At 70.4% G+C, this 113,851-nt stretch carries 101 protein-coding genes, 5 tRNA genes, 1 other RNA gene and 2 pseudogenes (1 of these 109 running past the window's edge); 39 read left to right on the top strand and 70 right to left on the bottom strand.

Annotated elements, in window-relative coordinates; genetic code table 11:
* From OVA15_RS03200 to OVA15_RS03170, 7 genes are all read right to left on the bottom strand, one after another.
* Window positions 1-18 carry the start of a hypothetical protein gene (locus tag OVA15_RS03200; protein ID WP_268143015.1) on the bottom strand. 906 nt of this gene lie to the left of the window's left edge, so the window shows 18 of its 924 coding nt (coding positions 1-18); its start codon is at window positions 16-18; its stop codon lies beyond the left edge, outside the window.
* A gap of 55 nt (window positions 19-73) precedes the next feature.
* Window positions 74-1,069, bottom strand: coding sequence for a dTDP-glucose 4,6-dehydratase (rfbB, locus tag OVA15_RS03195; protein ID WP_268143013.1), 996 nt, complete (start codon window positions 1,067-1,069; stop codon window positions 74-76).
* A gap of 21 nt (window positions 1,070-1,090) precedes the next feature.
* Window positions 1,091-2,065 (bottom strand): glycosyltransferase family 2 protein, encoded by a 975-nt coding sequence (locus OVA15_RS03190; protein ID WP_024290619.1) that lies wholly within the window; start codon window positions 2,063-2,065, stop codon window positions 1,091-1,093.
* Complete coding sequence (locus tag OVA15_RS03185) at window positions 2,062-2,583, bottom strand: acyltransferase (RefSeq protein ID WP_024290620.1); 522 nt, start codon at window positions 2,581-2,583, stop codon at window positions 2,062-2,064. Before OVA15_RS03185 ends, OVA15_RS03190 begins: the two co-directional genes overlap by 4 nt.
* Window positions 2,580-3,602: a glycosyltransferase family 2 protein gene (locus OVA15_RS03180; protein WP_024290621.1), complete on the bottom strand. Its 1,023-nt coding sequence runs from the start codon at window positions 3,600-3,602 to the stop codon at window positions 2,580-2,582. The genes OVA15_RS03185 and OVA15_RS03180 overlap by 4 nt, the downstream gene beginning before the upstream one ends.
* A 52-nt stretch (window positions 3,603-3,654) precedes the next feature.
* Window positions 3,655-4,431 (bottom strand): alpha-1,2-fucosyltransferase, encoded by a 777-nt coding sequence (locus OVA15_RS03175; RefSeq protein ID WP_204783121.1) that lies wholly within the window; start codon window positions 4,429-4,431, stop codon window positions 3,655-3,657.
* An 82-nt stretch (window positions 4,432-4,513) separates the two neighbouring features.
* Complete coding sequence (locus OVA15_RS03170) at window positions 4,514-6,349, bottom strand: ABC transporter ATP-binding protein (RefSeq protein WP_268143010.1); 1,836 nt, start codon at window positions 6,347-6,349, stop codon at window positions 4,514-4,516.
* 91 nt (window positions 6,350-6,440) lie between these two features.
* Between OVA15_RS03170 and rfbA the strand changes: the two genes are divergently transcribed.
* The 3 genes from rfbA to OVA15_RS03155 are packed head-to-tail and all read left to right on the top strand — an operon-like array spanning window position 6,441 to window position 8,556.
* Window positions 6,441-7,343, top strand: coding sequence for a glucose-1-phosphate thymidylyltransferase RfbA (rfbA, locus tag OVA15_RS03165; RefSeq protein ID WP_024290624.1), 903 nt, complete (start codon window positions 6,441-6,443; stop codon window positions 7,341-7,343).
* Window positions 7,340-8,197, top strand: a complete 858-nt coding sequence (locus OVA15_RS03160; protein ID WP_024290625.1) for a nucleotidyltransferase family protein — start codon at window positions 7,340-7,342, stop codon at window positions 8,195-8,197. Before rfbA ends, OVA15_RS03160 begins: the two co-directional genes overlap by 4 nt.
* A 17-nt stretch (window positions 8,198-8,214) precedes the next feature.
* Complete coding sequence (locus OVA15_RS03155; RefSeq protein WP_268143008.1) at window positions 8,215-8,556, top strand: hypothetical protein; 342 nt, start codon at window positions 8,215-8,217, stop codon at window positions 8,554-8,556.
* A gap of 57 nt (window positions 8,557-8,613) precedes the next feature.
* Here OVA15_RS03155 and OVA15_RS03150 read toward each other — a convergent pair whose 3' ends face one another.
* The 11 genes from OVA15_RS03150 to OVA15_RS03100 form a co-directional block, all read right to left on the bottom strand.
* Window positions 8,614-9,816, bottom strand: a complete 1,203-nt coding sequence (locus OVA15_RS03150; protein ID WP_024290627.1) for a glycosyltransferase — start codon at window positions 9,814-9,816, stop codon at window positions 8,614-8,616.
* Between the two features lie 83 nt (window positions 9,817-9,899).
* The gene (locus OVA15_RS03145) at window positions 9,900-10,874 is read right to left on the bottom strand and encodes a glycosyltransferase family 2 protein (protein WP_024290628.1); all 975 of its coding nucleotides are present in this window, start codon (window positions 10,872-10,874) and stop codon (window positions 9,900-9,902) included.
* A complete protein-coding gene (locus tag OVA15_RS03140) occupies window positions 10,874-11,923 on the bottom strand; it encodes a glycosyltransferase family 4 protein (RefSeq protein ID WP_024290629.1) in 1,050 nt (349 codons plus the stop codon). Before OVA15_RS03140 ends, OVA15_RS03145 begins: the two co-directional genes overlap by 1 nt.
* Entirely contained in the window at window positions 11,920-13,221 is a 1,302-nt protein-coding gene (locus OVA15_RS03135; protein WP_268143005.1) for a hypothetical protein, read from the bottom strand. The genes OVA15_RS03140 and OVA15_RS03135 overlap by 4 nt, the downstream gene beginning before the upstream one ends.
* A complete protein-coding gene (locus tag OVA15_RS03130) occupies window positions 13,218-14,309 on the bottom strand; it encodes a glycosyltransferase (protein WP_268143003.1) in 1,092 nt (363 codons plus the stop codon). Before OVA15_RS03130 ends, OVA15_RS03135 begins: the two co-directional genes overlap by 4 nt.
* Window positions 14,306-16,549 carry an N-acetylneuraminate synthase family protein gene (locus OVA15_RS03125; protein WP_268143001.1) on the bottom strand — a complete coding sequence of 748 codons (2,244 nt, stop codon included), beginning with the start codon at window positions 16,547-16,549 and terminating at the stop codon, window positions 14,306-14,308. The genes OVA15_RS03130 and OVA15_RS03125 overlap by 4 nt, the downstream gene beginning before the upstream one ends.
* A 53-nt stretch (window positions 16,550-16,602) precedes the next feature.
* On the bottom strand, window positions 16,603-17,310 hold the full coding sequence (locus OVA15_RS03120) for an acylneuraminate cytidylyltransferase family protein (RefSeq protein WP_268142999.1): 708 nt from the start codon (window positions 17,308-17,310) through the stop codon (window positions 16,603-16,605).
* Window positions 17,307-18,344: an RNA-binding protein gene (locus OVA15_RS03115; RefSeq protein WP_268142997.1), complete on the bottom strand. Its 1,038-nt coding sequence runs from the start codon at window positions 18,342-18,344 to the stop codon at window positions 17,307-17,309. The genes OVA15_RS03120 and OVA15_RS03115 overlap by 4 nt, the downstream gene beginning before the upstream one ends.
* Window positions 18,335-19,324, bottom strand: coding sequence for a CgeB family protein (locus OVA15_RS03110; RefSeq protein ID WP_024290635.1), 990 nt, complete (start codon window positions 19,322-19,324; stop codon window positions 18,335-18,337). Before OVA15_RS03110 ends, OVA15_RS03115 begins: the two co-directional genes overlap by 10 nt.
* Window positions 19,321-19,887, bottom strand: a complete 567-nt coding sequence (locus OVA15_RS13205) for an acyltransferase (RefSeq protein WP_285730901.1) — start codon at window positions 19,885-19,887, stop codon at window positions 19,321-19,323. Before OVA15_RS13205 ends, OVA15_RS03110 begins: the two co-directional genes overlap by 4 nt.
* Window positions 19,887-20,864 (bottom strand): glycosyltransferase family 2 protein, encoded by a 978-nt coding sequence (locus tag OVA15_RS03100; protein ID WP_268142994.1) that lies wholly within the window; start codon window positions 20,862-20,864, stop codon window positions 19,887-19,889. Before OVA15_RS03100 ends, OVA15_RS13205 begins: the two co-directional genes overlap by 1 nt.
* Window positions 20,865-21,046: 182 nt before the next feature.
* Here OVA15_RS03100 and OVA15_RS03095 point away from each other — a divergent pair, with 182 nt between their 5' ends.
* Both OVA15_RS03095 and OVA15_RS03090 read left to right on the top strand, forming a co-directional pair.
* Window positions 21,047-22,567, top strand: coding sequence for a polysaccharide biosynthesis tyrosine autokinase (locus tag OVA15_RS03095; protein ID WP_024290638.1), 1,521 nt, complete (start codon window positions 21,047-21,049; stop codon window positions 22,565-22,567).
* Between the two features lies 1 nt (window position 22,568).
* Window positions 22,569-23,750, top strand: coding sequence for a hypothetical protein (locus OVA15_RS03090; protein WP_268142992.1), 1,182 nt, complete (start codon window positions 22,569-22,571; stop codon window positions 23,748-23,750).
* A 9-nt stretch (window positions 23,751-23,759) separates the two neighbouring features.
* On the opposite strand, the gene OVA15_RS03085 is transcribed toward OVA15_RS03090, so the two are convergent.
* Window positions 23,760-24,377: an arsenate reductase/protein-tyrosine-phosphatase family protein gene (locus OVA15_RS03085; RefSeq protein ID WP_268142990.1), complete on the bottom strand. Its 618-nt coding sequence runs from the start codon at window positions 24,375-24,377 to the stop codon at window positions 23,760-23,762.
* A gap of 213 nt (window positions 24,378-24,590) precedes the next feature.
* Between OVA15_RS03085 and OVA15_RS03080 the strand changes: the two genes are divergently transcribed.
* Window positions 24,591-26,090, top strand: coding sequence for a sugar transferase (locus OVA15_RS03080; protein ID WP_204783108.1), 1,500 nt, complete (start codon window positions 24,591-24,593; stop codon window positions 26,088-26,090).
* Between the two features lie 84 nt (window positions 26,091-26,174).
* On the opposite strand, the gene OVA15_RS03075 is transcribed toward OVA15_RS03080, so the two are convergent.
* Genes OVA15_RS03075 through ileS form a run of 3 tightly spaced genes read right to left on the bottom strand, consistent with a single transcriptional unit; the run spans window position 26,175 to window position 31,449 of the window.
* Window positions 26,175-26,624 (bottom strand): DUF4233 domain-containing protein, encoded by a 450-nt coding sequence (locus tag OVA15_RS03075; RefSeq protein WP_024290642.1) that lies wholly within the window; start codon window positions 26,622-26,624, stop codon window positions 26,175-26,177.
* A 5-nt stretch (window positions 26,625-26,629) separates the two neighbouring features.
* On the bottom strand, window positions 26,630-28,042 hold the full coding sequence (locus OVA15_RS03070; protein ID WP_204783308.1) for a bifunctional folylpolyglutamate synthase/dihydrofolate synthase: 1,413 nt from the start codon (window positions 28,040-28,042) through the stop codon (window positions 26,630-26,632).
* Window positions 28,043-28,089: 47 nt separating this feature from the next.
* The gene (gene ileS, locus OVA15_RS03065) at window positions 28,090-31,449 is read right to left on the bottom strand and encodes an isoleucine--tRNA ligase (RefSeq protein ID WP_268142987.1); all 3,360 of its coding nucleotides are present in this window, start codon (window positions 31,447-31,449) and stop codon (window positions 28,090-28,092) included.
* Between the two features lie 381 nt (window positions 31,450-31,830).
* Between ileS and purU the strand changes: the two genes are divergently transcribed.
* Together purU and OVA15_RS03055 are read left to right on the top strand one after the other, a co-directional pair.
* A complete protein-coding gene (gene purU, locus OVA15_RS03060; protein ID WP_058871008.1) occupies window positions 31,831-32,694 on the top strand; it encodes a formyltetrahydrofolate deformylase in 864 nt (287 codons plus the stop codon).
* A 317-nt stretch (window positions 32,695-33,011) separates the two neighbouring features.
* Window positions 33,012-33,218, top strand: coding sequence for a hypothetical protein (locus tag OVA15_RS03055; RefSeq protein WP_268142985.1), 207 nt, complete (start codon window positions 33,012-33,014; stop codon window positions 33,216-33,218).
* Window positions 33,219-33,250: 32 nt separating this feature from the next.
* Here OVA15_RS03055 and OVA15_RS03050 read toward each other — a convergent pair whose 3' ends face one another.
* Window positions 33,251-34,030, bottom strand: coding sequence for an SDR family oxidoreductase (locus OVA15_RS03050; protein WP_268142983.1), 780 nt, complete (start codon window positions 34,028-34,030; stop codon window positions 33,251-33,253).
* 307 nt (window positions 34,031-34,337) lie between these two features.
* Between OVA15_RS03050 and OVA15_RS03045 the strand changes: the two genes are divergently transcribed.
* A complete protein-coding gene (locus OVA15_RS03045; RefSeq protein ID WP_268142981.1) occupies window positions 34,338-35,309 on the top strand; it encodes a hypothetical protein in 972 nt (323 codons plus the stop codon).
* Between the two features lie 55 nt (window positions 35,310-35,364).
* Here the strand turns inward: OVA15_RS03045 and OVA15_RS03040 are convergent, their stop codons facing one another.
* Entirely contained in the window at window positions 35,365-35,724 is a 360-nt protein-coding gene (locus OVA15_RS03040; protein ID WP_268142979.1) for a DUF488 domain-containing protein, read from the bottom strand.
* Between the two features lie 111 nt (window positions 35,725-35,835).
* Here OVA15_RS03040 and OVA15_RS03035 point away from each other — a divergent pair, with 111 nt between their 5' ends.
* On the top strand, window positions 35,836-36,684 hold the full coding sequence (locus tag OVA15_RS03035; RefSeq protein ID WP_268142977.1) for a DUF1648 domain-containing protein: 849 nt from the start codon (window positions 35,836-35,838) through the stop codon (window positions 36,682-36,684).
* 126 nt (window positions 36,685-36,810) lie between these two features.
* Here OVA15_RS03035 and OVA15_RS03030 read toward each other — a convergent pair whose 3' ends face one another.
* The 12 genes and pseudogenes from OVA15_RS03030 to OVA15_RS02975 form a co-directional block, all read right to left on the bottom strand.
* A complete protein-coding gene (locus tag OVA15_RS03030) occupies window positions 36,811-37,563 on the bottom strand; it encodes an ABC transporter ATP-binding protein (protein WP_268142975.1) in 753 nt (250 codons plus the stop codon).
* The gene (locus OVA15_RS03025) at window positions 37,560-38,387 is read right to left on the bottom strand and encodes an ABC transporter substrate-binding protein (RefSeq protein WP_268142973.1); all 828 of its coding nucleotides are present in this window, start codon (window positions 38,385-38,387) and stop codon (window positions 37,560-37,562) included. Before OVA15_RS03025 ends, OVA15_RS03030 begins: the two co-directional genes overlap by 4 nt.
* Window positions 38,388-38,587: 200 nt before the next feature.
* Complete coding sequence (locus OVA15_RS03020) at window positions 38,588-39,688, bottom strand: FecCD family ABC transporter permease (RefSeq protein WP_268142971.1); 1,101 nt, start codon at window positions 39,686-39,688, stop codon at window positions 38,588-38,590.
* A gap of 78 nt (window positions 39,689-39,766) precedes the next feature.
* On the bottom strand, window positions 39,767-40,594 hold the full coding sequence (locus OVA15_RS03015) for a class I SAM-dependent methyltransferase (protein ID WP_268142969.1): 828 nt from the start codon (window positions 40,592-40,594) through the stop codon (window positions 39,767-39,769).
* Window positions 40,595-40,749: 155 nt separating this feature from the next.
* Window positions 40,750-41,682, bottom strand: coding sequence for an urea transporter (locus OVA15_RS03010; RefSeq protein ID WP_268142967.1), 933 nt, complete (start codon window positions 41,680-41,682; stop codon window positions 40,750-40,752).
* Between the two features lie 60 nt (window positions 41,683-41,742).
* Window positions 41,743-42,639: an urease accessory protein UreD gene (locus OVA15_RS03005; RefSeq protein WP_268142965.1), complete on the bottom strand. Its 897-nt coding sequence runs from the start codon at window positions 42,637-42,639 to the stop codon at window positions 41,743-41,745.
* Complete coding sequence (gene ureG, locus OVA15_RS03000; protein ID WP_006215161.1) at window positions 42,632-43,243, bottom strand: urease accessory protein UreG; 612 nt, start codon at window positions 43,241-43,243, stop codon at window positions 42,632-42,634. The genes OVA15_RS03005 and ureG overlap by 8 nt, the downstream gene beginning before the upstream one ends.
* Before the next feature lie 67 nt (window positions 43,244-43,310).
* Entirely contained in the window at window positions 43,311-44,021 is a 711-nt protein-coding gene (locus OVA15_RS02995; protein ID WP_061711309.1) for an urease accessory protein UreF, read from the bottom strand.
* Window positions 44,022-44,513 carry an urease accessory protein UreE gene (gene ureE / locus OVA15_RS02990; RefSeq protein ID WP_061711310.1) on the bottom strand — a complete coding sequence of 164 codons (492 nt, stop codon included), beginning with the start codon at window positions 44,511-44,513 and terminating at the stop codon, window positions 44,022-44,024.
* 78 nt (window positions 44,514-44,591) lie between these two features.
* A complete protein-coding gene (gene ureC / locus OVA15_RS02985) occupies window positions 44,592-46,307 on the bottom strand; it encodes an urease subunit alpha (protein ID WP_024290659.1) in 1,716 nt (571 codons plus the stop codon).
* Between the two features lie 21 nt (window positions 46,308-46,328).
* Window positions 46,329-46,766: an urease subunit beta gene (locus tag OVA15_RS02980; RefSeq protein WP_024290660.1), complete on the bottom strand. Its 438-nt coding sequence runs from the start codon at window positions 46,764-46,766 to the stop codon at window positions 46,329-46,331.
* Window positions 46,767-46,777: 11 nt separating this feature from the next.
* Window positions 46,778-47,082 (bottom strand): annotated as a pseudogene (locus OVA15_RS02975) (urease subunit gamma).
* Between the two features lie 333 nt (window positions 47,083-47,415).
* Here OVA15_RS02975 and valS point away from each other — a divergent pair.
* Window positions 47,416-50,070: a valine--tRNA ligase gene (gene valS / locus OVA15_RS02970; protein ID WP_268142961.1), complete on the top strand. Its 2,655-nt coding sequence runs from the start codon at window positions 47,416-47,418 to the stop codon at window positions 50,068-50,070.
* 182 nt (window positions 50,071-50,252) lie between these two features.
* Here the strand turns inward: valS and OVA15_RS02965 are convergent, their stop codons facing one another.
* Complete coding sequence (locus tag OVA15_RS02965) at window positions 50,253-50,858, bottom strand: mycothiol-dependent nitroreductase Rv2466c family protein (RefSeq protein WP_259896037.1); 606 nt, start codon at window positions 50,856-50,858, stop codon at window positions 50,253-50,255.
* A 178-nt stretch (window positions 50,859-51,036) separates the two neighbouring features.
* The gene (locus tag OVA15_RS02960; protein ID WP_006215153.1) at window positions 51,037-51,603 is read right to left on the bottom strand and encodes a TetR/AcrR family transcriptional regulator; all 567 of its coding nucleotides are present in this window, start codon (window positions 51,601-51,603) and stop codon (window positions 51,037-51,039) included.
* A gap of 241 nt (window positions 51,604-51,844) precedes the next feature.
* Here OVA15_RS02960 and OVA15_RS02955 point away from each other — a divergent pair, with 241 nt between their 5' ends.
* Window positions 51,845-52,732, top strand: coding sequence for an ABC transporter ATP-binding protein (locus tag OVA15_RS02955; protein WP_268142957.1), 888 nt, complete (start codon window positions 51,845-51,847; stop codon window positions 52,730-52,732).
* A 173-nt stretch (window positions 52,733-52,905) separates the two neighbouring features.
* On the opposite strand, the gene clpX is transcribed toward OVA15_RS02955, so the two are convergent.
* From clpX to OVA15_RS02930, 5 genes are all read right to left on the bottom strand, one after another.
* Window positions 52,906-54,192, bottom strand: coding sequence for an ATP-dependent Clp protease ATP-binding subunit ClpX (gene clpX / locus OVA15_RS02950; RefSeq protein ID WP_006215151.1), 1,287 nt, complete (start codon window positions 54,190-54,192; stop codon window positions 52,906-52,908).
* Window positions 54,193-54,461: 269 nt separating this feature from the next.
* Window positions 54,462-55,148 carry an ATP-dependent Clp protease proteolytic subunit gene (locus tag OVA15_RS02945; RefSeq protein WP_006215150.1) on the bottom strand — a complete coding sequence of 229 codons (687 nt, stop codon included), beginning with the start codon at window positions 55,146-55,148 and terminating at the stop codon, window positions 54,462-54,464.
* Window positions 55,149-55,198: 50 nt separating this feature from the next.
* Entirely contained in the window at window positions 55,199-55,828 is a 630-nt protein-coding gene (locus OVA15_RS02940; RefSeq protein ID WP_053447238.1) for a ClpP family protease, read from the bottom strand.
* A gap of 209 nt (window positions 55,829-56,037) precedes the next feature.
* The gene (gene tig / locus OVA15_RS02935; protein ID WP_053447237.1) at window positions 56,038-57,411 is read right to left on the bottom strand and encodes a trigger factor; all 1,374 of its coding nucleotides are present in this window, start codon (window positions 57,409-57,411) and stop codon (window positions 56,038-56,040) included.
* A gap of 131 nt (window positions 57,412-57,542) precedes the next feature.
* Window positions 57,543-57,615 (bottom strand) — tRNA-Pro (locus OVA15_RS02930).
* Window positions 57,616-57,850: 235 nt separating this feature from the next.
* Between OVA15_RS02930 and OVA15_RS02925 the strand changes: the two genes are divergently transcribed.
* Window positions 57,851-57,924: transfer RNA gene (locus OVA15_RS02925), tRNA-Gly, on the top strand.
* 202 nt (window positions 57,925-58,126) lie between these two features.
* On the opposite strand, the gene OVA15_RS02920 is transcribed toward OVA15_RS02925, so the two are convergent.
* Both OVA15_RS02920 and OVA15_RS02915 read right to left on the bottom strand, forming a co-directional pair.
* On the bottom strand, window positions 58,127-59,062 hold the full coding sequence (locus OVA15_RS02920) for an Fpg/Nei family DNA glycosylase (protein WP_268142954.1): 936 nt from the start codon (window positions 59,060-59,062) through the stop codon (window positions 58,127-58,129).
* 3 nt (window positions 59,063-59,065) lie between these two features.
* Window positions 59,066-59,575, bottom strand: a complete 510-nt coding sequence (locus OVA15_RS02915) for a ribose-5-phosphate isomerase (protein ID WP_006215146.1) — start codon at window positions 59,573-59,575, stop codon at window positions 59,066-59,068.
* Window positions 59,576-59,779: 204 nt separating this feature from the next.
* Here OVA15_RS02915 and pepN point away from each other — a divergent pair, with 204 nt between their 5' ends.
* On the top strand, window positions 59,780-62,425 hold the full coding sequence (gene pepN / locus OVA15_RS02910) for an aminopeptidase N (protein WP_268142951.1): 2,646 nt from the start codon (window positions 59,780-59,782) through the stop codon (window positions 62,423-62,425).
* A gap of 287 nt (window positions 62,426-62,712) precedes the next feature.
* Window positions 62,713-63,156, top strand: coding sequence for a globin (locus OVA15_RS02905; RefSeq protein WP_268145585.1), 444 nt, complete (start codon window positions 62,713-62,715; stop codon window positions 63,154-63,156).
* 6 nt (window positions 63,157-63,162) lie between these two features.
* On the opposite strand, the gene OVA15_RS02900 is transcribed toward OVA15_RS02905, so the two are convergent.
* On the bottom strand, window positions 63,163-63,828 hold the full coding sequence (locus OVA15_RS02900) for a hypothetical protein (RefSeq protein WP_268142949.1): 666 nt from the start codon (window positions 63,826-63,828) through the stop codon (window positions 63,163-63,165).
* A gap of 1 nt (window position 63,829) precedes the next feature.
* On the bottom strand, window positions 63,830-64,336 hold the full coding sequence (locus OVA15_RS02895; protein WP_268142948.1) for an acyl-CoA thioesterase: 507 nt from the start codon (window positions 64,334-64,336) through the stop codon (window positions 63,830-63,832).
* A gap of 205 nt (window positions 64,337-64,541) precedes the next feature.
* Between OVA15_RS02895 and OVA15_RS02890 the strand changes: the two genes are divergently transcribed.
* Window positions 64,542-65,390, top strand: a complete 849-nt coding sequence (locus OVA15_RS02890; RefSeq protein WP_053448226.1) for an acyl-CoA thioesterase — start codon at window positions 64,542-64,544, stop codon at window positions 65,388-65,390.
* Between the two features lie 97 nt (window positions 65,391-65,487).
* On the opposite strand, the gene OVA15_RS02885 is transcribed toward OVA15_RS02890, so the two are convergent.
* Together OVA15_RS02885 and OVA15_RS02880 are read right to left on the bottom strand one after the other, a co-directional pair.
* Window positions 65,488-66,765, bottom strand: a complete 1,278-nt coding sequence (locus OVA15_RS02885) for an MFS transporter (protein WP_268142946.1) — start codon at window positions 66,763-66,765, stop codon at window positions 65,488-65,490.
* A complete protein-coding gene (locus OVA15_RS02880; RefSeq protein ID WP_268142944.1) occupies window positions 66,762-67,493 on the bottom strand; it encodes a siderophore-interacting protein in 732 nt (243 codons plus the stop codon). The genes OVA15_RS02885 and OVA15_RS02880 overlap by 4 nt, the downstream gene beginning before the upstream one ends.
* Before the next feature lie 198 nt (window positions 67,494-67,691).
* On the opposite strand from OVA15_RS02880, the gene OVA15_RS02875 reads away from it, so the two are divergent.
* Genes OVA15_RS02875 through OVA15_RS02860 form a run of 4 tightly spaced genes read left to right on the top strand, consistent with a single transcriptional unit; the run spans window position 67,692 to window position 75,965 of the window.
* On the top strand, window positions 67,692-69,248 hold the full coding sequence (locus OVA15_RS02875; protein WP_268142942.1) for a pyridoxal phosphate-dependent decarboxylase family protein: 1,557 nt from the start codon (window positions 67,692-67,694) through the stop codon (window positions 69,246-69,248).
* The gene (locus OVA15_RS02870) at window positions 69,245-71,233 is read left to right on the top strand and encodes a GNAT family N-acetyltransferase (protein ID WP_268142940.1); all 1,989 of its coding nucleotides are present in this window, start codon (window positions 69,245-69,247) and stop codon (window positions 71,231-71,233) included. Before OVA15_RS02875 ends, OVA15_RS02870 begins: the two co-directional genes overlap by 4 nt.
* Window positions 71,230-73,122, top strand: a complete 1,893-nt coding sequence (locus OVA15_RS02865) for an IucA/IucC family protein (protein WP_268142938.1) — start codon at window positions 71,230-71,232, stop codon at window positions 73,120-73,122. Before OVA15_RS02870 ends, OVA15_RS02865 begins: the two co-directional genes overlap by 4 nt.
* A complete protein-coding gene (locus tag OVA15_RS02860; RefSeq protein WP_268142936.1) occupies window positions 73,119-75,965 on the top strand; it encodes a GNAT family N-acetyltransferase in 2,847 nt (948 codons plus the stop codon). Before OVA15_RS02865 ends, OVA15_RS02860 begins: the two co-directional genes overlap by 4 nt.
* A 78-nt stretch (window positions 75,966-76,043) precedes the next feature.
* On the opposite strand, the pseudogene ettA reads toward OVA15_RS02860, so the two are convergent.
* Window positions 76,044-77,727: pseudogene (gene ettA, locus OVA15_RS02855) on the bottom strand (energy-dependent translational throttle protein EttA).
* A gap of 186 nt (window positions 77,728-77,913) precedes the next feature.
* Window positions 77,914-78,513, bottom strand: coding sequence for a single-stranded DNA-binding protein (locus OVA15_RS02850; protein ID WP_268142934.1), 600 nt, complete (start codon window positions 78,511-78,513; stop codon window positions 77,914-77,916).
* A 227-nt stretch (window positions 78,514-78,740) separates the two neighbouring features.
* On the opposite strand from OVA15_RS02850, the gene OVA15_RS02845 reads away from it, so the two are divergent.
* Window positions 78,741-78,813, top strand: a tRNA-Arg gene (locus tag OVA15_RS02845).
* 281 nt (window positions 78,814-79,094) lie between these two features.
* Here the strand turns inward: OVA15_RS02845 and mptB are convergent.
* On the bottom strand, window positions 79,095-80,657 hold the full coding sequence (mptB, locus tag OVA15_RS02840) for a polyprenol phosphomannose-dependent alpha 1,6 mannosyltransferase MptB (protein ID WP_268142932.1): 1,563 nt from the start codon (window positions 80,655-80,657) through the stop codon (window positions 79,095-79,097).
* A gap of 177 nt (window positions 80,658-80,834) precedes the next feature.
* Between mptB and orn the strand changes: the two genes are divergently transcribed.
* Window positions 80,835-81,464, top strand: coding sequence for an oligoribonuclease (gene orn, locus OVA15_RS02835; RefSeq protein ID WP_206390240.1), 630 nt, complete (start codon window positions 80,835-80,837; stop codon window positions 81,462-81,464).
* Between the two features lie 154 nt (window positions 81,465-81,618).
* Window positions 81,619-81,694: transfer RNA gene (locus OVA15_RS02830), tRNA-His, on the top strand.
* Here the strand turns inward: OVA15_RS02830 and OVA15_RS02825 are convergent.
* From OVA15_RS02825 to OVA15_RS13375, 4 genes are read right to left on the bottom strand one after another with little or no spacing between them, the layout of a single operon-like run.
* Window positions 81,687-82,046, bottom strand: coding sequence for a hypothetical protein (locus OVA15_RS02825; RefSeq protein ID WP_268142930.1), 360 nt, complete (start codon window positions 82,044-82,046; stop codon window positions 81,687-81,689). The two genes, OVA15_RS02830 and OVA15_RS02825, sit on opposite strands and share 8 nt — an antisense overlap.
* Window positions 82,033-82,194 (bottom strand): IS3 family transposase, encoded by a 162-nt coding sequence (locus tag OVA15_RS13385; protein WP_442786745.1) that lies wholly within the window; start codon window positions 82,192-82,194, stop codon window positions 82,033-82,035. The genes OVA15_RS02825 and OVA15_RS13385 overlap by 14 nt, the downstream gene beginning before the upstream one ends.
* Window positions 82,166-82,576, bottom strand: coding sequence for an IS3 family transposase (locus OVA15_RS13380; RefSeq protein ID WP_442786744.1), 411 nt, complete (start codon window positions 82,574-82,576; stop codon window positions 82,166-82,168). Before OVA15_RS13380 ends, OVA15_RS13385 begins: the two co-directional genes overlap by 29 nt.
* Entirely contained in the window at window positions 82,459-82,839 is a 381-nt protein-coding gene (locus tag OVA15_RS13375; RefSeq protein WP_442786718.1) for a transposase, read from the bottom strand. The genes OVA15_RS13380 and OVA15_RS13375 overlap by 118 nt, the downstream gene beginning before the upstream one ends.
* Between OVA15_RS13375 and OVA15_RS02820 the strand changes: the two genes are divergently transcribed.
* The 3 genes from OVA15_RS02820 to OVA15_RS02810 are packed head-to-tail and all read left to right on the top strand — an operon-like array spanning window position 82,743 to window position 84,872.
* Window positions 82,743-83,273 carry an SDR family oxidoreductase gene (locus OVA15_RS02820; RefSeq protein WP_268142929.1) on the top strand — a complete coding sequence of 177 codons (531 nt, stop codon included), beginning with the start codon at window positions 82,743-82,745 and terminating at the stop codon, window positions 83,271-83,273. The two genes, OVA15_RS13375 and OVA15_RS02820, sit on opposite strands and share 97 nt — an antisense overlap.
* The gene (locus OVA15_RS02815; protein WP_268142927.1) at window positions 83,270-83,908 is read left to right on the top strand and encodes a hypothetical protein; all 639 of its coding nucleotides are present in this window, start codon (window positions 83,270-83,272) and stop codon (window positions 83,906-83,908) included. Before OVA15_RS02820 ends, OVA15_RS02815 begins: the two co-directional genes overlap by 4 nt.
* Window positions 83,909-83,963: 55 nt before the next feature.
* Window positions 83,964-84,872, top strand: coding sequence for an alpha/beta hydrolase family protein (locus tag OVA15_RS02810; protein ID WP_206390050.1), 909 nt, complete (start codon window positions 83,964-83,966; stop codon window positions 84,870-84,872).
* 349 nt (window positions 84,873-85,221) lie between these two features.
* Here the strand turns inward: OVA15_RS02810 and OVA15_RS02805 are convergent, their stop codons facing one another.
* Window positions 85,222-86,088 carry an alpha/beta fold hydrolase gene (locus OVA15_RS02805; protein WP_268142924.1) on the bottom strand — a complete coding sequence of 289 codons (867 nt, stop codon included), beginning with the start codon at window positions 86,086-86,088 and terminating at the stop codon, window positions 85,222-85,224.
* A 24-nt stretch (window positions 86,089-86,112) separates the two neighbouring features.
* Window positions 86,113-86,520 carry a hypothetical protein gene (locus OVA15_RS02800; protein ID WP_268142922.1) on the bottom strand — a complete coding sequence of 136 codons (408 nt, stop codon included), beginning with the start codon at window positions 86,518-86,520 and terminating at the stop codon, window positions 86,113-86,115.
* 150 nt (window positions 86,521-86,670) lie between these two features.
* Here OVA15_RS02800 and OVA15_RS02795 point away from each other — a divergent pair, with 150 nt between their 5' ends.
* On the top strand, window positions 86,671-87,594 hold the full coding sequence (locus tag OVA15_RS02795; RefSeq protein ID WP_206390049.1) for a LysR family transcriptional regulator: 924 nt from the start codon (window positions 86,671-86,673) through the stop codon (window positions 87,592-87,594).
* Between the two features lie 1,193 nt (window positions 87,595-88,787).
* Here OVA15_RS02795 and OVA15_RS02790 read toward each other — a convergent pair.
* The 3 genes from OVA15_RS02790 to sbnA form a co-directional block, all read right to left on the bottom strand.
* Window positions 88,788-89,939, bottom strand: a complete 1,152-nt coding sequence (locus tag OVA15_RS02790) for a calcium:proton antiporter (RefSeq protein WP_268142920.1) — start codon at window positions 89,937-89,939, stop codon at window positions 88,788-88,790.
* Between the two features lie 173 nt (window positions 89,940-90,112).
* Window positions 90,113-93,466 carry an FAD/NAD(P)-binding protein gene (locus OVA15_RS02785; RefSeq protein WP_268142918.1) on the bottom strand — a complete coding sequence of 1,118 codons (3,354 nt, stop codon included), beginning with the start codon at window positions 93,464-93,466 and terminating at the stop codon, window positions 90,113-90,115.
* The gene (gene sbnA, locus OVA15_RS02780; RefSeq protein WP_268142916.1) at window positions 93,459-94,484 is read right to left on the bottom strand and encodes a 2,3-diaminopropionate biosynthesis protein SbnA; all 1,026 of its coding nucleotides are present in this window, start codon (window positions 94,482-94,484) and stop codon (window positions 93,459-93,461) included. The genes OVA15_RS02785 and sbnA overlap by 8 nt, the downstream gene beginning before the upstream one ends.
* Before the next feature lie 173 nt (window positions 94,485-94,657).
* On the opposite strand from sbnA, the gene def reads away from it, so the two are divergent.
* Window positions 94,658-95,230 (top strand): peptide deformylase, encoded by a 573-nt coding sequence (gene def, locus OVA15_RS02775; protein WP_006215117.1) that lies wholly within the window; start codon window positions 94,658-94,660, stop codon window positions 95,228-95,230.
* Window positions 95,231-95,295: 65 nt separating this feature from the next.
* Here def and OVA15_RS02770 read toward each other — a convergent pair whose 3' ends face one another.
* Together OVA15_RS02770 and OVA15_RS02765 are read right to left on the bottom strand one after the other, a co-directional pair.
* Window positions 95,296-96,306, bottom strand: a complete 1,011-nt coding sequence (locus OVA15_RS02770; protein WP_053447209.1) for a HoxN/HupN/NixA family nickel/cobalt transporter — start codon at window positions 96,304-96,306, stop codon at window positions 95,296-95,298.
* Window positions 96,307-96,444: 138 nt separating this feature from the next.
* On the bottom strand, window positions 96,445-97,236 hold the full coding sequence (locus OVA15_RS02765; RefSeq protein ID WP_053447208.1) for a YaaA family protein: 792 nt from the start codon (window positions 97,234-97,236) through the stop codon (window positions 96,445-96,447).
* A gap of 44 nt (window positions 97,237-97,280) precedes the next feature.
* Between OVA15_RS02765 and rnpB the strand changes: the two genes are divergently transcribed.
* Window positions 97,281-97,652, top strand: an RNA gene (rnpB, locus tag OVA15_RS02760) — RNase P RNA component class A.
* A gap of 35 nt (window positions 97,653-97,687) precedes the next feature.
* On the opposite strand, the gene OVA15_RS02755 is transcribed toward rnpB, so the two are convergent.
* Both OVA15_RS02755 and OVA15_RS02750 read right to left on the bottom strand, forming a co-directional pair.
* The gene (locus OVA15_RS02755; RefSeq protein ID WP_268142913.1) at window positions 97,688-98,419 is read right to left on the bottom strand and encodes a zinc ribbon domain-containing protein; all 732 of its coding nucleotides are present in this window, start codon (window positions 98,417-98,419) and stop codon (window positions 97,688-97,690) included.
* The gene (locus OVA15_RS02750; RefSeq protein ID WP_006215113.1) at window positions 98,416-99,315 is read right to left on the bottom strand and encodes a Nif3-like dinuclear metal center hexameric protein; all 900 of its coding nucleotides are present in this window, start codon (window positions 99,313-99,315) and stop codon (window positions 98,416-98,418) included. The genes OVA15_RS02755 and OVA15_RS02750 overlap by 4 nt, the downstream gene beginning before the upstream one ends.
* 134 nt (window positions 99,316-99,449) lie before the next feature.
* Between OVA15_RS02750 and msrA the strand changes: the two genes are divergently transcribed.
* The 3 genes from msrA (at window position 99,450) to epsC (ending at window position 101,844) form a co-directional block, all read left to right on the top strand.
* Window positions 99,450-99,983 carry a peptide-methionine (S)-S-oxide reductase MsrA gene (gene msrA / locus OVA15_RS02745; protein WP_268142910.1) on the top strand — a complete coding sequence of 178 codons (534 nt, stop codon included), beginning with the start codon at window positions 99,450-99,452 and terminating at the stop codon, window positions 99,981-99,983.
* Window positions 99,984-100,100: 117 nt separating this feature from the next.
* Window positions 100,101-101,036 carry a cysteine synthase A gene (gene cysK, locus OVA15_RS02740; protein WP_268142908.1) on the top strand — a complete coding sequence of 312 codons (936 nt, stop codon included), beginning with the start codon at window positions 100,101-100,103 and terminating at the stop codon, window positions 101,034-101,036.
* A gap of 223 nt (window positions 101,037-101,259) precedes the next feature.
* A complete protein-coding gene (gene epsC, locus OVA15_RS02735; RefSeq protein ID WP_006215110.1) occupies window positions 101,260-101,844 on the top strand; it encodes a serine O-acetyltransferase EpsC in 585 nt (194 codons plus the stop codon).
* A gap of 100 nt (window positions 101,845-101,944) precedes the next feature.
* Here the strand turns inward: epsC and gndA are convergent, their stop codons facing one another.
* Window positions 101,945-103,399, bottom strand: coding sequence for an NADP-dependent phosphogluconate dehydrogenase (gndA, locus tag OVA15_RS02730; protein ID WP_053447205.1), 1,455 nt, complete (start codon window positions 103,397-103,399; stop codon window positions 101,945-101,947).
* A 103-nt stretch (window positions 103,400-103,502) separates the two neighbouring features.
* Between gndA and OVA15_RS02725 the strand changes: the two genes are divergently transcribed.
* Window positions 103,503-104,228 (top strand): hypothetical protein, encoded by a 726-nt coding sequence (locus OVA15_RS02725; RefSeq protein ID WP_268142906.1) that lies wholly within the window; start codon window positions 103,503-103,505, stop codon window positions 104,226-104,228.
* Complete coding sequence (locus OVA15_RS02720; RefSeq protein WP_268142904.1) at window positions 104,225-104,386, top strand: hypothetical protein; 162 nt, start codon at window positions 104,225-104,227, stop codon at window positions 104,384-104,386. The genes OVA15_RS02725 and OVA15_RS02720 overlap by 4 nt, the downstream gene beginning before the upstream one ends.
* Before the next feature lie 30 nt (window positions 104,387-104,416).
* Here the strand turns inward: OVA15_RS02720 and OVA15_RS02715 are convergent.
* The 4 genes from OVA15_RS02715 to OVA15_RS02700 all read right to left on the bottom strand — a co-directional run bounded on the left by OVA15_RS02715 (window position 104,417) and on the right by OVA15_RS02700 (window position 106,580).
* Window positions 104,417-104,489: transfer RNA gene (locus OVA15_RS02715), tRNA-Val, on the bottom strand.
* Between the two features lie 171 nt (window positions 104,490-104,660).
* The gene (locus tag OVA15_RS02710) at window positions 104,661-105,596 is read right to left on the bottom strand and encodes a Sir2 family NAD-dependent protein deacetylase (protein ID WP_144421620.1); all 936 of its coding nucleotides are present in this window, start codon (window positions 105,594-105,596) and stop codon (window positions 104,661-104,663) included.
* On the bottom strand, window positions 105,593-106,060 hold the full coding sequence (locus OVA15_RS02705; protein WP_006215105.1) for a peroxiredoxin: 468 nt from the start codon (window positions 106,058-106,060) through the stop codon (window positions 105,593-105,595). Before OVA15_RS02705 ends, OVA15_RS02710 begins: the two co-directional genes overlap by 4 nt.
* Window positions 106,061-106,163: 103 nt before the next feature.
* On the bottom strand, window positions 106,164-106,580 hold the full coding sequence (locus tag OVA15_RS02700; protein ID WP_006215104.1) for a DUF3052 domain-containing protein: 417 nt from the start codon (window positions 106,578-106,580) through the stop codon (window positions 106,164-106,166).
* Between the two features lie 383 nt (window positions 106,581-106,963).
* On the opposite strand from OVA15_RS02700, the gene aceE reads away from it, so the two are divergent.
* The 5 genes from aceE (at window position 106,964) to OVA15_RS02675 (ending at window position 113,767) form a co-directional block, all read left to right on the top strand.
* The gene (aceE, locus tag OVA15_RS02695) at window positions 106,964-109,699 is read left to right on the top strand and encodes a pyruvate dehydrogenase (acetyl-transferring), homodimeric type (protein ID WP_204783055.1); all 2,736 of its coding nucleotides are present in this window, start codon (window positions 106,964-106,966) and stop codon (window positions 109,697-109,699) included.
* A gap of 73 nt (window positions 109,700-109,772) precedes the next feature.
* Entirely contained in the window at window positions 109,773-111,152 is a 1,380-nt protein-coding gene (locus OVA15_RS02690) for a PucR family transcriptional regulator (RefSeq protein ID WP_268142901.1), read from the top strand.
* 78 nt (window positions 111,153-111,230) lie between these two features.
* The gene (locus OVA15_RS02685; RefSeq protein ID WP_268142899.1) at window positions 111,231-112,142 is read left to right on the top strand and encodes an ACP S-malonyltransferase; all 912 of its coding nucleotides are present in this window, start codon (window positions 111,231-111,233) and stop codon (window positions 112,140-112,142) included.
* Between the two features lie 49 nt (window positions 112,143-112,191).
* The gene (locus tag OVA15_RS02680; protein WP_024290703.1) at window positions 112,192-113,259 is read left to right on the top strand and encodes a beta-ketoacyl-ACP synthase III; all 1,068 of its coding nucleotides are present in this window, start codon (window positions 112,192-112,194) and stop codon (window positions 113,257-113,259) included.
* A gap of 262 nt (window positions 113,260-113,521) precedes the next feature.
* Window positions 113,522-113,767 (top strand): acyl carrier protein, encoded by a 246-nt coding sequence (locus OVA15_RS02675; protein ID WP_006215098.1) that lies wholly within the window; start codon window positions 113,522-113,524, stop codon window positions 113,765-113,767.
* The last annotated feature ends 84 nt before the right edge of the window (window positions 113,768-113,851 follow it).

The raw sequence follows: 113,851 nt of genomic DNA, 5'->3' as shown, positions 1-113,851 counted from the left end.
TGGCTCCGGCTCGCTCATGGCCTCGCGCCCCCTGCGCCCCGACGCGCTCCACGGCGCTCGGCCGGGTGCGCAGTCACTGCCCCTCCCGGGCGTAGCCGGCCTCGACGGCGGCCTTGTGCGGGCGCCACCAGGACTCGTTGTCGCGGTACCACTGCACGGTCGCCTCGAGCCCGGCGCGGAGATCGGTGAAGCGCGGGGTCCAGCCGAGCTCCTCGCGCAGAGCGGTCGCGTCGATCGCGTAGCGGCGGTCGTGGCCGGGACGGTCGCGGACGAACTCGAGGTCTTCGGCCGGCCGGTCGAAGATCTCGAGCAGCAGCCGGGCGATCTCCAGGTTGCTGCGCTCGCCGTCCGCTCCGATCAGGTACGTCCGGCCGATCTCCCCGCGCTCGAGGATCCGCAGCACCGCCGAGGAGTGGTCCTGCGTGTGGATCCAGTCGCGCACGTTGAGCCCCTGCCCGTAGAGCCGCGGCGGGCGGCCGTCGATCAGCTCGGTGATCTGGCGCGGGATGAACTTCTCCACGTGCTGATGCGGGCCGTAGTTGTTCGAGCAGCTGCTCAGCGTGGCCTCGAGACCGAAGGAGCGCACCCACGCGCGCACCAGGTGATCCGAGCCGGCCTTCGAGGCCGAGTAGGGACTCGAGGGGCGGTACGGCGTGGTCTCGGTGAACTTCTCCGGATCGTCCAGGGCCAGATCGCCGTAGACCTCGTCCGTGGAGACGTGGTGGAAGCGGGTGCCGTGCCGGCGGGCGGACTCCAGCAGGGTGAAGGTGCCGACCAGGTTGGTCTTGATGAACGGAGACGGGTCCGCCAGCGAGTTGTCGTTATGCGATTCGGCCGCGAAGTGCACGACGGCATCCGCCTGGCGCATCAGATCGTCAACCAGCTCGGCATCGCAGATATCGCCCTGGACCAGGCGCATGCGCTGCGGATCGGCTCCCTCCAGGGAGGCCGGGTCGCCGGCGTAGGTGAGCTTGTCCAGCACCACGACGTCGTGGGCGGTGGCCTCCAGGACGTGGTGGACGAAGTTGGAGCCGATGAAGCCGGCTCCGCCGGTGACGAGCAGTTCCATGATGAGCAGGGCCTTCCGTGGTCAGTCGGAGCTCGAGGATGAGGCGGAGGCGGCGGGTTCGAGGCCTTCCCCGATCCGGCGGGCCGGGATGCGGCGCAGGATGCGATAGCGCAGCATCCCCTGCAGCGCTCCCAGGTGCCCGCCCAGGAGCCGGGCGTGCAGAAGCCTGCTCTCCCGGTCTCGAGCGAGCAGCAGCCGTGGCGCCTCGCGTGCGACGGTCAGCAGCGAGTCCTTGGCGCTGGGACCGTTCATGCCGCGGTCCCGGAACCGGATCCACAGCAGGATGCGCGCCAGCTGCTGGATGCGCTGCTGACGCAGCAGCGCCCGTGGGGTGGAGCGCAGGCGGTACTGCATCGTGGCAGCGGGCACCCGGAGCATCGTTCCGCCGGTCTCCAGGAAGCGCCAGGAGAAGTCCGTCTCCTCCGATCCGCCCGGGTACGCCGCATCCATGCCGTTGACAGCCCAGTAATCGCTTCGCAGGATTCCGAAGCCGCATCCGGGCACCGAGGGCAGATAGCCGGCGAATCCCTCCTCCGCCACAGTGGGCGGCTCATCCGTCGCCTGCAGTCGCTGCAGGTCGGAACCGATCCCATAGGCTGCGAGCACCGCTGAGTCATTGAACCCCTCATGCAGGAGGGTGCTCGAGGCCAGGCATCGTCCCCCGGCCCGCACAGCATCCGCCATCGCGCTGACCCAGTTCTCGCTGACGAGGTCATCTGCATCGCAGAACAGGAGGATCCTCCCGCGGGCGACAGCTGCCCCGCGGTTCCGCGCGAAGGACGCGCCGTGCTGCGCTGAGGCGTCCACGATCTGCAGGTCGAGATCCTCGCGGAAGCCGGCGGCTGCTCCCGCCAGGCCATCCGAGCTCCCGTTGTCGGCGATCACGACCTCGAAGCGCGGTGCACCGCGCTGGGCAGCCAGCGCCGCCAGCTGCTCTCCGATCACGGCAGCGACATCGTGGGCGGGGATCACCACACTGACCTCGGGCGCACTCATTCGGAGACCTCCGGGGAATCGTCGGGGAGCTCGCGGATGCGGCGGGCGGGCACGCCCGCGTACACGCCGTCGGCGGCGCAGTCCTTCGTCACGACCGCTCCGGCGCCGATCACGCAGCCGGAGCCGATCGTGACGCCGGGCAGGATGATCGCCCCGGCCCCGATCCAGCTGCCGTCGCCCACATGGACCGGGTCCGGGTGCCCCGGAGCGGCCCGCTGCTGCGGGCCGCCCACGGGATGACGGGTGGTGACGAACATGGCTCGCGGCCCCACGAAGACATGGCGCCCCAGATGGACCTCCGTGTCCACGAACACCTGCCGGTTCAGGAAGCTGCCCTCGCCGATGCTGATCCGACGCGGCGGGGCGAGCACCACGCCGTCGCTGATCAGCACTCCGTCCGCCACGCCGGCCAGGCCGAGGCGCTGGAGGAGATCGCGCCGACGGGTGTTGGGCACGATCGGTGTCAGAGCCGCCTCCCATGCCGCGCGCCGCAGCGCGGCCAGTCCTGGGATCCTCATCTGCTCGCCTCATCCTCCGGGGTCGGGTGCATGTCCATCGACGGCGCTGCGGCCTCCTGCAGACCGACGCCGATCTGCGCGTCGGGCATCCGCCTCAGCCAGCGGTACCGGACGGTGCCCTCGGCCAGGCCCCAGGCGATGCTCGTCCTGTGGATGAGCCCGAACCAGTCCGGCGTCTGCCGCCGGCTCAGCATCTTCAGTCCTGCTCCGGCACAGCGCAGCAGCTCCGTGTGCCAGCGGGGCATCTGCGAGGCGGGCCAGGCATCGTAGCGCTGCATCAGCAGGCAGTGGGCCCGGGCGGATCGACGGACGATGCGCAGCTGATCGGAGGCCGACCAGTGCCCTCGGCAGCCGACACGGAGGTGTTCGGCCGAATGCAGTGACACCCCGGCCCGCTGTGCGCGGAAGGCCAGGTCGTTGTCATCGCCTGCCAGCGGGAAGGACTGATCGAATCCCCCGAGCCTCAGCAGCAGGTCCCTCCGTGCGCCGAAGTCGCCGCCGAAGAGCACGGGCAGTGCCTGCCCGTCTCCCTGCCGCACCTCGACGACGGCGTCCTCCTGCGACGGCTCGACGTCGAACCGGGCCCGGATGACCTCCAGCGGATGCTCGAAGGCCCCCTGGGGCAGCAGGTGGGCCATGCCGGTCCACAGATCCGCCGTCTCGAAGGCAGCCGCTCCCTGGGCCAGCCAGCGGGCGGAGACGGCGTCGTCGGCGTCGCAGAACATCAGCAGCTCGGCGCGCGCCGCACCGATGCCGACATTGCGCGCGTAGGACGCACCCTGGTGCGCCTCCGCTCGCAGCACGCGCAGGTCCAGGGGCCCGCCCAGGAAGGGCTGCACCGCCGCAGCGAGGTCATCGCTGGATCCGTTGTCGACCACGATGACCTCGAAGGCCGGCGGATCGACCTGTGCAGCCAGCGCCTCGAGCTGCAGCGGAAGCGTCCGGGCAGCGTTGTAGGCGGGGATGATCACGCTCACCGCCGGTGCGGCGGCGCGATCAGCGGGGGGAACGGTCGTCATGGCTGTGCTTCCTGGGGTGCTCGGGGGTGTGCCCAGTGCGGGTCCTGCGGGATCAGAGTCCAGGGTCAGTCTGGTACTCATCCTCGGGGATCGCCGTCCATTGCGGCAGCAGCAGCGGCGAGTCGCCGTGGTTGTACTGCCGGGTGAAGAACAGCGGAGCGAGGATCTGACGAGGGCGCTGCGCTGGGGGCCGGCTCGTGGCCAGATACCCGCCCCAGTAGGAGAACGTGGAGTTCGTGAGGATCAGCGTCCTTGCTGCGGCCAGCTGGGCGAGGTCCTGGAACATGTCGTGCGGCGGCGGCATGGCCTGCACTGCCCCCCGCTCGGCCAGGAAGCCCAAGTGCTCCATGCACCACGGAGGGTCATCGGAGACCAGCACGAACCGCTCCTGCGCAGTGCTCGGTATCCGTCGCACGGCCTCGCGGATGAAGGCCTCGATGTCCATCCCGTAGCGGCTGCGGTTCAGCGCGTCCGAGTAGTAGTCCCCGCGGCGGACGTTGACCACGACCGCATCCGGCACTGCAGCTGCCACACGTTCGGGGAAGCCCGAGCCCGGCAGCAGCACCTCGCGCACGAACATCGGGATCTCCGGGACCAGGTAGTCGTAGCCGGCCTGCTGGCCCCATTCCACGGTGCGCCGCTGGAGGGGGCCGACCTCGTGCTCCTGGACGGTCCACTCACGCAGGCCGGGGAACTCCTCGAGCCAGGGGCGCATCTTGGGCTTGAAGCGCACCGTCCACCGCTTGCCGGTGCGCCGAGTGCGCGACCAGGCGGTGAGCCACAGGTACAGGAAGTTCCCGCCGTTCATGGGCTCGGCACCCCAGATCACGGAGGGGCTCTGCCGCCGCAGGGGGCCCAGGCTGCGGGCGATAAGCGGCCTGAGAGCATCGAGCGGTCTCGACCCCATCGCCTCAGCCCACCTCCAGCCGGCCGAGCTCGACCAGGTGCGCGAAGTCGGGGTCGCGCTCCACCAGCTCGGACATCGTCCCGCTCGCGCGCAGCCGGCCCTCGGCGAAGTAGAGGATCTGATCTGCGTTCTTCACGGTCGACAGGCGGTGGGCGATCACGATGACCGTCAGCTGTCCGTGCAGCTGCTCGACGGTCTCCGTGATCTGCCGCTCGGTCTCGTTGTCCAGGGCGCTGGTGGCCTCGTCCAGGATCAGCACACTCGGACGCGAGTACAGGGCGCGGGCGATCCCCAGCCGCTGCGTCTGACCGCCTGACAGGCGTGTGCCGGCCTCCCCCACGGTGGTGTCCAGCCCGTGGGGCAGGGACTCCACCACTTCCGTGAGCCGGGCCTTCTCGAGCACGTCGGCCAGGTGGCGCTCGTCGATCTCTCCCGCAGGCGCGGCGAAGGTGATCAGGTCCCGGATGCTCGCGTCCCAGAGGTAGACGCGCTGGGAGACCATGGCCACCCGCGGCAGCCATGCGCCCGGGTGCTCCGTCAGATCCACGCCGCCCACGCAGAGGCTGCCGGTCGAGGGCTCGTACAGTCCGGCCAGCAGGTCGGCGAACGTCGTCTTGCCTGCGCCCGACCCGCCCACCAGTGCCACGGTCGATCCCGCCGGGATGTCCACGCTGACGCCCTCCAGCACAGGGCGCTTGCCGTCCGGGAAGCGGAAGCCCAGATCGCGGACGCGCAGCGGCGCGGTGGGGTCCAGCTCCACGTCACCGCCCGTGCGCCGAGCAGCCCCCTGCTGCTCGAGCGTGCGGATCTCCGCCACGAGTTCGCGCAGAGCCGGGGTGCCCGCATGGATCTGGTTGTTGGAGGCCACCACGCGGTTCAGCGCCGGGACGATGCGCATGGCAGCCGCGACGAACACGGCCAGCAGGCCGAAGGCCCTCTCGGGGCCCTGCAGGCCGAACAGCAGCAGCGCCACCAGCAGGATGCCGAGGATCATGACGACCTCGAGCAGGTAGCGCGGCAGCTCGATGAGCACCGACTGGAAGCGCGCCAGCCCGGCGGCCTCCTCCTTGTTCCTGCGGTAGCGCTCGACGAACAGCTCTTCGCGCTGGAAGAGCCTGGTCTCCCGGAAGCCCTCGATCGCCGGATTCAGGGCGGCGATGGCGTCGCGGTCGAGCTCGAAGGCACGATGGGCGAACTTGAGCGACCAGGGCTTGAGATAGCGGGAGAGCAGCACGGCGAAGCCGCCGAAGACGACCAGGGCCGCAGCCGCTGCGATCGGTGACATGGCCACGAGCAGCCCGAGCATCAGCACGATGGACAGCAGGTCCACCAGCAGCGCGAGCCAGCTCGAGAGCACCAGGGAGAACGCCGCGGGCACGGCACCGCCGACCATGTTGGTCATCGCGGACTTGGAGCGCAGGCGGTGATCGACGTAGCGCGCGGCGGCGTAGCGGCGCAGAAGCTCCGCCTGGACGGCTGCGCTGGCCCGATTCGACTGCCCGATGCTCCACCACCGGATGGCGATGACGGCCACGTTCTTGACCAGGAAGGCGGCGCCGACGGCCACCGCTGTGAGGATCAGCAGCCGCCGAGGGTCGGTGCCCGCCAGCGGGACCAGGAACCGATCGACCGCACCCGGCAGCGGGTCCGGGGCGGTGAGCATCTGGGTCAGCGGCAGCATGGCCGCGACCGCCACGAGATCCAGCATGGCCGCCAGCAGCGCGGCGACCGCCATGGCGATGATCCGCCAGCGCATCCGCCACGGCACCAGGGTGAAGACCACGCGCAGATCGGCGATGGTCGACCGGGCCGAGAGGCGGGACTGATCGCTGGGGGGCACAGGCTTCTCCGAAAGGGGGTTGGGGATGCGGCTGCAGGAGCCAGAACGATGCGATCGCATGGGATGCATGTCTCGCCCTAGGATAGTCCCCATGAAGGGCATCATCCTCGCCGGCGGGACCGGCTCACGGCTGCATCCCATCACCCTCGGGATCTCCAAGCAGCTCATGCCCGTCTACGACAAGCCGATGATCTACTACCCGCTGTCCACCCTGATGCTGGCGGGCATCCAGGACATCCTCATCATCACCACACCGCAGGATGCCGAGGCCTTCCAGCGCCTGCTCGGCGACGGCTCCCGATTCGGCATCCGGCTGAGCTACCAGGTCCAGCCCTCCCCCGACGGCCTGGCCCAGGCGTTCCTGCTGGGGCGCGAGCACATCGGCGAGGACTCCGTGGCACTCATCCTGGGCGACAACATCTTCTACGGCCCCGGCATGGGCACGCAGCTGCGTCGCCATCAGGAGGTCCGGGGGGCCTCGATCTTCGGATATCGGGTCAGCGACCCCGCGGCCTACGGCGTGGTCGAGTTCGACGACGCCGGCCACGCCGTCTCCCTCGAGGAGAAGCCGCCCCTCCCCCGCAGCCCCTACGCCGTGCCCGGGCTGTACTTCTACGACAACGACGTCATCGCGATCGCCGAGTCGCTCAGGCCCTCGGCCCGCGGGGAACTCGAGATCACCGACGTCAACAGGATCTTCATGGAGCAGGGCCGCCTCAGCGTCGACATCCTGCCGCGCGGCACCGCCTGGCTGGACACCGGCACGTTCTCGGACCTCAACGACGCCTCCAACTTCATCCGCACCGTGGAGAACCGCCAGGGCCTCAAGGTCGGGGCTCCCGAGGAGATCGCCTGGCGACAGGGCCTGCTCAGCGACGACGCGCTGCGCGAGCGCGCCGAGCCCCTGGTGAAGAGCGGCTACGGCAGCTATCTGCTCGGCCTGCTCGAGCACCAGGACGCCTCCGCTCCCGACGCAGCGGAGCGAGCCCGGTGACCGAGCCCGCCGTCGGCTCCGCCCTCCCCATGGAGGTCCGCGTCCGCTTCGCCCACGCGATGATCGCCCACCTGTTCGCACAGGCGGGGATCCGAGCCCTGCACCACAAGGGGCACACCGCCCCGGAGGGCACCTATGTGTCCGGTCGAGCCTCCACGGACGCCGACGTCCTGGTGCCCCCGGACCAGGCCGCCCGAGCCATCCAGGTCCTGCAGGCCCGCGGCTGGGACCTGGTCACGAGCTACCGGGACGGGTCGATCTTCCAGCACGCGGCCTCCCTGTGGCACAGCCATCTGGGCTACGCGGACATCCACCAGCTGATCCCGGGCACCGGCCCCACGCCCCAGGCCGTCTTCGAGCGGCTCTGGAGCCAGCGCTCCACAGCGGATATGGGCGGACAGCCCTGCACGGTGCCGGGGCGCTTGGACCACCTGGCTCTGATCGTCATCCACGCCGCCCGCGACACCTCGAGGGGGCAGCCGGACACGGCCCACCTCCGCTCGAGCCTCTCGCCCCAGGAATGGGCCGAGGTCCGAGCCCGCGCGCTGGAGCTGCGGGCAGCAGCGCCCTGGGTGGTCGCCACCGGCGAGAGCGCACCCGCCGCGCAGGCGGAGGTCGCGCTGTGGCGCGCACTGCGCGATGGCGCCGAACGGGACGTCCTGCTGCGCGCCCGGATCCACGCCGCGGAGGGCTTCCGAGAGCGGGCGAGCATCACCCTGGGCACGCTGGTGCCGAATCGCGGTCATCTGCGCATGCAGCTCGAGAGGGAGCCGCGCCTGACGGATTACCTGGCGGACTACCGCGACCGGCTCGGGGCCGCCGTCGGCGCGGTGAAGAGGGGTCTGCGCCGATGATTCCCCGCGCACATCCGATGTCCTGGCGACCGGCGCCGACCGTCGTCTGGCTGTCCGAGCCTCACGAGGAGACGGCAGAAGACGCGCCGACGGTCTATCTCCTGGACCTCGAGGCCGAGATCCCCAGGATCCTCGAGCAGTCCTCGGCCCTGATCTGGATCGCGCTGCTGGAACGGCTGGCGCACCCCTCGACGTCGGCGGACGAAGGCGTCACGGCCGCACGGATCGCCGAGGATCTGACGGCGGGCGCACCGCTGGACCCGCAGGACATCCAACCGGACATCGAGCGGTTCCTCGAGGCTCTGGGCGCGGACGGTGTGCTGATCCCGGCGTCGAGGGAAGGCATGCGCCAGGACTGATGCCCTGCGCCCCCGTCGCACCGGCTCCGTCCGGAGCAGGCGACGGACCGCTCGTGGTCAGGCCACGGAGGAATGCCGGTGCCGAGCAGCGGATGCCCCGCGCTCCGGCAGCGGGCAGACCACGGACTCCTCGGCCTCGAGCAGCCTCTGGATGCTGGCCATGAACCGGCGCTCGGAGAACTTCGCGGCGTGATCGCGCATGGCCTTCAGGTTCCAGTCGCGCGCCAGCGCCCTGCGGATCCCGGCGGCCAGCGCCTCAGGAGACGGCTGCTCCACGAAGGTCCCGTTGAGGCCCTCCCGGATGGTGTCCAGATAGCCGCCTCCGCGCAGCGCCACCGTGGGAAGGCCCCATGCGCTGGCCTCCAGCGGCGTGATGCCGAAGTCCTCGAAGCTGGCCGCCACCAGGGCCGAGGCATGGGCGTAGGCCCAGCGCAGCTGCGCGTCCGAGATGTCCTGGGCGAAGACCACGCGGTCCCCCGCCAGCGCCCGCAGCCGCTGCTCCTCCGGGCCGCGCCCGACCACCAGCAGCGGCAGATCCAGCTGCTCGGTGGCTCGGATCACGGCGTCGACGTTCTTGTACGGCAGCAGCCGTGCCACGGAGAGCAGGAAGCCCCCCTGCGCCACGAGCCGCTGGGCCCCCTCGATCGGCTCCAGAGGCACGGCCTCCGTCTGCACGGAGTGCGGGGGGAAGATCAGCTGCACATCGTCGCGGTCGTAGACGCGGGAGATGCGGTGCTGGACCTCCGTGGAATTGCCCACGTAGACGTCGTGACGGGCCTGCGCCCGCTGGTCCCAGGGCTCGAGCACCGGGTGCATGGCCCGTGCCAGCACGCCCTTGGGAGAGCTCCACCAGGGCCCTCCCACGTAGTCCTGCAGCAGGTGGACCCAGCGCGCCGGGGTGTGGCAGTAGACGGCGGTCTCGCCCGTGAAGCGGAAGCCGTGCGCCCAGCCCGAGCTCGAGACGATCGCCTGATCGGCATCGACGAGCATCCGCGAGCACGCCCACGGCAGCAGCGGCAGCGCCTTGCGCGGATCCCGACGCAGCGCGCCGATCGAGTTCAGGGGCGAGGTGATGATGGTGGCGTCGCGGAATTCGGGGAACGTGGCCTCGGGCTCGTAGAACAGCGTGTAGATGGGCGCCTCCGGGTAGAGGCGATGCAGGGCGAGCACCACGCGCTCGGCGCCGCCGCGCTGCGTGAGGTAGTCGTGAGCGATCGCCAGCGGGGGCCGGCGCGTCTCATCGGCGAACGAGTGGCTCATCAGGGGCTCTCTGCGAGGCGGGGGGGGAACAGCGGACCGGGGGATGTCCGCTGCTTGATTGTTTCAGATGCATAGTCATCATGTCAGAAGGAAGCGGTCGCGCGAGCGGGATGTCGCCGACCGGCCTCCGCGGCGGCCTCCACCTGCAGCGCGATCAGCTTGATGGCCAGCCACCGGGGCAGACGCCCGATGCTTCGGTCCAGTGCCCGGGCCGTCACGCTCAGCGACCGCTCGGTGGTGACCGAGGCGACCAGGCGCACCGCCGCCCCCCATATCACCCGCGGCGGACGGTCGCCCTCCAGCGCCTCGGCTCCGTGCCGGGCGATGAAGATCTGCCGCGAGGCCCCGGAGTGCAGGGCTCGCCGGGCCTTCAGGAGGGTCGTGGTCGCCGCGGCGTGGTGCCTCGTCTCCAGCTCCCGGGCGAAGCGGATCGGCACACCGAGCTGATGCAGACGGTATCCGTAGTCCACATCCTCCCATCCGTAGCGGCGATAGGCCTCGCTGTAGCCGCCGATCCGCTCATGCAGGTGCCGCGGGACCGACACGCTGCCTGCCCAGTGCCGCCAGACCTTCTCGGGCGGCAGGGCGTAGGCCTCGGCCGCATGGCGCAGGTCCGCGCGATCTCCGTAGACGCGCTGATATGCCGTTCGAGGCAGGACGTGGCGCTGCATGCCGATCACCCCGCAGTCCCCGGCCGCATGGGCGGCCGCGTGATCCCGGATGTAGTGCGGTCCCGGCTCCAGGTCGTCATCAGCACGGATCAGGATCGGCCCTGTCGTCGCCTCCGCTCCGGCATTCAAGGCAGCCGACCTGCCCCTGTTCTGCGCGAACACCACCCAGTGCAGGTCGAGGACGGGCCAGCGATCGGCGCACTCGCGCAGGACCGCCTCCGAGCCGTCGACGTCGCCGTCGAGCACCACGCAGATCTCGAAGTCCGGCGCGCTCTGCTGCTCGGCCAGCGCCGAGAGCAGGCGGGGAAGGCGGCGGGCTCCTCCGCGCGACGGGACCACGACGCTGAGCTCCGGCCGCGTCCCCTGATTCGTCGTCGATGCGTCCATCAGATTCCCCTCTCCATCAGGAAGCGCTGCAGTCGTCGCCGCCCGGCCTCCGGGGACCAGTGCTGGACCCAGCGCTGGTGCTGGGTCCCGACCAGCTCCTCTGCGTCGAGCTCCTCGGCACGCCGGATCGCCGCAGCGAGGGACTCCGGGTCCCCCGCTCGCGCGATGAGCGGGTGGTCCCTCCCCACGACCTCGGGCAGCGCACCGGCATCAGAGACGATCACGGGCACTCGGGCCGCCATGGCCTCGGCGGCGGCAAGGCCGAAGACCTCCGACCAGTCGGAGGGCACGGCCAGCAGGTCGATCCGCTGGAAGAGCTCCTCCTTGGGGATCCAGCCCAGCAGCCGGACACGCTCGCCCGCAGCGTCGAGGCGCCGCTGGATCTGCTCCGCCTGGGCCGAGGGCACGAAGCGACGGTCCCCCGCGATCAGCAGCTCGATGCCGCCCGGTCGACCCTGCTCGAGCAGCTCGCCGGCCCGGAGCAGATCGAGGATGCCCTTGTCCGGGCTCAATCGGCCGAGGAATCCGACGCGCAGGGGGGCCTCGGCTCGCGGGGACGAGCCCTGCGGCTCTGCTTCCTGCGGCGCAGCCTCGACCCAGTTCGGCAGCGGCGTGGATCCCGGGAGACGCTCGGACATCCACTCGGAGGGGACCACCGTGGCCACCGCTCCCAGACGCGCGATCCTGGACAGGACCGCCTGCAGCGGCCCGGCAGGCAGCTGGTGGAGGTGCAGCACCCGCCGGGCGCGCCCGGACAGGGCGACCGCGGGCAGAAGCCCGTTGCACCACGTCACATCGACCGTCGAGCGGGGATGCCACCGACGCAGGCTCAGCATGTACGCGCGCCGCGACCGACCGGGAAGGCGTTCCACTGCGAATCCCGCATCCTCCAGCAGCTCGGCGGTCTCCGACGGCGAGCGTGGTGCCACGACCGTGACCTCCCGGCCGAGCTCACGCAGCTGCCTCGCCAGACGCAGCAGCATGACCTCTCCGCCGGAGACACGGCCCTGATTGGCCACGAGTCGAATGGTCGTCTTCGATGCGCTCACGGGGCTGCTGCCCCGGTGCTGCGGGCATGGGCCCTCTCCTGAGCCATCCGCCGCCGCTCCAGCTCCCACAGGGCCATCGCCCCGCCCAGCGCGACCATCGAATAGACGGTCAGGAAGACCTCGCCGAGCCGGAAGGACACGAGAAGGATCACGAGGACGGAGGCCTGTGCTGCCGTGGTCGCCCAGGTCCTGCGTCCGGCTGCTCCGAGGCCGAGGCCGCCGATCGCGAGCACGGCCAGCATGAGCACCAGCAGGGGCAGCCCGCCCTCCACGATCAGCGCCCAGTAGGAGTTGTGGAAGAAGAACGGCTGCTGCTCCGGGGGCAGCAGCACGAACGACTGGCCCGCTCCCTCGCCCCACGGCATGGCCTGCTGGGTCTTCGCCCAGGCTGCGTCGTCGATCCGGCCTCGGAACCAGTCGGTGCCGGTCCGGTCGCCGAACACGTCGAGCGAGGCGAGGTTCTCCTCGGCCCAGATGAAGACGAAGTAGAACGCCGTCAGCAGCGCTGCGCGCAGCACCGGACCCCCTCGCCCGCCCAGAGCCATCCATGCTGTGCCGAGGATCATCGCGGCCAGCCCCGTGCGGGAGCCGGTCTCGAATACGAGCACCAGCCCCAGCAGCAGGACCAGCACACGCGCCCATGGGTGGCGGATGAAGGCGACCACCAGGAGCGGCACGACCGCGTAGACGAAGCCGGCTACGTTCTTGTCCAGGATGTATCCCGACAGCGCCCCCTGATAGTTGTCGGGAGCCAGACCGGCGAAGAAGAGCACGGCGTTGATCACCAGTCCCACACCCATGCCGAAGATGAGCGGGCGCAGCGGAACGCGCCCCGTCGCCAGCATGAGGGCGAAGCCGAAGAGCATGCCGATGCGGACCATGCGCCGAGTCCATTCGACGTCGGAGGTGATCGAGACGGCCAGCAGCCAGACGTAGGCGGCCGCCAGCAGCACCATGACCACGGGCACAGCGGCGGCCCTCAGCCGCCCCGAGCGCAGCAGGGATCCTGCGAGCAGCACGCCCATGACGGTCTCGCTGACAGGCAGGTTCATGGCGATCCCCGGCATGGGGGACTCGACGAACAGCAGCGCGCCCAGCAGGAAGACGATCGGGGAGCGCCCCATGGCCATCCGGAGGTATTCGGCAGGCGAGCCCCAGGCCAGCGGCGCCGGAGGGGCCTGAACCGCTGCTGGGGCCGGAGCGCTGCTCCACGGTGCTTCCCCTGCGGATCTGCTCCGCCGCGCCGCGGAGGACTCCTGCGGGCCGCGGCGGGTGCGGCGCATCGGCTCTGTGCTCATCGCAGGGCTCCCTTCACGACATGTGCGATCTCCTGCGTCATCTGCTCCACATCCGACGGGGTCTGCGCCACCGCAGGACTCTGCGCGAGGCGCTCGAGAGCGTGGACGAGCTCGTCGGCTCCCGCCCGGTCCAGCAGCGATTCCGCGGGCAGGATCTCCGCGTTGCCGCCCACATCGGTGGCCACGGCGGGCATGCCCGCGGCGGCGGCGTCGAGCAGGCTGTAGCTCAGATTCTCCCAGGCCGAGAGCTGGATCAGAACATCGTGCTCGGCCATCGCGGGCCAGGGCTCGACGCGCCCGGCGAAGCGCACCGCCTCACCCAGTCCCAGGGTGGCCGACAGCCGCTGCAGCGTCTCGCGCAGCGGGCCGTCGCCGGCCACGGTCAGGGTGGCCTGCGGATCCCGCGCCAGCACGGCCGGCATGGCGCGCAGCAGCGCACTGACGTTCTTCTCGGGAGCCAGCCGGGACAGGGTGAGCAGGCGGACGCCCTCCCCCAGCCTCTGTCGGGGAGCCTGCCCGACGGCCTGGCGGACGCGCACGACGTCCACGCCGTTGCGCACCACCGAGATCGGGCAGCTCGGATCCCAGATCTCGCGCACGACGGCGCGCGTGGACTCCGAGACCTCGATCAGATGATCGCTCCGGCGCAGCCGTGCCCGATGCGCCGCCCGCACCGCCGAGGCCCGGACCCGGCTCGACTGGTACAGGGCCTGATCCGGGGCGATGCCGTGCTCGGTGCTGATCAGCGCGATGCTGCGCTCAGCCGCCAGCGCGACGGCGCCCATGAGATCGGCATAGGCCAGGTGCGTGTGCACGGCGCGCGGACGCAGCCTCCGGATCGCCCTGCGCAGGCTGCGCACCGAGCGCTGCAGCCCGGCCTGCGGTCCCAGCTCGTCGGTCAGCACGGCGATGCCCGTCTCACGAGCTCGCTCGGCCAGCGGGCCTTCGGGGCACAGCAGCACGGCGCGCAGACCCGGCAGACCGTGGCCCAGGGCGTCCAGGACATGCCGGGCCACGCCGCCGAGATCGGCGACGGGCACGACCCACAGCACGAGGGGATCGGGCGAGGTGCTGGGAAGCGCGCTCACAGCAGCGGCTCCAGGCGCTCCAGGGCGGTCCAGAATCCGGCGCCGCCGTCCACGTGGCCCTGCCAGATCTCGGGGATGAAGCTCACGCCGGGAGCCAGCCGGTCGAGCTGCTCGGCGAGCACCGGCCAATCCACTTCGCCCTCGCCGACCTGCACGCCCTCGCCGTCCACGCCGGTGCCGTCGACCAGGTGCAGGTGCGAGCTCAGCGGAGCCAGGGTCTCGACGGCCTCCGCGAACGAGATCCCCAGGAAGGTCGCCGCCAGACGCGTGTGGGAGATGTCCAGGCACAGATCCGTGCCCGTGCTGCGGGCGAAGTCCGCGGTGTCCTGCGGGTCCAGGAAGAGGTTGTGGAACTGCTGTCCGCCCATCAGCCATGGGAAGGGCGGCAGCGTCTGGGCGGCGATCCGCACGCCCGAGGAGTCCAGCCGCTTCAGCGCATCGGCGATGCGCTGGTACTTGTCCGCTCGCCGCTCGGCGGACAGGTGCCCGTCGGAGGTGAACCCGCCCATGGTGACCACCATGATCGGGTCCTGGTCCTGGGTGAACCTGGCGCGCAGGGCACGGGTGACATCGATCGTTCGCTGGACCTCGGCGATCGAGCGCTCCCAGTGCTCGGGATCGTGCGAGGACAGATCCACCAGGAAGTCGCCGGCGAACAGGTCCGGCAGGTGCGTGGTGAAGCCCATCGGCAGTCGCTGCGGCAGCGCCTGATCGATGTCGATCTCCAGGTCCTTGTAGGAGAAGTGGAACTCGAGGAAGTCGGGGTGCGTGGACTCGAGCAGCGACAGCGCGTCGTGATAGCGCACCGGAAGCCCCCAGGGGCGGCGGAAGGAGTAGTCGCGTCCGCGGGCCGGGGCATCGAGCAGGTCGCCCTCGAAGAAGAAGTCGCCTGCGCCCATGTCGCGGTGCGCGGTGCGGCCCACGAGCTGGCTCAGCCGGTCCGGCTGCAGGCCGCGGCCCGGACTGCGGACCTCGATGTCCCCCTGTCCCAGCCGCTGGCCGGCGCAGATGGGTCCGGCGGCCACGAGCGACTTGGCCAGGTTGGTGCGGTTCATGGCCTCGCCGGTGGAGACGGTGCGCTCCCGTGCTGTGCCCATGGCCTGCTCGATATCTCGGATCTGGCTCATCATCTGCCGGAACTCATCGGGCAGCAGAGATACCCGGTGATCCGAGCCCTCGAGCTCGCGGTCCGTGGTGAAGTGCTTCTCGATGATCTTGGCTCCGCGCGCCACGGCTGCCAGGGGAACGTGCCAGCCGCGCTCGTGCCCGGAGTAGCCCACCGGCACTGCCGTGATCTCGGCCAGGCGGTCCATGTACGCCAGGTTCACGTCCTTGTACGGCGCCGGGTACGTCGACTGGCAGTGCAGCATCGCGAAGGGCACCCCGAGCGAGCGCACCACAGCGGCGGACTCGCGGATCTCGGCCTCCCGGCTCATGCCGGTCGAAAGGATCAGCGGCAGCCCGTGCGATCCGGCGGCGCGCAGCAGGCCGTGGTTCGTGAGATCGGCCGAGGCGATCTTCAGCGCCGGGAGCCCGTAGTCCGCCAGAGCCGTCACGCTGGCCTCGTCCCACGGGGTGCACAGGACCTGGATGCCATGCTCCCGGGCATGGTCGAAGGCCCGGAAGAGCTGCTCGGCAGGCAGGGAGTACTTGGCCAGCAGATCCAGGGTGTACTGCGCGCCCAGGTCCTCCCCCGCCGACGTCGATCCGGACTGCCGGTACAGAGTGTCCATGTCGCGCAGCTGGAACTTCACGGCGTCGGCGCCGGCCTCGGCGGCGAGATCGACGAGGCGGCGGGCCTGTTCGACCGAGCCCTGATGGTTGTTGCCGATCTCGGCGATGACATAGGCCGGGCTCGACTCGTCGATGCGCCGGTCGCCGATGCGCAGCTCGGCCGGGCGGTCGATCGCGATCGCCGTGATCCGCCCGCGCTCATCCAGCACCGGCAGGTGGCTGGCGCCGGCGGGCAGCGCCGCGCGCATCTGCTCCTCGGTGGCCTCCGGGCCGACCGTGGCCGGATGCGGATTGGCCACCTGCTGGACGGCGACCTCCAGATCTGCCTCCGGGTGGGCCACGATCCAGCGTCGGAAGTCCCCGTCGGTCAGCGAGCCCAGCAGCTGCCCGGTCCCGTCGACGACGAACACGATCCGCTCCGTATTGCCCGTCATCTTGCGCAGGGCGACCACGACGGACTCGTCGTGGAAGACCAGGTACGGGGTGAGGCGGCGTTCGATGATCACGGGGGGGGTCCTTGGTTCGGGGGGGGGTGCGGATGGGGCGGGAGATGAGCCCCTCAGTCTGCCAGTCGGGCGCGGTGGGCCCTGACCTGCAGCTCGGCCAGCTGGAAGTCGAGCTCGGTATCGATGTCCACGCCCTCGAGGGGGTCGAGCTCGAAGAGGCTGATCCGGCCGCCCAATCGGTTGTGGTGCTCGTCGTAGACCCACGGACGCGTCACGTAGAGCGAGCCGTTCTCGCGGTAGCGCAGATCGGCCGGGGCCATGTCCTGGCGGCGCAGCCGGTGCTCGACGTCGTAGTCGGCACCCGGAGCCTGGCCGGGGGTCTCCGGCTGCCGCCACAGGAAGGGCGTCTCGGGCACGGCTCCCACCAGCGAGTCGGCGCCCTGCTCCCGCAGCTGCCGCACGGCTCGATCCAGGGTGCCGGGGAGGCGCAGGGGGCTCGTGGCCTGCAGCAGCATGACGGCCTCGGGCTCCCCATGTCTCCGGCGGTGATCCGCCAGGGCATGGAGGATCACCGGCTCGGTGGGGGTCTCGTCGCGGGCCAGCTCATCCGGGCGCAGGAAGGGGACCTCTGCGCCGTGCTCACGGACGATCGCCGCGATCTGCGGCGCATCGGTCGAGACCACCACGCGCAGGTCCTCCTGCGCGGCCAGTGCCGCGCGGATCGTCCAGGCGACCAGCGGGCGGCCCGCCAGCTCGCGGATGTTCTTCCCGGGGACTCCCTTGGAGCCTCCCCGCACGGGGATCACGCACAGGATGGTCATGGAGTCCCTCCTCGCAGATAGTCGGCCACGGCGCGGGCCGGCTCGGTCTCGGCCCAGCGAACGGGACGCGTGGGCTCCTGGCCCCAGCGCGCCAGGCCGTAGCGGTCCCAGAACTCGACCAGCCAGGGCGGCGGGTCGTCGTGGTGGACCCACGCGCGGCGACCGCGCTGAGCCGCCTCCAGCACACCGGTGGAGAACACGGAGACCACGTCCGCCTCCGCACTCGCCAGCGGCACGGACGCGTCCTGGAAGCGCACGCCGCGTCGGCGCATGCCGGCGTGGACCGCGCGGCTCAGGATGTCCTTCTCCGAGGGATGCGGCCGGTAGACGGTCTGCGGCTCCCTGCGCAGGAACCCCAGGGTCTGGCCCACGATCTGCCTGCGGGGCAGCTCGCGGCCGTGCATCTGCCCCAGGAACACGAGCTCGCCGTGCTCGGCAGACTCCGCCGGAGCACCGGCCGCTGCGCTCCACAGGGCCTGGGAGCCCACGGGGCGCACGGTCACGTCGCTGCGGCCGCTGGCCCAGAAGGCCCCGTCCTGCTCGGTGAACGACAGCAGCGTGGCCCCGGCGGGAAGCGGCGGCGCCCACGGGGTCAGCAGGCCGTGCTGGACCACCACCGACTCGATGCCGCGCTGCACAGCCCAGTCGCAGACCGCATCGCCGGCGGGCAGACCCGCACCAACGCTCAGGACGCGCACGATCCCCGCCCACAGCGGGTCCTGCGGATCCCAGCCAGGCAGCTGCTCGGCATGCTCGCTGAGCCCTGCCTGCTCCAGAGTCAGCGTCGAGCCCACGCAGGCCACGGATCCGCGCTCCAGCAGCTGCGCAGGCTCGAGCACCGAGGCGCGGCTTGAGGGATTGGCGCTGTCCAGGGCCACCAGGAAGCGCGGGCGCTGCCCGGTGGCGAGGACCCTCAGCTGCGGACGCTGCTCAGGGGCACCCTTGCGACGCACGGCGGCCACCGCCCGACGCGCGGCCGAGGGCCGCTGCCAGCGCCGCCACTGCTCCAGGTCCTGCGGATGCCTCAGACCCACAGCGCCTCCATCCGCTGCGCTCGGTGCACGAACGTGTGCTCCGCCAGGGTGCGCTGACGGCCCCTTTCGCGCAGGTCCTTCGCCCAGGCAGGATCGCGACGGACGCGCTCGACCTGCTCGGCGAGCTGCTGGGCGTCGTCGAAGACCAGCACCTCCCGATCCGGTGCGTAGAACTCACCGACGTCGCGACGATCGATCAGCTGGATCCCCCCGGTCCCCGGGATCTCGAAGGTGCGCATGGTGAACCCGTCCTGCCGGGCGTGCGTGTTGATCGAGGCGAGGCTGCCGGCCATGACGCCATAGCCATCGGAGCGGTCCAGCTGCGGCCCCGTGGGCAGCCCGGGCACCGGCAGCATCCGCGTGGCGGCGATGTCCGCCGGGCGCCGCGACCAGTCCCTCCCGTAGACGCGCACGGGCACGCCCAGCCGGTGGGCTTCGACCAGCAGGCGGACGCGCTGGTCGTAGCGCGCCCCGATGAACGAGACGGCGGGCTCCTGGCGAGGCGTGAATCCCAGCAGCGAGTCGAAGGCGTTGGGCAGATGGTGCGCGGTGATCCCCCGCTCCCGCAGGACACCGACGTCGTGCGGCGAATAGGAGGCGATCGCAGGCATGGACTCGAGCCGCTCCCACGTGTAGTCCATGCGCGCGACCTCGTCGTAGAGCCACGTCAGCACGGAGGCGCCGCTGCGCAGCACCGCATCCCACCAGCGATCGTCGAGCAGATCGCCCTTGATCACCAGAACGCGATCCGGCCGCACGGCCTGCAGCCGCTCGACCGCGCGGCGGGACGGCTCGCGGCGCCACTCGGACGGGACCAGGGCGGCGGGGAGGTCATGCACCGCCTTGTTGCGCACCCGCATGGCGAAGGAGGTGGGGAGGTCGTAGCTGTGCAGGATCGCCTCGTGGCCGAGCCGCTGCATGGCACGAGCCACCGAGGCGCCGTAGCCGTGGAAGCGCGGCGCGACGATCAGCGTCCTCATGCGCTGCCTCCCTGCGCGCGCACCGGTTCCGCGACCCCGCCCAGGACCCGTGCGGGGACTCCGCCCACGACGGCCCCGGCCGGGACATCTCGAGTCACCACCGCACCCGCTCCGATCACCGCGTCGTCGCCGATCGTCACGGAGGCGATGACCATGGCCCGGCTGCCGATGAACACCCGGTCCCCGATCGTGATGGGGCCGCCGCGCGTCACCGCCCCGCCGCGGTGCAGATCGTGTCCGGCGGAGGTCACCAGCACCCCGTCGGCGAGCATGCAGCCCGAGCCCAGGACGGTGCGCGTGATGCCGTGCAGGTGCACGTCATGGCCCAGGTACGCGTCGTCGCCGATCTCCAGCTCGCCTCCGGGCTCGGTCCCCAGCCACGCCCCGGGGTAGATCGCGCAGCCGCTGCCGACGCTGATCCGCTCGCTGCCCTGGATCTTGCGCGGCGAGACCATGACGGAGCCATCGCCCCAGGCGCGGAAGCCGCGTCGGTAGACGAGCTCGGAGGCCACCCGACCGCGCTGCCAGGCCAGGCGAGGCGGCAGCTCGGCGAGTGCGGACATCAGGCGCATCGGATCCCCTCACGGATCAGGCGCAGCTCGCTGCGCAGGGTGGAGATGGGTCGCACGGGTGTGCCCGCTGCTCGGCGCAGGCAGTTCACGGCGAAGTTCGCCGTCGAGGCAATGGTCAGGGAAGCGGCCAGCACGCGGGGCCTGTCCCACTTGCCGGCATAGCGGAAACGGGAGTCCACGAGCCACTGACGGCGCCGCTGGGGATCGGAGGAGCCTCCTCCCACATGCACGGCCTGCACCGACGGGATCACCACGGAGGCCACGCCGATCCTTCGCAGCCGCAGCTGGAGGTCGACCTCCTCGCTGTTCATGTGGAAGCCCTCGTCGAAGCCGCCGAGCGCACGGACCTCCGCGACCGGAAGCAGCATGACCGCTCCCATGACCCAGTCCACGGCGATCGGCTCGGTGCTCTCGACCCCCCGCATGTCATGTCCGACGGCCTCGTGCAGCACCCGGTGATGGCGCCAGCGCGCCAGCGGCGTCAGCCACTCGATCGTCTGGTGGCCGATCGTGGGGAAATGCCTCCCGGAGTACTGGGCGGTCCCCTGCGGTCCGAGAACCTGGGCGGTGGCCACGACCGGCTGCCAGGGCGCGGCCTGCGCCACGAGCTCGGAGATCTGCTCCGCCTCGATCTCCAGATCGGAGTTGAGCACCAGGGCCAGCGGCGTGCGCACCTGCTCCAGGCCCGTGTTGACCGCGGCCCCGAACCCGCCATTGCGCTCCCGGCGCACGACGCGCACGCTCACCGCCTGCGCACCTGCGGCAGACGCCCGCTCAGAAAGCGTCCCCGGAAAGGGGGACGGAGAGCAGTCGTCGGAGATCACGATCTCCGCGACCTCAGGGGCAGGGGAATTGCGCAGTCGACTGACGAGATTCAGCGTCTCCGCAGGATCGCCGTAAAAGGGGATGACGATCGTCACAGCGTCGCGCCATGTCACAGGCACCTCCGCCGCAGACTCGATGCGCATTCAGCCCCTTAGAAGAATATGGTGTCGCTCACCTCGGAATCGCCCGGCCGGGCGCCGCTCATGGCGACTGATCAGGCCGTCATCATATAATCTCGCATGTACTTCTCGGTGTCGAGGCGGGTGAGCAGCCGTGCGCGGCATACCGCCCGCCACGGCGCCGTCCCACGCACAGAAGGCCTTCCGTGACACAGCCGCTCATCGCACCAGACCTGGACGCCACCCCCTCCATCGCGGATCAGCTGCGCGCAGGCCTGGGGACCCTCATCCGGAACTGGAAGGTGATCCTCGGCATCATCCTCGCGTGCCTCGTGATCGCAGGCATCGTCACAGCGCTGATGCCCAAGACCTATTCGGCCACCTCGAAGGCCATGGTCATCGCCGGCGGAGCGACCAGCCTGGCCAACTACGAGGCCGCACAGAGCCTCGCCGGCTCCAAGGCCGCGACCTACGGAGCAGCCGTGGGCTCTCCGGAGGTAGCGAAGCTCGCCCAGGAGGATCTGGGCGGCATCGAGGTGGCCGGCGTCTCCGCCGACGTCCCCCCGGGCACGACCGAGATCAACGTGACCGGACGGGCGAGCACCCCCGAGGACGCCGTGGTCGTCGCCGACACCTACGCCGAGGCGCTGTCCGAGCACGCGGGGTCCATCGAGGCGGCCATGGCCCAGGGCCAGGAGGTGCCCACCGGTGAGGACGCCGAGGAGCTGACGGATCAGGAGCTCGCGGTCCAGCAGGCGATCGTGGACGGCAACCTGGTCCAGATCGTTCCGCTGTCCAGCGCGACCCCGCCGTCGGCGCCGTCGTCTCCCGATCTGAAGAAGAACCTCCTGATCGGCTTGGCCGCCGGCATCGTGATCTCGCTGCTCTACCTGTTCCTGCGTCACGCCTTCGACCGCAAGATCCGCTCCTCCGAAGGCGTCGAGAAGCGCACCGGCCTGCCGCTGCTGGGCGCCGTCCCCGTGGACTCCCGCCTGAGCAGCAGCCGCCAGCTCATCCCGCTGAGCACCTCCCGCAAGGACGCCCGCGGCTGGGCCACGGCCGAGGCCCTGCGGATGCTGCGCACCAACCTGGCCTTCTCCAATGTGGACAACCCGCCGCGCTCGATCGTGGTGTCGTCGTCGATCTCCGGCGAGGGCAAGTCCGCCGTGACCGCCAACCTGGCAGCCGCGCTGGCCGCCGCCGGCGAGTCCACGATCGTGATCGACGCCGATCTGCGCCGCCCGGTCCAGCACCACTTCTTCGGCGTTCCCGGCGGAGCGGGGCTCACCGACGTCCTGCGCGGGGCGGCCACCCTCGACGAGGTCCTGCAGCCCGGCCCGGACAGCGAGAACCTCTTCGTGCTCACGGCCGGGCGCACTCCCCCGAACCCCTCCGAGCTGCTGGGCTCGGACACCATGCGCCAGCTGATCCAGGAGCTCAGCCGCGATCACATCGTGCTGCTGGACACCCCGCCCGTCCTGCCCGTGACCGATGCCGCCGTGCTCGCCCGCAGCTCCGACGGCGTGATCCTCGTGGCCCAGGCCGGGCGCACGAACCTCGACGACCTCCAGAAGGCCGTCGAGCGGCTGCGCAGCCTGAGTGCTCCCCTGCTGGGCGCCGTCGTGAACCGCGCACCGCGCAAGGGAGCGGCTGCCAAGGACTACGGCCAGTACTCGAACGCGTACTACTACAACCAGACCGAGACCCCGGCCGCGGATCAGGCCTGAGATGCAGCGGGTCCCCGGAGCAGGCTCGTCGGGATCCGGGCACCGGATCGCGCTCGATCTGGGCGACGGGGCCGCGCTGCGCGTCGACGGCCTCGGAAGCCGGCAGCTGGCACAGCTCCGGCGAGCCTGGAGCCGGTTCCGCGAGCTCCCGGCAGATGCGCAGCGGCACGAGCCGGTCCTGAGCTGCCCCACGACGCAGGATGAGACCTCGAGCCTGCTGTGGAGCGCGTTCCACGAGGAGCTCTCCCAGCTGGCGGCCCGGCTCGTCATCGACGCCGGCCGGGGCACGTCGCTGATGCTCCACGCGGCCGCCGTCTCCGACCGCTCCGGCCGGGCCCTGGTGCTGGCCGCCCCCAGCGGCACCGGCAAGACCACTGCGACCGGGACCCTCGGGCGCAGCTTCGGCTACCTGAGCGATGAGACCTCGGTGATCGAGCCGAGCACCCTGAGCATCTCCCCGTTCCCCAAGCCGCTGTCCGTGCTGCGCCCGCACGGCCGCCGCCCCAAGGACCAGGTCGGCCCGGATGAGCTCGGCCTGCTCGAGCCCGTGCCCTCGAGGCTTCACATCCTGGGCGTGCTGCTGCGCCGACGCGAGCCGGACGGCTCCGCTCCCCGGCTGCGCAGGATGCCCCTGCTCGAGGCGCTCGAGCACCTGGTGCCCCAGACCTCGTCGCTGTCGCAGATGGACCGGGGTCTCGTCCTGCTGATCCGCACCCTCGAGCGCCTGGGCGGCGTTTGGGCCCTGGAGTACTCCGAGCAGCATGAGCTGCTCGGGCTCGCCGAGCGCCTGCTGGGGGGCGAGGAGGCGGTGGGCGAGGCCGCGGAGCCGGCACGAGCCCCCTGGGAGCCCGTGCCCCACGAGCAGCTGCGATTCGAGGACGCTGCGCCCCCAGAACCGGGCATGCTGCGCAGCGTCCCCGTGGACGACGCCGTGATGCTCACGGACCCGCTGTCGCCCACGCTCCTGCTGCTGCGCGATGAGCACTTCCACTGCCTGGTCGGCCTCGGACCGCAGCTGTGGTTCGACTGCCTCGGCTGGCGCAGCAGGGACGAGCTCGTGGCCGAGCTGCTCGGACTCCCCGGGGCCCCGCAGGACGCCGAGATGCTCGTGCACCGGGCGATCGAGGACCTCCTCGAGCTCGGCGCGCTCGAGAGCTCGGGGGACTCCCAGCTCTCGAGCTGACCCGCTCCCTCACGGCTGCGTGAACCCGCCCCCACCAGGCTCCGCACGCATGGAGCGCTCCCAGCCGACGATGCGCCGGACGAAGTCGTCGATCTCGGCGGCCATCGAGCGGAATGCCTCCTGCCCGCGACGGTACGGATCCGCGATCTCCGGGGCAGGCTCGCCGAGCCGGGCGCGCCGCGCCGAGAGCACCTCGGGGAGCCGACGCCAGCGCTGCTCGGTGCGGCGCGGGGCCGCCCCGGGACGCAGGGACTCGACGGGGCCGGAGGTCGACAGCTGCTCGAGCAGGGCCGCGAACTCCGGCAGGGTGAACGTCCGCTTGAGCATGCGCGGCGAGAGCTCGAGCACCTGCTCCACATGGGAGCGCTCGGCGGTCAGGACCAGATCGGAGGCCTCCAGCTCGGCCGCCGCCATCTGACGGGCCCGAATGCCATGGGCGCTGAGTCCGCGCCGTTCGAGCTCGACCCGGGTGCCGGGATCCGCCGGTGCCCCCGCAAGCGCCCCGGTGCCGGTGCTGGTCACCTCGAACCCGCCGGGGGCCGCCTGCTCGAGGGCTGAGCCCAGCACGACCTGCAGATATGGCGAACGGCACACGTTGCCCGTGCACACTGCCAGCACGCGGACCATCCGGCTCCCTCCCGCTTCGCTGCATGCGATCAGCCCTCGGACAGGCTTTGTCCCCTGAAGAGCGATCCACTATCTTGCCTGATGAGGCGACGCATGGGGGCAACCGCCGTAGGCTGAATGCATTCGCATGGACGCCGGCCCCCACCACCGGCTCCGGACGCACCCCCGCCGTCCCCTCGCGATTCCCCCCCACGCGATCCGCAGGTTCCTCCATTGAAGCAGTCTTCCGCAGACCACAGCGTCGCTGCCGCGACACCGCAGGGTCCTTTCGACCCCCGCGGTGCTGAGGGCTCCCCCGGACTGCCCTGGCACAGCCGACTCGTGGGCGCCGTGCGGCTCATGGATCTTCTCGCGCTGTCTGCGGCCGCTGTGCTGAGCCATCTGCTGCGCTTCGGCCCGCAGCCCGGCGCCAGCAGCCCCGACGGCCATTCCTACGCGGCGATCTCGCTGATCATCGTGGGCCTCTGGTGGGCCGTCCTGGGTCTGGCCGACTCCCGCAGCATCCGTCTGCTGGGCACCGGGTCGGAGGAGTACCGCGCTGTCGTCAACGGCTCGGTGGCGGTCTACCTCCTGGTCACCACGCTCAGCTACCTGGCCTTCCTGCAGCTGGCCCGCGGCTACGTGATCGCGCTGTTCCCCCTGGGTGTGCTGCTGCTCCTGCTCGGGCGCCGGTTCGTGCGCCGCCGGCTGGACGCGGCTCGCGCCCAGGGCCATGGGCTTCGACGCGTCCTGCTGGTCGGCTCAGCCGAGGCGACCCACGTGGTCGGGCAGACCATGCGCAGGACCCATTCGGCCGGCTACCGCCCGGTCGGGCTGGTCATCCCGGACGGCGCTGCGCCCCGGGACGATGACCTGCCCGCCCTGCGCGGTCGGCAGGACGTGCCGGGCATCATCCGCATGGCCCGCGCCACCGACGCCGAGGCCGTGGCCCTGGCCGGGGCGGATCCGCTGCCCAGCCAGACCCTGCGCGAGCTGACCTGGGGCCTGCACCAGGCCGGGATCACCCTGGTCATGGCGCCCTCGCTGCTGGGGATCACCTCCCCGCACACGGTGCACCAGCCCCTGGCGGGCATGCCGATGATCCAGATCCCGGCTCCGGAGAACAGCGGCTGGCGGGTGGCCGCCAAGCGGATCTTCGATGTCGTGGTCTCGGCCATCGGCCTGATCCTGGTGGCTCCCCTGCTGCTCGTGCTGTGCTTGCTGATCCGCCTGGACAGCCCCGGCCCGGCCCTGTTCCGCCAGGAGCGCGTGGGCCGCGACGGCCGCTCCTTCCAGATCCTCAAGCTGCGCACCATGGTGGTCGACGCCGAGGAGCGCCTGGGGGAGCTCATGCTGCGCGAGCAGCTCGGCCGCGAGGGTCTGTTCAAGCTCGAGCACGACCCGCGCATGACGCGCGTCGGGGCCTTCCTGCGGCGCACGAGCCTGGACGAGCTGCCCCAGCTGCTCAACATCCTGCGCGGCGAGATGTCCCTGGTGGGCCCGCGCCCTCCGCTGCCGCGCGAGGTCGCCGCCTACGACACCCCCACCCGGGGCCGTCTGCTGGTGCGCCCCGGACTGACCGGGCTGTGGCAGGTCTCCGGCCGCTCCAACCTCTCCTGGGAGGACTCGGTGCGCCTGGACCTGCTGTACGTCGAGCAGTGGTCGATGGTCCAGGACCTGCTGATCCTCGTGAAGACGGTCCGTGCCGTGGTCACGGCGCGCGGCGCGTACTGACGTCCAATCCCGCTCCCCGGACGAGACGGCGAGGGCGGCGACCGCGTGATGCGGTCGCCGCCCTCGCCGTCGCTGCGGAGCCTGTCAGCCCAGCCCGTGGCGCCGATCCCACTCGAGCTCGGCCTCGTAGCGCTGCCGCTTCTCGCGGTCCAGGCGCCGGCCGGTGCGCAGCGAGTACCACCAGCACAGCACGAACAGCACGCCCACCAGGAACATAGGCGGGAACACGAATCCGGTGGCCAGCATCACGAGCTGCAGGATCCAGCCGAAGGCCGGGCCCCACGGACGGCTCACGGTGCCGGAGCCGACCACGAAGACGATCCCCAGCACGGCGGCCCCGATCAGCACGGGCACGCGTCCGGGGTGTCCAGCGCCCCAGATCCCGAAGGCCGCCAGTCCGCCGAAGAACACCACGAAGGCCTCCATGAGCAGCGTGGTGGCCCCGAACATGACCATGACCGAGGACGGCTTCTTGCGCTGCCCCGGGCGCCACTGCTGCTGCTTGCGGCTGAGCCTGCGCTGCTTCTGCGCCACGGCTCTCACCTCCCCAGGATCTCGCGGGCCTCGCCCACGACGGTGATGGAGCCGGTGACCAGCACGGCCGACTCGCCCTTGCCCTCGGAATCCGAGGCCGATTCCGAGCGTGCGGCCGACAGGGCCTCCTCGATGGCCTCGCCGATGCTCGACGAGATGCGCACGGCGGCCTCGTCGAAGCCCAGGGCGATCGCGGCCTCCGCGAGCTGCTCGGGATCCACGGCCCGCGGCGAGGACGAGCGGGTGAACCACCACTGGGTTCGGGCGTGGTCGTAGCCGTCGTGTAGGGCCCGCAGGACGCCGTCGACGTCCTTCTCGGCGAGCACCCCCACCACGGCGTAGAGCCGCTCGGGGTGGAAGGCCTCCACGAGCCCCTCGGCGCTGGCCCGGACCCCGTGCGGGTTGTGGGCGGCGTCCAGGATCACCGGCGGCGACGGCTGCATCAGCTCGAGCCGCCCGGGCGAGGTCACGGCGGCGAAGGCGTCGCGCACGACCTCGAGATCCAGGGCGCGCTCCCCGCCGCCCACGAAGGCCTCGACGGCGGCGACGGCCACCGAGGCGTTCTGCGCCTGATGCGCGCCGAGCAGCGGCAGCAGCAGCTCCTCGTACTCGGCGGCCAAGCCGCGGATGGACAGCTGCTGCCCGCCGACGCCCGGGGTGCGCTCGGTGACGCCGAACTCGACGCCCTCGAAGCGGAACGGGATCCCGAGCTCCTGCGCGCGCTCGAGCAGGATGTCGGCGACCTCCGGGACCTGGGCCGCCGAGATCAGGAAGCCCTCGGGCTTGAGGATCCCGGCCTTCTCGTGGGCGATGTCCTCCACCGTGTCGCCCAGCAGCTCGGTGTGATCCAGGTCGATCGGCGTGATGACCGAGACGGCGGCATCGGCCACGTTGGTGGCATCCCACTGCCCGCCCAGCCCCACCTCGAGCACGACGATGTCCACGGGGGCGTCGGCGAAGATCGCGAAGCCCAGCACGGTCAGCAGCTCGAAGTACGTCAGCCTCTGCTTGCCCTCGGCCTCCAGGCCGGAGTCCACGACAGAGATCAGCGGGGCGATCTCGGCGAAGACCCGCACGAAGGTCTCCTCCGTCACCGGGGAGCCGTCCAGGCAGATGCGCTCGGTCACCGACTCCAGGTGCGGCGACGTGTAGCGGCCCACCCGCAGGTCCTGGGACAGCAGCAGCGCCTCGATCATGCGCGCCGTGGAGGTCTTGCCGTTGGTGCCCGTGATGTGGATGACCGGTGCGGCCCGGTGCGGATCGCCCAGCAGCTCCACGGCCTGCTCGACCGCCTCCATCCGCGGCTCCATGGCCGATTCCGGGGCGCGGGCCAGCAGCTGCCGGTACACGTCCTCGACGGAGCCCACCGACGGCGAGGCCCACACCGAGTCGTCCTGGCTCAGCGCCGAGGCGCCCAGATCGGCGGTCTGCGCGGCGGAGGTGTCCTTCTCGGGGGGATCGATGCTCACAGCGCGCCCTCCGATCCGGCCGAGGCCACCACGGCGACCGTGATGCCCGACTGCTTCGGGTCCTGGGTCTCGATCAGCTCGAGCTCGACCGACAGCGTCTCCCCGGAGACGAGCTCGCGGTTGTCCTGCACGGCCGCGACGACCTCGGCGGTGTCCGTGATCGTGGTGCGGATGCGGTCGGAGACCTGCAGCCCGGCGTCCTTGCGGGCCTGCTGCACGGCGCGGACCATGTCGCGGGCCACGCCCTCGGCCTGCAGCTGCGGGGTCAGGGCGGTGTCGAGCACCAGGAACCCGCCGCCGGGCAGGACGGTCACGGCGGTCTCGGCCGCCGCGTCCTCTCCCACCACGGTCTGCAGCTCGTACTCGCCCTCGGCCAGCTCGACGCCGCCGGCGCTCACGGTGCCGTCCTCGGCGGTGGACCAGTCCCCCGCCTTGGCCGCCTTGATCACGGCCTGCACGCCCTTGCCCAGGCGCGGGCCCGCGGCGCGGGCGTTGACCTTGAGCTGCTGGGAGATGCCGTAGTCAGAGGGGCTCGTGCTGGCGGTGTCGCGCAGCTCGACCGACTTGAGGTTCAGCTCATCGGCCACGATGGACTCGAACGTGCCGGCCAGCGCCTGGCCGTCCGGGACGACCACTGTCATGCCGGCCAGCGGCTGGCGCACGCGCAGGCTGTGCGCCTTGCGCAGCGACGAGCCCGCCGAGCACACCGCACGCGTGGTCTCCATGAGCTGGACCAGGCGCTCGTCCTCGGCGGAGCGGGGGAACCGATCGGCGTCGGGCCAGTCCGTCAGGTGCACGGAGCGCCCGCCGGTCAGCCCGCGCCAGATCTCCTCCGAGATCAGTGGCAGCAGCGGGGCCGCCATGCGCACGGTCGTCTCGAGCACGGTCCACAGGACGTCGAAGGCCTCGCGGTCCTCCTCGAAGAACCGGTCGCGGCTGCGGCGCACGTACCAGTTGGTCACCAGCTCCATGTGAGCGCGCAGCGCCTCGGCCGCGGCCCAGACGTCGTAGGCCTGCAGGTGGCGCTCGACCTCCCGCACGGCGGCGCCGGTGCGGGCCAGGACGTAGCGGTCCATCACGTGATCGGAGCTGTACCGGGGCTGGGCGTCGTAGCCGGCCCCGCCGTCGGCGGCGTTCGTGTAGAGGCTGAAGAAGTTCCAGGTGCTCCACAGCGGCAGCAGCACCTGGCGGGCGGCCTCGCGGATGCCCTCCTCGGTGACGATCAGGTTGCCGCCGCGCAGGATCGGGCTGGACATCAGGAACCAGCGCATGGCGTCGGCGCCGTCGCGGTCCAGGACCTCGTAGACATCCGGGTAGTTGCGCAGGGACTTGGACATCTTCTGCCCGTCCGAGCCCAGCACGATGCCGTGGGAGATCACATTGCGGAAGGCGGGGCGGTCGAACAGCGCCGTGGCCAGGATGTGCAGCGTGTAGAACCAGCCGCGGGTCTGCCCGATGTACTCGACGATGAAGTCGCCCGGGTTGTGGGTCTCGAACCACTCGCGGTTGTGCATCGGGTAGTGCACCTGGGCATAGGGCATCGACCCGGAGTCGAACCACACGTCGAGGACCTCGGGCACCCGGCGCATGGTGGCCTCCGGGTGATCCGGATTGGGGCGCGTCAGCTCGTCGATCCAGGGCCGGTGCAGATCCACCTCGCCCTCTGCGTTGCGCGGCAGACGGCCGAAGTCCGCCTCGAGCTCGGCCAGCGAGCCGTAGACGTCGCGGCGCGGGTGGGCCGGATCATCCGACTCCCACACCGGGATGGGCGAGCCCCAGTAGCGGTTGCGCGAGATCGACCAGTCGCGGGCGTTCTCGAGCCACTTGCCGAACTGCCCGTCCTTCACATTGCCCGGGATCCAGTTGATGTCCTGGTTGAGCTCGACCATGCGCTGCTTGAAGCGGGTGACCTCCACGAACCAGGAGTCCACCGCGCGGTAGATCAGGGGGTTGCGGCAGCGCCAGCAGTGCGGATAGGAGTGCGCGTAGGACTGCTGCTTCACCAGCAGCCCGCGCTCGCGCAGATCGCGGATGATCGTGCGCGAGACCTCGGAGTCGAACACGTTGCGATCGGCGATCGGGCCCAGCGGGGTGCCCGGCAGCACGGAGCCGTCGGCGAACCAGCCGAAGAAGGCACCGGACTCGTCGACGGAGAGCACCACGGGGATGCCGTGGGCGGCGCACGCGATCTGGTCGTCCTCGCCGTAGGCCGGGGCCTGGTGGACGATGCCCGTGCCGTCGGTCGTGGTGACGTAGTCGGCCACGATGATCTGCCACGAGTTCTCGAGCGACTGCCCCGGGGCCAGCGCCACGGCCGTGCCCGGCAGGCCGCGCAGGTAGTCCCACAGCGGCTCGTAGCGCAGGCCCTTGAGCTGCGCGCCCTGCAGCGTGCGCTCGACGGCGGCCGCGGCCTTCTCGGCGGACTCGAAGCCCAGCGCCTCGGCGTGGGCGCCCAGCAGGTCCTGGGCCAGCAGGAAGCGGCGGCCCTCGAGCTCGCCGCGCCCCGGCACCAGGACGTAGGAGATCTGCGGGCCGACCGCGAGCGCCTGGTTCGTGGGCAGGGTCCAGGGGGTGGTCGTCCAGGCCAGGGCCTCGGCGCCGGCGAGCTGAGCGGCCAGCTCGAGGTCGCCGGCGGTCTCGTCCTGGACCTCGCCGGTCAGGCGGAAGGCCACGGTGACCGTCTGGTCGGTGCGCTCCTGGTAGACGTCGTCGTCCATGCGCAGCTCGTGGTTGGACAGAGGGGTCTCGTCCTTCCAGCAGTACGGCAGGACGCGGTAGCCCTTGTAGACCAGGCCCTTGTCGTCCAGGGCCTTGAACGCGCCGATGACCGACTCCATGTAGTCGGGGTTCAGGGTCTTGTAGTCGTTGTCGAAGTCGACCCAGCGCGCCTGGCGGGTGACGTAGTCCTTCCACTCGGAGGCGTACGTCATCACGGAGGTGCGGCAGGCGTCGTTGAAGCGGTCGATGCCCATGGCCTCGATCTCGGCCTTGTCCGTCATGCCGAGCTGCTTCATGGCCTCGAGCTCCGCGGGCAGGCCGTGGGTGTCCCAGCCGAAGCGGCGCTCCACGCGACGGCCCTGCTGCGTCTGGAAGCGGGCCACGAGGTCCTTGACGTAGCCGGTGAGCAGGTGGCCGTAGTGCGGCAGGCCGTTGGCGAAGGGAGGGCCGTCGTAGAAGACGAACTCGTTGGAGCCGTTCTCGCCGGCCGGGCGCTGGTCGATGCTGGCCTGGAAGGTGCCGTCCTGCTTCCAGTACTCGAGCACCCGCTCCTCGATCTGCGGGAAGCGCGGAGAGGCGGGCACGCCGCGGGTCTCGCCGGTGCTCGCCTTGGGATACAGGGGATGCTGTGCGCTCATGTGGTCCGTCCTGGTCGTGCGTCGTCCTCGTTCCCGCGGACCATGCTCCGCGGGTCCCTGCTGCAAGGACGCCGTGGCCGTGCGTGACGGCCGTCTTCGACGCGGTACCACCTCGCTTGCCCGCCGCCCCCCCGTATCCGGTAGCAGGCGAGCCGCTCGATTCCTGAGGCTGTGTCGGGCCCGACCCGTTCGGCTCTACTGAGGGCGCAGGCCCCGTTCTTCCGAAGAGCTCCCCGGTGATGGCCGGATCTCTGCTCACGTTCTATCTTCGATCATAGGCCACGGCCCACACCTGCAGCACGTCGGGATGGCCGCGCCGTGCGGGCGCCTGTGGGACGATATCCCTTCGTTCCCCCGCCTCTCGTCCCTCGAGGAAGTGCCGTGCTCCAGCGCATCGTCCGCGTCTCCTGCCCCGACCGCACCGGACTGGTCTCCATCATCACGACCGCCTTCGCGGACCGGGGTCTGAACATCAACCAGCTGGATCAGTTCACGAACGACGGCTCGTTCTTCGTGCGCGCGGTCATCGAGGCACCCTCCGGGCTCTTCGCCTCCCCCGCGGCCGAGGACGACGAGTTCCGGCGCCTGGGCGAGCGGCTCACCGCCTCGCTCGACGACGCCGAAGTGGAGATCCGCCCGCACCCGGCGCAGCAACGCATCGTGGTGCTGGCCTCCCGGACGGATCACTGCCTCAATGAGATGATCCGCAGGGCCCAGGACGGGCAGCTCGGCGGGTCGATCGTGAAGGTCGTGGCCAATCACGACGTCCACCGTCAGGTGTGCGAGTTCCACGGCATCCCGTTCGTCGTGGTGCCGCACGAGGGGCTGTCCAAGCAGGAGCACGAGGCGGCGGTGCTCGAGGCGATCGGCGAGGACGTCGACCTGATCGTGCTGGCGCGCTACATGCGCATCCTCTCGGACGAGTTCCTGCAGAAGGCCCCCACCCCGATCATCAACATCCACCACTCGTTCCTGCCGTCGTTCATCGGCGCGAATCCGTATCAGCGCGCCCACGACCGCGGCGTGAAGATGATCGGGGCCACCGCGCACTACGTCACCGCGGATCTCGACGAGGGTCCGATCATCGAGCAGGACGTGACCCGCGTGCACCACGGGCACTCCAAGGACGACCTGGTGCAGGCCGGAGCCGATGTGGAGCGCACCGTGCTGCACCGGGCCGTCCAGGCGCACTGCGAGGGGCGGATCTTCCTCAACGGCGACCGCACGGTGGTCTTCGGGTCTTGAAACTCCTGCTGTGACAGGGCTCTCGCCCAGCCGCGTCGCAGGTGTGACCCAGATCAACGAATCGGCACACAGTGACCGGATCGTTATCGGTTTTCCCCTCGAATCGGCTCGCGGCCCACGTGCGGGTCGCTACGTTGTCTCGTGGTCCGTCGCCGGATGCTGTCCTCGACACGCACCCGGGCCCGGCAGACCCGCTGCGGCGGAGGGAGCCGCAGCCGACCGACAGGTACCGCAGGCGGCGGCACCGCGCCCCGGGGGCGACGATCGCAGGGAGTGATCGTCCGAGGGTCGCAGACAGCAGTGCAGGAGGTGCCCGCATGACCGATGCTCTCAACGGCCGAGCTCTGCTCAGCGCAGTGCTCGCCTTCCTGCTGGTGCTCAGCGTCCTGGCCGGCGTGGGCGCCTATGCCTCCAACGTCCACAGCGCCTGCGACGGCACCGACGCCGGCTCCTTCCTCTCCCAGGTCCAGGCCTTCCACTCGGAGGACGGCTGCGAGGTCACCGGCACCGCCTACACCCGCTGAAGGCTCCTCCGCATACACCCGCTGAAGGCTCCTCAGCTGCTCCGGATCATCTTGTGCGGGGCGGCCTGGGCCACCGGCTTCACGGTGATCGTGTCCAGGTCCACGTGGTGCGGCAGGTTCACCGAGAAGGCGCAGACCTCGGCCACGTCCTCAGCCATCAGCGGCTTGTCCACCCCCGCGTAGACCTTGTCCGCGGCCGCCTGATCCCCGCCCAGGCGCATCAGCGAGAACTCCTCGGTGTGCACCAGACCCGGGGCCACCTCGATCACCCGCAGGTTGTTCTCGGCCTCCTCAAGGCGCAGCGCCTCGGTCATGGCGCGCTCGGCGAACTTGGCGGCGTTGTAGCCGGAGCCGCCCTCGTAGGCCCGCCAGCCGGCGATCGAGGTCAGGTTGAGCACCGTGCCCTCGCCGTTGTCGCGCAGCGCCGGCAGGAAGGCGCGGATCAGGCGCATGGTGCCCATGACGTTGACGTCGTACATGAACTGCCAGTCCTCGTCCTTGGCATCCGCGACCCGGTCGGTGCCGCGCGCGCCGCCGGAGATGTTCAGCAGCGCGTCCAGGGCGCCCTGCTCGCTCAGCACGCGATCGCGCAGGGCATCGACCTGCTCCTGCACGGTGAGATCGGTCGCCGCCGCGATCACCCCGGTCTGCTGAGCCAGCGCTTCCAGGCGCTCGGCGCGCCGCGCCACGGCGTAGACGATCCAGCCGTCGGCGCGCAGGCGTCGTGCGGTGGCCTCGCCGATCCCGGTCGAGGCCCCGGTGACCACGGCGACCATCTGGCGTCCGGCGGCGTTCGTCTTCATTGCGTCCATGTCCTGCGCTCCTTCGCTGCTGTGCGTCGACGGGCCCGACCTGCACCGCCCGTCCTGTCTGTCCCTGACGCTACCGACGCCCTGCCCGAGCATCCACGCCCACCGAGTCCCCCTCTCCCCTCTCCGCCGAGCGGATGCCCAGTTGCGCTGTTGGGGCGAACAGCGCAACTGGGCATCCACTCGGCGGGGAGGGGGCGGGAGGGCAGCGGCTCCACAGGGCTGCCCTGCACAGGCCGGCCCCCACGCGCACTGCACAGAGTCCGATCCCGGCCCCACGACGGCGGCGCGCTGCGGCACCGTTGCGGCCATGGGAAAACCGCCTCATGTCGTGCCGGAGTCGCTGTCCCAGCACGCCTTCACCACCGCTCAGGCGGCCGTCGCCGGGGTCAGCCCCGCTCAGCTGACACGAGGGCCCTATGTGCGGGTCTCTCGCGGGGTCTGGCAGGCCGGCCAGCGCGATGCGGTAGCCGATCATGTCCGGGAGCTGCGCCGCCTGCTGCCTGCCATGCTCCAGGCCCAGCCCGGGGCGGCGGCCAGTCACGTGACGGCTGCGGTGCTGCTCGGTCTGCGGGTGCCGAACCGGCTGCGCATGACCTGGCCGATTCACCTGGTCTCCCCCGATCCCAAGCTGCTCATGCGATCTCCCGGGATCATCGCCCACCGCCTGCTGCCCCGGCTGACTCCGCTGATCGAGATCGAGGGCGTCGTCGTCACCTCCCCTGCGCGGACCGCAGTGGATCTGGCCGGTGCCGCTCAGGGCCGCTGGCCGCTGCTCGACGACGACGCCCTGGTCGCCGTGCTCGATGGCATCATCTGCACCCACACCACCGGCATCCGGAAGGATCTGCCGGCACTGAGGTCTCGAGAGCAGCTCGAGAGAGAACTGCGCGAGCTGCCGGGAGTGCGCGGAGTCGCTCGGATCAAGCGCGCCCTGCAGCGGACGGCGGCGGCCGTCGACTCCGCGCTGGAGACCGAGGCGCGCCTGTGCCTCGAGCGCTTCGGGGAGACCCGCTGGGTCACCGATCTGGAGGTGAGCGCGCCGAACGGATCCTGCTTCTGGCCCGATCTGGCCGATGACGAGGATCGGCTGAGTCTGCAGGTCGAGGGGCCGCATCATGCCCGCGGGGATCAGCTGCGCAACGACATCCTGCGGCGTCGGCTCACCGAGGCGGCAGGGTGGCAGGAGCTGCGGGTCACCGCAGAGGACCTTCGAGGCCACCGCCCGGCGCTGATCGACATGATCCGCCGCGCCCGCCGCCCCTCCCCGTTCGCCGAGTGATCACTGAGTTGCGCAGAGGGAGCGAACAGCGCAACCCAGGATCCACTCGGCGGTCTCAGAGGTGGTCGCGCAGCCACTCGCGCAGGACGATCGCATGGTTGTGCTCGTCGTCCTTGGCGCCATAGAGCAGCGTGACCTCCTGGGGGCGCTCATCGCGCAGCTTGGCGGCGAGGTCATGGGCTGCGTCGTTGTCGTCGAGCTCTGCGCGATAGCGGTCGCCGAACTCCTGGAACTTCTCCGGGTCATGGTCGAACCACTTGCGCAGGTCGGTGCTGGGCGCCACATCCTTGGGGTGCCCGTCGAGCTCGGCGTCGTCCTTGGACACGCCGCGCGGCCAGAGGCGGTCGACGAGCAGCCGGACGCCGTCGTCCGAGGAGGGCTCGTCGCGGACCTTCTTGATCTCCACATGCGTCATGCCCCGACCCTACGCGCCCCTCCCCTCCCGCCGAGTGGATACTCAGTTGCGCTATCGGGGCGAACAGCGCAACTGAGTATCCACTCGGCGGGGGGGTGGGAGGGTGGCGCGGTGAGCTCCGACCGATCCGCCGCCCTGCCAGCATCCCGGGACCGCCCCGCGGACTCCGACGGCCTGCCGAAGGGCGAGTGGGCGCTAACGGTCGAGGAGGGCGGCTACGAGCTGCACGTCGACGGCATGCCCTCGCCGCTGGTGCCCTCCGTGGTCATGGCCGCGGTGCTGGTCGCGACGCTGCTGCTGTGCGCCGCATGGTGGGACCGGATCCCCGAGCAGGTCGCCGCCCACACCGACGCCGACGGCCAGGTCACCCGCTGGGAGCCCAAGACCCTAGGCTCGGTGCTGGTCGGCCCGCTGCTGGGGGCCAGCGGCGTCCTGTTCGCCTCGGGCCTGACGACGCTGGTCACCGCAGTGGGCCGACCTCGTCCCCGGAACCCCTTCGCCGATGGACTGGGACCGCTGATCCGCATGGCTGTGCAGAACCGCCGCCTCGCCGCCGCCGTGGCCTGGTCCCTGCTGCCGCTGGGCACCGCGATCTGCGCGACGAGCGTGGCCGGCTGGGCAGACGGCTCAGGGCAGATCCGCGGTACCTGGCTGCTGGGCGCCTCCATGCTGGCTCTGCCTCTGATCGCCGCCGCCTGCCTCCGCGGAAGCCGGGCTGACGTGCTGCGCGAGCTCGACGCACTCGAGATCCCCCTCGGCGAGAACTCGCGAGAGGACCTGCATCGATGGCGCATCCCGGGTCTGGTCAATGACCCCGAGCTTCCGCTGATGGTCCAGAACCAGCCGTCGAACTGGACGCTCAATGTGGCCCACCGGACGGGCAAGGTCCTGTGCTGGATCTTCCCCGTGGGCTGGCTGCTGCTGGGTCTGGCGCTGCTGGTCGGGCCCCTGATCGCCTGATCGAACCGGACTTTCCGCTGCCGTCGTTCCAGCCCCCCCGGCCGAGTGGATGCCCAGTTGCGCAGAAGGGCCGAATTGCGCAATTGAGTATCCACTCGGCGGGGTGGCAGGACGGGGCGGGGAGAGTCAGTCTCGGAGGCCGAAGGAGAGGTGGATGCCGTCGTCGTCCCAGCGCCGCACGCCGATGCGGTAGACGGGCTCCAGGACCTCGGCGCGCAGCACCTCGTCCGGCGTCCCGCGGGCGGCGATCCGGCCGTGGTCCAGCAGCACCAGTTCATCGCAGTACTGCGCCGCCAGGTTCAGGTCGTGCAGCACCACGATCGACGTGCGGCGCAGCTGCCGCACCGTGGAGAGCACCTCGTGCTGGTAGCGGATGTCCAGGTGATCGGTGGGCTCGTCCAGCAGCAGGTGCTCCGTCTCCTGCGCCATGGCCCGGGCGATCATGACCCGCTGCTGCTCGCCGCCGGACATGGCCGACAGCGGCCGCTCGGCCTGGGCGAGAAGGCCCACCTGCTCCAGAGCGGACTCCGCGGCCGCATGATCGGCGGCCGCCGGGCCGCCCAGCCCGCCGCGGGGCAGGCGCCCCAGCATGACCATCTCCGCTGCGCTGAGCTCGACCACGGGCTCGTGCTCCTGGACGACCACCGCGATGCTGCGCGCGATGTCCCTGGCGCTCATCCCGGCCAGATCGCGCCCGTCGACCATCACCCGCCCGGAAGCCGGCCGCAGGCGACCATGCAGAAGCCGCAGCAGCGTCGACTTGCCGCTGCCGTTGGGTCCGATCAGACCCATGAGTCGCTCGGGCACCGACACCACGTCGATCCCGTCCACCGCGGGGCCCCGGCCGTAGGAGAAGGACAGCCCGGTCCCCTCGATCACTGCTGGAACTCCTCCACGATCCGCTCCAGACCGTCCACTGCCTGCGGAGTGGCCGGCTCCGTCATGTTCATCGGCATGGCCAGGATCCGGTCCTCGACGACCGCGGAGATGCCGTCGGTGCCGGGGATGTCCGAGATCGAGTCCTCGACGGCCTGAGGGTCGCCCTCCGAGTAGAGGACGATCAGGACGTCGGGATCCCGCCCGGCCAGCTCCTCGGGAGTCACCTCGGCCACGCGCTCGTCGAGGTCTGCGAAGACGTTCTCCAGACCCGCGGCCTCCAGCTGCGGCGCGGCCATGCTGTGGGCGCCGTAGGCATAGGTGGTGCCGCCGCCGACCGTGGGGTAGAGCACCGCGGCGGTCAGGGGCTCTTCCTGGTCCGAGGCGGATCCGTCGACCTGCTCCTCGACGGCCGCCACACGATCCTCGAGCTCGCCGATGTTCTCTTCGGCCTCGTCCTCGCGGTCGAAGACCTTCCCGTACAGCCGCAGCTGGTCGTAGACGTCGTCGAACCCGGGATCCTCGATGCCCCCTGGGCACAGCGCCGGCTCCTCGAGCAGCGGGATCCCCACCGACGACAGCGCGGAGGCATCAAGGTTCTCCGCCTGTCCCATCACGACGTCCGGCTCCTGGGCCATCACGGCCTCCTGGGACACGCTCAGATGCCCGCTCGAGTCGACGTCGCCGCCCAGCGAAGGGATGGCCTCGACCTCCTCGCGGGTGGTCTCGTCGTAGGACTCCAGCGGATAGGCCCCGGCCTTGGCCTCGACCCGGTCGAGCACACCGAGCTCGTGCAGCCCCGGCACCGACGCGGACTTGAGCAGCACGATCCGCTCCGGCTCCTGCTCGAAGGTGACGTCCTCCCCCGCAGCTGTTCACGGTGACCGGGTAGTGCCCGCCGCCTCCGTCGGATTCGGAGTCCTGGTCCTGGGAGCAGCTGCCGAGCAGAAGTGCGGCCGCCGGCAGCACGGCGGCTGCCGACAGGACGCGGGCGCGAGAACGGGACGACGAGTGCATGGAGCTCCGATCAGCGAGAGGAGGACCCGGCGCGCATGCGTCGGATGAGGAGGAGGAGGAAGGGGGCGCCCAGCATCGCGGTGATGATGCCGATGGGCAGCTCCTGGGGCTGCAGCACGGTGCGCGCGGCCAGATCCGCCAGGCTCAGCAGCAGAGCGCCCAGCAGGGCCGCCACGGGAATGGCGGCGGTGTGAGCCGCGCCGACCAGTCGCCGGGCCAGGTGCGGCATGATCAGCCCCACGAACCCGATGCTGCCCGAGGCCGCGGCCAGCACCCCGATGCACAGCGAGACGAGCACCAGCAGCAGGGCCCGCGTGCGCTCCGGCGACACGCCCAGCGAGTGCGCGGTGTCGTCGCCCAGGGCCAGGGCATCCAGGCGCCGCCCCTGGAGGCTCAGCACGACCACGGTCACCGAGGCGATGACGACGACGGCGGCCAGCGGCGTGCCCCACGACGCCAGCGACAGCGAGCCCAGCAGCCAGAACATGACCGAGCGGGTGCCCTCGGCGCTGCCGCTGGCGAAGATCAGGAAGCTCGTCAGCGCGTTGAGCGCGTAGCCCACCGCGACCCCGGCCAGCAGGAGCCGCACCGAGGTCAGCCGACCGCCGGAGCGGGCGGTGGCGTAGACGAGCACGGAGGCTCCCAGAGCGCCCAGGAAGGCCATGGCCTGCAGGGCGTGCTCCCCGCCGCCCAGGGTGAACCCGAAGAGGATCGAGGCCGCCGCGCCGCAGGAGGCTCCGGAGCTGATGCCGAGCAGCTGAGGATCGGCCAGCATGTTGCGCACCATCGCCTGCAGGGCCATGCCGCACACCGCCAGCCCTGCCCCCACGAAGGCCGCGAGCACCACGCGCGGGGCGCGGACCTGCCAGACGATCGCATCCTGCGTGGCGCTGGCACCGGGGCCGATTTCCACCCCCGTCAGATGCTCGACGAGCACACCCAGCACGCGCACGGGCCCGATGCTCACGGAGCCCACGCCGACCGCCAGCACGAGCGCCGCGCACAGCACGGCGGCCAGGCCGACGATCCACAGGACCGCGCGTCGGCGGCTGCGCGAGAGCACCCGCCCGATCTGCGAGCCCGCGATCTGCGAGCTCGACTCCTGCCTCACGATGCGGCCCCTCCTTCGGCTTCAGAAGCCTTCACTGTACTGACGCTGCTGCGGCGCGCGATCCGCTGCGGTTCCACCTCAGGGCCGAGCCGTGATGAGGTGCTGGGGCACCAGATCGTGGCCCTGAACGACCCCTCGATCGCGGTCCAGCTCCCACAGCTGCTCGAGCAGACGCACCCGCACGTCCCGGAAACCCGCGGCGCGGATCCGCTCAGTGAGCTCCCCGACGCTGCGGGCCTCGGCCAGCGGCAGCACCGAGCGCACGGCAGGGTCGTAGTGCTCGCGAAACCCTGGAGTCGGGTTCGCGTCGATCCCCCGCGGGAACCACAGGCCGTCGACCGCGACGAGCAGCCCCGACGGTCGCAGCGCGCGCCGCCAGGCACGCAGGGCGTCATCGGGCGAGCGCAGGGTCCACAGCAGGTACCTGCTGACGAGGACGTCGAAGGAACCGGGCGCCACCGGAGGCTCGGCGGCATCTCCCAGGCCGAACTCCACCGCCAGGCCCAGCTCAGCAGCCCGGTCCCGGGCGATCCCGAGCATGGCCTCCGAGAGGTCGATCCCCGTGACGCGGTGGTCCAGCTGCGCCAGCTGCAGGGCCATGTAGCCGCTGCCGGTGCCCAGATCCAGCACGTCCTGGGGCTGAGCGGGCATCACCTGCTCAAGGATCCCCCGCCACGCGATCCGATCCGCCTCCACGCGTGCTTCGCGGTGCTGCTGGCGGTCGTACTCCCGCGCCCGCTGGTCCCAGTAGTCGGTGATCCGGCGCTGGACCTCGTGCCCGCTGTCCGGCCTGAATCGACGTCCGGGGGTGTGCTCGCAGGCCTCCGGACGGTGCGTGTCGAGCCTCTTTCCAGGGGCTGGTCGGTGCGGGGGCAGTTGCCCACCGGTGGGCGTACGACCAGTCATCTCTGTCTCCTCGTCGGGCATCTCAGACGGCACGGCAGACCGTGAGCCCCTGTCCCTCGTCTCCCCCGCATCGAGTGGATGCCCCGTTGCGCTGTCGGGCTGAACAGCGCAACGGGATGTCCACTCGGACGATGGAGCGGAAGCGGCAGGACGGCTCACGCGGGCGCACGTTCGCTGCTCGGCGACGCGTCCGAGAACTGCCGCCGCTGCGGCGAGAGCAGCTCGTCTGCGATCAGCACGGCCCACATGGCCAGCAGGAACGGCCAGGTGTAGGTGGGGATGGGGGTGGGGTCCAGCACCCAGCGCAGCCCGACGGCTGCGGCCACGCCGATCGCCGCGCAGACCAGCCGGTGGACCAGGCCGCGTCCCGGGCAGAAGATCGCCCCCAGGGCGATCGCGACGAGCACCGCGCTGTAGCCGATCAGACCTGTGGACACCGGCACCATGTCGCCGGTGAGGACGAGACCGAGCACCAGAGCGAGAAGCGAGCCGAACAGCCCCCACAGCCCCACGCGCAGCGATCCCACCAGCAGCGCCGCGAGGATCACCAGCCCCGGGACCAGGCCGTCCGCAAGCACGACCTCGGCGAAGGGGTTCAGCATCCCGAGCAGCGATCCCTGCACGGCGCCGGCCGAGGTCGTCGTGATGCCAGGCTCGACGATCGGCTGCAGCACGCCGAAGAGCAGTCCCGCCACGAGGCAGAAGGGCGCGGTCGAGACCGGCAGTCCGAAGCGGCGCAGCGCGTCCGTGTCGAACAGGCCACGGAGGACCAGGTGGGCCGGGATGCAGGCCAGCGCGCCGACCACTGTCATGGCGATGGACAGCGCGGTCTCGTTGAGATGGATGGTCGACAGCGAGGCCGCTGCGCCGACCAGGGCGCCGTTGTAGCCCATGAGCCCGTCTCGGACGAGCTCTCGCTCTCCGATGACCCATGCGGCCAGCGTCTGGACGGCACAGCCGATCACCACGAGGACCGCGGTGCGGGGATTCGCCACGGCGATGCCGATCAGCAGCAGCGCTCCGGCGGGAGCGCTGCGCAGGAAGAAGATCTGGGAGATCCCGTACAGCACGGTGCGGACAGCGTTCATCATATGAAGCCTCTCAGCGGGGCGTCGGCAGGACGCAGCAGAAGGGTCGGGGCCCGGTCGTCACGGGCGCCGCAGGTCGAGCGGGGGCTGATCGCGCCACCGGGCCCGCAGCAGGTCGACGACCCCGCGGTGCAGCGCGGCGATCGCGCCCGTGGAATCGGCCAGGGAGCGGATCGCGACGCACCGCAGGCCGTCGGGATGGGGAAGGCCGCCGCGGGTGATCCCGGACAGCGTCGCCGAGTCCTCCACGGACGAGGCCAGCTGCTCGTACAGCTCGTCGTCCAGGCGCCGATCGGCGATCAGCAGCTGGCCCGTGTGGCTGCGGCCCTCCATCATTCCCGAGCCGGTGATGGCCTGGCCCGCGTCGGGGACCATGCGCAGCTGATCGACGACGAGCCGGCGCCGGTGCTCGTCGTCCTCGACCTGGACCTCTGTGCGCAGCCGCACCTCGTCGAAGCGGAACGGCTCGCCGTCCGGCGACCACCCCGGGGTGATGATCTCGGCCATGACCAGCGACGCGGTGGGGTGCATCCGCACGAGCGTTCGCTGGCGGTAGGAGCCCTCGCGATAGACGATCAGCTGGTCCGGCAGGTGCTCGAGCACCGCCCCGGGGCCCAGGCGGACCTCCATGTCCTGCCGCGCCGGGCCCTGCGGGGTCCGATACACCTTGGTCGCCGACTGCGTAGTGGACAGCAGCGAGGCGTCCTGACCCACCTCGAGCTCGAGCTCGTAGCGGTCCGCACCGAAGTACGCCCCACCCGGGTTGATCACCGGGTAGCAGACCTGCCCGGTGCCATCCAGGTGCAGCGGCTTGAGGATCCGCAGCGCTCCGTCGGGGAACTGCCGGGCCGCGTAGGAGCGGCCGTCGCGCTGCTCGATCCGCAGACGCAGCTGCCCGGTCGGCGGAGCGCTCGGCGACTGCTCGTCCTGCGAGGGGCCCGCAGCCTGCTCAGTCAAGGTCGAGCATCAGGACGTCGGAGCGGATCCAGCTCATGACGGAATCCAGGCCCTCGTCCGTCTTCAGGTTGGTGAACGCGAAGGGCTTGTCCTTGCGGAAGACCTTGGAATCGGCCTCCATGACCTCCAGGTCCGCGCCGACGTGCGGGGCGAGATCCGTCTTGTTGATCACGAACAGGTCCGACTTGATCATGCCCTGCCCCGCCTTGCGCGGGATCTTCTCGCCCTGGGCGACGTCGACGATGTAGATCGAGAAGTCCACCAGCTCAGGGCTGAACGTCGCCGAGAGGTTGTCTCCGCCGGATTCCACGAAGATGACGCGCACGTCCGGCAGGCGCCGCTTGAGCTCCTCGATCGCGGCCTCGTTCATGGAGGTGTCCTCGCGGATCGCCGTGTGGGGGCAGCCGCCCGTCTCCAGGCCGATGATCCGCTCCTCCGGCAGCACCGACTCGCGGGCCAGGATCTTGGCGTCCTCGATGGTGTAGATGTCGTTCGTGATCGCGGCCATCGAGATCTCCTGGCTCATCGCACGCGTCAGGCGCTCGATCAGCTGGGTCTTCCCGGCGCCCACGGGGCCTCCGATGCCGATGATGACGGGGTCCATGGCTTCTTCTCCTCCTGCATTGCTGTCTGTGCTTCGTGTCTTGTCGGCGCACCCGGCGCCGAGCGCATCAGCTCATGAAGAGCCGAGCGCGCTGACGCTCGTGGTGCATCTGCGCGATCTCCAGCCCCGGGGCGATCGCACCCAGGTCCTCGCGCTCCAGTCCCCGGGAGACCTCGACGGCCCGGCGGGTCCAGTCCTGCGCAGCGCGGATGATGCGCTGCCCGGCGCTCTGGCCCAGGGGGATGCCGCGCACCGCGTTCTGGGTCAGAGAGGTCGCCGTGGCCTGGACGTGGGCCGCCACGGCGGTGTCCTGATCGAGCCCCAGCTCGCGGGCGAGGACTCCCCAGACGACGGCCTGATGGCCCTGCATGCGTCCGGCCTCGACCTCCGCCGCGCAGTGCAGCGTCCACGGTCCCGGGTAGGACGCCGCGCCGATGCTCAGCAGGCGACGGCCCATGGTGATGCCGCCGTCGCGCACCTGCTGCGGCAGCGCCTGGACGGTCGCCAGCTCATCCAGGTCGACGACCTCCTCCACCTCGCGCGCGGCGTAGACCAGGCGGATGGCCAGAGCATCCGTGTAGGTCAGCTGCTGATCGGCGAACATCTGCAGCCACTCGGCGAAGCTGCCCTCGTCGTGGATCTGCCCCCGCTGCATGTAGGTCTCGAATCCCAGCGACTGGCTGAACGCGCCTGTCGGCAGGGCCGAGTCCGTGAGCTGCATCAGGCTCAGCAGCGGATCCGGCCCGGAGGCCGCCGCGGTGATCGGTGCCGCTCTCATCTAGTGCGTGTGCTCCGCGTGGCGGAAGGGCTCGGGCATGACCCTCTCCTGGCGCTCGAACGGAATGCCGTGATGCACCAGGAAGTCCTCGACGGTGTGGTCGTAGCGCACCACCATGACTTCGGCGCCGTACGGGCTCTGCGCGTCGAAGAACTGCGCCGGCAGGTGCCGGTTGCCCAGGCTGTGCGCGGCGAAGGCCATCTCCACGATGCTGCGCGCCGCGATCACCAGGACGTCCGTGGGCAGCAGCGAGACCACCACGGCATTGCCGTCGGCCTCCTCGCCCTCGACGGCCAGGATGTCGCCGTCGCCCAGATCGGCGCTGCCGCGGGGCAGGCGCAGCCCGATCTCCCGGTCGTGGTCGGTGCGCACGCGCTGGATGCGCTTGGACAGATCCTCGTCCGCCAGGACCACGCGCTCGACGTGCCGCCGCCCCACCAGGGCGCGCCCGGCCTCGTCGTTCATGCTGCCGAGCAGCTCGGTCACGATCATCGCCGCGACTCCTCTCGTCGTCGGTCCTGCCCGCGGCGGACGCTGCGTCCGCCGCGGGCAGGGTGAACGGTCACGACCTCAGAAGAGGAAGTACCGCTGGGCCATGGGCAGCTCGGTCTGCGGCTCGCAGGTCACGACCTCGCCGTCCACGGAGACCTGATACGTCTCCGGGTCCACGACCAGCTCGGGCGTCTGGCCGTTGAACTTCAGGTCGGCCTTGCGCAGGGTCCGGATGTCGGAGCAGGCGCGCACGACCTTGCGCAGCCCCAGCTGGCGCGGCACGCCCCGCTCGATCGCCGAACGGGACAGGAACGTGATCGAGCCGGCCGAGACCGCATCGCCGTAGGCGCCGAAGGCCTTGCGGTACCAGCGCGGCTGAGGCGTGGGGATCGAGGCATTGGGGTCGCCGAGGACCCCGTGCACGATCGTTCCGCCCTTGAGGATCATGTCCGGCTTCACCCCGAAGAACTGCGGCTCCCACAGCACCAGATCCGCGAACTTCCCGACCTCGACGGAGCCGACCGAGCCGCTGATCCCCTGCGCCAGCGCCGGGTTGATCGTGTACTTGGAGATGAACCTCTTGATCCGGTGGTTGTCGCCCGTGCTCCCCTCGTCCTCCGGCAGCTTGCCGCGCTGGCGCTTCATGGAATCGGCCACCTGCCAGGTGCGCAGCACGACCTCGCCCACGCGCCCCATGGCCTGGGAGTCGGAGGAGGTCATGGAGAAGATGCCCATGTCATGCAGCACGTCCTCCGCGGCGATGGTCTCCTTGCGGATGCGGGAGTCCGCGAACGCGACGTCCTCCGGGAGGTCCGCGCGCAGGTGGTGGCACACCATGAGCATGTCCAGGTGCTCCTCCACCGTGTTGCGGGTGTAGGGCAGCGTGGGGTTGGTCGATGCCGGCAGGATGTTCGGCTGCGAGGCGAGCTCGATGATGTCGGGAGCGTGCCCGCCGCCGGCGCCTTCGGTGTGGAAGGTGTGGATCACCCTGCCGGCGATCGCCGCCTTGGTGTCCTCCACGAACCCGGCCTCGTTGAGGGTGTCGGTGTGGATCGCGACCTGGACGTCGTACTCGTCGGCGACCTCCAGGGCCGTGTTGATCGACGACGGCGTGGCGCCCCAGTCCTCGTGGATCTTCAGCCCGATCGCACCGGCGCGGATCTGCTCCGCCATGGGCTGGATCGCGGAGCCGTGGCCCTTGCCGAGCAGCCCGAAGTTCATGGGGAAGTGCTCGAAGGAGCGCAGCATGCCGTGGATGTTCCACGCGCCGGGCGTGATCGTGGTGGCCTTGGTCGACTCCCCCGGGCCCGTCCCGCCGCCGATCATGGTCGTGATGCCGGAGACCAGCGCCGTCTCGATCTGATCCGGGCTGATGAAGTGCACGTGGGTGTCGATGCCGCCGGCCGTGAGGATCTTGCCCTCGCCCGCGATGATGTCCGTGGCCACGCCGATGATGATGTCGACGCCGTCCATGGTGTCGGGGTTGCCGGCCTTGCCGATCTTGAAGATGTGCCCGTCGCGCAGGGCCACGTCGGCCTTGTAGATGCCGGTCCAGTCGATGACCACCACGTTGGTGATCACGGTGTCCGGGATGCCGACGTCGCGGACCAGCTGCCCGTTCTGGCCCATGCCGTCGCGCACCACCTTGCCGCCGCCGAACACCGCTTCCTCGCCCGGCGTGGTCAGGTCCTGCTCGATCTGCGCGAACAGCTCGGTGTCCGCCAGTCGGATCGCATCCCCGGTCGTGGGCCCGTAGAGGCTCGTGTACTGCTCCCGGCTCAGCTCGAAGCTCATGTCGTCCTGGTCCTCTCGCGCTCAGCGCGTCTCATTGGAGTAGTCGGTCTCGGCGCGCTCGCGCAGCGGCTGCGGAGCGTCCCCGGCAGCATGGCGCCGGTTGCCCGAGTAGTCCTCGGACCTGATCTGGGAGACGTCCGCGGCCTCCTGGGGATCCAGGCGGCCGTCGACCAGGTCGCGGAACCCGTGGACCACGCGGTCGCCGCCCAGCGGGATCAGCTTCACGGTCGTCGAGTCGCCGGGCTCCAGCCGCACGGCGGTGCCGGCGGGGATGTCGAGGCGGCGCCCCAGGGCGGCCTCGCGATCGAAGTCGAGCGCCCGATTGGTCTCGGCGAAGTGGAAGTGCGAGCCGACCTGGACGGGCCGATCGCCCCTGTTGAGGACCTCGAGCTCGATGGCCTCCCGACCGGGATTGCACACGACGGGGTCGCTGGCGAGGACGTACTCTCCGGGCTGCATGACGGTCTCCTTCAGCGGATCGGGTCGTGGACGGTCACGAGCTTCGTGCCGTCGGGGAAGGTGGCTTCGACCTGGACGTCCGGGATCATCCCGGGGACGCCCTCCATGACGTCGTCCGCCGTGAGGATCGTGCTGCCCCAGCTCATCAGGTCGGTGACGGTGTGCGCCCGTCGCGGGCACCCTCGAGCAGCTCGTAGGTGAGGATCGCGACGGCCTCGGGGTGGTTCAGCTTGAGACCGCGCGCCTGGCGGCGTCTGGCCAGATCGGCGGCGACGACGACCAGGAGCTTCTCCTGGTCCTTGGGCTGAAGGTGCATGAGCTTCCTCTGCTGGCTCGAGGGCCCGAGCCGACGACGCGCCGTCGGATCGAGCCGTTCGGATCGATGCGTGTCGCAAGCCTTCTCGACATGCGGCGAACAGGTCCACTCCTCTTTTGTTGCCTTCGCGTGACGGAATGGCTTCGACACCCCGACAGCCGCCCGAGCCCTCCCCGACGACCTCCTGCACACTCGCGCCGAGTGGAACCCCAGTTGCGCTGTTCGCTCCGATAGCGCAACTGGGGATCCATTCGCGCCAGGTGGGGATTCCTGTCAGGTGAGGGCAGACAGGGGCGCTGAGACGCAGGCGCGAGTCATGGGAGACTGGTCCCCATGGCTGACAACACTCAGGGCACAGACACGCCCACCACGATCACGGTCCCGGACAAGCCCGCCCTCGAGGGCCTCGAGGAGAAGTACTCGCAGCGCTGGCGCGAGCAGGGCACCTACGCCTTCCAGGAGGGCACCCCGCGCGAGCAGGTGTACTCGATCGACACCCCGCCGCCCACGGCCTCCGGCTCGCTGCACGTGGGCCACATGTTCTCCTACACGCAGACCGACGTCATCGCCCGCTACCAGCGCATGACCGGCAAGAACGTGTTCTACCCGCTGGGCTGGGACGACAACGGCCTGCCCACCGAGCGCCGCGTCCAGAACTACTACGGCGTGCGCTGCGATCCCTCCTACGCCTATGTGGAGGGCTACCGCCCGCCGGAGAAGCCGGCCAAGAACCAGCGCGACTGGGATGTGGTCTCCCGGCAGAACTTCATCGAGCTGTGCGAGGAGCTGGCGGTCGAGGACGAGAAGGTCTTCGAGCACCTGTTCGCCACGCTGGGCCTGTCGGTCGACTGGACCCGGACCTACCGCACGATCGACGACCACTCGCGCCGCGTCTCGCAGCTGGCCTTCCTGAAGGACCTCCAGGCCGACAACGCCTACATGGCCGAGGCCCCCACCATGTGGGACGTCACCTTCCGCACGGCCGTGGCACAGGCGGAGATCGAGGACAAGGAGCGCGAGGGCGCCTACCACCGCGTGGCCTTCCACCGCCCGGACGGGCAGAAGGTCTTCATCGAGACCACCCGCCCCGAGCTGCTGCCGGCCTGCGTGGCCCTGGTGGCCCACCCCGACGACGAGCGCTACCAGGAGCTGTTCGGCACCACCGTGCGCTCGCCCCTGTTCGACGTCGAGGTCGAGGTCAAGGCGCATCACCTGGCCAAGCCGGACAAGGGCTCCGGCATCGCCATGATCTGCACGTTCGGCGATCTCACCGACGTCACCTGGTGGCGCGAGCTCGAGCTGCCCACCCGCGCCCTGATCGGGCGCGACGGCCGCTTCCTGGCCGAGCAGCCGTCGTGGATCGCCGACGGCGCCCCGGCTGAGCGCTACGCGAACGTGGCCGGCAAGACCGTGTTCTCCGCTCAGCAGGCTGTGGTGGAGATGCTCACGGAGTCCGGCGACCTTGAGGGCGAGCCGAAGAAGATCACCCACCCGGTGAACTTCTACGAGAAGGGCGACAAGCCCCTCGAGGTCGTGACCTCCCGGCAGTGGTACATCCGCAACGGCGGCCGCGACGCCTCTCGCCGCGAGAAGCTCATCGAGCGCGGCCGGGAGATCGAGTGGCATCCGTCGTTCATGCGCTCCCGGTACGAGAACTGGATCGAGGGGCTCAACGGCGACTGGCTGGTCTCCCGCCAGCGCTTCTTCGGCGTGCCGATCCCCGTCTGGTACCCGCTGGACGCCCAGGGCGAGCCGGTCTACGACTCCCCCGTGCTGCCCGACGAGGCCGCGCTGCCGGTCGATCCCGCCGCCCAGCCGGCCCCGGGGTACACCGAGGAGCAGCGCGACGTCCCGGGCGGCTTCACCGGCGACCCGGACGTGCTCGACACCTGGGCGACCTCGTCGCTGACGCCGCAGATCGCCACGGGGTGGGAGACCGATCCGCAGCTGCACGCCTCCACGTTCCCCATGGACCTGCGTCCGCAGGGCCACGACATCATCCGCACCTGGCTCTTCTCGACCGCCGTGCGCGCCGAGACCCTGGCCGGCTCCGTGCCGTGGCGCCACACCGCGCTGTCGGGCTGGATCCTGGATCCGGACCGCAAGAAGATGTCCAAGTCCAAGGGCAACGTGGTCGTGCCGAACGAGGTCCTGGAGAAGTACGGCGCCGATGCCGTGCGCTACTGGGCGGCCTCCGCACGCCTGGGCGCGGACACCGCCTACGACGAGGGTCAGATGAAGATCGGCCGTCGCCTGGCGATCAAGCTGCTCAACGCCTCCAAGTTCGTGCTGAACCAGGGCGTCACGGAGGCCTCGGTGCTGGGCACCGGAGCCGCTTCCGCCGGTGCCGATCCGTCGGTGATCGTCAACAGCCTGGATCGCGCCCTGCTGGCACGTCTGCGCGAGGTCGTGGAGCAGGCGTCGAAGGCCCTGGCCGGCTATGAGTACGCCCGGGTGCTGCAGCTCGTGGAGTCGTTCTTCTGGTCGTTCACCGACGACTACGTCGAGCTCGTGAAGGACCGGGCCTACGGCGCGCAGGGCCCCGAGCAGCAGGCCTCCGTGCATGCTGCCCTGGCCACCACCCTGGATGCGCTGCTGCGGCTGTTCGCCCCGTTCATCCCCTTCGCCACGGAGGAGGTCTGGTCGTGGTGGCGCGCAGGCTCCGTGCACCGCGCGCCGTGGCCGTCGGCCGAGTCCCTGGGCCAGGCCGATCAGGCCGATCCCGAGATCCTCACCGCCGTGGGCGTGGCACTGTCCGGGCTGCGCAAGTCCAAGTCCGAAGCCAAGGTCAAGCAGCGCACGGAGGTGCTGTCGGCGACCATCACGGCCCCGGCCGCCCAGGTCGAGCAGCTGCAGGCCGGGCTGGGCGATCTGAAGGCGGCCGGCAACGCACGCGAGCTGACCGTCGTGGAGGGCGAGACGGGCGATGCCCTGCTGCTGGTCGGCGACGTCCGGCTGGCTCCCCCGGAGGAGACCGACCAGTCCTGATCCGCTGGCACAGCACTACGGCCCCCGCACCGATCGGTGCGGGGGCCGTAGTGCTTGCTCGGCGCCTCATCGAGTTGCGTCGGATACTGGCCGACGCCTGCCCCGTCGACCACGGCCTTCGTCAGCCACGGGCGTGACGGCGGCCGTCGTCGGGGCAGTTCCGGCGAGCGCGGCCGGAGGCCTCAGCTGAAGTCCGGGCCCTTCTCACGGCCGCGCTTGAGCTCGTAGAACCCCGAGTAGCCCGACAGGGTCAGGGCGGCGTCCCAGATCTCGGCCGCCTGCTCGCCCTTGGGAGCCGGGGTGAACACAGGGCCGAAGAAGCCGGTGCCGTTCACGGCGATGCACGGGGTGCCGATGTCCTTGCCCGCGACGGCCTGAGCCGCCTCGGTGGACTCGCGCAGGGCGGCGTCGAAGTCGGTCGAGTCCTTGGCCTCGATCAGCTCGGCCGGCAGGCCGACCTCCTCGAGGGACTCGGCGATGGTCTCGACCATCTTCTTCTCGTCGCCGTAGCCCTGGACGTGCCAGCGGGTTCCCATGGCGTCGTAGAGCTTCTTGCGGTACTCGTCGCCGTGGGCCTGCGCGGCAGCCTGGATCACGCGGACCATCCACATCGACTCGTCGTGGCCGTGGTGGTGGTTGTCCGGGTTGTTCTCGTTGAGGATGCCCAGGGAGATGATGCGCCAGTCGACCTCGACATCGCGGCGCTGCTGGACCTCGCCCATCCACCGGGAGGTCATCCAGGCCCAGGGGCACAGGGGGTCGAACCAGAAGTCCACCTTGTCAGACATGCTCACTCCTTGATCAGCGGCGAGGTGCCGCCATGTGCGGGGCGGCCGACCCGGAACAGGGCCCGACCATCGCTGCCCAACCTATGACGCACGGACGGCACAGGTCGAGGCGTCCGCTGACAGCGTGATGACGTGCAGGATCCGACCGCCCGCCGCGTGTGCGCAGCCTGCCCGCCCCTCAGGGACGCAGACCGTGGAAGTAGGCGCCCACGAGCCAGCTCAGATCCACGGGCATGGTCTGCGTCACGGTCTCCGGGAGCGGGCGGGTGACCACCGCCAGGCCGAAGTAGAACTGCGCAGGGCTCAGGTCCTCCCGCACCAGCCCCGCCTCCTTGCCCCGACGCAGCAGCGCGCCCAGCCGGTCGAAGAGCCGGTCCCGCAGCTGCAGCACTCGGTCCCAGCCCGCCTCCTCGAACGCCGCCTTGCGCTGCGGGTCGGCACCTTCCACCAGAGCGCCGATCCGCAGCCGCCCGAGCTCGTGGGCGGCTGCCTGCCACGTGGCCCGGGGATCCTGATCCCACGCCGTCTCCAGCTCAGCGGCCGCCGCTTCGACCTTCTCGACGACTGCCTCCATCACCCCCAGGTAGAGCTCCCCTCGCGTGGGGAAATGGCGGTAGAGGGTGCCGATCCCCACGCCCGCTCGTACCGCAACCGCGCTGAGCGGGACGTCCGTGCCCTGCTCGGCGAACAGCTCAGCCCCGGCCGTCTGCAGAGCAGCGCGCTTGGCTCGGGCATCGGCTCGCATGGTGGTCCTTCCGTGGTCATCTTCTCGGCTGGCAGCACTCTGACGCCCGGAACGCCGCCTCATGATCCTCGCACGGCCATGACCCAGCTCACCGGCCCCGAACTCCGGCCCGGAGGACCTGCCGCTGGCGGTCGCCGGTCCCGCCCCGGCCGTCGAGCAGATCACCGATGCGCTCGAGGAGCGCTCCCCCGGCGCCTTCGAGATCACCGAGTACGACGACGCCGAGCAGGCTGAGCAGGCCGTGGCCGATCGAGAGGCCATCGGTGCCGTGACGGTGGGACAGCAGGGTGTCGAGATCCTCAAGGCCTCGGGAGCCGGCACCCCCTACGGCACGATGATGGACGGCATCGCCACGGGTCTGGAGGAGCAGCAGAAGGCCCAGGCGCAGCAGGCACAGGGGCAGGAACAGCAGGCTCCGGCGCAGGGCGATCAGACTGCCGCTCAGGGCGGACAGGCGCAGGGCCAGCAGGCCCCGAGTGACCAGCCCCAGCAGGCCCCGACCCAGGAGGTCACCGTGCGCGACGTCGCCCCGCTGACCGACGACGACCCGAACGCGACGGCCATGAGCACGCTTGCCCTGCCGCTGGCCTTCGGCGGCATGATCTCCGCTGCGGCCTTCACCATGCTGTCCGGGAATCGTCCCGCTGTGCGCGCCCTCGGCATCATCGGCTTCTCGGCACTGGCGGGCGTGGCCGTGACCTGGGTCCTGCAGAGCTGGCTGCACGCGGTCGACGGCGACTTCTGGGCCCTGGCCGGCGTGCTCGCGCTGGGCATCGCGGCGATCTCCCTGGCCGTCTCCGGGCTGCAGTCCGTGCTGGGCGGTGCCGGTCTGGCACTGGGCGCGGTCCTCATGATGTTCGTGGCCAACCCTCTGTCGGGCATGGCGACCGGCTGGCAGTGGCTGCCGCAGCCGTGGGGCGCGATCGGACAGCAGCTGCCGATCGGCGCCGCAGGCACCGCATTGCGCTCAGTGGCCTTCTTCGACGGCACCGGGATGACTCACGCACTGATCGTGCTCGTCTGCTGGGCGGCCGCGGGTCTGCTCCTCATCGCGCTGAGAGCGCTGCGCAAGCACAGGAAGAACCGCACCCGACGCGCGGACCCCTCCGCCTCGACGCGCAGCGCCTGAGCCGCTGAGCACCTGTGCGCAGGACAGTCCGCAGAAGAGCAGGGCCCCGATCGCCGCGCGGCGATCGGGGCCCTGCTCATGTGTCTCTGCTTGCCTGCTCGTCGACGTCCGGGAGCCGGCTGCACGATCCGGAGACTGGGTCCGCTCCCCGCACACCGGGCATCAGCTCAGGCTCAGGCGGACTTGGACTCCTCGTCCGGGGCCATGAGGATCTGGGGCTCCACGCCGTCGGTGACGCACTCGGCCTCGACGATCACCTGAGCCGCATCCTCGAGAGTGGGCAGATCGAACATCACGGGGAGCAGGACCTCCTCCATGATGGCGCGCAGGCCGCGGGCGCCGGTGCCGCGCTCGTCCGCCTTCTGCGCGATCGCGGTGAGGGCCTCGTCGGTGAAGCTGAGCTCCACGCCGTCGAGCTCGAACATCTTGCGGTACTGCTTGAGCAGTGCATTCTTGGGCTCGCGCAGGATGCGCACGAGATCCTCGGTGGTCAGCTCGTCCAGCGCGGCGATGATCGGCAGGCGGCCGATGAACTCCGGGATCAGACCGAACTTCAGCAGGTCCTCCGGCAGCACGGTGCCGGAGTGCATGGCCTTCTGCGGATTGAGGATCTGCTCCACCGGAGCGCCGAATCCGATCGAGGTCTTGCCGGCGCGGGATTCCACGATCTCGTCGAGCCCGGCGAACGCCCCCGCCACGATGAACAGGACGTTCGTGGTGTCGATCTGGATGAACTCCTGCTGGGGGTGCTTGCGCCCGCCCTGCGGCGGCACCGAGGCCACGGTGCCCTCGAGGATCTTCAGCAGCGCCTGCTGGACGCCCTCGCCGGAGACGTCGCGGGTGATCGACGGGTTCTCCGACTTGCGGGAGATCTTGTCGATCTCGTCGATGTAGATGATCCCGGACTCGGCGCGCTTGATGTCGAAGTCGGCGGCCTGGATCAGCTTGAGCAGGATGTTCTCGACGTCCTCGCCCACGTAGCCGGCCTCGGTCAGCGAGGTCGCATCCGCCACGGCGAACGGGACGTTGAGCTTGCGGGCCAGCGACTGCGCCAGGTACGTCTTGCCGGAGCCCGTGGGGCCCACCAGCAGGATGTTGGACTTGGCGATCTCGACGGACTCGTCGCCCTCGTCGGTGGCCAGCTGGAGCGGGCGGCCCTCCTGGGAGGCGCGCACCCGCTTGTAGTGGTTGTAGACGGCCACGGACAGCGCCCGCTTGGCGGGGTCCTGGCCGATCACGAACTGCTGGAGGTGGTCGTAGATCTCACGGGGCGTGGGCAGCGAGGAGTCCTCCTGGCCGACGGTCTCCGTCAGCTCCTCCTCGATGATCTCGTTGCACAGCTCGATGCACTCGTCGCAGATGTAGACGCCGGGGCCCGCGATGAGCTTGCGGACCTGCTTCTGGGACTTGCCGCAGAAGGAGCACTTGAGCAGGTCAGCGCTCTCGCCGATGCGGGCCATGGGGCTCTCCTTCTGCCGGGTGCTGCCGACGCCCCGGGCGCGGGCGCACGACGATCAGCGCCGGTCGGCGCTGACTCTTCCACGATACGCGAGGGGCGACGACCCGCCCAACAACATGACTGCGCCTGAGTGTCCGCCCGCTCGGCGGACGTCGCCGCGCCCGTCATGGGCCGACCGGGGCTCGAGGCGATGAGACGGCGGGAGGGCGAGGCGCCTGCGTGCGCCTCGCCCTCCCGCCGGAGGATCAGCCCATCGGCCGACCCGTGGTGTCACGGGGTGACGGTCTTGGGCTTGACCGCCTTGCGCGACTCCAGGACGTGATCCACGATCCCGTAGTCCTTGGCCTCTGCGGCCGTGAGGATCTTGTCGCGCTCGATGTCGCGGTTGATCTGCTCGGAGGACTTGCCGGTGTGCACCGCCATGGTGTCCTCGAGCCACGAGCGCATGCGCACGATCTCGTTGGCCTGGATCTCGATGTCCGAGGCCTGTCCGCCGCCCTGGCCCTGCATGGCCGGCTGATGGATCAGCACGCGGGCGTTCGGCAGTGCCAGGCGCTTGCCCGGGGTGCCGGCGGCCAGCAGCACCGAGGCCGCCGAGGCCGCCTGGCCCAGGCACACGGTCTGGATCTCGGGGCGGATGAACTGCATGGTGTCGTAGATGGCCGTCATGGCCGTGAACGAGCCGCCCGGCGAGTTGATGTACATGGTGATGTCGCGGTCCGAGTCCTGGGCCTCGAGCACGAGCAGCTGCGCCATGACGTCGTCGGCGGAGGCGTCGTCGACCTGGACGCCCAGGAAGACGATGCGGTCCTCGAACAGCTTGGTGTACGGGTTCTGACGGCGGTAGCCGTAGGGAGTGCGCTCCTCGAAGTCCGGCAGGACGTAGCGGGAGGAGGGCATGTGGGATGCCGCGGAGCCGGCGCCGTAGGCGGCGGCCATGGCCTGGTGGTTGTGCATGGAAGTCATCCTCGGTTCCTTCGGAAGATCAGCGGGCGTGGGCTGCGGGCTCAGGACTCGGTGTCCTTGCGGGTGCCGCCGCCCCCGGAGACGCCCGAGGCGTTCGCGGCGATGTGGTCGAAGAAGCCGTACTCCAGGCCCCGCTCCGCCGTGAACCAGTTGTCGCGGTCGTTGTCCTCGAGGATCCTCTCGATGCTCTGACCGGTCTGCTCGGCCGTGAGCTGGGCCAGGCGCTTCTTCATGTCCATGATCAGCTCGGCCTGCACGCGCACGTCCGAGGCCGTGCCGCCCATGCCGCCCGAGGGCTGGTGCATGAGGATGCGGGTGTTCGGCGTGGCGTAGCGCTTGCCGGGCGTGCCCGACGACAGCAGGAACTGTCCCATGGACGCGGCCAGGCCGGTGGCCACGGTCACGACGTCGTTCGGGATGAGCTGGATGGTGTCGTAGATCGCCATGCCGGCGGTCACCGACCCGCCCGGGGAGTTGATGTAGAGGTAGATGTCCGCCTCGGGGTCCTCCGCGGACAGCAGGAGCATCTGCGAGCAGATCAGGTTCGCGTTGCGGTCCTCGACCTGCGAGCCGAGCCAGATGATGCGCTCGCGGAGCAGGCGGTTGTAGACGTAGTCGTCCTGGCCCATGGGGCCGGGCGTGGTCTCCATTCGCGGCTGCGACGAAGTCATGGGTGCGTCCTCTTCTCGGGGTCGTTCTGATTGCCTCCGACACTAATCCGGCGGCGGGGCCGCGCGGGGAGCTCGGCGGCAATGTTCGCTGATGGCTGTCGCGGGCCCGCGGATCCCCGCGACGACGACGGCGCCCCGTCCGATCGGACGGGGCGCCGTACGCTGGGCCCGGGGCGGGCTTCCCTCAGGAGGCGCTCACCGGGATCGGATCACTTGCCGTCGTTCGGCTCGACGATCTCGTCGGCCTCGACAGCAGCGTCCGAGGCGGCGGCCTCGGAGGCCTCCTCCGCGGTCTCGTTGGCCGGCTTCACGAAGTCGGACAGGTCGACGGGCTTGCCGTTCGAGTCGGAGACGGTCGCGTACTCGAGGACCTTGGCCAGGGCCTTGCGACGACGGACCTCGCCGACCATCATCCCGGCCTGGCCGGAGCCGTCGAGCATCTGGGCGAACTGGTTCGGGTCCATGCCGTACTGCTGCGACGTGGTGACGATGTAGTCGATCAGCTCGGACTGCTCCACGCCGATCTCCTCGGCGTCGGCGACGGCGTCCAGGATGATCTCGTTGCGGAACGCCGCACGGGCGTTGTCGCGGACCTCGTCGCGGTGCTCCGGGGTGTCGTGCCCGGCCTCGGCGTTCGGGTTGTTGAAGTGCTGCTCGAGCTGGTCCTCGATGATGGACTCCGGGACCTCGATCTCGACGAGCTCCACGAGCTTGTCGAGGACCTTGTCGCGGGCCTCGATGCCCTGATCGACGACCACGGAGTCGGCGGCCTGCTTCTTCAGGTCGGCGCGCAGCTCCTCGATGGTGTCGAACTCCGAGGCCATCTGGGCGAAGTCGTCGTCGGCCTCGGGCAGCTCACGCTCCTTGACCGCCGTGACCTTGACCTTGACGGTGGCGTCCTCGCCGGAGTGCTCGCCGCCGGCCAGCTTGGTCTCGAAGGTGGCGTCCTCGTCAGCGGACAGGCCCAGGATGGCCTCGTCCATGCCCTCGAGCATGTTGCCCGAGCCGATCTGGTACGACAGGTCGTTCGCGGCGTCGACCTCCTCGCCGTCGACCAGTGCCTGGAGGTCCAGGGTCACGAAGTCGCCGTCGGCGGCCGGGCGGTCGATGCTCTTCAGGGTGCCGAAGCGGCCGCGCAGCTCGTCGAGGGCCTCGGTCTCGTCGGCGTCCTCGGCGTCACGCGCCTCGACCTCGACGGTCAGGCCCTTGTACTCAGGCAGCTCGATCTCCGGGCGCACGGTGACGTCGACGGTCGCCTTGACGTCCGCCTCGCGGTCCTCGGAGGAGGGCTGCTGGGTGACCTCGAGCTTGGGCTGGGCGATCGGGGTGAGCTCGTTCTCCGCCAGGGCCTGCTGGAAGAAGGAGTCCATGCCCTCCTGGAGGGCGTTCTCCACGACGAAGTCGTAGCCCACGCGCTGCTCGATCAGCTTCGAGGGGACCTTGCCCTTGCGGAAGCCCGGCACCTGGATCTGATCAGCCAGGGACTTGTAGGTGCGATCGAGGTACGGCTTGAGCTCCGCGAACGGGATCTCCAGCTCGATCTTGGCCTGGGTGGGGCTGACTTTCTCGACGGTGCTCTGCACTGGCGATGCACTCCTCAGTGGATTCGGATCGGTGATGATGCGATGTCTGCTCGGCCTGCGGACCGTCACTGGGCCGCAGGCACGGACGGCGTCCTCGTGCACCGCGCACAGCACGGCGACGGGGACAGGCGTCGGGGTGACAGGACTCGAACCTGCGATCTCCTGCTCCCAAAGCAGGCGCGCTAGCCACTGCGCTACACCCCGTGGGCGTGCGGGCCGCGCGCTGCCGGAGGGACCCGGCTGGAGCCGGTGGCACACGCTGCGGGGTCCGCTGACCGTCCGCGGTGCCCGCGCCTGGGCGCGGACATCGCACGAGTCTAGCCGCACGCACCGTCATGCCGCACCCGCGGGGGCTCCGCGCGGTTTGCCGAGGTGGTCTGCGTGGGGTAGTTTCATCGTCGCTCGTGCTCGTCGGATTCGATGCCGTCGACGCATGCACGGGGATGTAGCTCAATGGTAGAGCCTCTGTCTTCCAAACAGATTACGCGGGTTCGATTCCCGTCATCCCCTCCAGAATCGAGGGCCCCGACGATCAGCAGATCGCCGGGGCCCTCGTCGTCGCTCTGCCGGCTGGTGACAGATCTGCAGCCCCTCAGCGCTGAGGAGGCGCAGATCTGTCACCAACTCACCAGGAGACGGCACCGCACACTCGTTCCGGTGGTCCAGGCCGCACTTCGGCACCCGATCAGCGTTGATCGCGTGCGCTGCTGCGGCCTCAGCGGGGTGAGACCGGCGGCTGGCAGCTCGGGCACCAGAACAGCGCGCGCCCGGCCAGCTGCTGGCGCTGCACCGTCGTGCCGCAGCGACGGCAGGGCAGGCCGGCTCGGCCGTAGACATAGTTGGCCTGCTCGGGCCATGCTTCGGCCTCGTCGATCCCGGGGCGGTCCGACGGATCCGTGGTGATGATCCGTCCCAGTCGCACGCCGGTGCGCATGAGCTCCACGTTCTCGCTCCACAGCGCCTCGAGCGTCTCCTCGGAAGTCGAGGCCCCCGGCAGGAACGGATCCACGCCCTGCCGGAACAGCGACTCGGCGCGGAAGATGTTGCCCACGCCGGCGATCATGTCCTGCTCCATGAGCAGCACGGCGATCGGACGACGGCTGCGGGCCGCACGCTCGCAGAAGGCAGCCGGGTCGGCATCTGGATCCAGCGGATCGGGGCCGAGCTTCGCCTCAGCGGCAGCCGCTTCGTCCGGGCTCTCCACCGTGCACAGCGCGGGTCCGCGCAGATCGGCCCAGCCGTGGTCTCCGACCAGGCGCACTCGCACGGCGCCCACGGGCGGATCGGGGATCACGCGGCCGTCGTCATCGTGCTCCACGGACTGGAGGGAGTCCTCCGACTCGCGCTCCCCCAGCCGGCGCGGAGCCCCGATGCTGGAGGCGGCGGAGAACTCGGAATCTCCCGCGAAGCCCCAGGCGCCGTAGATGCCCAGGTGCGAGCGCAGGATCAGGACGTCGGAGGGATCATCCGGGGCCGCCAGCTCCAGGAACAGCTGCTTGCCGTGAGCGCGCGAGGACACCAGCCGCCGGCCGTCGAGCATGGCCGCGCCGTCGGAGAAGCGACCCTGCGGACTGGACACGACCAGAGCCTGCCCGCCGAAGACGTCGCCGAGCTGAGTGGCCAGGCGGTGGACCGAGTGCCCTTCCGGCACGGGTCAGCCCCGATAGGCGCGGGCGGTCACGGCGTCGTAGTGGCCGACGACCCTCCCGGTGCGCTCGAACTCCTCGATCTGGGCGATGCGGCGCACGTGGCGCTCGTCGCCGGAGAACGGCTCGTTCAGGAAGGCGAGCACGATCTCGAGGCCCTCCTCCCGGGTGTGCTGGCGTCCCCCGAGCGCCACGACCTGGGCGTCGTTGTGCTCCCGGGCCAGCTTGGCTGTGTCGAGCGACCAGGCCAGCGCGGCGCGGATGCCAGTGACCTTGTTGGCCGCCATCTGCTCGCCGTTGCCGGAGCCGCCCAGCACGATGCCCAGGGAGTCCATCCCGGCCTGGCGGTCCTCGATCACAGCCTGCGCGGCGTGGATGCAGAAAGAGGGGTAGTCATCCAGGGCGTCATAGACCTCGGGGCCGTGATCGATCATCTCGAATCCGCGCTGCGAGAGCTGTTCGACCAGGTACTGGGACAGCTCCATTCCGGCATGATCCGTGGCGATGTGCACGCGCATTAGCGTTTCAGCTCCTCGAGTTCTCGACGGGCGCACGGACCGCGCCCCAGATGCGGCCCCAGCCTAATCGCCTGCTGCGACGTGCGAGGCGCATGGCATCATGGGCAGAACGCCCGGGAGGCCCCTCCCTCAGTCAGCGCGAAGATGCCCTGATGAGCCGCCGCCCGCACCGCAAGTGGAGAACTGTCCGGAAAGGACCCGACCGTGCCCGGAAAGAACCTGACCCGCGCGGAGGCCGCCCAGCGCGCCGCCGCCCTCGAGGTCGCCTCCTACGACGTCGTGCTGGACCTGACGACCGGCGACGAGACCTTCGAGGCGCTCACGACCGTCCGCTTCACGTGCCGGGAGCCGGGTTCGGACAGCTTCATCGACGCCTTCACGGCCTCCGTGTCCTCCGTGCGCCTCAACGGCCGTGAGCTGGATCCGGCGGAGGTCTCCGACGGCGTGCGCATCCTCCTGCCCGAGCTGGCCGAGGACAACCAGCTCGTCATCGCCTCCACCATGGCGTACACGAACACCGGCGAGGGCCTGCACCGCTTCGTGGACCCCGCCGACGGCGAGGTCTACCTGTACTCGCAGTTCGAGGTCGCCGACACGCGGCGCATGTTCCCGGTGTTCGAGCAGCCGGACCTGAAGTCCCGCTTCGCCTTCACGGTGACCGCGCCGGCGCACTGGCAGGTCGTGTCGAACCAGCCCACCCCGGAGCCCGTCGTCGAAGGCGACAAGGGCACCTGGGCCTTCGCCCCCACCCCCGTGCTGCCGCCGTACATCACCGCACTCGTGGCCGGCCCGTACGAGGTCGTGCGCGACGAGCTGACCTCCAGCGACGGCCGCACCATCCCCCTGGGCGTCTTCGCCCGCAAGTCGCTGATGAACCACGTCGATGCCGAGGAGATGTTCCGCATCACCAAGCAGGGCTTCGAGTTCTACGAGGCCCAGTTCGACACCCCGTACCCGTTCGAGAAGTACGACCAGCTCTACGTCCCGCAGTTCAACGCGGGGGCCATGGAGAACGCGGGCGCTGTGACCTTCGTGGAGTCCTACGTCTTCCGCTCCAAGCCGACGCAGGCCCGCCGCGACCGCCGCGTCATCACGATCCTGCATGAGCTGGCGCACATGTGGTTCGGCAATCTCGTGACCATGCGCTGGTGGAACGACCTGTGGCTCAACGAGTCCTTCGCCGAGTACGCCTCGACCCTGGCCAGCGCACAGGCCACGGATGTGGAGGGCGCCTGGACGATCTTCGCCTCCGGGGAGAAGTCGTGGGGCTTCGAGCAGGACCAGCTGCCCACCACGCACCCGATCAAGGCCGAGATCGCCGATCTGGAGGACGTGCTCGTCAACTTCGACGGCATCACCTACGCCAAGGGCGCCTCTGTGCTCAAGCAGCTCGTGGCCTGGGTGGGCCAGCCGGAGTTCATGGCCGGGCTGCGCACCTACTTCCAGGCCCACGGCTGGGCCAATGCCGAGCTGAAGGACCTGCTGGTCGAGCTTGAGAAGGCCTCGGGTCGCGATCTCAAGGACTGGTCCCAGCGCTGGCTGGAGACCGCAGGGGTCAACACCCTGATCCCTCGGGTCGAGCGCGACGACGACAGCGTCATCACCTCGTTCGCGATCGAGCAGACCGCCCCTGAGCAGCTGCCGACCCTGCGCCCGCACCGCCTTGCGGTCGGGTTCTACGACGTCGACTCCGCGACCGGGCTGCTGCAGCGCACCCACCGCCACGAGCTCGACATCGACGGCGCGCTCACCGAGGTCCCCGAGCTCGTGGGGCGCGATGCCCCCGACCTGATCCTGCTCAACGACGACGACCTGGCCTACGCCAAGATCCGCCTGGATGAGTGCTCGCAGGACACCGCGGCCGAGCACCTCAAGGACTTCGCGGACTCGCTGCCGCGCGCCCTCGTGTGGCAGGCCGCCTGGGACGGCGTGCACGACGGCGTGACCCCGGCCCGCGCCTACGTGGACACCGTGCTGAACAACATCGGACAGGAGTCCGACTCCACCACCGTGAACCTGCAGCTGCGCCGGCTGGACCAGGTCCTGGACTCGTACGTGGCTGCGGGAGCGCGCCAGGCCACTGACCACGATGCCGCCACCCGCCTCTGGGAGCTCGCCGAGAAGGCGGCACCCGGCTCGGATCATCAGCTGCAGTTCGTCAGCGCCTTCGCCCGCCGCGCCTCGACCGAGGAGCATCTGGACCTGGTCCAGCAGCTGCGCTCCGGTCAGGTCCGGCTCGAGGGCCTGGAGATCGACGACGACCTGAGCTGGTCGCTGCTGATCAGCCTGGCCGCGGGCGGCCGCGCCGGCGCCGCTGACATCGACGCCGCGCTGCAGGCGGACAACACCGAGCACGGGGCCATCTCGGCCTCCTCGGCCCGGGCCGCGATCCCCACGCCGGAGGCCAAGGCCGAGACCTGGCGGGCCGTCGTCGAGGAGGGCACCATGCCCAACTCGCTGCAGGCCGCCGCGATCGCCGGGTTCCGCAAGACCCAGGATCCGCAGCTGCTCGCCCCTTACACGCAGCGCTACTTCGAGCAGGTCACCGACATCTACCGCACGCGCTCGCACGAGCTCGCCGAGCAGATCGCGGTGGGCCTGTTCCCCCGCACGGCAGTCCAGGCCACGGTGGATGCCGCCGATGAGTTCATCGCTCAGATCCCCGAGGACCTCAACGGCCTGCGCCGCCTGGCCCTGGAGGGTCGGGACCGCGTGGTGCGGGCCGTGGCCGCACAGGAGGTCGACGCCGCCCACCCGGCATCCCCCGGCGTGCACGAGCCCGATCTCACCTCTCTTGCGGATGCCGAGGCCGCCAAGCGCACGCCCGCACCGCGCACCACCATGGAATGACGCGCCCCGACCCCACGCTGTCCGCAGCACAGCACCCTGCAGCACAGGACCCCGTGTCCGGCGACCCCGAGGAGGCCAGCATGCCCGAGCCCAGCGCACCCCGAGACTCCGACGACCGTGAGGATCCCTCGACGGGCGAGGCGGCCCCGCAGGCAGCCGGCGACGGGGCTTCGACCGGTCAGGCTCCGCACGTATCGGCGCCCGTCCCCGACCCCGCTCAGCAGCCGACGGCGCCGGAGGCTCCTGCCGATGCGCGGCTGATCCCGGTGGGCCGCCCGCTGTCGGCCATGCGCCGCCCGCAGCGCAGCTCCGGCTCGGTCTCAGGCTCCGACGAGCAGGGCGCGGAGTCCTCGCGCAGCTCGTCGTTCTACGACGAGATCGGCGGGCATGAGACGTTCGCCAAGCTCACCCGCGAGTTCTACGCCCGGGTGGCCGAGGACGAGCGCTTCCGCTCCATGTATCCGGAGCAGGACCTGGGTCCCGCCGAGCGTCGGCTGCGGATGTTCCTGGAGCAGTACTGGGGCGGGCCGAGCACGTACTCGCAGGAGCGGGGCCACCCGCGCCTGCGCATGCGGCACATGCCCTTCACGGTGGACACCTGGGCCCGCGACACCTGGCTGAAGCACATGCGCGCCGCCGTGGAGACGCTGGAGCTGTCCCCCATGCACGAGGGCGTCCTGTGGGACTACCTGGAGCGCGCGGCGCACTCGCTCGTCAACAGCCCCGGCTGATCGTCCTCAGCGGCGGATCAGCACGAACCCGCCGGGACACGCCAGCCGCGCCCAGGAGCCGTGCACGGCCACCGGGACCTCGGAGTCGTCGTCGGCGCGCAGGAAGCCCAGGGACCAGGCGGCGAACGCCGCCCCGACCGGGACGTCCACGGAGTGACCGGGAGTCTGCCCCCACTCCGAGACCCGGCCCCAGACCTGCGAGCGCACGCGGTCGACGATCTCCTGCCCGGAATCCGTGGGCACGGTGCGCGCGACCTCCTCGATGCCGTCGCGGGCCGCGCGCACGAGCTCCGGGGCCGGGGTTGCGGCAACGGTCTCCCAGCCCGACAGCGACGGCGAGATCCCGGCCCAGGCCGCGTGGGCGTCATGAGGCGGCAGGCCCAGCCGGGTGTCGTCCTGATCCGCGCGCGGGATCCGGTCCAGCACGGCCGCCAGCGACACCACGACGTCGAGCTCGGAGGCCTCGGACAGTCCGGCGGTGCGCAGCCCGAGCACCGTGGGCGTGGAGTCGAGCAGCCCCTGCTTGGCCAGGGCGCAGGTCCAGATCCCCACGGCACCGCCGACGGCCTGGAACCGCACGGCTCCTTCGGCATCGACCGCCCGGGCTCGGCTCAGGTATGTGCCGACGTCCTCGACGGACTCCCGGTCCCGCAGGCGCAGCGAACGTCCCATCTCACGCCTCCTGAGCGCCCGAGCCCTCGTGGGCTGCGGTCTCGGCCGGACGGCGGCCGAAGACGATCGGATCCCCGCTGCAGTGCTCCAGGAAGGCGCGCTGCTCCGGGCCGAATGCCTCCGGGCGGCCGGTCCTGGCGTCGATCTCGACGGTCGTGGACTGGGCGATCGCGTAGACGGTCCCGCCGCCCGCGTCCTGGAGCCTGTAGTTGAGCACATAGGAGCTCGTGCCGATGTGGGAGGCCCACACCTCCACCTCGATGTCGGAGATGCGGTAGTGCAGCTGCGCCAGGTACTCGACCTCCTGGCGCCCGATCACGGTCAGGCGCTGCCCCACGAGCTCCCGGAACGTCACGCCCCCCGGCACACCGGGGACGCCCTCCAGAGTCGACTCGCTGAGACGCACTCGCGCTTCCTCGAAGTACTGCAGCTGGATGACGTTGTTGGCGTGGCCGTAGGAGTCGATGTCGCCGAAGCGCATCTGCACGGGGATCCTCAGGGTGGTCATGCCATCCATGGAAGCACACGGGCCCGACGCCGCCGCTGCACCCGCTGCGCAGCCCCGCGCCCCTAGAGTTGAGCCCATGAGCCAGCACCCCGATGAGCACGCCCGCCCCTCCTCCGCAGCGCCCCAGTCCTCCCCGACGCAGCGGTCCTCGGCCCAGGAGGTGCCCGCCAAGGATCCTGCCCGTCGCACGCAGGATCTGATCGACATGCTCCAGCTGGCCGATGGCGGCGGGGCCCGCACCCACGAGGACATCTTCGTGGGACGCACCCTGTCGGCCATGCGCCGGGCCGTCTACGGCGGCCAGGTGCTGGCGCAGTCCGTCATCGCGGCGGGGAGGACGGTCGAGGAGCCGTCGCGGCGCATCCACTCGATGCACGCCTACTTCCTGCGCGCCGGAGACATCGACGAGCCGATCACGTTCGGTGTGGAACGCATGCGCGACGGCCGCTCGTTCTCCACCCGGCGCGTGCATGCCTACCAGTCCGGCAGCACGATCTTCTCCGGGATCTGCTCGTTCCAGGAGCCCGCCGAGGGCCTGGAGCACCAGGACCGGATGCCGCAGGGCATGCCGGATCCGGAGTCCCTGCCCACCGCCGAGACGCTGCTGGAGGGCGTGCCGCTGTCGGCGGCCCGCTCGGTGATCGAGCGCCCGTTCGACATCCGCTACATCACCCAGCCGATCTACCTGGCCCCGGACGAGGATCGCCAGCCGTTCAACGCCGTGTGGGTGCGCACCCACAGCCGCCTGCCCGATGACCCTCAGCTGCACCAGGCCGCACTGGCCTACGTCTCCGACTACGTGATGCTCGAGCCCGCGCTGCGCCGCCACGGCAAGGTGTGGACCCAGAAGGGCATGTCCGTGGCCTCGCTGGATCATGCCATGTGGTGGCATCGCCCGGCTCGCGCCGACGAATGGCTGCTCTACGTGCAGAGCTCCCCGTCGGCCTCCGGAGCCCGCGCGCTCGGTGAGGGCCGCATGTTCGACCGCGATGGGAACCTGGTGGCCACCACCATGCAGGAGGGCATGATGCGACTGCCCGAGTTCGCGGACTGAGGACGAGGGCTGGGGAAGGAGCGGATGCTCGCCACCGCGACTCGGCTGGCAGCATCCGCTCGGAACCTGCGTCGATTCCCGTACCGGAGACGGGAGCTCAGCCGCGGCCTGCCGCTCGACCCCAGACCCGCTGATGCCGCTGTGCGGTGAGGATCCCGGCGGCGGCCACGACCAGGCCGACGAGCAGGGAGATCGGGTAGCCGGTGAACGCCGCGACCGTGAGTCCGGCCCAGGCCCCGATCGTCCCGGCGAGCATGTTGAGGCTGCTCAGCAGCGTGAAGTCGGTCCCGGCATGGTCGGGGCGCGAGAGATCCAGGTTGACGGCGTACATGCCGGTGTTCGCCACGGTGTAGCCCGCCAGGATCAGGCAGGCGCCGAGGACGGCTGCCGCCCCCGCGGTCGCGGAGGCGCCTGAGCCGAGCACGAGCGGCAGCAGGAGAAGACCGCCCAGCAGCTGGACGCCCGCCCCCAGACCCATGATCGGAGCCCGTCCCCATCGGCCCATCAGGCGCCCGGCCAGCAGGCCGGCACCCAGGGCCGGGATCGAGGCCAGCACGGAGGTGGTGAGCCCGATCCGGCTCAGCGACCAGCCGGCGTCGGTGAGGATGGGGGTCACCAGCGACCACATGCCCGCCGAGCCCATGGCCACCAGCGGGATGGCACCCAGGCCCCACAGCCGGGATCCCGGCTGTGCCAGCACGCCCACGACATCGCGCAGGCGCAACCGGACGTGCGCGAGGTCCTCGCGCTCCGGCTCCCGGCAGCGCAGCACGGGGATCATGGCCGCAGCGGTGCACAGCACCAGCAGCACGACGGCCGCGCGCCAGCCCCACTGGTCGTGCACGACCAGCGCCAGCCCGCCGCCGATCACCGTGCCGACGTAGCTGGCGGCCACCTGGACTCCCGCGCCCTCATCGTGCCGGTCCTCGGGCAGCTGACGCACGGACAGCGCGTCGGCGGCGATGTCCTGCGTGGCGGAGAACAGCACGAACAGCCCGGCGAGCACGGCCACCGGGCCCAGCTGGGCGACTGGGTCGCCGATCAGCGCCAGGCCCAGGAGGCTGAGGACCATCAGCGACTGCAGCAGGATCAGCCAGGCTCGATGATGGCCCGCCGCCCGTGCGGGGCTCCAGCGGTCCACGAGCGGCGCCCACAGGATCTTCAGCGGCCAGATCAGCCCGAGCAGCTGGAGCAGGCCCAGCATCGCCAGGTCCACCCCGCCGCTGCGCAGGATCCCGGTGAGGCCGGTGCTGATGAACGACGCCCCGATGAACTGGGTGGTGTACAGCGCCCAGAGCAGGCTCCACAGCCCTGCGGCCACGTGCGGCCGCGCGACGGAGGCCCTCGGGGTGCTCGCGGTCCTCGCCCGGCTCATGCGCTCCTCCAATATGCCGTGGCCTCGATGGCCTCGCGGCCCACGCCGTGAGCGCGCAGCATCGACGACACCCCGCGGGTGTCGCGGGCCTCGAGCGCGATCCAGTAGCGATCCTGCGGGCTCGGCGGCTGCTGCGACCAGCGGCTCTCCAGGACGGCGCGCACCCCGCTGCTCTCGTCGCTGCGGTGCACCCTGTGGCCTTCCGCAGTCGGCCCCAGGTGCAGCGGCAGCTGCCGGTCCTCGGGCAGCCTGTGCTCGAGCCAGACCTCTGCCGGAGCCTCGCCCAGCGATTCGAGCAGCGAGTTCATCGCGGGCAGCGCTGCCGAGTCGCCGATGACGATCGTCCGGCCGCTGAACGGGACGTCGGGGTCCACGGCCTTCCGCGCGCGACGACCGCGGGGCTCCCAGGGCGGCTTGCTGCCCAGCAGCGACGCTCGGATCGTGTCGCCGGGACGGCACTCGCGCGCCCAGTCGCTGGCCGCGCCCTCGTGCAGGGCGAACTCCAGGCTGAACCGGCCGGCGTCGACATCGGGATCCACCAGGGTGTAGGCCCGCTGGTGGTCCCGGCCTCCCTCGGCGAACCACAGCCGCAACCACATGGTCGGGTGCGGGACCCTGCGGGCCAGCAGTCCGCCGTCATCCAGCTCCAGCCGCAGGTACGACGGCGCGATCTCCTCCCGCCCCAGAACTGTGAGCTTGGTCTCCATCGACCCCATGGCACGCACCACGGCACTCTCTATCCTCGCCATGCTCCCTCTCCCGCTGGGTTCTGCCGGTTCGGCCAGCTCGCAGTGAGCCGCCACTCAGGAAGATTAGGCTAACCTCACTGTTCGTTGCGGCCGGGAGGAACACCCCGTGTCCCCCGATCGTGACGGCCCGTGTCCCACCGGTCCCCTCGCGGACCACGGCGAAAGGCAGTCTGCTCCATGCCCCCAGCCCCCGATCCCGCCGATTCCACGATCTGCCGCCCCCCAGCCGTCCCGGCATCCGCGCAGCGCGATCTGCTCGCCGCTGCCACGGCCCCGCAGCTGCGCGAAGCCGTCGCCTCCGCCGCACTGACCTCCTCGACCCGCCTCGCCGAGGCCGGCGCAGCGCACTCCCCCGCCGGATTCGACGACCTCGCCGCCCTGATCGACCCGATCGACCTCGACCGGCCGCTCGGGGATCTCGACTCGGCGCTCGGCGAGCTCGACGAGCTCTGGCTGCGTCACGCCGTGTGGTTCCACCTGCCGCGCACCGCCGCCCACCTCAACTGCCCGGTGGCCGTTCCCGCCGTAGCCGCCGAGACCATGGCCGCGATCGTGAACACCTCGGTGGACACCTGGGACCAGTCGACCTCGGCCACCCTGATCGAGCGGCGGCTGCTGGCCTGGACCGCGCAGCGCATCGGCTTCTCCGACGGCGCCGACGGCATGTTCACCCCCGGCGGCACGACCTCGACCCTGCAGGCGCTCATGCTTGCCCGAGACGAGGCGCTCGAGCGCTCCGCGGCGACCCCGCGAGCCGAGCCCCGGCCCGTGCGCGCGGCTCGGCTGCGGCTGCTGGCCTCCGAGCAGAGCCACTTCTCGGTGCTCACCGCAGCGCACATCCTGGGCCTGGACGACGATGCCGTGGTCCAGGTGCCCGTCGACGACGACGGCCGCATGCTTCCCGAGGCCCTCGAGCTCGCACTGGAGGATCTGCGCGCCCAGGGCCTGGTCCCGGCCGCCGTCGTGGCGACCGCCGGGACCACGGACCGCGGTGCCATCGACCCGCTCGAGCGGATCGCCCAGCTGTGCGCCGAGGCCGGGACCTGGCTGCACGTCGACGCCGCCTACGGCGGAGGGCTGCTGGCCTCGCCGACTCAGCGGGAGCGCCTGGCGGGGATCGAGCAGGCCGATTCGGTGACCATCGACTTCCACAAGTCCTGGTTCCAGCCGGTGTCCTGCTCGGCCGTGATCGTGCGCGATCCCCGCACGCTGCGGCACTGCACGCATCACGCCGACTACCTGAATCCGGCCGACACCCCGGAGCCCAACCAGGTGGACCGCTCCCTGCAGACCACGCGGCGCTTCGATGCGCTCAAGCTGTGGACGACCCTGCGCGCCATGGGCCCGGAGCGGATCGGCGAGCTCTTCGATCGCTGCTGCGCCCTGGCCCAGGAGACGGCCCGGGAGATCACGGCCGATCCGCGCTTCGAGCTGATCGCGCAGCCGTCGCTGTCCACGGTGCTGTTCCGCTGGCTGCCCCTGGACGGCTCGGACCCGCAGGCTCTCGTGCGCCCTGTGCGGCGCCGAGTGTGGGACGACGCCTCCTCCACGGTCGCCGAGACCGTGGTCGACGGTCAGCGCTGCCTCAAGCTCACGCTGCTGAACCCTGCCGCGCAGCTCAGTGACCTGCGCGCCGTCCTGGACGACGTCCACCGGGCCGGGGAGGCCGTGCTCGCCGAGCGCGCTGCGCAGCCGCATCCCGACATGGCCCAGACCGCAGAGAGGATCCGATGACCATGCGCTCCACCGCCGAGACGGGCTCCGCAGACGAGCCGCTGGACCTGCTGTGCGTGGGCCTCGGGCCTTTCGGCCTGGGGCTGGCCTGCCTGGCCGATCCCCTGCCGGACGTGCGCGCCGCCTTCCTGGACCGCAGACCTGGTTTCGACTGGCATCCCGGGCTGCTCTTCGAGGACGCGACGCTGCAGATCCCCTTCCTGGCGGACCTGGTGACCATGGCCGATCCCACCTCCGAGCACTCGTTCCTGAACTGGCTCAAGGAGACGGGGCAGCTCTACTCCTTCTACGTGCGCGAGTCCTTCTATCCGCTGCGACGCGACTACAACGCGTACTGCCGCTGGGCCGCCTCCCGCGTCCCGGGACTGCACTGGGGCCAGGACGTCCTCGAGGTCCGTCGCCCGTCCGGCTCCGGGGCCTGGCAGGTCCGTTCCCGGGACGACGACGGTCTCGAGCAGCTCTGGTGGACCCGCCACCTCGTGGTCGGGGCCGGCACGATCCCCACCCTGCCGAAGGCGCTGGATCCTGCGGGCGATGCGGTCCTGCACGCCGGCGACTACCTGGCCCACCAGGACCGGCTGCACGGGCAGGATCATGTCACCGTGCTGGGATCGGGGCAGTCGGCCGCGGAGGTCGTCGTCGATCTGCTCGAGGATCCCCGCGGCCCGGCCGTGGACTGGGTGACCCGCTCCCCGCGCTTCTACCCCATGGAGTACTCCGAGCTCTCGCTCGAGCTGACCTCCCCCGAATACCTGGATCACTTCCGGGGCCTTCCGGAGGATCAGCGGGATGCGATCAACCGCGCCCAGCCGCAGCTGCACCGCGGCATCTCGGCAGAGACGATCACCCGGATCTACGAGGCGCTGCACGTCCGCCGCGCGGCCGGCGGGCGTGCCCCGGTGCGGCTGCTGGCCGCGACCGAGCTGGTGGCCGCCGCCCCGCACGACACCCGGACGCTGCTGACCTGGCGCTCGATCGAGACCGGGCGCAGCCGCGAGACCGTGACGGACGCGGTCGTGGCCGGCACCGGCTACGCCCCTGCTCCCCTGCCGTGGCTGGAGCCCGTGCGCGCTCAGCTCAGCCTGGACGGAGCAGGACGCCTGAGCCCGGACCGATGGCACCGAGCCAGCTCCGACGGCACCCTGCACGTGCTCAACCACACCGAGCACACCCACGCCCTGACCGCCCCGGATCTCGGCATGGGCGCGCTGCGCAATGCGATCGTCCTGGGCCACGTCACCGGTCGGCAGCCGTATCGGACCGAGCGGCGGACCATGTTCCAGAGCTTCGGCCGCCTGCCCCAGCAGCACTGGGGCCCCCGCACCGCCGAGGCCCAGCCGTTCTGCGCCGAGATCGACGGGCGCCGCTTCATGCTGCGTCCGGTGGACCCGCAGCGCGACGGCGCCGCGCTGCACGAGTGGCTGAGCCGGCCTCGGGCCAGGGCCTGGGATCTCGTCGGCGCAAGCCCCGAGCGGATCCGAGAGGTCTTCGAGGCGATCGAGCGCGCCGATGACATGGATGCCTGGCTCGTCGAGGAGATCGTGGCCTCGGATCCCGAGCATCCGGTGCGGCGCGGCTTCGTGGAGACCTACGACCCCGCACGCAGCCCGCTGGCCGAGCACTGGTGCGTGCGCGACGGCGACGTCGGGCTGCACTTCTTCATGGCCCCGGCCCAGGATCCGGTGCCCGGGACGTCCTCGGCCGTCATGGCGGCGGCCCTGCGGCTGCTGTTCAGCGACCCGTCCGTCCAGCGCGTCGTCGTGGAGCCGGACGAGACCAACCATGCGATCCGCGCCGTGAACCGCAGCGCCGGCTTCCGAGAGCTCGGACCCCTCGAGCTGCCGGAGAAGACCGCCTGCCTGTCCGTGCGCGAGCGCACCGCGGCCGACGCAGCGCCCGAGACGTCCGAGGGCACCTCGGCTTCCGAGCGCCCGTCGGCCGGCACCCTGACCGTCGATCCCGCGAGCGAGGAGGATCCCCGATGACCGAGACCGCCCTGACCGGAGCCGAGACCGTGAGCTCCGCCGGACCCACGCCTGCCCCGAACCTGGATGCCGAGGGCGCCGAGCAGCTGCAGCGGCTCACCCTGGCCAAGCTGTTCGCGGAGTTCGCCCACGAGCGCATCCTCGCGCCGCGTCCGGAGGCGGAGGGTTGGGTCGTGGACGATCACACCGGCACGCCGCGCTGGCGCTTCCGCGCGAGCCGCCACCCGATGGAGCACTGGCGAGTGGATCCGTCGTCGATCCAGCGCCTGGACGACGATGGCCGCCCCAGCCCAGCGCCTCGCGATCTCGACGCCCAGCAGGCGATCCTGGATCTGCGCGAGGTCCTCGAGCTCACCGACCGGGTGCTGCCGCTGTACCTGGAGGACCTCTCCGCCACGCAGCTCACCTCCGCCCGGCGTCAGGCCCGACCCGCACCGAGCTCACGCGAGCTCGCCGCGAGCCCTCTGGAGCTCGTCGAGCAGCATCTGCACGAGGGCCACCCCGGATTCGTCGCCAGCTCCGGCCGGATCGGCTTCGGCGCCGCCCAGCAGGAGCGGTGGGCGCCCGAGGCCCCGGAGCCGACCCCGCTGGTGTGGCTCGCCGCCCGCCGCAGCGGCTGCGTCCTCTCGCTCTGCCGCGAGATGGACGACCGCGAGCACATGGAGCTTCACCTGCTGGACTCGGAGCGCGAGCGCTTCCGCGCTGCCGTGCGGGAGGCGGGCGAGGACCCGCAGGACTACACGCCGATCCCCCTGCACCCCTGGCAGTGGGAGCACCGGATCCTGCCCGGCATGCTGCCGGACGTCCTGCGCCGGGATCTGATCCTGGTGGGCCCCAGCGAGCACCGCTGGCGCGCCCAGCAGTCCGTGCGGACCTTCCTGGACATGGACGATCCGGCCCGCGACTACGCCAAGACCGCGCTGGGCGTGCATTCGATGGGCTTCCTGCGCGGGCTCTCGCCGGCCTACATGGAGGCCATGCCCGCCATCAGCGACTGGCTCGACGACATCGTCTCGGCCGACCCCGTCCTCAGGGAGTGCGGCGCGGAGGTCCTGCGCGAGCGCAGCGCCGTGGGATGGGTGGGCGATGCCCAGCACCGCTCGGGGCTGCGCAGCGATCACACCAAGCAGCTGGCCGCGCTGTGGCGGGAATCCCCGGTCGCTCGGCTGGCCCCCGGGGAGCAGGCCGCCAGCCTCGCCGGGGTCCTGCACACCGATCGCGACGGCGTGCCGCTGGCGCGCGCCTGGATCGAGCGCAGCGGGGTCGATGCCGAGACGTGGATCCGTGCTCTGCTGAAGGTCTACCTGCTGCCCGTCGCGCATCTCGTGCTCTCGCGCTCGATCGCGCTGATGCCCCATGGCGAGAACGTGATCCTGCGCCTGCAGGACGGCCTGCCGGTCGGCGCGTTCTGGAAGGACCTCGGCGAGGAGATCGCCGTGATGGATGATCAGCCCCTGCCCCCGCAGATCGAGCGCATCCGCACACTGATCGAGCCGGAGTCCCAGGAGCTGTCCGTGCACACCGACGTCCTGGACGGGGTGCTGCGCCACCTGGGTGCGCTGCTGCACGACGACGGCGTCCTGGACGAGCAGCGCTTCTGGGGTCTGGCCGCCGAGGTCCTCGACGAGCACCGCGCTGCCCATCCCGAGCTGTGGCGCGGACACGATCTCTTCCGCGAGGACTTCGCCCACTCGTGCCTCAACCGCCTCCAGCTGCGCGACCCGCAGTCCATGGTGAGCCTCACGGACCCGTTGGGCTCCCAGATCCTCGTGGGGCGGATCCGCAATCCGCTGGCGCAGTTCCGCGGCGTCGGCCCCACCTCGGACGAGATCGGAAGTCCGGCCGGCGTCGAGGTCGAGTGCCGGGACGAGGCGGCGAGCCGCCCATGACCGATCCGGATCCGCACGGCTGCGAGCTCTCCGGCGACGGGTGGGCCGTGTTCCGGGACCCGCACGGCGTGCCGCACGTCCAGGCGCGCGACCTCGAGGCGCTGGCCTTCGGTCACGGGGCCGTGACCGCCCGCGACCGGGTGTGGCAGCTGGAGGTCCTGCGCACCCGGGCCGAATCCCGCAGCGGGCATCTGCTGGGCCCGGAGCACGACGACGGCGACCATCTCAGCGCCGCCCTCGGCATCGAGGAGACGGCGCGGTCCTGGTGGGAGGCCGCTGGGTCTCAGGACCGCGTGTTCCTGGCCGGCTACGCGCGCGGGGTCAGCTCGCAGCTGTCGCAGGCCTGGGCAGCAAGCCCCGAGGTGCAGTCCCTGGGCCTCGGTCATCGTCCGCCCCGGCCCTGGCAGCCATGGACGCCGATCGCGGTGCACCTGGACGTTCACCTGCTGGCGGGAAGTCTGCCGGAGCAGCTGTGGCGCGACCGGGTGCGCCGGCAGCTCGGAGCGCAGTGGCTCGACGCCCTGGACGCGGAGAGTCCCCGCACGGCCGGATCCAATGCGTGGCTGGTCCCGGGGCGGCTCAGCGCCTCCGGCGCGCCGATGATCGCGGCTGATCCGCACCGGATCGTCGAGGAGTCGGGGCCCTACCAGCCGGTGTGCCTGTCGTGCCCCGGTGTGCGCGTTCGGGGCTTGGCGCTGGTGGGCCTGCCGGGCGTCCCGCACTTCGGGCGCACGGAATCAGCGGCATGGGCGATCACCGCCTCGATGGCCGTGACGGAGCAGCTCGCCGAGATCACTGTGGTGCGCTGTGGCGGGCAGCTGGTCCAGCAGGAGACCGGTGAGCCTCTCATCGAGTCCGGGTTCCGGGACAGCACCGGCGCACTGCGCGTGATTCGTCGCTGCCGCCAGGGTCGGGTCCTGCCCGGCAGCAGCGAGCGAGAGGCTGCGCTGTCGGACCTGCCCGAGGGCGGCACCGCGTCCGTGCTGGTCGTGCGCACGGCAGCCGAGCAGCTGTCGCCAAGCTCTGCGGCCACGGCCCTCAGCGCCTGCCGCACTCTGCTCGGCGCCGGCACCGCTGCCGATGTCCTGGCCGCGGCACAGAGCTGGGCGGTGCCCGTCAACGACCTGGTCGCGGCCGACACGACGGGCAGGTGCGTGCACGCCGTGATCGGTGCGGCCGCGCGCCCGCTGCCCGAGCCCCGCGACGTCGACGACCTGCTCGTCCGCGCCAATCAGCGGCCCCCGGACCCCCTCGCGGCCGGGTCCGTCCTGGGGTGCGCCCCTCCCCATCGCGCCCGGCGCGCAGAGCACCTGCTGCGCCAGGCGCTCGCGGACAGCGGTGCGATCTCGGCGGAGGACCTGCTCAGCGCCCAGCTGGACACGCGCTCGTCGTCCCTGCTGGGTCTGGTGCACGCGCTGCTGGCTCCGACTGACGCGCAGAAGGACTCCGACGACGACGCCGGCGGGACCGTCGATCCCGCCGCCGGCCCCTGCGCGGATCGCACCGCCGGCTCGTCCAGCCCCGTTGCAGGATCGGTGGTCGAGGCCATGCGCCAGGAGCTGCTCGAGTGGGACGGGGAGATGGCCGCGGACTCCGTCGTCGCCGCGCACGCAGCCCAGTGGCGGGATCTGCTGGCCCGGCACCTCGCGGGCCATCCGGCGCTCGAGCCGCTGCGCGGCGCCACGGGCCTGCCGCACCTGTGGGATCCCCTGCTCGGGACCACCCCTCGGGTGGGGCTGGCCCTCGAGTCGATCGTCACCCTCGGCCCGGGGCTGGGGCTGGATCCCGGCCCCTGCGCCCAGGCGGCGCTCGAGGAGCTCGCGGCGCAGCTGGACAGGCCGTCCGGCTCCCCGTGGGGAGTGCAGCACGCCTTCGCGCCGTGGAGGGCCTGCGACCAGCTGCTGCCCTTCGCTCCCGTGCCCGTCGGCGGGGATTCCGATGCGCTGCTGGCCGCAGGCGTGCTGCCGGGCCTGGGCGCAGGCTGCGCTCGTGTGCCCTCGGCGCGGGTGCTGTGGGACCTGGCGCACCCGGCCGCCTCGGCATGGATCACCCCGGACCCCGTGGACCGCGGCCAGCTGGGCTCGCGACCGCTCGATCGGTGGGCGGCAGGCGAGATCGATCAGGCGCTGCCGTGGGTGCCGCCTGGGGCTCCGGCGTCCACTGACCGTCCGCACCCGCTGGGAGGCCTGCACCTGCGCCGTCCTGCCGCGCAGGTCACGTCCGAGGCTCCGGTCGGCGCTTCCGCAGAGGAGTCCACCGGTGCCCCCGGGTTCGGCGCCGATGCTCCCCTGCTGAGCCTGCGACCGGTGGATCCCCTGGCCGATGCCGAGCTGCTGCACGGCTGGGTCAGCTCACCGCGCGCCGTCTTCTGGGGCATGGGAGGACTGGAAGCGGAGACGGTCTCGGCGATCTACGCCGAGATCGCAGCCTCCGACAGCCACCACGCCTGGGTCCTCGAGCTCGAGGACCGCCCCCTGGGGCTGCTGCAGACCTATCACCCGCACGCCGACCCCATCGGCGGGGCCTATCTGCCGCGGGCCGGGGATCTGGGCATGCACCTGCTGCTCGCCCCGGCCCGGCGGCCGCAGCCCGGATTGACCTCTGCCCTGGCGGAGTCGCTGGCGCAGTTCCTCTTCGCCGACCCCGCTACCCGGCGCGTGGTCGCCGAGCCCGATGCCTCGAACTGGCGAGCGGTGCGGAGGATGCAGCGCACCGGCTTCGAGCTCGGCACGCAGATCCGGCTTCCGGACAAGACCGCCCAGCTTGCCTTCCTGACTCGCGAGACCCTGCAGGGCGCCCGAGTCAGGGGCGGTGCCGCGGCTGATCCGAACCAGCGCACATGATGACGAGGGCCCGTCGTCATCCGGTGCAGGATGACGACGGGCCCTCGAGGCGCGGTGCGAGGGCCGCGGCAGAGCAGCTCAGTCGCGCGTGAGGCGGCGGTGGGTCATGCGGCCCGGGCGGGCTGCCTCCTCGCCGAGGCGCTCGATCTTGTTCTCCTCGTAGGACTCGAAGTTGCCCTCGAACCAGTACCAGTTGTCCGGGTTCTCCTCGGTGCCCTCCCACGCCAGGATGTGGGTGGCCACCCGGTCCAGGAACCAGCGGTCGTGGGAGATGACCACGGCGCAGCCCGGGAAGTCGAGCAGCGCGTTCTCCAGAGAGCCCAGGGTCTCGACGTCGAGGTCGTTGGTGGGCTCATCCAGCAGCAGGAGGTTGCCACCCTGCTTAAGGGTCAGCGCCAGGTTCAGGCGGTTGCGCTCACCGCCGGAGAGGACGCCGGCCTTCTTCTGCTGGTCCGGGCCCTTGAAGCCGAACGCGGAGACGTAGGCGCGCGAGGGCATCTCGACCTGGCCGACGTGGATGTAGTCCAGGCCGTCGGAGACGACCTCCCACAGCGACTTCTCGGAGTCGATGTTCTCGCGATTCTGATCCACGTAGGAGATCTTCACGGAGTCGCCGATGCGCAGCTCGCCGCCGTCGATCGGCTCCTTGCCCACGATGGTCTTGAACAGCGTGGACTTGCCGACGCCGTTGGGGCCGATCACGCCGACGATGCCGTTGCGGGGCAGGGTGAAGGACAGATCCGAGATCAGCGAGCGGTCGCCGAAGCCCTTCTGCAGGTCCTTGGCCTCGATGACCAGGTTGCCCAGACGCGGTCCGGGCGGGATCTGGATCTCCTCGAAGTCCAGCTTCCGGGTCTTCTCTGCCTCGGCGGCCATCTCCTCGTAGCGCGCCAGACGCGACTTGGACTTGGTCTGGCGGCCCTTGGCGTTGGAGCGCACCCACTCGAGCTCGTCCTTGAGGGCGCTTTGCCTGCTTGGCGTCCTTCTTGCCCTGGACCTCCATGCGCTTGGCCTTGGTGTCCAGGTACGTGGAGTAGTTGCCCTCGTAGGGGTACAGGCGGCCGCGGTCGACCTCGCAGATCCACTCCGCCACGTGATCCAGGAAGTAGCGGTCGTGGGTCACGGCCAGCACGGCGCCGTGGTAGGCGGCCAGGTGCTGCTCGAGCCACAGCACGGACTCGGCGTCCAGGTGGTTGGTGGGCTCGTCCAGCAGCAGCAGGTCGGGCTTCTCCAGCAGCAGCTTGCACAGCGCCACGCGGCGGCGCTCACCTCCGGAGAGGCTCTTCACGTCGGCGTCGCCGGGAGGGCACTGCAGGGCGTCCATGGCCTGGGCCAGCTGAGAGTCGAGATCCCAGGCGTTTGCGGCGTCGATGTCCGTCTGGAGGGATCCCATCTCCTCCATGAGGGCGTCGAAGTCCGCGTCCGGCTGAGCCATCTCCTCGGAGATGGCGTTGAAGCGGTCGAGCTTGGCCTTGATCTCGCCGACGCCCTCCTCCACGTTGCCGAGGACGGTCTTGTCCTCGTTCAGCGGGGGCTCCTGCTGGAGGATGCCCACGGAGTAGCCGGGCGAGAGACGGGCCTCGCCGTTGGAGGGCTCGTCGAGCCCCGCCATGATCTTGAGGATGGTGGACTTGCCCGCGCCGTTGGGACCCACGACGCCGATCTTGGCGCCTGGGTAGAACGACATCGTGACGTCATCGAGGATGACCTTGTCGCCCACCTTCTTGCGGGCCTTGTTCATGGTGTAGATGAATTCAGCCATGGCCCTCAGGTTACCCGTCGGGGACGACAGCCGGAGCCACTCCACCTGAGCCTCTGCCCAGGGTCCAGTCCCCTCGGCCGGGCTCCGCACCCCGGCGGCGCCTCCCCCTGCCCCTGAGAGCACCCGAGCGGGAGGCGCCGCGAGCGCCCTGCAGACCCGGCACGGACCTGCTGTCCGCACACCGGCTCAGGAGGAGGAGCCCTGCCCGGCACCGGCCAGCAGCTCCTGCGGATCGCCCTCCCACGAATGTGCGTCCTCGGAGCTGCCCCCGGCATCGGAGCCGGAGCCGTCGCGGCCGTCGTGCTCGTCGTTCCCGTCGTCGAGGATCTCGCCGGTCATGGGGTCGACCGAGCGGGACCCGTCGCCCCAGTCGTCGCTGTGCTGCGAGGCGTCCGAGCCCTCGCCGCGCGAGCTGTCGGAACCGGCGCCGGAGCGCTTGTAGGTGGCAGTGCCCAGCGCCAGGTCCGGGCCCAGGGCCGTCGCGTCGATCTCGACGGTCAGCCGCTCCTGACCCTCCTTGGTGGTCCAGGGCCGAAGGCGCAGCCGGCCCATCACGAGCACAGCGTCGCCGACCTTCAGCGACGACGCCGCATTCGCCGCCAGCCGCCGGAAGCAGGTCACGGTGTACCAGTTGGTGGGGCCCACATCGACCCAGGAGCTCGACTCGGTGTCGAAGCGCCGCGGGGTCGAGGCCAGGCGGAACGACGCCACCGGAGTGCCGTCGGGAAGATTGCGGAGATCGGGCTTGGTGGCGGCGAAGCCGCGGACCGTGAGGGTGTCGAACATGGTAACTCCTGATGGTGAGGGCCGAGACGAGCCGCTCGGCGGATGGTCGCCGGAGCCTGCTCGTGCGGGCAGCGCCCCGGAGTCCGCTCAGACTGGACCGCCATGCCCCGCCCCCGGCGGCGGCGCCGACGCATCTGGGGGCATCTGCAGGCACAAGCCCGAATCTTGTTGCTGTGGAGGCAGGGTGCACGGTCGGCGCGAGCTGTTCGATAAGCTGTTCCGCGCCCGCCTCGGTAGCTCAGGGGATAGAGCAGGAGCCTTCTAATCTCTTGGTCGGGGGTTCGAATCCCTCCCGGGGCACTTCTGTCCTGAGCCGCGACATCGTTGACAGACGATGTCGCGGCTCAGCCTCTTCTCGCGGCGAGCAGGCGGTTCGAGACAGATATGCACGCCATCCGCGCTGATGGCATGCATATCTGTCACCAACCGGAGCTGCCGTAGGCTCACGCGCTCACGGCGGACGTTCAAGCGCGGGGACCCTGCCGTTCGCACATGGATCGTCTCGCGCACTGTCAGGGACTCCATGCCCCTGGGCGTCCCCGTCATCGATCCCCGGGACGCGCAGAACGGTTCCTGAGCCCTCAGATCACCACGGGCTGGTTCGGATCGAGGGTGCGCCTCCGTCGGCTGCGCCGGGTGGCGGGGTCCAGGAACCAGAGGTAGGCGCCGTAGGCCACGCCGATCACGGCGGCGATGGTGCGACCGGAGCCCAGGTCGATGTCCAGGTATGGGAAGACGTCGAGCTGGTCCGAGATCGCGTAGATCATGAAGAACACGGTCAGGAAGAGCAGGACGTCGGCCTGCCAGTCGGGGCGGATGCCGGTCACCGCGAAGAACGGGATCAGCCACACCACGTACCAGGCCTGGATCATGGGCGAGAACACGACGATCGCCGCGAAGGCCAGCGTCATGCGCCGCACCACGCGCTCGTCTCGGCCCGTGAACATCAGCCACAGGATGACCGGCACCGCCAGCGCCTGACCGGCGGAGTGCACGAAGCCCCTGGCGGCCCCGGCATCGCCGCCGAACAGCCCCGCGATCCCACCGACCACCACGCCCAGCAGGCCGATCGGGGCGTACCAGATGAACGAGGTGCCGGTGGTCGACAGGCCCTCGATCCAGCCCCAGCCGAAGCCGGACATCCAGCCCAGCACAGCCATCACGGCGATCGCCCAGGCCAGCGTCAGGAACCAAATCAGGAACTTCCGAGGCCACGAGGCGCCGCGCCCGGCCCACAGGAGCCCGATGAACGGCAGCAGCACCACCGTGATCGGCTTGATGCCGATCGACAGGACCACCAGGGCCGTGCCTGCCAGTCCCCCGCGCCAGTCGCGCCACGTGGCCGCGACCAGCACGCCGAGCAGCGCCAGCGCGGTCATGATGGCGTCGTTGTGCACGGCCAGGATGAAGTTCACCAGCAGCAGCGGATTGGCCGTCGACAGCCACAGGGCGCGCGTGGGATCGATCCCGTGGCGCTGCGCCAGCCGGGGAACGGTCCAGGCCAGCAGCATCACGGACAGCACGCACAGAATGCGGAACAGGAAGACCGACGAGTCCGGCTCCGCGCCGGTGATCCCGACGATCGCCCGCTCCATCATGATGAACAGCGGCCCGTACGGCGGCGGGGACTCGCTCCACAGCTGATCCGCCCCCAGCTGGAAGAAGTTCTCGATCGTGGAGACGCCGGCCTCGTACGGGCTCAGCCCGGCAGCCGCCACGCGGCCCTGCCCGATGTACGAGTAGACGTCGCGGCTGAAGATCGGCACCGAGAAGACCATGGGCACCGACCAGGCGATGGTCGCGGCGGTGACCCACCTGCGGGAGCCTGGTCCCCACCCCTGCAGCTTCTGACCCAGCCGGAACCACTCGCGCACCAGCATCATGGACCCGATCGCCACCAGGATGATCGACAGGATCGCCCCCGGTGTGGTGAAGCGCAGCTCGATCACCAGGGGGCTGCGCCGCAGCTCGGAGACCCCTGCCAGCCAGCCGACCCCGTAGGAGCCGATCATCAGCAGCACGGATCCGAGAGTCCCGAAGACGACGGAGCGCAGGATCGACCGCTCTGCGCGCGCGGAGCGCGGCGGGGCCGTCGCGGTGTCGGCCGCCGGCTCGGGCGGCTGCTCGGTGGTCGTCTCTGGCACGGATCCCCTCACGGCGGTCTGCTGACGGTCGATCGGGCGGCACGGTCCTGCTGCAAGAGCCGCCCGCAGTGGCCGTCATCCTACCGGGGCGCCGCGGCGGAGACTCCTCGCGACGGATATGCAGGGCTGTCCGCCGCCGCGGCTACAGTGACCGACGTGGCTCTCTCTAACGAACGAATGGTGTGGATCGACTGCGAGATGACGGGTCTGTCCCTGACGGACGACGCCCTCATCGAGGTCGCGGTGCTCGTGACCGATGATCAGCTCAACGTGCTCGGCGACGGCGTGGACGTCGTCATCCGGCCGCCGGAGGGCGCGCTCGAGCAGATGGGCGACTTCGTGCGGAACATGCACGTCGAGTCCGGCCTGCTGGAAGAGCTGCCGTCGGGGACCTCGATGGAGGAGGCCCAGCAGCAGGTCCTCGACTACATCAGGACATGGGTTCCGGAGCCGGGAAAGGCACCGCTGGCCGGCAACTCCGTGGGCACCGACCGCACGTTCCTGGTCCGGGACATGCCTGAGGTCGTGGAGCACCTGCACTACCGGATCATCGACGTCTCCACGATCAAGGAGCTGTCCAGGCGCTGGTTCCCCAGGGCCTACTTCCAGTCCCCGGACAAGACCGGCAACCACCGCGCCCTGGGCGATATCAAGGACTCGATCGACGAGCTGCGCTACTACCGCGAGGCCGTGTTCGTGGACGACCCCGGCCCCTCCTCCGATCAGGCCAGGGAAGCGGCCTCGCGAGTGGTGGCTGCCCGGCGCCTGGCCGAGCAGAGCGGCTCCCAGGACGAGCCGCAGGCCTGAGGTCCCGCGCCGCCCCTGCGGCCGTGCGATCTGCGCGTGACGAGATCGACATCGTGCGCGCGGAAGACTCAGGAATGGGTTACAGTAGTCCGCGTTGCTCAGCGGCTGACAACGTCTCCCCTGCGGAGACGGCCCGGCCGTGGAGAGCAGCTTGGTGGGCGTAGCTCAGTCGGCAGAGCGCCTGGTTGTGGTCCAGGAGGTCGCGGGTTCAACCCCCGTCGCTCACCCCAAACGGGTCAGGTGTGAACTTTCGACCAAGGGTCCGCCCTTGGTCGCGGTTCCCACCTGGCCCATTTTCTTCGCTTCGGCGGTCCAGCTCAGGGCGTCGTACGGGTTCCGGTAGCCGACGCGCACGTCGTTGTCCTCGTCGATGTAGAGCGCCTTGAACAGCACCTGATCGATGAGCCGCCGGTTCGCGTCGTCGGCGTGCTCGTAGATGTCGGCGGCGTTGGACAACAGCTTCAGGGAGTCGTCGAAGTTCTCTCGCGCAGCGGCGTAGTTGCCGTGGTGCGCGGTGATCCGGCGCTCGATGGTCTCCCACGACGCGGTGTGTATCGCCCCGGGTTTGTTAGAGGCTCGCAAGTGCCGTGTCGGCGGTCGCCGACACGGTCTGGTGGTGATGGTCGTTCTCCTCGAGCTCGACGGGTGGGATCATGCCGATCTCGCCGTGGAGCCGGCGATGGTTGAACCAGTCGATGTACTCAGCGGTCGCGATCTCGAGCTCGTCGATGCCCGTCCCGGGCTAGGTCGGCCCGGCAGCATCGTCGACAGCTGCCAGCCGAGCACACGGCGGGAGAGCACATCGATGACGAACACGGCATAGACCCAGCCCGCGAAGGTGCGGCAGCAGGTGGTGTCCGCGACCGGCAGCTGGTCCGGGACGGTCGCGGTGAAGTCCCGTTCGACCAGGTCAAGGCCAGTGTCCGGCCATCGCCGGCAAGCGTGATCCGCGGGGCCTTCTCTCGAGTGATCCCGCGAAGTCCTTCCGCCGGCATCAGTCGTTGCCCGGTGCAGCGCGCGACCATGACGCCTTCTCGGCGCAGCTGAGCGTGGAGCTTCTTCGCGCCGTAGACCCCGAAGTTCTTCGCCTGGACACGGCAAATCTGGACCAGCAGCTCCTTGTCCCGAATCGTCCGCTTCGAGGGCGGGCGGGTCTTGAAAGCGTCGTAGGTGCTCGGCGCAGCTCGCGCACTTCCTTCTCCATCTCAGCGAGGCGCTGCGCATCGCCGGTCATGGTCCCGGACCGGTGGCCCTCGTCGATCTCAGCCTGCCGGACCCATGTCCGCAACGTCTCCGGATCGATCCCGAGCTGCTCGCCCACACAGCGGAACGCACCCGACCTCGTCGCTGGATCCAGCCGCGCGGCCACAGGCATCCTCGTGGCCCTTCCCGGAGCTCGTCGGGGTACTTCTTCGGTGCTGCCCTGGTGCTCATCCACCCGTGGGATCACAGCCTCCACCAGACCCAGGGCGATACAACCTGTCCTCCGTCGCAGCGAAAACCGGATCTCCCGGGGAATACGTCTGGTATGCGGCAGCGAAGGCCGGGGTGAACGCGCTCACCGTGGGGTTGGCCGTAGAAGCCGCACCTCACGGAATCCGGTTGAATGCAGTGAGTCCGGGCACGGCGGCCACGACGATCCATGCGCGGACGGGCCGCCCCGACCGCGCAACCGAAGTCTGGGCGCGATCGCCGATGGGGCGACCCGCTCAACCAGAGGAGATCGCTGCTGCTGTCGAGTGGCTCGTCGGCCCCGAGGCCAGTTACGTCAACGGTGCGATTCTCGACGTCGCCGGAGGAACGCGATGAGCCAAGAATTTCCCCGTGAAGCGACCTCAGCGGTGAGCTGGGCTGTTCCGCCGGGCAAACCCGACCCGATCTTCGGCACCGTCGCAACCCGCGCCGAGAAAGGTCTCGCGAACATCGTCGGCCTGGTCGGAGCAGTCGGAATCACCGCACTCACCCTGCGAACGAACGCGTCTTGGAGCTGGGCACAGTATGTTCTTGCCGTCATCATCTCGTTCGATGTGGTCGGCGGCGTCGTCGCCAACGGCCTGAACTCCGCAAAACGTGACCACTTCGGTTCGCACGGAGAGAGACCGGAATACTTCGGGATGAAACTCGTGCGGCGACCGGTCCTCTTCACGGCGCTGCACTTGCATCCCATACTCGTTGCCCTGGTGTTCGCTCCGACACTCTGGTGGTGGGGCGCGCTCTGGTATCTCTTCACCCTCGCGGGTACCATCGCTGTCCGACGTTCAGCGCTGTATCTCCAGCGACCGGTCGCCTCGGCGTTCTGCGCACTCGCGGGCATCGCAGCATTATTCACCCCGGCCCCTGATCTCTGGGCGTGGCTGCCCGTCCTGCTCACCTTGAAACTCGTGCTCGCCCACGGTGTGCAGGAAGAACCCTATCGGCCAGAGAGCGTCGGCTCACGAGAGTAGCTGAGGGCAGATCGTGTGAGAACTAGAGGCACTCGGAATCGAAAGGAGATGTCGCGTGATCGAATCCGAATATGAGTACGAGGACGTCGCGATTGCCTGCGCCGACGGCGAGAAGATCCAGGCTCGGTATTTCTCCGCCACAGCACCGGCCTGTGACATCGAGCATGTTGTGATCATCGCCCCGGCGACCGGTGTGCAGGGCCGATACTACTGGCGATTCGCGAGTTACCTGGCTGAGAATGGAGTCACTACCCTGGTGCCCGACTATCGAGGTATCGGCCGCTCGGCACCGAACACTCTCAAAGAGTACCGGAAAGCGAAGATTCGATGGCACCACTGGGGTACGCGTGACCTGGAAGCCTGCATTCTCTGGATGCGCAAACGCCACGGAGCGCAGGCGCGGCTAAGCGCCGTCGGCCACAGCTTCGGAGGCTACGCGGCAATCCTCGCGGAGCACGCGTCTGAGATCGACCGGCTGCTGATGGTGGGCGCCCAGCACGCACACTGGCCGGATTACGACAAGAAGCACAGGCTCAGCCTATTTATCAAGTGGCACGTCTGTATGCCGGTGATTGCTCGAGTGCTGGGCTACTTCCCGGGAAAGAAGCTCGGATGGCTGGAAAATCTGCCACAGGGCGTCGCCCTCGACTGGGCGCGCGGAGCATCGGACTACTCGAAGACGATCGGCACCGAGGGAGAGGCGATACTGCGCCGAAGCGCTCAGCTGACGCTCCCGGTATTGGCGGTGAATCCAACTGACGACCCATATGCCACACCAGCAGCGGTGCGAAGAACACTGAACTATCTCCCTCAAGCCGAATGCGAGGAGATCTATCTGCACCCTCGGAACCTCGATGTAGACGAGATCGGGCACTTCGCACTTTTCCACCAACGCTTCCAAAACACATTCTGGACAGCAGCCTTCGGCTGGTTAACTGGCTCTTCAGAGTTGAGTGTGGGGTGAGGCGTCGAGGCCGCCGGTGATGAGGAGCATGCGGAGGCGGTAGTGCTCGAAGTTTCGGAACCCGCCGGCGATGCGGCGGCCGAGCTCGATGATTCCGTTGGTGGGGACCGACGCCTGAAGAGTCCCGGGAGCCCCCGGAATGCCTCCGGTGGTGCGGGCTCAGGTCCGCGGAGGATGGTGGACGCGCATCTCAGGGCGCTTCTTGATCATGTGCTTCCCGGAACGCATCGTGGGCGCCTCACCCACTCATAGCGGGTGAGGCGCCCACGATGCGTTCTCTCCCCCGGAGACAGCTGATCTTCTCCATGGGGAGGTAATTTCCGGGTAGGAAGACGGTGGCAGGCCGGGGTCAGGAGCTGACCGAGGCGCTCTTCTTGGTCTTGACGATCTCCAGGGCGCGCTTGAGGTAGCTGCCGAACACGGGGTAGTTCTCGCTCATCGGGAAGTGGCCGATCTCCTTCATCTCGATGAACTCCGCGTTGCGGATCTGCGAGGCCGTCCGCTCACCGTCTTCGGGAGTGGTGAGGTAGTCATACTCCCCGGTCATCAGCACCACCGCGCACTGATCGGTGTCGATCTCTCCCAGCTTGCCGCGCAAGTCATGGTCGACCGAGTAGTAGTGCAAATCCCCCTTGAAGGACTCCGAGCCCTGGGTGTAGTAGAACCAGGTCTTCCACCGGTCGGCGTCCGGGGACTGCGGGGCCATCAGGTCCCAGGTACCGGAGGCGCAGACCTGGGCGGCGTTGGCGTGCGGGTGCTGCCACCAGTCCAGGTAGAAGCCCGGAGAGTAGTCCGCACCCTCGACCGGGATGACCGCATCGAAGCGGTCCGGGCGCCGGTAGGCCAGCTGCAGGGCGATATTGCCGCCGAAGGAGGAGCCCATGAAGATCGGGTTCTCCAGCTCCAGGGCATCGCATAAGGCGATGATGAAGTTGGCGAAGTGGTCGGCGGTGAGCTTGTACTCCTCGGTCCACCAGGCGGTGTTCTCCGGCGGGTCGGACTTCCCGTGGCGGGGCAGGTCGTAGGCGATGACCCGGTAGTTGGCGGTGATCTCCTCGTCCTCGAGCAGGTCCCGCCACTGGTGGTTGTGGCAGCCGGCGGTGTGCTGGCAGACCAACGGCTGGCCGGTGCCGTTTTCGAGGTAGAAGACCTTGTACTCCAGTCCGTCGACGTCGACGGTGACGTAGTGGCCGGTGACAGATGAGATGCGAGCCATGAGAGTTCTCCTTGTTCAGGCGGTTCAGACGGGGACGCCGACGGTGCGCAGCAGTTCGATCTGGCGTGTGAGGCAGCGCAGGTTCTGCATCAGCACCAGCACGTCGCCCTCCAGGGCCATGTCGCGCTGGAAGGATGCCGCCCAGATGCCGTGGAACATCGGGGCGGGCATCTCGGTGCCGAACTCTCGCCAGGTGGCCGCACTGGCGCGGATGGCGAACTGGTACGGGGCGTCGAGGGGTCCGGGGTCGATGCTGATTTCAGCGACCTTCCCCGCGTTCATTCGCACTACGAAGGAGTGCTCGTCCATGTCCAGCAGGTAGGAGCAGGTGAAGTACTTCCCATGGGCCAGGAGCTCGGGGTCCTGGTCGTTGGCCGCCGTGAAGGCGTCAACCCACTGCTGGGTCGAGGTGGTGGAGGTGGTGGTAGTCATGTTGTGGTCCTTCCCGCCTGACGTGCTCTGTCCGTGGCGTTCGCCTCCTTTATTGGAGCGTGACCTGTCTCACAAATCCATTACTCCTCTTCGATGGGGCGATAGGCCACAACTATTGCCAGCCAACGGGGCGGTCACTACCGTTGAGTCATGCAGCCCTCCTTCGAGCTGCGCGTTCTGCGCTACTTCGTCACTGTTGCTGAAGAGCTGCACTTCGGACGCGCCGCCACCCGGCTCCACATCGCCCAGCCGTCACTGAGCGTGCAGATCCGCAATCTCGAACGCTCCCTCGACACCCCCTTGCTCAACCGCACCAGCCGCGGGGTGACCCTGACCCCGGCCGGGGAGGTCCTGCTGGTCCACGCCCGGGACCTGCTGGCGGCCGCTGAGGCGGCCGCTTCCTTGACCCGGCGGGCAGCCCGGGAACCGGGCCGAAAACTGGTGGTAGGTTTCCAGGCCAATGCTGCCGCCGAACTCACCCGGGCCGTCTTGGAGGCCTATCGCCACAGCAACCCGGCGGTCCAGGTCGAAATGCGCTCCTACCCCTTCGGCGATCCCACCGCTGGGTTGGCCGATGGCAGCGCCGACGTCGCCTTCGTTCGCCCACCCTTGCCGCAGTTCAAAGATCTGCGGATGGCCACCCTGTTCACCGAGCCCCGGGTTCTAGCGGTCTCGGAGGCCTCCGAGCTGGCTACCCGGTCCTCGGTCCGAGTAGAAGAACTCCTCGATGAACCCTTCATCGCCCGCAACGCCCCGGATCTGTGGCGGGACTTCTGGCTGGCCACCGACGCCCGTCACAACCACTCCCCGGTCATCGGCTCCGAGGTCAGCACCGTCGACGAGTGTTTCGAGGCCATCCTCAGTCACCAAGGCGTCGCCTTCACGCAAGCCTCCACCCAACGTTTCTACAGTCGCCCCGGCCTGGCTTTCGTCCCCGTGGCCGATCTGTCTCCCTCCACAGTCAGCGTGGCCTGGCGCCAGGACAACGAAGATTGGGCAGCGCGCGCCTTCGTCGAAACCGCCCAGTTCACCGCCCTGAGCACCACACTCCCCCGGACGACACAGACGATCTAAGCGGTCCGCTCGAAGCGGGGCCCATCCGCCGTGCGTCACCGCGGGCCGCGCCTGACGGCGGGCCATACCCTCCGTGATGCTTGTCCTCGCCGTCCTGACACCCATTGCCGTGGCCGCCCGTTAGACAGGCGCCCAGGAGCGGAGCACTGAACAGCCCGGGGAAAGGACTACGGCGACGTCGAATTGTGGGACCAGACCCCACCCATGTGCCGCTAAGACACCCCAGTACCGAATCGCCCCATCACCTCACCTGGCCCCGGTCTACTGACGTCTCATAAGCTCAGGCTCATTTCGGATGCTCGTAGAAGGAACCCTGACGGCGACGTCGTTCTTGTGAAAAATGGCCGGTAGCCAGCCATATGTAAAGCAGTAAAGACTTGATTTGCGCTCTGCGCGCATCGTGTGGTTCCGGGTAGCAGCTCCGGTGCTCTCTCAAAGGCTGCCTGACCTCGTCCGATCACCCTTGCGCGGTGCGATGCCGTGGCACGCATGGCATGAAGAGGGATCGCCTGCGGCCTGGGCCAGGACGGGCTGGACCTGGGACCAGAGCGTGTTCCAAGTGGTGCCGAGCTGCCGGGCCAGGCCCTGGATCGTTGCTCCCTCGGCCTGGAGCTGGCCGATCGCCCACCGGGTCCGCACCGGCCGCCCGGCCCAGGGCGCATCGATCATCTCGACCGTGATCGGTCGCGATGACTCCGCAGCCGGGGCAGCCCGTGACCGGATCACAGGACTCCACCTCGAGCACCAGGCCCGTTGGAGCCTGCGGCACCGCGACCAGGTGGAGGCTTGGGAAGTCGAGGAGAACATCGCACCGGTCGCAGCGATCGAGCGCGTCAGGGCATACACAACTATGGTCGGGCATCGTCGAGGTCCTTGAGATCAGCGGGGTAGAAGTCCGCTCATCATCGGGGACCTCGACGTCTACATCCAGCTACCCGACCCAACCGGCGCGCCCACACTCAACTCTGAAGAGCCAGTAATCGGGGTTCCAGTCGTCCCACCCGGCGTCACCACCGGCCCACGAACATCGCTCCGAGGCTCTGATCCTCCGAGTCACCGAACCCCTCGCCAGCCTCAGATGCCCGAGAAATCAGCGATCCCAGGGTGGTGATCGAGGCTGCAGTGTCCTCCCGCAAGCCACCCCGTGAAAGGCCCCGGAGTCCTCGGACTCCGGGGCCTTTGTCTGGTCCGGCTCAGGCGAACAGCGTCATGACGTAGAGCACGAAGACCATCACGTGACCGGCGCCGTGCAGCGCGGTGGCCCGCCCGCCGAAGAACGTGGTCACGGTCAGCAGCAGCGAGATCCCCAGCAGCACCAGATGCGCGGGGGCAGCGGCCAGGACCACGTCCTGTCCTGTGAGCAGCCCGATCACGAGCACGGCCGGGATCGTCAGGCCCACGGTGGAGACCAGGGCGCCGTGGCACAGGTTCGAGACCCGCTGCATCTCGCCGGCCAGGGCCGCCCGCAGCGCGGTGATCGTCTCCGGCAGGAACACGATGGCGGCGATCACCAGCCCGGACAGCTCCGCCGGGGCCTGCAGGCGCGCGAGCGCCTCGTCCAGCAGGGCAGCCATGTGGTGCGAGAGCAGCACGATCGGCACGACGGCGGCCACGAGCACCAGCGCTCGGAGCATGATCTCGGCGCGATGCGCCCGCAGCACCTCGGTGATCACAGCGCTCGAGGCAGCTGCGGCGGGGAGCTCCGGGTCCGAGGAAGCGCCCGGCTCCTGGAAGTCAGCGCGCTGGGGTCCCATCTGCCGCTGCAGGAAGTACGCGTAGAGCACGATCGTCATGGCCGCCACGAGCACCGCCTGCGCGCCGGTGTACGCGCCGTCGTCGCCGATCAGTCCCGGAAGGGCGAAGGCCGTGGCCGCCAGCACGATCAGCAGCGTCAGGTAGGCGGAGACCCCGGCGCGATTGGGTCGCAGTCCTCCGTGGCGTGCTCCCCCGACGGTCAGGCACAGACCGATCACGAGGTTGAGGATGATCATCGACACCGCCATGACCGAGTCGCGAGCGATGCTCGCGTGCTCGCCGGGGCCGAGCATGACGGCCGAGATGAGGATGACCTCGATCAGCACGACCGACAGCGTCAGCACGAGGGTCCCGTAGGGATCCCCCAGCCGTTGGGCCAGGTGCTCTGCCTGCTCGACGACGCCTGAGGCGCAGACCAGGATCACGACGATGATGCCCGTCAGCAGCGCGGTCAGTGCGGCCGCGGGAAGGTGCCCCGTCAGAAGGGGCTGGGCCAGACTCAGCGCGAGATAGGCGCCCCAGCCCAGCAGCAGGCGCAGGATGACGGCGGGGCGCAGGACGCTGCGCAGGGTCGAGGACGGTGGGCTCATGCGGACGAGGCCTCCTGTGCGGGGCCGTCCCCGCTGCAGGCCGCTGGTGATGCGGGTCGTCCCGCGGGCGTCTGTGGGCGTCTGTCGATTCCGAGCATCGATCCTAGTCGTCGATCGCCCGGGGGGCTGTCAGCGGGGTCACCGCCCGGAGTCACCCCCGCGGTCGGACCCGCTCACTGCCGATCGATGTCATCGGGCTCCCATCCGTGGGCCGTGCGCACCGCATTGGCCGCCAGCGGGATCTGATGCGAGGCGGATTCCAGGATGTGCATGAGGTAGCCGCCGGTGTTCGGCAGCGCGATGACGTCCCCCACCGCCACTCCGTCGGGGAAGACGATGCGCCGCTTGAGGATCAGCTCGGCCTCCACGCAGTAGGCGCCCACCAGGAAGGCCTCGATCGGCCCCGCCCAGGGGTCGACGGGCGACTCCGATCCTGCGGGATCGGAGGCCAGCGCGCCTTCGTCGTGCTGCGGACCGGGAACGAGCAGCGGGTCCACCAGGAAGTCGGCGGACGTCGAGCGGCACTGTGTGCGGTTCATCTCCAGCCCGACGATCGGCACGCCGTCGCTGGTGCGCTTGCGGAAGGCCACTCGGGCCAGGGTCATGCCGCAGCCGTCGAGCATCGCTCGGCCGGGCTCGCAGCGCAGCTGCAGGCCGCGGGCGCGCAGGGCATCGGCCACCGTGGCCTGCGCGCCGAGGCCGTCGTGCTCCGCCCCGACGACGCCGTCGTCGTCTCTGCCGGAGGCGAGGTCGGCGTCGAGGACCTCGCCCAGCCAGGGCCCGCGCGTGAGCTTCTGGTGATAGGGGTACAGCTCGCGCGCTCCCCCCAGCTGCGGACCGTCGGGGCCCTCCTCCCGACGCAGTCCCAGGCCGTCACCGCGCCAGGTCAGCGATTCGTCGCCGCTGAGGACGGCCTGCTCGTGGGTCCGCCAGAACGACTCCCACGGCTCGGGGTCCTCGAGATAGGACATGGGCACGCCGCCGCCCATGTCGATCCAGGCCGGCTCGTGTCCGCGCTCCCGGAGGGCATCGACCAGCGACACGGCCTGGCGCAGGCCCTCGCTGCGATCGCCCGGATCGTAGCCGTGCAGGTGGAAGTGCACGCCGGTGACCGCCAGCCCCGACTCGCTCACCGAGCCCCCTGCGCCGCCGAGCTCGGCCAGCCACGTGCTCGCCGACTCCCCGAACCGGGTCGGCGCGATCCCCCGCCCCGGCTCCGGCGCCAGCCGCAGACCGATCCCGACGGGGGCGGTCCCGGCCGGACGCCCGGCGAGGACTCGGCGCAGAAGGGCCAGCTCATCCCGGTTGTCCACGACCACGGTCGCACCGGAGCCCACCGCCAGCCGCAGCAGCGGCTCCGGCTTGATCGCCGCCGTCACCACGATGTCCTCTCCCGGCACCCCGCGCTCGAGGACCTGGCGCAGCTCTCGCTGGCTGCCCACGTCGATCCCGTGGCCGAGCTCCCGCGCCCTGTCCACCACCGCGAGCATCTTGTTCGCCTTGCGCGCCACGAACACGCGCAGCTCGACCCCGCGCTGGTCCGCCGCACGGATCAGCTCCTGCGCATTGGCCTCCAGCGGTCCCGGGTCCAGCAGGTTCACGGGGCTGCCGTGCTCGGCCTGCAGGTCCTGGCACGCGACGGGATCGCCTACCAGCTCCTGCATCCAGGGCTCGAGGCGGCCCGGCAGCGCGGGGCTGCCGTGGGCGCGAGAGCGCAGGGGGTCGTCGATCGGCGGGGTGGCGGTCATGGCTCTCCTGGGAGGGGTCTCGATCATCCGCTGTGCCCACAGCTGCGGCTGGGGATGCAGGGCTCGGTTCAGCGTGTCATGGCCCAGCACGACGTCCTCGGTGGGCCGCCCGAGCACCGACAGCCCGGGGACGAGGCGACCGGCGACATCCACAGCGGCCGCCTCGCGCGGGATGCGGCAGCCGCGGCGCCCCGGCGGGATGCTGAGCACACCGCGCTGCACGAGCCCGTGCAGCAGCGGATCCGTCGCCGAGATGCCCGGCGGGGCCAGCACGGCATCGACGACGACGTCCGAGCCCGGGGACGACGACCCGCCGGGGGCCCGCAGCCGGCCGTCGGCGCCGATCTGCGCACCCGTATCCAGGCTGGACAGATCCACGATCCCGGCCTCGACGAGGGCTTCGAGCCGCCGCGCGCTGCGCAGCGGCGGTCCGAAGGCCCACCGCTCGAAGCGCACTGCCGCCGCGCGGAGCTCTGCCCACTGCTGCGGCGGGATCTGCGCGAAGCTGATCCGCTGCACGATGGCCGGGTACAGCAGCGACCACGCCCGCCCCAGCACCCACGCCGGGCCGCCCGGCTCGCGGCCCTGGGCCACGGCGATCCCGCGGCGAAGGGACCGCGCCGCGGCACTGCGCGCAGCCGCACTCGAGGTCTGCGCGTCCCGCGCCGCCTCGTCCTGGGGATGCTCCGGCTCCCGGCCGCAGCGAAGAGTCTCCTCCACCGCGGCGACGATGCCCTCCGGTACCGGCGAGCGCAGCGGGCCGCAGCCGTCCTCGGACTCCGGCTGCCGCTCGCGCAGCAGGAGCCGCTGCGCCGTGCGCTGCACGGCCCCCAACAGCGCCGACACGTCCGAGGCGTCGAGGACCTCACGGCGGCCGGCTGCGAGGATCTCGGCGCGCACGCCCTCCTGCAGCGCCCCGGCCGGTGCGGAATCGGGATCCGGCTTGGCATCGAGCAGCGCTCCGCTGCGTCCCGTCGGGAGGATGACCGCGGGCTCCCGGCCGCTGGGCCGGTAGTGCAGACGGCCGCCGGAGCCCTCCTCGAAGCGACCGCCGCGTCCCTCGCTCAGGCTCAGCGCCGCGTCGATGAAGGTCAGCGCAGCGCCGCGCACCACCACGCGGGATCCCGGGGGCACGGCCTCTTCGCTCAGCCGCTGCGGGGCGGGGTACACACCGCCGATCAGCGGCACGGGGCCGACCCACCCGTGCGCCAGGGCGGCTGGGTGATCCGAGGCGTGGCCCGTGGCCAGCAGCACCTCGTCGTACGGGCCGTGCCAGAGCGGGCCGGAGCCCCCTGCGCGCCGCGCAGGCTCGATCCGCACCTCCCACGCGCGCGGCTCCAGCGCAGGGCGGCGCAGCTGCTCGGCGCGGCCGCGGAGCACCCGCACCCGGGTCCCCTCGGGCAGTGCCGCGGCCACCTGCGACCACGCGTGCTCCAGGTAGTCTCCGATCAGCGCCCGGGGCGGGTAGTCCTCGGCGGCATCGTCCCGGCCCTGTTCGAGCGCCCACTGCCGGAAGGGCTGCACCACGCGGTCCTCGGCCCCCGGCTCATGGGCGTCGACGATCCCCGCCGTGACGTTCAGGCGCAGATGCCGGGGCTGGCGCGGGTCGTAGGCCGCGCCGGTGCCCGGTCGCTCGGAGGGGTCCACGATGTCGATCCGGACCTCCCGCGGACCGTCGCCGCGGCCGGCTGCTCGCAGCCGTCTGCCCAGGGAATCGAGTGCGCTCAGTGCCTTGGGACCGGCTCCGATCACCGCCAGCCGCAGGATGCCCTCAGCCACGCGTCCGCTCCTGGAGAGCCTGCACGGCCTCCTCGACCTGCTGCGGGGAAGCTCCCAGGACGGTGCTCACCCACTCGTCATCGTAGATCGTGTCCAGGTAGGGCATGCCGCCGTCGTGCACGAGCATGGCGATCCGGGCTTCGTCCGGGCGCTGCGGCAGCAGGGAGGCCACGGCGTGCACGACCGCCCCGGTCGAGGCCCCGGCCAGGATGCCCTCGCGCCTGGCCAGCAGGCGCGCGCCTGCCACGCACTCGAGCTCGCTGACCCGCAGCACCTGATCGGGCTGGACCCGAAGCGACAGGTCAGTCACGAATCCGGCGCCCATCCCCGGCAGGCGTCGTGCCCCGGCCGTCCCGCCGAACAGCACGCTGCCCTGCGCGTCCACGGCGATCACGCGGGTGCGCATCCCGTGCTCCTGGATGTAGGAGGCGCAGCCGCCGATCGTGCCGGTCGTGGAGCAGGCCGCGACCACGTCGTCGACGCGGTGCTGCATGGCCTCGGCGATCTCGCGCATGGTCCCCTCGCGGTGGGCACCCGCATTCGCCGGATTGCCGTACTGGTGCAGGTTCACCGCCCCGGGGATCTCCCGCAGCAGCTGCTGAACGCGGGCCAGCCTGGCGGTCAGCAGGTCGCCCGTGGCCGGATCCGGATGCTCCACGAGCTCGATCCGTCCGCCCAGCGCTCGGATGGCCGCGATCGTCGAGCGGTTGGCCCGGGTGTCCACGACGCACACGAACTGCACGTCGTGCGCCGAGCACGCGCGGGCCAGGGCCATCCCCAGATTCCCGGAGCTGGACTCAACCACGGTCCCGCCGGGGGCCAGTCGCCCGGAGTCCAGCGCATCGCGCAGCATGGCCAGTGCCGGACGGTCCTTGGCGCTGGCCCCGGGATTCAGGGACTCGACCTTGGCGAGCACCTCGGCCGGATGGCCGTCGAACAGCCGGGACATGCGCACCAGCGGGGTGCCGCCCACGGCCTGGGCGATGTCATTGAGGATGGGGGCAGGCTCAGAGGTCATGGCCCTAATCTGGCACACGGACCTGGGAACAGACAGCAGGCTGATGGACGGAGCCGGACCGTGCCCGATCCGGTGGACCCCCGGTTCCGGTGGGCGGCCGGCTCGCCCGGTAGGATCGGGGCCGCCGCCGTGCACGGCCGCCCCACCGTCCCGCCAGCTCCAGGAGCCCCTGCATGTCCGTCCGCCCCGTCGTGATCACCGGCGATCCCGTCCTGCACCGCCCGGCCGCCAAGGTCACGGAGTTCGACGACTCGCTGCGCGAGCTGATCGCCGACATGCACGAGACCATGGACGCAGCCCACGGCGTCGGCCTGGCCGCCCCTCAGATCGGTGTGGGTCTGCGGATCTTCACCTTCGTGTTCGACAACGACGATGACGCCCCGAACCGCGGGGAGATCATCAACCCGGTGCTCACGGTCGGGAAGATCTCCGAGCAGCGTCCGGACCCCGATGAGGAGGCCGAGGGCTGCCTGTCCGTGCCCGGCTACAGCTTCCCGCTCAAGCGGGCCGAGTGGGTGCGCATCGCCGGCTTCGACCCGCACGGCCAGCCGATCGCCTGGGAGGCCACCGGCTGGTTCGCCCGCGTGATGCAGCACGAGTACGACCATCTGGACGGCAAGCTCTACGTCGACCGCCTGGACGAGAAGTGGTCCCGCAAGGCTAGGAAGGCTCTGAAGGGCGAGGGCTGGCGCGAGGCCGGGAACACCTGGACCCCCGGCATCGACGAGGACCCCTTCGGGCACTGACCCGCCCTGTCGCAGCGGCGGTCTCCCGAAAGGCCCCTGCCGGAAGGCAAGAGGAGCAGGTCGGCTCAGACCCGACGTACCCCGCGCCGCCACCGCAGCACGGCACCGGCGAACAGCGCCGCGAAGAGCCCCAGCACCACCACCCCGGACCACTCGAGCGACAGCGCATCCGTCCAGGTGAAGGCGGTGACTCCCAGCTCCCCGAGCAGACTCATCAGCCCCAGCACGCCGATGACGGCGGCGAAGCACACGGAGACCGCGGTCATGACGATGTTGTATCTCAGCTTCCGCTCGGGCCGCTCCAGAGCCCAGCGGTAGGCCAGGGCCATGAACATCCCGTCGGCGGAGTCCAGCAGGCACATGCCGGAGGTGAACGCCAGCGGGAGCAGCAGCACCACCCACCACGGGACGCCTGCCGTGGCGCCCCCGGCGGCCAGGATGAGCAGGGAGACCTCGGTCGCAGTGTCGAATCCCAGTCCGAAGAGGAACCCGACCGGGTACATGTGCCACGGCCGGTCCACCCGTCGCAGCGCGGGCCGCAGGATCCGGGACAGCGCACCAGCGGCTCCTGCCGGGTCGCTCTCCTCGGCTCGGCGCGAGGCTCGGATCAGCGTGCGCAGAGTCCGCAGGTTGATCGCTGCCAGCACCACCAGCGTGATCCCGGAGAAGGCAGCGCCCCACACGCCCAGCGCAGTGCGCACCGGGGAGTCTCCTGTCAGGCCCACCCACCGTGCGGAAACGACCACCAGCACCGCGGCTGCGAACACCACGGTGGAGTGTCCCAGGGCGAAGTACATGCCCACGGACTGAGGGGTCCGATGCCCGGACTGCAGGGCGCGGGTGGTGTTGTCGATCGCGGCGATGTGATCCGGATCGAAGGCATGACGCAGGCCCAGGACATAGGCGGTGAGCAGCAGCCCTCCCGTGAAGGCGCTGCCGAGATCCCCCAGCCCCCAAGCGGCCGCGACGCCGCCGAGGAGCAGCAGATGCAGGCCTGAATTCACCCCGATGACCTGACGCGAGATCGGCGGGGCGACAGGTTCGGCGAGCGCACGGGGCGCCGGGGCGATCGGCATGGCCGACAGCGTAGACCCGGATGTGGGATGTCCAGACGCGCCCGCCTCCCCCTCCCTGAACCGCCAGCCCGCGCTCAGGATCCGGACAGGATCAGGAGCGGCCCATGATCCTCCATGCACAGCTCGACGGCGCCGTGCTCAGGCTGCGGGCAGCACCACCGTGAGCTGACCGGGGCGCTTGCCCTGCGGCTCCTCCAGCTCCACGCGCCACCGGGTGCCGGCCGCCTCGGCGAGCTCCTGGGCCGTCTCGACGCGGCGGCCCTGGGCGACCTGCTCCAGCACGTGACGCGCCAGCTCCCCGCGAGTGTGCTTGGCGAAGTGCGAGACGACCTTGCGCTGGCCGTCGTCGGAGACAGTGACTGCGCGGACGGCCACGGTGGTCTCTGACGGGGCGGCGAAGGCTGCCGAGTACGCCGAGGAGCGGCAGTCGATGATCAGCTGCCCCTCGGCCTTCGGACCCAGCGCCTCCCGCAGCCGCGGCTTCCAGAACGACGACAGCTTCACCGGCTCGCGCTTGCCCAGCCCCCGCAGGGCAGTGCCCATGGACAGCCGGTAGGCGGGGATCCGATCGGTGGGCCGCACCGCACCCCACAGGGCCGAGATCACCACCACGGAGTCCTCCGCGACCCGGCGCTGCTCGGCGGTGAGCGACTGGGCCCCGAGCGCGTCGTAGAGCACCCCGGTGTAGATCTGCAGCGCCGGTGCGGCCGGTTCGGTGCGCAGCGACAGGTTGCGCTGCACCTCCGGTGCGAGCGAGGCCCCCACGCCCAGCGCCTCGAGCGCATTGCGCTGCCCGCTCACCTTCTCGAGAGCCGCCAGGACTCTCAGGCGGTCGTCGTCGAGCTGCGGCAGCGACAGCTCCTGCAGCTGGACCGGGTCCCCGGAACCGGGCCGGGTCTTGGTCTCGGAGGGCGGCAGCAGGATCAGCATCCGAGCATGCTATCGGCCGCAGACGGGTACAGTGGTCGGCTGGACAGGACGGCCGGGTGATCGCGCGGCGCCATGTGCGCCTCGAGGAAAGTCCGGGCTCCGCAGAGCAGAACGGTGGCTAACGGCCACTCGGGGAGACCCGCAGGAAAGTGCCACAGAGAGCAGACCGCCCACGGCACGCCGTGCGGTGAGGGTGAAAGGGTGGTGTAAGAGACCACCAGCGCACCGGGCGACCGGTGCGGCTAGGCAAACCCCGTTCGGAGCAAGGTCAGACAGGGTGCAACAGGGCTGCTCGTCCTGCATCCGGGTAGGCCGCTCGAGCCCATCGGCAACGATGGGCCTAGATGGATGATCACCGCCGTGCCCCGGGCGACCGGGCACGTGCACAGAACCCGGCTCACAGGCCGTCCTGTCCCTCGACATCCCCGCTCCGGCACCTCCGCAAGCGCTCTCAGGGCACCAGGATCGCGCCGCAGTCGGCGCAGGCGGCCACCGTCTGCGGATCGGCTTCCAGGGCCGAGACCTCCGCGGGGCTCATGGGGCTGCCGCAGGCTCCGCAGGCCGAGGCCTGACGACGCGCCGCCGCGATCTTCTCCCGTCCCGTGCCGCCGCCGCGGATCCGCTCGTAGCGCGCCACCAGCTGATCGTTGCCCACGGCGAGCACTGCGTCCTGCCGGCCCTGATCCAGCCCGGCCAGCTCCTCCCGCAGCTGCTTGCCGGACTCCTGAGCCGCACCCACGCGCGCGCGGGCATCGGCATCTGCGGCCTTGAGCCGCGGCATCAGCTCGTCGCGCTGGGATTGGAAGGCGGCCAGCTCCTGATCGGCGCGCTCGGCCCCGGCACGGGCCTTCTCGACCTGCCCGGTCAGCGATTCGATCTGCCGGGTCTGGGCCGAGACCTGCTTGGCGGATCCGCCGGCATCGCGCCGGGCACGCTCCGTCTCGAGCCGGGCGAGGAGGCCATCGACCTTCTGATGGGCGGCGTCCCGGGCGCCCACCAGCTCAGCGCCCCGGGCCTGCAGCTCCTTGGCCCTGGCGACGGCGGCGCGCTGGCGCTTGAGGGACTCCACGAGCTCGGGCTCCTTCTGAAGCACCGTGAGCCGCTCGCGCAGGGTCGCAGCGCGAGAATCGCGGGACTGCAGCGCCAGCAGCGCCTCGAACTGCTCGGGGGCGGCGGTGGTCATGATGCGACTCCTGTCGATCGGCTCGGCTCCCACACGTCCTGCGGGGGCTCGTGCGGGCTGGGCACCCGGAAGTCCCAGGGGTCGCTGCGACGCCCCGAGACCCGGACCTCGGCCCGGAACCCGCGCGCGGAGAGCTCCTCCTGCAGCGCGGCCGCGCCCACGGGCAGCCACAACCACTCGCTGGCCGCGTGCGAGAGGTCGATCAGCGCCGGTGAGCCGTCGCCGGTCAGTGCGGTCTCACGCGCCTCCGAAGCCGGGTGATGGCGCAGATCGGCGGTGACGTAGACATCCGCCTCGGCACGCCGCACGGTCTCGAACAGAGAGTCCCCCGAGCCGCCGCACACCGCCACGCGGCGGATCATCCGGTCGGGATCCCCTGCCACGCGCACGCCCTGGGCGGTCGGCGGGATCACGGCGGCCAGCCGCTGGGAGAGCTCGACGAGGCGCACGGGCTCGTCCAGGTCGCCCACACGGCCGATCCCGATCTCCGGATCCTCCGACGACGGCTCGAGGGGCTGCATCCGCTCCACGCCGCAGGCGCGCAGCAGGACATCGGAGACGCCGTCGCGCGCGGCGTCGGCATTGGTGTGGCAGGCCAGCAGCCCGATCCGGCGCTCGATCAGCTCGTGGAGCACCCGTCCCTTGTAGGTGTCAGCGGCCACCGTGGACACCCCGCGCATCAGCAGCGGATGGTGCGTCAGCAGCAGATCCGCCTCCGTCTCCACGGCCTCCTGGACGGTGGGCGTCACCGCGTCCACGGCCATCAGGATCCGGCGCACGGGGGCCTCCGGTCGCCCCGCGATCAGCCCCGAGGCATCCCAGGACTGCTGCGTGCGCAGCGGCCACAGCCGATCCGCGGCGTCGACGACCTCTGCCAGCGTGGGGATCTCGCTCATGGCACCGAGTCTAGGAGGAGACGACGACAGCGCGCCCGGCCGGTCGGGACCTCACCGCTGGGACCCTCCCGAGGCCGGATCGGCAGGAGGTCGAGCGCAGGAATACCGAGGCCGCGAGGAAGGTTCCACCGACCATGACCACCACGACCTACGTCCTGGGCGCCGGCTGCTTCTGGTGCCTCGACGCCATCTACCGCAAGACCCGCGGCGTGAGCGACGTCGTCTCCGTCTACACCGGCGGCCATGTGAGCCACCCGACCTACGAGCAGGTCTGCTCCGGTCAGACCGGCCATGCCGAGGCGGTGGCGGTGAGCTTCGAGCAGGAGGTCGTCTCCCCCGAGATCATCCTGGATCTGTTCTTCACCTCGCACGATCCCACGAGCCTGAACCGCCAGGGAGCGGATGAGGGTCCGCAGTACCGCTCGTCGATGTTCTACGCCGACGAGCAGCAGCAGCAGCTCTTCCAGGAGGCCATCGAGCGGATGGCCCCGAACTTCGAGCGCCCGATCGTGACCACGCTCGAGCCGCTGGGCACCGTCTGGGAGGCCGAGCCGGTCCACCAGGACTTCTACGCCCGCCAGCCCTATAACGGGTACTGCCAGTTCGTCATCAATCCCAAGCTGGCCAAGGTCCGGCAAGGTTACGCAGAGTTTCTGACCACCTCGTGACTCGCAGGCGCCGCGGCCTCGGCCGTTAGGCTCGAGCAGAGTCCGATCGCCCCGCACACGGATGCCGTCTCACCGCGGCTGCCAGGGCACCGCAGATCCCCTTCGGAAGGAATCATCATGGGCAAGATCCACGACAACGTCACCCAGCTCATCGGCGGCACCCCGCTGGTGCGCCTCAACGAGCTCGACAAGGACCTCCCCGGCAACGTCGCCGTGAAACTCGAGTTCTACTCCCCCGCACACTCCGTCAAGGACCGCATCGGCCGCGCGATCGTCGACGCCGCCGAGGCCTCCGGCGAGCTGCGCCCCGGCGGCACCATCGTGGAGGGCACTTCCGGCAACACCGGCATCGCCCTGGCCATGGTCGGGGCGGCCCGCGGCTACAAGGTCATCCTGACCATGCCGGAGACCATGTCCACCGAGCGCCGCGCCATGCTGCGCGCCTACGGTGCCGAGATCGTCCTGACCCCGGGTGCCGACGGCATGCGCGGGGCGGTCGAGAAGGCCCGCGAGCTCGTCGAGTCCTCGGACAACGCCATCCTGGCCCGCCAGTTCGAGAACGAGGCCAACTCTAAGGTCCACCGCGAGACCACCGGCCCGGAGATCTGGGAGGACACCGACGGCCAGGTCGCCGTCTTCGTCGCCGGCATCGGCACCGGCGGCACCATCACGGGCGCCGGCTCCTACCTCAAGTCGCAGAACTCGGATGTGCGCGTGGTCGCCGTCGAGCCAGCCGACTCCCCGATCCTCACGCAGGGCAAGGCCGGCCCGCACAAGATCCAGGGCCTGGGCGCCAACTTCGTCCCGGACGTCCTGGACCGCGAGGTCTACGACGACGTCTACGACGTCGAGGTCGACGACGCCGTCCGCGTGGCTCGTGAGCTCGGCACCAAGGAGGGCATCCTCGGCGGCATCTCCACCGGCGCGAACGTCTTCGCGGCGCTGGAGGAGGCCAAGAAGGAGGAGAACCGCGACAAGCTGATCGTCACGGTGGTCTGCGACTTCGGCGAGCGCTACATCTCCACCGTCCTGTACGAGGACATCCGGGGCTGATCCCCGCAGCGACCTCGGACCGCGCCGAGCACCGGCGCGGTACGGTCCCGACGGACCCGCGTGCTCCCCTCCCTGCCTTCGACGGGGTCGACGAGCGGCGGGTCCGTCGCCTTCCCCGACCTCCTGCGATCTCCCCTCGGTCCCTGCCGGCCGGGACGGATGCCGCTGGACCCACCGCCCCGCCGGGTTCCGCCCGCCCGGTGACGCTTCGATGAGGAGATCCGTGAGCTTTCTCAGCAGACTGCGCGAGGACATCGACACCGCGCGCGCCTTCGACCCCGCCGCCCGCTCGGACGTCGAGATCGTCGTGAACTACTCGGGGCTGCATGCCATCTGGCTGCATCGCCTCTCGCATCGGCTCTGGGAGCGGGAGCAGACCAAGGGCGCGGCCCGCACGGTCTCCCAGATCGGGCGCTTCCTGACCGGCGTGGAGATCCACCCGGGCGCCACCATCGGGCACCGGTTCTTCATCGACCACGGCATGGGGATCGTGATCGGCGAGACCGCAGAGATCGGCGATGACGTCATGCTGTATCAGGGCGTGACCCTGGGCGGCACGTCGCTGGCCAAGGTCAAGCGCCACCCCACGATCGGCGACGGCGTGACAGTGGGCGCCGGCGCCAAGGTCCTGGGCGACATCGAGATCGGCAGCGGCTCGGCCGTGGGCGCCAACTCGGTGGTCGTCAAGGACGTCCCGGAGGACTCGGTGGTCACCGGCATTCCCGGCAAGGCCCGAGCCCGCACCCCGGACAAGCAGGAGCCGCTGGTGGATCCGGCCGCCTACATCGATCCGGCCATGTGGATCTGAAGTCTTCCGGTTCACGACGACGGCCCCGGGCTCTCGCTCACGAGAGTCCGGGGCCGTCGTCGATCCGACTGCCGGAGCCCGAGGGCCCCGGCGGCTCGGGTCAGCTGTCGATCTCGGAGCGGTCGCTGCTCCACAGCGTGTGGAAGGCACCTTCGGAGTCGGTGCGCAGGTAGGTGTGCGCACCGAAGTAGTCTCGCAGTCCCTGGGTCAGGGCGGCGTTGGAGCGGGGGCGGCGCAGGCCGTCGTAGTACGACAGCGACGAGGCGAAGACCGGGGCCGGGATGCCGCGGTTGGTGGCCTCCACGACCACGCGGCGCCACGACGGCAGGTACTCGGCGATGACGTCGCGGAAGGCCGGTGCGAACAGGAGGTTGCGCGGGGCGGTCTCCTTGTCCTTGTAGGCGGCCATGATGTCCTCGAGCAGCTCGGCGCGGATGATGCAGCCGGCGCGCCACAGCGAGGCGATGACGTCGAGCTGCAGGTCCCAGTCGTGCTCGGCCGAGGCCGCATCCAGCATCTCCAGGCCCTGGGCGTAGGCCACGAGCTTGGAGCAGTACAGGGCGCGGCGGACGTCCTCGATGAAGGCGGCGTCATCCACGGTGCCAGGCTCGGGGACCCCTGCGGCCAGGGTCTCCTGGGCCTCCAGGCGGGTCTCGCGAGCCGTGGAGGACAGGGCCCGGGCGAAGACGGACTCGGCGATGCCGGTGACCGGTGAGCCCAGCTCGAGGGCGGCCTGCACGGTCCAGGTGCCGGTGCCCTTCATGGCTGCGGCATCCACGATGACGTCGACCAGGGGCTTGCCGGTGCGGGAGTCCACCTGCTTGAGGACCTCGGCGGTGATCTCGATCAGGTAGGAGGACAGCTCGGTGCTGTTCCACTGCGTGAAGATCTCGGCCTGCTGAGCCGGCTCGATGCCGCCGACCTGGCGCAGCAGCTCATAGGCCTCGCCGATGACCTGCATGTCGGCGTACTCGATGCCGTTGTGGACCATCTTCACGAAGTGCCCGGCGCCGTCGGTGCCGATCCAGGCGCAGCAGGGCTTGCCGTCCCCGGGGGCGTCCGCGGCGATGGACTCGAGCATGGGGCCCAGGGAGTCGTAGGACTTCCGCGAGCCGCCCGGCATGATCGACGGGCCGTTGAGCGCGCCCTCCTCGCCGCCGGAGACACCGACGCCCACGAAGTGCAGGCCCTTCTCCGCAAGCGCCTGCTCGCGGCGGATGGTGTCCGGGTAGTGCGAGTTGCCGCCGTCGATGATGATGTCGTCCTCGTCCAGCAGCGGGACGAGCTGCTCGATCACGGAGTCCACAGGGGCGCCGGCCTTGACCATGATGAGGATGCGGCGCGGCTTCTCGAGCGAGTCCACGAGCTCCTGCATGGTCTCGGTGCGGATGAACTCGCCCTCGTCGCCGTGCTCGGCGATCAGGGCATCGGTCTTGCCGACCGAGCGGTTGTGCAGGGCCACCGTGTAGCCGTGGTGCGCGAAGTTGCGGGCGAGGTTGGCGCCCATCACCGCGAGTCCGGTGACGCCGATCTGAGCTTTCTTCTCTGAAGTCATGGGCCTCAGCCTAGTCCGGGGGCCGGACAGCCCTCCATGGGTACTGCTTGTTGCCCCCGCCCGGATCTGTCGCGGCACAGCGCCGCCGGCTTAGCCTCAGCAGATGGATGAGACACAGGCCGCGCGCCTGCCCGACGGGCCACGCGGGCGGCGCCTGTGCTTGGAGCTGGCGGAGATCCTCTCCGAAGAGGTGGCCCTGCTCGTATGGGAGCTCGCAGCACGGCTCGATCCGAACCGAGGCACCTGGCAGATGATGCCGCTCCTGGAAGCCGGCTCGGATGCTGCGAGCGCACCGCAGGAGCTGCGGGCGGTGCAGGATGTGCAGGAGGCCAGCATTCCTGCGCTGATCTCGGGGCTCGGTCGGGTGCCCCTCGGGAGCCTGTCACCGACGAGCACCCAGAAGGCCTTCGGCGCCGCGGTCGATGCTGCGCGGTACTGGCAGGAGCCCGATGGCGAGGATATGCTCGTAGCCGATCCCTCGATCCAAGCGGCGCTGCGCCCCCTGGCCCACGAGCTGACGGTGGTTCCCGAGCTGAGCTGGTGGAGCCAGGATGCGCTCCGGCAGCAGAGGCTGATCGCATGGGATGACCCCGATGTCTCGCCCGGAGGCCAGGGGCCCAGCCTCCAGGAGTGGGCCCGCTCCACCCGCGCCGAGGAGCTCCAGGCCCAGTGGGACAGGCCCGCGGACCCGCAGGCGAACTTCTCCGGGACCTGGTGGTCCACGCCGGTGATCTCGCGGCGCTCCACGGTCGGGCGAATCCACTGGAGGTCAGGGCCTCCCGCCGCCACGACTGGTATCGCACCACCGGGATGGTGGGGCCGTGGGTGATCCCGGATTGGAGCACCGTGGCGCAGGAGGCGGATGCCGTCCACCTCCCAGCCGTCGCCTACCTGGAGCTCGCCGGACGCACGCCGCCGCTGGGCGACGGCCGATGGACGGTGATCGCCGGCTGGGATCCCGACGACGGCCGCTGGCGCCGCGGGTGAGGACTCCGTGCCTGGGCCTGCGAGCAGGTGTGGGCCCTGCCGGGATCGAACCGACGACACCTGCGGTGTAAACGCAGTGCTCTGCCAGCTGAGCTAAAGGCCCTGGATGTGGCGGCATCGGGTGGACGACTTCTGCAGCCGTCAGCACCCGATGCTGACGCAGATGTTACCCCCGAGTCGGCTCTTATGTGACGCTCTGACAACGATTCCTGATGCGGAAGCTGGTGTCTTCCATCACGTCGGCTGTGAAGACGTCCTCCTGGCCCTGGGCCCCTCAGGGTCGACGGCCGCGTGCGCCCTCGCTCAGCGGGGCTTCGGCTGCGGCCAGGAACTCCGCGACCTGCGCGTCGATCTTGACCGAGGCATCGGCATCCGAGCGGGTCTGGCCGTGGTTGACGATCACCACGGGGATGCCCGCTCGCACAGCCCGGCGCACGAATCGCCGCGCCGAGTGCACGGTCAGCGAGGTCCCCAGCACCAGCAGGGCCTGAGCGAGCTCGGTCTGATGCCAGGCGGCGGCGACGTCGTCGGGATCAGCGCTCTCGCCGAAGAACACCACGTCCGGCTTGACCACGCCCCCGCAGACCGGGCAGTCCGGCACGCGGTAGGCGTCGCCGGCATAGGCGACCTCGGCATCGGCGTCCGGGGCGAAGTCGATGTCGGCGGGATCCGCCGAGGCCGCTGCGGCCTCGGGGTTCAGCGCGTCGAGCCGATCCGACCAGACAGTCCGTGGGATGAGCGTTGCGCAGTCCATGCAGCGCACGCGGTCGTAGCGCCCGTGCAGGTCGATCACGCAGCGCGAGCCGGCGCGCTCGTGCAGCCGGTCGATGTTCTGGGTGATGACCGCCCGCACTGCTCCGGCGGCTTCGAGCCGGGCAAGGCTCCGGTGCGCGGCGTTCGGCTCGGCGCGCTGCAGGTTCCGCCACCCGATCTGGTTGCGCGACCAGTAGTGCGCTCGGCGCTCGGGCGAGCCCGTGAACTCCTGGAAGCTCATGGGCTGGCGCGGCTGGGCGTCAGGTCCGCGGTAGTCCGGGATCCCGGAGGCCGTGGACATGCCCGCGCCCGAGATGACGAGGGCCTCCCGCCCGGCCAGCTGCTCGAGGGCGGCCGGAAGCCCGGCTTCGAGGCTCAGAGCCTGCGGATCGGGGAACAGGTCCGGCTCATCGCGGGGGCCGTATCCGGCCCGCAGGATGCGGACAGGAGGGCTCACGCGGTGGGTGCCGGCAGCTTGGCCAGCGCCTCGCGATAGCGCTCGACGGGCCTCTGCGAGGTGATCTCCGAGGTGAAGCGGTCGAGCACGATGCCGTCGGCATCGATCAGGAAGGTCGTGCGGCTGGCCATGCCGGTGGTCTCGTCGAACACGCCGAAGGCGCGTGCGGTCTCGCCGTGGGGCCAGAAGTCGGAGAGGAGGTCGAACTCCAGGGACTCCTCGCGACTGAAGGCCTTGAGGACGTACTGGGAGTCCGTGGAGACCGCCAGCAGGAGGGCATCGGCCTCCTGGACCTCATCCATCATGTCCTGCAGCTGGCACATCTCCCCCGTGCACACTGAGGAGAAGGCGAACGGATAGAAGACCAGCGCCACGGGCCGGCCGAGGTGCTCAGCGAGCGTCACGGCCTCCCCGTACTGGTTGTTCAGCGTGAAGTCGGGCGCGAACTGGCCGATCTCGATCATGGGTCTCACCTCGCCGCGTCCGGGATCGGCCGAGACGGCCGACTCCGGTGCAGATCATCGTGGGTCTGGGGGTCCGTGCAGCGGCGCGGAGGCCGCCTGCTCGTCAGTGATTGCGCTTGGGCGCCAAGCGCAGCGCGGTCCAGTCCTCGCTCACGCCTGCACGCGAGGTGGTGTGCAGTCCGGCCGTGGAGCTCGAGGACTCGACGTCCGCGGGGCTGACATGGCCGTCGCGACCGGGCTTGGGCGTGAGGAGCCAGACGGCTCCGCCGGTGTCGAGCTGCGTCTGAGCGTCGACCAGCGCGTCGATGAGGTCGCCGTCTCCGTCGCGCCACCACAGCAGCACGGCATCCACGACATCCTGATCGTCCTCGTCGAGCATCTGCGACCCGATCAGGTCCTCGATGCGATCCCGCAGATCGAAGTCGACGTCGTCGTCGTAGCCGAACTCCTGCACGATGGCGTCCTCAGGCAGCTTGAGCTCGCTCATCGCGTCGTCTGCGGCGGCCTTGGCCTCGCCCACGTCACTCTCCTTCACCGGGCCCTCCCGCCGGGGGGTGCACCGAAAGACATGCCGCTCAGTCGCGGCCGTTTGTGCTGCCGGATCGCAGGACGCGGCCCGGCCCTCAACGCAACACAACACCTGTTGGCCGCTGCGTGCAAGGCGACTGGCAACCAGAGCCCGTCATTGGCGCTGCCAGCGAACCCGTGACGACGGCTGCGAGCCCACCCGGCCCGACTGTGACCAGAGACGCATGGCAAGTCCCATGACAGGAGGTCAGGGCGTGGACGCACGAGACGGCAGAATGTTGGATGATGGTCTGAGGACTTCCGGCGGGGCGCGCCCCAACATCCGGCGCAGCTGCCGCCAGGACCGCCGCCGCACTCGACGAAGAGAGGTTGATCGTGGCATCCGAGAGCAACAATCACATCCTGAGCGGGCTCACCAGCCAGCTGACCGACTCCAACACGGAGGAGACGGAGGAGTGGGTCGAGTCCCTGAGGGACCTCGTGAAGACCCAGGGCACCGAACGCGCGCAGTACATCATGCGCGCCCTCCTGCAGGATGCGGGCGCCCAGGGCGTCGGCGTCCCCATGGTCACCACCACCGACTACATCAACACGGTGCCCGTTGACCAGGAGCCGGACTACCCCGGCGACGAGGAGATCGAGCGCCGCTACCGCGCCTACATGCGCTGGAACGCCGCGATGATGGTCCAGCGCGCCCAGAAGCCGGAGATCGGCGTGGGCGGGCACATCTCGTCCTTCGCCGGCGTGGCCACGCTCTACGAAGTCGGCCAGAACCACTTCTTCCGCGGCCCGGATCATCCCGGCGGCGGCGACCAGATCTTCTGGCAGGGCCACTCCTCCCCCGGCAACTACGCCCGCTCCTACCTCGAGGGCCGTCTCAGCGAGGAGGACCTGGACGGCTTCCGCCAGGAGAAGACCAAGGAGGGCCATGCGCTGTCCTCCTACCCGCACCCGCGCATGATGCCGGACTACTGGCAGTTCCCGACCGTCTCCATGGGCAACGGCCCCATGGACGCGATCTACCAGGCCCAGTTCAACCGGTACCTCGAGAACCGCGGCATCAAGGACACCTCCGAACAGCACGTCTGGGCCTTCCTGGGCGACGGCGAGATGGACGAGCCCGAGTCGCGCGGCGTGCTGCAGGCCGCCGCCAACGACAAGCTCGACAACCTGACCTTCGTGGTGAACTGCAACCTGCAGCGCCTGGACGGCCCGGTGCGCGGCAACGGCAAGATCATCCAGGAGCTCGAGGCGTTCTTCCGCGGTGCCGGCTGGAACGTCATCAAGGTCATCTGGGGCCGCGAGTGGGATGAGCTGCTGAAGAAGGACAAGACCGGCAAGCTCGTCCAGATCATGAACCAGACCCTGGACGGCGACTACCAGACCTACAAGGGCGAGTCGGGCGCGTTCATCCGCGACCACTTCTTCGGCCAGACCCCGGAGACCAAGGAGCTCGTCGCGGACCTGTCCGACGACGACCTCTGGAACCTCAAGCGCGGCGCGCACGACTACTTCAAGATCCATGCCGCCTACAAGGCCGCCATGGAGTTCAAGGGCCAGCCGACCGTCATCCTGGCGCAGGGCGTCAAGGGCTACGGCCTGGGCCCGCACTTCGAGGCCCGCAACGCCACGCACCAGATGAAGAAGCTGACCGTGGAGGACCTCAAGGCCTTCCGCGATCACCTGCGCATCCCCATCGAGGACGAGCAGCTCGAGGACCCGTACGACGCCCCGTACTACCACCCGGGCATGGACTCCCCCGAGATCCAGTACATGCTGGAGCGCCGCAAGGAGCTCGGCGGGTTCCTGCCCGAGCGCCGCCACGAGCAGAAGGAGATCACCCTTCCCTCGGACAAGGCCTACGCCTCGGCCAAGAAGGGCTCCGGCAAGCAGCTGGCCGCCACCACCATGGCGCTGGTCCGCACGCTCAAGGACCTCATGCGCGAGAAGGACTTCGGGCACCGCATCGTCCCGATCGTCCCGGATGAGGCCCGTACGTTCGGCATGGACTCGTTCTTCCCCACGGCCAAGATCTACAACCCCAACGGGCAGAACTACATGCCGGTGGACCGCGAGCTGATGCTGTCCTACAAGGAGTCCGCACAGGGCGTGATCCTGCACCCGGGCATCAACGAGGACGGCGCCACGTCGCAGTTCCTGAACGCGGGCACCTCCTACGCCACTCACGGCGAGGCGATGATCCCGTTCTACCTCTTCTACTCGATGTTCGGCTTCCAGCGCTCCGGCGACGTCTTCTGGGCGGCCGCCGACCAGCGGGCGCGCGGATTCATCATCGGCGCGACCGCCGGGCGCACCACGCTGACTGGCGAGGGCACCCAGCACGCGGACGGCCACTCCCCGATCCTGGCGAACACCAACCCGGCCGTGATCACCTACGACCCGGCCTACGGCTACGAGATCGCCCACATCGTCAAGCGCGGCATCGAGCAGATGTACGGCACCGCCGATGAGGATCACGACGTCATGTACTACCTCACGGTGTACAACGAGCCGATCCAGCAGCCGGCCGAGCCGGAGGACGTCGATGTCGAGGGCATCCTCAAGGGCATCTACCACCTGAAGGCCTCCGAGCAGGAGGGCCCCCGCGCCCAGCTGCTGGCCTCCGGCGTGGCCGTGCCCTGGGCGCTCGAGGCCCAGAAGCTGCTGGCCGAAGACTGGGGCGTGTCCGCCGACGTCTGGTCGGTGACCTCCTGGACCGAGCTGCGCCGCGATGCCATGGCCGCGGAGAAGGACGCGTTCCTGAACCCGTCGGAGGGCGTGCGCACGCCGTACGTCACCCAGGCGCTGGCCGGTGCCGAGGGCCCGATCATCGCCTCGACGGACTACGCCTCCGAGGTCCCGGACATGATCCGCCAGTACGTCCCGAACGATTTCGCCACGCTGGGCGCGGACGACTTCGGCTTCGCGGACACGCGTGCCGGTGCCCGTCGCTGGTTCCACATCGACTCGCACTCGATGGTGGTGCGCGCTCTGCAGATGCTGGCCAAGCAGGGCGAGGTCGACTCGGACGCCCCTCAGAAGGCGATCGAGAAGTACGACCTGCTCAACCCGAACGCCGGAACCTCCGGCAACGCGGGCGGCGACGCCTGATCAGCTCAGGCGACGGCAGTCGGCAGGAGGCCCGGGGCGCTCGCCCCGGGCCTCCTGTCGTATCCTGGCCGTCATGGCGAAGGACACCTCGACGGACTCCGATTCCCGCTCCGGCGGCGCGCTGCTCGGCGGGAGCCGGTGGATCCGCGGCGCCAAATCGACCGGCGGCAGGTCTGCGCGCTCGTCCCGACGCAGCGCGTGGCGCGCTGAGCCCATGCCGGGACGCAAGACCCTCGACCGGGTCCGCGCCAACGTGGCGCCGCTGTCGGATGTGGCGATCGACCGGCTGGGCGAGGACCTGCCCTGGTTCGCCGAGCTGCAGCCCAAGGACCGCTCCGAGCTCGGGCTGATGGCCCAGCGCGGCATCGCCGGCTTCGTGACCTGGTGCGAGGATCCGGAGGACGAGAAGTTCCTCCTCACGATGTTCCGCGAAGCGCCCACGGATCTCACCACCGCGATCTCCCTGCACCAGGCCCTGCAGGTGCTGCGCGTGGTGGTCGACGTCGTCGAGGAACGGGTCCCCGAGCTGGCCACGGGAAGCGACGCCGCCGTCCTGCGCGACGGCGTCCTGCGCTTCTCCCGCGACATCGCCTTCGCCGCCGCCGACATCTACGCCCGTGCCGCCGAGAACCGCGGCTCCTGGGATGCCCGCATGGAGTCCGTCGTCGTCGACGGCCTGCTCAGCGGCGAGCGCAGCGAGACCCTGCGCTCCCGCGTGGCCGCCCTGGGCTGGGACTCCAAGGGCCCGGTCACGGCTGTGGTCGGCAGCAGCCCCGAGCAGACCAGCCCGGCCGTGGTGGCCCGCATCCGACGCGTGGCCACCCGGCACGCCTCGGATGCGCTCGTGTCCATCCAGGGCGATCGCCTCCTGCTGATGCTCGCGGACATGCAGCGCACCGACCGCGCCCTGGCCCGGCTCGCCGCCCTGTTCGGCCCCGGCCCGGTCGTCTACGGGCCGGAGGCCGACTCGCTGTTCTCGGTGGTCGCCTCCTCCGAGCCGGCTTCCGCCGGGCTCGAGGCAGCCCATGCCTGGCCCGCCGCCCCGCGCCCGGTGCACTCCGAGGAGCTGTGGCCAGAGCGCCTGATGACCGGGGACCTGCTGGCCCGCGCGGCGATCGTGGAGCAGATCCACGCGCCGCTGGCGGCCTCGACCACCGGGCTCGAGGAGACCCTGTCGACCTACATCTCCGTGGGCCACTCCCTCGAGGCCACCTCGCGCGAGCTCTACGTCCACGCCAACACCGTGCGCTACCGCCTGCGGCGGATCACTGACCTCACCGGCTGGGATCCGCTCGTGCCCCGCGACGCGTTCGTGCTGCACTGCGCGCTGGTGGCCGGCCGGCTCGCCTCCAGCTCCGCCGCGCGCAGCGGCCCCGGCGCAGCTGGAGGCCCCGCACAACCGTCCCGACCGGCGCGCCGGAGCCCGGGCGAGGCGCCGTCGCAGGCCTTGTAGGGAGTCGACAAAGCTCCGACGGGGCCTTCGTGCGAGCCGCAGGTCGCTGCGCGTTCCGCGATCTGGTGGAATTCACGGGTGATTGCGATCCTCTGCCCAGGACAGGGCGCCCAGAAGCCAGGAATGCTCGCCGAGTGGCTGCCGCTGCCCGGCGTGCGGGAGCACCTCGAGCGGCTCTCCCGCGGTGCCGACCTCGACCTCATCCACTACGGGACCGAGGCCGATGCCGAGACCATCAAGGGCACTGCGGTCGCCCAGCCGCTGATCGTGGCGGCCGGGCTGGTGGCCGCGCGCCTGCTGCGCAGCGAGCTCGACGGCCGCGACGACCTCCTGTTCGCCGGCCACTCTGTCGGCGAGATCACCGCCTCCGCCCTGGCCGGCGCGCTGAGCGAGGACGACGCCATGAGCTTCGTGCGCACCCGAGCCACCGCCATGGCCCAGGCCGCCGCCGCCACGCCCACCGGCATGTCCGCGGTCCTCTCCCCGCAAGAGGACGTCATCCGCGAGGCCATCGAGGCCGCCGGACTGACCCCGGCCAATGCCAACGGCTCCGGGCAGATCGTCGCCGCCGGCTCGCTCGAGGCCCTCGAGGCCTTCGCCGCGAACCCGCCGGAGCGCTCGCGCGTGGTCCCGCTGAAGGTCGCCGGCGCCTTCCACACCGACTACATGGCCCCTGCCCTGGAGCCGCTGCGCGAGCTCGCCGGGTCGCTGTCTCCGCAGGACCCCGCCTCGGTCCTGCTCTCCAACCGAGACGGCCGGGCCGTCGCCTCCGGGCAGGCGAACCTGGAGTCCCTCATCGAGCAGGTCTGCCGCCCCGTGCGCTGGGACCTGTGCATGGAGGAGATGAAGCGCCGCGAGGTCACCCAGCTCATCGAGCTGCCGCCCGCGGGTACGCTCGTCGGACTGGCCAAGCGCGCCATGCGCGGCGTGCCGGCCATGGCCGTGACCTCGGCCGAGGCCCTCGAGGACGCGCGCAGTGCGCTGTCCTGAGCCCGCGGCCGCGCACCGGTCCACCCACTTACTTCCAGGAGACGCCCGCATGGTGACGCTGAACCAGTACACCCCGACCGCCCACTCCCGCATCCTGGGCCTGGGCGCCTCCCGACCGGATGTCACCGTCACGAACGACGACATCTGCCAGTGGATCGAGTCCTCGGACGAGTGGATCCGACAGCGCACCGGCATCGTCACCCGCCACCGCGCCGATGAGTCCACCAGCGCTCTGGACATGGCCCTGGAGGCCTCGCGCGAGGCGCTCGAGGCGGCCGGAATCCAGGGCTCGCAGCTCTCCGCGGTGATCGTCGCCTCGATCTCGCATCCGTACCAGACCCCGTCCATGGCCGCCGTGCTCGCCGATCAGCTGGGCGCCACGCCCGCTGCGGCGTTCGACGTCTCGGCGGCCTGCGCCGGATACTGCTACGGCATCGCCCAGGCCGACGCCCTGATCCGCTCGGGCATGTCCGAGCACGTGCTGGTCGTGGGCGTGGAGAAGCTCTCCGACGTCATCGACAACGGCGAGCGCTCGATCAGCTTCCTGCTCGGCGACGGCGCCGGCGCGGCCGTCGTGGGCCCCTCGCAGACGCCCGGGATCGCCCCCACCGTGTGGGGCTCGGACGGCTCCAAGGCCGAGGCCATCCGCATGACGCACCCGCTGACGGATCTGCGCCTGATCGATCAGGGGCAGCCGCGGCCCTTCCGCGCCGATCTGGCGGACAAGGAGACCGGCGAGATGCCGGCCGACGCCCCGCTGTCGCCGACCCTGCGCCAGGACGGGCAGACCGTGTTCCGCTGGGCCTCCTTCGAGGTCGCCAAGCGGGTCACCCAGGCGCTCGAAGCTGCCGGGATCGGACCCGAGGATCTGGGCGCCTTCATCCCGCACCAGGCCAACATGCGGATCATCGACCAGATGGCCAAGGTGCTGAAGCTGCCCGAGTCGGTCGTCATCGCCCGCGACATCGCCGATGCCGGCAACACGTCGGCGGCCTCCGTGCCGCTGGCCGCCCACCGCCTGCTCAAGGAGCACCCGGAGCTGTCCGGCAAGCCCGCCCTGCAGGTCGGATTCGGCGCCGGACTCGTGTTCGCCGCCCAGGTGGTGATCCTGCCCTGAGCCCTCCGCTGCGGGCCTCGTGCCTGCAGCCAGCGGCTCCCCCGCCTTCCGATCCGCAAGCGGCCGACGACCTCCTCCCGATGAGGCAGTTCGTTCGAGGATCGGGCTCCACGCTCAGCGGCCAGCCCGCCCGTAGAGTTGAGACCGCAGTGACAACGTAGATCGCCGGGTTCGCACCGCGAGCCGGAGATCACCGGTCGGCGACCGCCGACCGACGCGATTGGGAACGGCCCTCTCGAGGGCCAGACGAAAGGAAGACAGCATGGCGAGCAAGGAAGAGATCCTGGCAGGTCTGGCCGAGATCGTGAACGAGGAGACCGGCCTGGAGACCGAGGCCGTCCAGCTCGACAAGAACTTCACCGAGGACCTGGACATCGACTCCATCTCGATGATGACCATCGTCGTGAACTGCGAGGAGAAGTTCGAGGTGACCATCCCGGACGAGGAGGTCAAGAACCTCAAGACCGTTCAGGACGCCGTCGACTTCATCGACAACGCCCAGGGCTGATCGGCCCACCGGAACCGCAGGCCGAGCGCGCCGCCGCCCCGTCGTGCCACGGCACGGCGCAGGCGGCGCGCCGGCCGCGGACTC

Source organism: Kocuria sp. SL71, assembly GCF_026672465.1.
GTDB classification, from domain to species: Bacteria; Actinomycetota; Actinomycetes; order Actinomycetales; family Micrococcaceae; genus Kocuria; species Kocuria palustris.
The sequence above is the reverse complement of the archived record's forward strand: the minus strand, read 5'-3'. Positions and strand labels throughout refer to the sequence as shown.

Coding starts and splice junctions, on each gene's coding strand:
- rfbB (WP_268143013.1), bottom strand. CDS start 1,069: ATGGAACTGCTCGTCACCGGCGGAGCCGGCTTCATCGGCTCCAACTTC.
- OVA15_RS03190 (WP_024290619.1), bottom strand. CDS start 2,065: ATGAGTGCGCCCGAGGTCAGTGTGGTGATCCCCGCCCACGATGTCGCT.
- OVA15_RS03185 (WP_024290620.1), bottom strand. CDS start 2,583: ATGAGGATCCCAGGACTGGCCGCGCTGCGGCGCGCGGCATGGGAGGCG.
- OVA15_RS03180 (WP_024290621.1), bottom strand. CDS start 3,602: ATGACGACCGTTCCCCCCGCTGATCGCGCCGCCGCACCGGCGGTGAGC.
- rfbA (WP_024290624.1), top strand. CDS start 6,441: ATGAAGGGCATCATCCTCGCCGGCGGGACCGGCTCACGGCTGCATCCC.
- OVA15_RS03155 (WP_268143008.1), top strand. CDS start 8,215: ATGTCCTGGCGACCGGCGCCGACCGTCGTCTGGCTGTCCGAGCCTCAC.
- OVA15_RS03150 (WP_024290627.1), bottom strand. CDS start 9,816: ATGAGCCACTCGTTCGCCGATGAGACGCGCCGGCCCCCGCTGGCGATC.
- OVA15_RS03145 (WP_024290628.1), bottom strand. CDS start 10,874: ATGGACGCATCGACGACGAATCAGGGGACGCGGCCGGAGCTCAGCGTC.
- OVA15_RS03135 (WP_268143005.1), bottom strand. CDS start 13,221: ATGAGCACAGAGCCGATGCGCCGCACCCGCCGCGGCCCGCAGGAGTCC.
- OVA15_RS03120 (WP_268142999.1), bottom strand. CDS start 17,310: ATGACCATCCTGTGCGTGATCCCCGTGCGGGGAGGCTCCAAGGGAGTC.
- OVA15_RS03110 (WP_024290635.1), bottom strand. CDS start 19,324: ATGAGGACGCTGATCGTCGCGCCGCGCTTCCACGGCTACGGCGCCTCG.
- OVA15_RS13205 (WP_285730901.1), bottom strand. CDS start 19,887: ATGTCCGCACTCGCCGAGCTGCCGCCTCGCCTGGCCTGGCAGCGCGGT.
- OVA15_RS03100 (WP_268142994.1), bottom strand. CDS start 20,864: ATGCGCATCGAGTCTGCGGCGGAGGTGCCTGTGACATGGCGCGACGCT.
- OVA15_RS03090 (WP_268142992.1), top strand. CDS start 22,569: ATGCAGCGGGTCCCCGGAGCAGGCTCGTCGGGATCCGGGCACCGGATC.
- OVA15_RS03085 (WP_268142990.1), bottom strand. CDS start 24,377: ATGGTCCGCGTGCTGGCAGTGTGCACGGGCAACGTGTGCCGTTCGCCA.
- ileS (WP_268142987.1), bottom strand. CDS start 31,449: ATGAGCGCACAGCATCCCCTGTATCCCAAGGCGAGCACCGGCGAGACC.
- OVA15_RS03055 (WP_268142985.1), top strand. CDS start 33,012: ATGACCGATGCTCTCAACGGCCGAGCTCTGCTCAGCGCAGTGCTCGCC.
- OVA15_RS03050 (WP_268142983.1), bottom strand. CDS start 34,030: ATGGACGCAATGAAGACGAACGCCGCCGGACGCCAGATGGTCGCCGTG.
- OVA15_RS03045 (WP_268142981.1), top strand. CDS start 34,338: ATGGGAAAACCGCCTCATGTCGTGCCGGAGTCGCTGTCCCAGCACGCC.
- OVA15_RS03040 (WP_268142979.1), bottom strand. CDS start 35,724: ATGACGCATGTGGAGATCAAGAAGGTCCGCGACGAGCCCTCCTCGGAC.
- OVA15_RS03015 (WP_268142969.1), bottom strand. CDS start 40,594: ATGACTGGTCGTACGCCCACCGGTGGGCAACTGCCCCCGCACCGACCA.
- OVA15_RS03010 (WP_268142967.1), bottom strand. CDS start 41,682: ATGAACGCTGTCCGCACCGTGCTGTACGGGATCTCCCAGATCTTCTTC.
- ureG (WP_006215161.1), bottom strand. CDS start 43,243: ATGGACCCCGTCATCATCGGCATCGGAGGCCCCGTGGGCGCCGGGAAG.
- OVA15_RS02995 (WP_061711309.1), bottom strand. CDS start 44,021: ATGAGAGCGGCACCGATCACCGCGGCGGCCTCCGGGCCGGATCCGCTG.
- ureE (WP_061711310.1), bottom strand. CDS start 44,513: ATGATCGTGACCGAGCTGCTCGGCAGCATGAACGACGAGGCCGGGCGC.
- ureC (WP_024290659.1), bottom strand. CDS start 46,307: ATGAGCTTCGAGCTGAGCCGGGAGCAGTACACGAGCCTCTACGGGCCC.
- OVA15_RS02980 (WP_024290660.1), bottom strand. CDS start 46,766: ATGCAGCCCGGAGAGTACGTCCTCGCCAGCGACCCCGTCGTGTGCAAT.
- valS (WP_268142961.1), top strand. CDS start 47,416: ATGGCTGACAACACTCAGGGCACAGACACGCCCACCACGATCACGGTC.
- OVA15_RS02965 (WP_259896037.1), bottom strand. CDS start 50,858: ATGTCTGACAAGGTGGACTTCTGGTTCGACCCCCTGTGCCCCTGGGCC.
- OVA15_RS02960 (WP_006215153.1), bottom strand. CDS start 51,603: ATGCGAGCCGATGCCCGAGCCAAGCGCGCTGCTCTGCAGACGGCCGGG.
- clpX (WP_006215151.1), bottom strand. CDS start 54,192: ATGGCCCGCATCGGCGAGAGCGCTGACCTGCTCAAGTGCTCCTTCTGC.
- OVA15_RS02945 (WP_006215150.1), bottom strand. CDS start 55,148: ATGCACAACCACCAGGCCATGGCCGCCGCCTACGGCGCCGGCTCCGCG.
- OVA15_RS02940 (WP_053447238.1), bottom strand. CDS start 55,828: ATGACTTCGTCGCAGCCGCGAATGGAGACCACGCCCGGCCCCATGGGC.
- OVA15_RS02915 (WP_006215146.1), bottom strand. CDS start 59,575: ATGCGCGTGCACATCGCCACGGATCATGCCGGAATGGAGCTGTCCCAG.
- OVA15_RS02905 (WP_268145585.1), top strand. CDS start 62,713: ATGCGCCGCCCGCAGCGCAGCTCCGGCTCGGTCTCAGGCTCCGACGAG.
- OVA15_RS02900 (WP_268142949.1), bottom strand. CDS start 63,828: ATGGGACGTTCGCTGCGCCTGCGGGACCGGGAGTCCGTCGAGGACGTC.
- OVA15_RS02895 (WP_268142948.1), bottom strand. CDS start 64,336: ATGACCACCCTGAGGATCCCCGTGCAGATGCGCTTCGGCGACATCGAC.
- OVA15_RS02890 (WP_053448226.1), top strand. CDS start 64,542: ATGCTCCAGCTGGCCGATGGCGGCGGGGCCCGCACCCACGAGGACATC.
- OVA15_RS02885 (WP_268142946.1), bottom strand. CDS start 66,765: ATGAGCCGGGCGAGGACCGCGAGCACCCCGAGGGCCTCCGTCGCGCGG.
- OVA15_RS02875 (WP_268142942.1), top strand. CDS start 67,692: ATGCCCCCAGCCCCCGATCCCGCCGATTCCACGATCTGCCGCCCCCCA.
- OVA15_RS02870 (WP_268142940.1), top strand. CDS start 69,245: ATGACCATGCGCTCCACCGCCGAGACGGGCTCCGCAGACGAGCCGCTG.
- OVA15_RS02865 (WP_268142938.1), top strand. CDS start 71,230: ATGACCGAGACCGCCCTGACCGGAGCCGAGACCGTGAGCTCCGCCGGA.
- OVA15_RS02860 (WP_268142936.1), top strand. CDS start 73,119: ATGACCGATCCGGATCCGCACGGCTGCGAGCTCTCCGGCGACGGGTGG.
- OVA15_RS02850 (WP_268142934.1), bottom strand. CDS start 78,513: ATGTTCGACACCCTCACGGTCCGCGGCTTCGCCGCCACCAAGCCCGAT.
- orn (WP_206390240.1), top strand. CDS start 80,835: ATGGTGTGGATCGACTGCGAGATGACGGGTCTGTCCCTGACGGACGAC.
- OVA15_RS02820 (WP_268142929.1), top strand. CDS start 82,743: ATGTCCGCAACGTCTCCGGATCGATCCCGAGCTGCTCGCCCACACAGC.
- OVA15_RS13375 (WP_442786718.1), bottom strand. CDS start 82,839: ATGCCTGTGGCCGCGCGGCTGGATCCAGCGACGAGGTCGGGTGCGTTC.
- OVA15_RS02815 (WP_268142927.1), top strand. CDS start 83,270: ATGAGCCAAGAATTTCCCCGTGAAGCGACCTCAGCGGTGAGCTGGGCT.
- OVA15_RS02805 (WP_268142924.1), bottom strand. CDS start 86,088: ATGGCTCGCATCTCATCTGTCACCGGCCACTACGTCACCGTCGACGTC.
- OVA15_RS02800 (WP_268142922.1), bottom strand. CDS start 86,520: ATGACTACCACCACCTCCACCACCTCGACCCAGCAGTGGGTTGACGCC.
- OVA15_RS02795 (WP_206390049.1), top strand. CDS start 86,671: ATGCAGCCCTCCTTCGAGCTGCGCGTTCTGCGCTACTTCGTCACTGTT.
- OVA15_RS02790 (WP_268142920.1), bottom strand. CDS start 89,939: ATGAGCCCACCGTCCTCGACCCTGCGCAGCGTCCTGCGCCCCGCCGTC.
- sbnA (WP_268142916.1), bottom strand. CDS start 94,484: ATGACCTCTGAGCCTGCCCCCATCCTCAATGACATCGCCCAGGCCGTG.
- def (WP_006215117.1), top strand. CDS start 94,658: ATGTCCGTCCGCCCCGTCGTGATCACCGGCGATCCCGTCCTGCACCGC.
- OVA15_RS02770 (WP_053447209.1), bottom strand. CDS start 96,306: ATGCCGATCGCCCCGGCGCCCCGTGCGCTCGCCGAACCTGTCGCCCCG.
- OVA15_RS02765 (WP_053447208.1), bottom strand. CDS start 97,236: ATGCTGATCCTGCTGCCGCCCTCCGAGACCAAGACCCGGCCCGGTTCC.
- OVA15_RS02755 (WP_268142913.1), bottom strand. CDS start 98,419: ATGACCACCGCCGCCCCCGAGCAGTTCGAGGCGCTGCTGGCGCTGCAG.
- OVA15_RS02750 (WP_006215113.1), bottom strand. CDS start 99,315: ATGAGCGAGATCCCCACGCTGGCAGAGGTCGTCGACGCCGCGGATCGG.
- msrA (WP_268142910.1), top strand. CDS start 99,450: ATGACCACCACGACCTACGTCCTGGGCGCCGGCTGCTTCTGGTGCCTC.
- cysK (WP_268142908.1), top strand. CDS start 100,101: ATGGGCAAGATCCACGACAACGTCACCCAGCTCATCGGCGGCACCCCG.
- gndA (WP_053447205.1), bottom strand. CDS start 103,399: ATGACTTCAGAGAAGAAAGCTCAGATCGGCGTCACCGGACTCGCGGTG.
- OVA15_RS02725 (WP_268142906.1), top strand. CDS start 103,503: ATGGATGAGACACAGGCCGCGCGCCTGCCCGACGGGCCACGCGGGCGG.
- OVA15_RS02705 (WP_006215105.1), bottom strand. CDS start 106,060: ATGATCGAGATCGGCCAGTTCGCGCCCGACTTCACGCTGAACAACCAG.
- OVA15_RS02690 (WP_268142901.1), top strand. CDS start 109,773: ATGGCGAAGGACACCTCGACGGACTCCGATTCCCGCTCCGGCGGCGCG.
- OVA15_RS02680 (WP_024290703.1), top strand. CDS start 112,192: ATGGTGACGCTGAACCAGTACACCCCGACCGCCCACTCCCGCATCCTG.
- OVA15_RS02675 (WP_006215098.1), top strand. CDS start 113,522: ATGGCGAGCAAGGAAGAGATCCTGGCAGGTCTGGCCGAGATCGTGAAC.